The organism is Streptomyces sp. NPDC037083 (genome assembly GCF_055606485.1).
The window spans coordinates 938,270-1,045,732 of sequence record NZ_JBVJSQ010000001.1 but is presented as its reverse complement, the minus strand read 5'-3'; the positions used below and the strand labels follow the sequence as shown (position 1 = coordinate 1,045,732).

At 71.5% G+C, this 107,463-nt stretch carries 96 protein-coding genes, 2 rRNA genes and 1 pseudogene (1 of these 99 running past the window's edge); 62 read left to right on the top strand and 37 right to left on the bottom strand.

Going from position 1 to position 107,463, the window contains the following annotated elements:
* From ACZ7DE_RS04825 to ACZ7DE_RS04775, 11 genes are all read left to right on the top strand, one after another.
* Positions 1-1,397 (top strand): 23S ribosomal RNA (locus tag ACZ7DE_RS04825); the annotation flags it as partial.
* A 90-nt stretch (positions 1,398-1,487) separates the two neighbouring features.
* Positions 1,488-1,604, top strand: a 5S ribosomal RNA gene (gene rrf, locus ACZ7DE_RS04820).
* Positions 1,605-1,677: 73 nt separating this feature from the next.
* On the top strand, positions 1,678-2,322 hold the full coding sequence (locus ACZ7DE_RS04815) for an HAD family hydrolase (protein WP_470757879.1): 645 nt from the start codon (positions 1,678-1,680) through the stop codon (positions 2,320-2,322).
* Between the two features lie 93 nt (positions 2,323-2,415).
* Positions 2,416-3,126 carry a VC0807 family protein gene (locus ACZ7DE_RS04810; RefSeq protein ID WP_470757877.1) on the top strand — a complete coding sequence of 237 codons (711 nt, stop codon included), beginning with the start codon at positions 2,416-2,418 and terminating at the stop codon, positions 3,124-3,126.
* A gap of 75 nt (positions 3,127-3,201) precedes the next feature.
* Positions 3,202-4,434 (top strand): MFS transporter, encoded by a 1,233-nt coding sequence (locus ACZ7DE_RS04805; RefSeq protein ID WP_470757875.1) that lies wholly within the window; start codon positions 3,202-3,204, stop codon positions 4,432-4,434.
* On the top strand, positions 4,385-5,557 hold the full coding sequence (locus tag ACZ7DE_RS04800) for an acetoin utilization protein AcuC (RefSeq protein WP_470757873.1): 1,173 nt from the start codon (positions 4,385-4,387) through the stop codon (positions 5,555-5,557). Before ACZ7DE_RS04805 ends, ACZ7DE_RS04800 begins: the two co-directional genes overlap by 50 nt.
* A gap of 189 nt (positions 5,558-5,746) precedes the next feature.
* Positions 5,747-6,562, top strand: a complete 816-nt coding sequence (locus tag ACZ7DE_RS04795; RefSeq protein ID WP_470757871.1) for a phosphatase — start codon at positions 5,747-5,749, stop codon at positions 6,560-6,562.
* Between the two features lie 134 nt (positions 6,563-6,696).
* Positions 6,697-6,909, top strand: coding sequence for a helix-turn-helix domain-containing protein (locus ACZ7DE_RS04790; RefSeq protein WP_004984898.1), 213 nt, complete (start codon positions 6,697-6,699; stop codon positions 6,907-6,909).
* A gap of 179 nt (positions 6,910-7,088) precedes the next feature.
* A complete protein-coding gene (locus tag ACZ7DE_RS04785) occupies positions 7,089-7,187 on the top strand; it encodes a 30S ribosomal protein bS22 (RefSeq protein ID WP_003948845.1) in 99 nt (32 codons plus the stop codon).
* Between the two features lie 290 nt (positions 7,188-7,477).
* A complete protein-coding gene (locus ACZ7DE_RS04780; protein WP_470757869.1) occupies positions 7,478-8,554 on the top strand; it encodes an NAD-dependent epimerase/dehydratase family protein in 1,077 nt (358 codons plus the stop codon).
* Between the two features lie 14 nt (positions 8,555-8,568).
* Positions 8,569-9,636 carry a lysophospholipid acyltransferase family protein gene (locus ACZ7DE_RS04775; protein WP_470757867.1) on the top strand — a complete coding sequence of 356 codons (1,068 nt, stop codon included), beginning with the start codon at positions 8,569-8,571 and terminating at the stop codon, positions 9,634-9,636.
* Between the two features lie 187 nt (positions 9,637-9,823).
* Here ACZ7DE_RS04775 and ACZ7DE_RS04770 read toward each other — a convergent pair whose 3' ends face one another.
* The 3 genes from ACZ7DE_RS04770 to ACZ7DE_RS04760 all read right to left on the bottom strand — a co-directional run bounded on the left by ACZ7DE_RS04770 (position 9,824) and on the right by ACZ7DE_RS04760 (position 13,494).
* On the bottom strand, positions 9,824-11,062 hold the full coding sequence (locus ACZ7DE_RS04770) for a DUF5667 domain-containing protein (protein WP_470757865.1): 1,239 nt from the start codon (positions 11,060-11,062) through the stop codon (positions 9,824-9,826).
* Between the two features lie 246 nt (positions 11,063-11,308).
* A complete protein-coding gene (locus ACZ7DE_RS04765) occupies positions 11,309-12,091 on the bottom strand; it encodes an ECF subfamily RNA polymerase sigma factor, BldN family (protein ID WP_470757863.1) in 783 nt (260 codons plus the stop codon).
* A gap of 464 nt (positions 12,092-12,555) precedes the next feature.
* Positions 12,556-13,494, bottom strand: a complete 939-nt coding sequence (locus ACZ7DE_RS04760) for an HAD family hydrolase (protein WP_470757861.1) — start codon at positions 13,492-13,494, stop codon at positions 12,556-12,558.
* A gap of 102 nt (positions 13,495-13,596) precedes the next feature.
* Here ACZ7DE_RS04760 and ACZ7DE_RS04755 point away from each other — a divergent pair, with 102 nt between their 5' ends.
* The 5 genes from ACZ7DE_RS04755 (at position 13,597) to ACZ7DE_RS04735 (ending at position 19,275) form a co-directional block, all read left to right on the top strand.
* Positions 13,597-13,869, top strand: coding sequence for a glutaredoxin family protein (locus tag ACZ7DE_RS04755; RefSeq protein ID WP_470757859.1), 273 nt, complete (start codon positions 13,597-13,599; stop codon positions 13,867-13,869).
* Positions 13,870-14,121: 252 nt separating this feature from the next.
* The gene (locus ACZ7DE_RS04750) at positions 14,122-14,886 is read left to right on the top strand and encodes a redox-sensing transcriptional repressor Rex (protein ID WP_470757857.1); all 765 of its coding nucleotides are present in this window, start codon (positions 14,122-14,124) and stop codon (positions 14,884-14,886) included.
* Positions 14,883-16,607 (top strand): glutamyl-tRNA reductase, encoded by a 1,725-nt coding sequence (locus tag ACZ7DE_RS04745; protein ID WP_470757855.1) that lies wholly within the window; start codon positions 14,883-14,885, stop codon positions 16,605-16,607. Before ACZ7DE_RS04750 ends, ACZ7DE_RS04745 begins: the two co-directional genes overlap by 4 nt.
* Before the next feature lie 5 nt (positions 16,608-16,612).
* Complete coding sequence (gene hemC / locus ACZ7DE_RS04740; RefSeq protein WP_470757853.1) at positions 16,613-17,572, top strand: hydroxymethylbilane synthase; 960 nt, start codon at positions 16,613-16,615, stop codon at positions 17,570-17,572.
* Positions 17,569-19,275: a bifunctional uroporphyrinogen-III C-methyltransferase/uroporphyrinogen-III synthase gene (locus tag ACZ7DE_RS04735; protein ID WP_470757851.1), complete on the top strand. Its 1,707-nt coding sequence runs from the start codon at positions 17,569-17,571 to the stop codon at positions 19,273-19,275. Before hemC ends, ACZ7DE_RS04735 begins: the two co-directional genes overlap by 4 nt.
* 309 nt (positions 19,276-19,584) lie before the next feature.
* Here ACZ7DE_RS04735 and ACZ7DE_RS04730 read toward each other — a convergent pair whose 3' ends face one another.
* The gene (locus ACZ7DE_RS04730) at positions 19,585-21,867 is read right to left on the bottom strand and encodes a peptidoglycan recognition protein family protein (RefSeq protein WP_470757849.1); all 2,283 of its coding nucleotides are present in this window, start codon (positions 21,865-21,867) and stop codon (positions 19,585-19,587) included.
* 248 nt (positions 21,868-22,115) lie between these two features.
* On the opposite strand from ACZ7DE_RS04730, the gene hemB reads away from it, so the two are divergent.
* On the top strand, positions 22,116-23,111 hold the full coding sequence (hemB, locus tag ACZ7DE_RS04725) for a porphobilinogen synthase (protein WP_470757847.1): 996 nt from the start codon (positions 22,116-22,118) through the stop codon (positions 23,109-23,111).
* Positions 23,112-23,680: 569 nt separating this feature from the next.
* Positions 23,681-24,856: an aminotransferase-like domain-containing protein gene (locus ACZ7DE_RS04720; RefSeq protein ID WP_470757845.1), complete on the top strand. Its 1,176-nt coding sequence runs from the start codon at positions 23,681-23,683 to the stop codon at positions 24,854-24,856.
* 27 nt (positions 24,857-24,883) lie between these two features.
* On the opposite strand, the gene ACZ7DE_RS04715 is transcribed toward ACZ7DE_RS04720, so the two are convergent.
* Positions 24,884-25,669, bottom strand: coding sequence for a DUF4253 domain-containing protein (locus ACZ7DE_RS04715; protein ID WP_470757843.1), 786 nt, complete (start codon positions 25,667-25,669; stop codon positions 24,884-24,886).
* Between the two features lie 261 nt (positions 25,670-25,930).
* Positions 25,931-27,688, bottom strand: a complete 1,758-nt coding sequence (argS, locus tag ACZ7DE_RS04710) for an arginine--tRNA ligase (protein WP_470757842.1) — start codon at positions 27,686-27,688, stop codon at positions 25,931-25,933.
* Between the two features lie 134 nt (positions 27,689-27,822).
* Here argS and lysS point away from each other — a divergent pair, with 134 nt between their 5' ends.
* The gene (gene lysS, locus ACZ7DE_RS04705) at positions 27,823-29,565 is read left to right on the top strand and encodes a lysine--tRNA ligase (RefSeq protein ID WP_470757840.1); all 1,743 of its coding nucleotides are present in this window, start codon (positions 27,823-27,825) and stop codon (positions 29,563-29,565) included.
* Between the two features lie 98 nt (positions 29,566-29,663).
* Here lysS and ACZ7DE_RS04700 read toward each other — a convergent pair whose 3' ends face one another.
* The 3 genes from ACZ7DE_RS04700 to ACZ7DE_RS04690 form a co-directional block, all read right to left on the bottom strand.
* Positions 29,664-30,992: a DUF2637 domain-containing protein gene (locus ACZ7DE_RS04700; protein WP_470757838.1), complete on the bottom strand. Its 1,329-nt coding sequence runs from the start codon at positions 30,990-30,992 to the stop codon at positions 29,664-29,666.
* Between the two features lie 76 nt (positions 30,993-31,068).
* The gene (locus tag ACZ7DE_RS04695) at positions 31,069-32,040 is read right to left on the bottom strand and encodes a DUF3558 domain-containing protein (protein WP_470757837.1); all 972 of its coding nucleotides are present in this window, start codon (positions 32,038-32,040) and stop codon (positions 31,069-31,071) included.
* 118 nt (positions 32,041-32,158) lie between these two features.
* On the bottom strand, positions 32,159-33,010 hold the full coding sequence (locus ACZ7DE_RS04690; RefSeq protein WP_470757835.1) for a DUF3558 domain-containing protein: 852 nt from the start codon (positions 33,008-33,010) through the stop codon (positions 32,159-32,161).
* A 205-nt stretch (positions 33,011-33,215) separates the two neighbouring features.
* On the opposite strand from ACZ7DE_RS04690, the gene ACZ7DE_RS04685 reads away from it, so the two are divergent.
* The gene (locus ACZ7DE_RS04685) at positions 33,216-34,409 is read left to right on the top strand and encodes an RtcB family protein (RefSeq protein ID WP_470757833.1); all 1,194 of its coding nucleotides are present in this window, start codon (positions 33,216-33,218) and stop codon (positions 34,407-34,409) included.
* A 50-nt stretch (positions 34,410-34,459) separates the two neighbouring features.
* Here ACZ7DE_RS04685 and ACZ7DE_RS04680 read toward each other — a convergent pair whose 3' ends face one another.
* On the bottom strand, positions 34,460-35,716 hold the full coding sequence (locus ACZ7DE_RS04680) for a tyrosine-protein phosphatase (RefSeq protein WP_470757831.1): 1,257 nt from the start codon (positions 35,714-35,716) through the stop codon (positions 34,460-34,462).
* A 137-nt stretch (positions 35,717-35,853) separates the two neighbouring features.
* Here ACZ7DE_RS04680 and ACZ7DE_RS04675 point away from each other — a divergent pair, with 137 nt between their 5' ends.
* Entirely contained in the window at positions 35,854-36,156 is a 303-nt protein-coding gene (locus ACZ7DE_RS04675; RefSeq protein WP_470757829.1) for a hypothetical protein, read from the top strand.
* Positions 36,144-36,461 (top strand): hypothetical protein, encoded by a 318-nt coding sequence (locus tag ACZ7DE_RS04670; protein WP_470757827.1) that lies wholly within the window; start codon positions 36,144-36,146, stop codon positions 36,459-36,461. Before ACZ7DE_RS04675 ends, ACZ7DE_RS04670 begins: the two co-directional genes overlap by 13 nt.
* 28 nt (positions 36,462-36,489) lie before the next feature.
* Here the strand turns inward: ACZ7DE_RS04670 and ACZ7DE_RS04665 are convergent, their stop codons facing one another.
* Positions 36,490-36,648, bottom strand: a complete 159-nt coding sequence (locus ACZ7DE_RS04665) for a hypothetical protein (protein WP_470757825.1) — start codon at positions 36,646-36,648, stop codon at positions 36,490-36,492.
* Positions 36,648-37,424, bottom strand: coding sequence for an SDR family NAD(P)-dependent oxidoreductase (locus ACZ7DE_RS04660; protein WP_470757823.1), 777 nt, complete (start codon positions 37,422-37,424; stop codon positions 36,648-36,650). Before ACZ7DE_RS04660 ends, ACZ7DE_RS04665 begins: the two co-directional genes overlap by 1 nt.
* Before the next feature lie 149 nt (positions 37,425-37,573).
* Here ACZ7DE_RS04660 and ACZ7DE_RS04655 point away from each other — a divergent pair, with 149 nt between their 5' ends.
* The 12 genes from ACZ7DE_RS04655 (at position 37,574) to ACZ7DE_RS04600 (ending at position 49,393) form a co-directional block, all read left to right on the top strand.
* On the top strand, positions 37,574-38,011 hold the full coding sequence (locus ACZ7DE_RS04655; RefSeq protein ID WP_470757821.1) for an ester cyclase: 438 nt from the start codon (positions 37,574-37,576) through the stop codon (positions 38,009-38,011).
* Positions 38,012-38,162: 151 nt separating this feature from the next.
* A complete protein-coding gene (locus tag ACZ7DE_RS04650) occupies positions 38,163-38,636 on the top strand; it encodes a hypothetical protein (protein ID WP_470757819.1) in 474 nt (157 codons plus the stop codon).
* A 171-nt stretch (positions 38,637-38,807) separates the two neighbouring features.
* Positions 38,808-39,281, top strand: coding sequence for a MarR family winged helix-turn-helix transcriptional regulator (locus ACZ7DE_RS04645; RefSeq protein WP_470757817.1), 474 nt, complete (start codon positions 38,808-38,810; stop codon positions 39,279-39,281).
* 6 nt (positions 39,282-39,287) lie between these two features.
* Complete coding sequence (locus ACZ7DE_RS04640; protein ID WP_470757815.1) at positions 39,288-40,313, top strand: permease; 1,026 nt, start codon at positions 39,288-39,290, stop codon at positions 40,311-40,313.
* The gene (locus ACZ7DE_RS04635; RefSeq protein WP_470757813.1) at positions 40,310-41,038 is read left to right on the top strand and encodes a TIGR03943 family putative permease subunit; all 729 of its coding nucleotides are present in this window, start codon (positions 40,310-40,312) and stop codon (positions 41,036-41,038) included. The genes ACZ7DE_RS04640 and ACZ7DE_RS04635 overlap by 4 nt, the downstream gene beginning before the upstream one ends.
* Before the next feature lie 241 nt (positions 41,039-41,279).
* On the top strand, positions 41,280-42,371 hold the full coding sequence (locus ACZ7DE_RS04630; protein WP_470757811.1) for an LLM class flavin-dependent oxidoreductase: 1,092 nt from the start codon (positions 41,280-41,282) through the stop codon (positions 42,369-42,371).
* Positions 42,368-43,009 (top strand): FMN reductase, encoded by a 642-nt coding sequence (locus tag ACZ7DE_RS04625; RefSeq protein ID WP_470757809.1) that lies wholly within the window; start codon positions 42,368-42,370, stop codon positions 43,007-43,009. Before ACZ7DE_RS04630 ends, ACZ7DE_RS04625 begins: the two co-directional genes overlap by 4 nt.
* A gap of 62 nt (positions 43,010-43,071) precedes the next feature.
* Entirely contained in the window at positions 43,072-43,785 is a 714-nt protein-coding gene (locus tag ACZ7DE_RS04620) for a response regulator transcription factor (protein WP_470757807.1), read from the top strand.
* Positions 43,786-43,804: 19 nt separating this feature from the next.
* The gene (locus tag ACZ7DE_RS04615; protein WP_470758012.1) at positions 43,805-45,265 is read left to right on the top strand and encodes a sensor histidine kinase; all 1,461 of its coding nucleotides are present in this window, start codon (positions 43,805-43,807) and stop codon (positions 45,263-45,265) included.
* Positions 45,266-45,446: 181 nt separating this feature from the next.
* Entirely contained in the window at positions 45,447-47,870 is a 2,424-nt protein-coding gene (locus tag ACZ7DE_RS04610) for a SpoIIE family protein phosphatase (RefSeq protein WP_470757804.1), read from the top strand.
* Between the two features lie 118 nt (positions 47,871-47,988).
* On the top strand, positions 47,989-48,684 hold the full coding sequence (locus tag ACZ7DE_RS04605; RefSeq protein WP_470757802.1) for a hypothetical protein: 696 nt from the start codon (positions 47,989-47,991) through the stop codon (positions 48,682-48,684).
* 88 nt (positions 48,685-48,772) lie between these two features.
* The gene (locus ACZ7DE_RS04600) at positions 48,773-49,393 is read left to right on the top strand and encodes a sigma-70 family RNA polymerase sigma factor (RefSeq protein WP_470757800.1); all 621 of its coding nucleotides are present in this window, start codon (positions 48,773-48,775) and stop codon (positions 49,391-49,393) included.
* A 59-nt stretch (positions 49,394-49,452) separates the two neighbouring features.
* Here the strand turns inward: ACZ7DE_RS04600 and ACZ7DE_RS04595 are convergent, their stop codons facing one another.
* Positions 49,453-50,808, bottom strand: coding sequence for a hypothetical protein (locus tag ACZ7DE_RS04595; protein WP_470757798.1), 1,356 nt, complete (start codon positions 50,806-50,808; stop codon positions 49,453-49,455).
* A 242-nt stretch (positions 50,809-51,050) separates the two neighbouring features.
* On the opposite strand from ACZ7DE_RS04595, the gene ACZ7DE_RS04590 reads away from it, so the two are divergent.
* On the top strand, positions 51,051-52,403 hold the full coding sequence (locus ACZ7DE_RS04590) for an MFS transporter (protein ID WP_470757796.1): 1,353 nt from the start codon (positions 51,051-51,053) through the stop codon (positions 52,401-52,403).
* 108 nt (positions 52,404-52,511) lie between these two features.
* Positions 52,512-53,357 (top strand): PaaX family transcriptional regulator, encoded by an 846-nt coding sequence (locus ACZ7DE_RS04585; RefSeq protein WP_470757794.1) that lies wholly within the window; start codon positions 52,512-52,514, stop codon positions 53,355-53,357.
* Between the two features lie 16 nt (positions 53,358-53,373).
* Here the strand turns inward: ACZ7DE_RS04585 and ACZ7DE_RS04580 are convergent, their stop codons facing one another.
* Positions 53,374-54,204 carry an SAM-dependent methyltransferase gene (locus ACZ7DE_RS04580; RefSeq protein WP_470757792.1) on the bottom strand — a complete coding sequence of 277 codons (831 nt, stop codon included), beginning with the start codon at positions 54,202-54,204 and terminating at the stop codon, positions 53,374-53,376.
* Between the two features lie 136 nt (positions 54,205-54,340).
* The gene (locus ACZ7DE_RS04575; protein WP_470757791.1) at positions 54,341-54,658 is read right to left on the bottom strand and encodes an SHOCT domain-containing protein; all 318 of its coding nucleotides are present in this window, start codon (positions 54,656-54,658) and stop codon (positions 54,341-54,343) included.
* Between the two features lie 191 nt (positions 54,659-54,849).
* On the opposite strand from ACZ7DE_RS04575, the gene ACZ7DE_RS04570 reads away from it, so the two are divergent.
* Entirely contained in the window at positions 54,850-55,275 is a 426-nt protein-coding gene (locus ACZ7DE_RS04570; RefSeq protein ID WP_470757789.1) for a DUF7144 family membrane protein, read from the top strand.
* Positions 55,276-55,455: 180 nt separating this feature from the next.
* Positions 55,456-55,839: a hypothetical protein gene (locus ACZ7DE_RS04565; RefSeq protein WP_470757787.1), complete on the top strand. Its 384-nt coding sequence runs from the start codon at positions 55,456-55,458 to the stop codon at positions 55,837-55,839.
* Between the two features lie 72 nt (positions 55,840-55,911).
* Here the strand turns inward: ACZ7DE_RS04565 and ACZ7DE_RS04560 are convergent, their stop codons facing one another.
* Positions 55,912-56,334: a DUF6325 family protein gene (locus ACZ7DE_RS04560; RefSeq protein WP_470758009.1), complete on the bottom strand. Its 423-nt coding sequence runs from the start codon at positions 56,332-56,334 to the stop codon at positions 55,912-55,914.
* Positions 56,335-56,526: 192 nt separating this feature from the next.
* On the opposite strand from ACZ7DE_RS04560, the gene ACZ7DE_RS04555 reads away from it, so the two are divergent.
* Positions 56,527-57,861 carry a hypothetical protein gene (locus tag ACZ7DE_RS04555; RefSeq protein WP_470757785.1) on the top strand — a complete coding sequence of 445 codons (1,335 nt, stop codon included), beginning with the start codon at positions 56,527-56,529 and terminating at the stop codon, positions 57,859-57,861.
* A 139-nt stretch (positions 57,862-58,000) separates the two neighbouring features.
* On the opposite strand, the gene ACZ7DE_RS04550 is transcribed toward ACZ7DE_RS04555, so the two are convergent.
* Positions 58,001-58,651, bottom strand: a complete 651-nt coding sequence (locus ACZ7DE_RS04550) for a GAP family protein (RefSeq protein ID WP_470757783.1) — start codon at positions 58,649-58,651, stop codon at positions 58,001-58,003.
* 167 nt (positions 58,652-58,818) lie between these two features.
* Here ACZ7DE_RS04550 and ACZ7DE_RS04545 point away from each other — a divergent pair, with 167 nt between their 5' ends.
* The 5 genes from ACZ7DE_RS04545 (at position 58,819) to ACZ7DE_RS04525 (ending at position 63,928) form a co-directional block, all read left to right on the top strand.
* Complete coding sequence (locus ACZ7DE_RS04545; protein ID WP_470757781.1) at positions 58,819-59,760, top strand: YhjD/YihY/BrkB family envelope integrity protein; 942 nt, start codon at positions 58,819-58,821, stop codon at positions 59,758-59,760.
* A 210-nt stretch (positions 59,761-59,970) separates the two neighbouring features.
* On the top strand, positions 59,971-61,389 hold the full coding sequence (locus ACZ7DE_RS04540) for a DUF2252 domain-containing protein (protein ID WP_470757779.1): 1,419 nt from the start codon (positions 59,971-59,973) through the stop codon (positions 61,387-61,389).
* A gap of 160 nt (positions 61,390-61,549) precedes the next feature.
* A complete protein-coding gene (locus tag ACZ7DE_RS04535) occupies positions 61,550-62,266 on the top strand; it encodes a hypothetical protein (protein ID WP_470757777.1) in 717 nt (238 codons plus the stop codon).
* A 158-nt stretch (positions 62,267-62,424) separates the two neighbouring features.
* Positions 62,425-63,144: a sigma-70 family RNA polymerase sigma factor gene (locus ACZ7DE_RS04530; protein WP_470757775.1), complete on the top strand. Its 720-nt coding sequence runs from the start codon at positions 62,425-62,427 to the stop codon at positions 63,142-63,144.
* 139 nt (positions 63,145-63,283) lie between these two features.
* Positions 63,284-63,928, top strand: a complete 645-nt coding sequence (locus ACZ7DE_RS04525; RefSeq protein WP_470757773.1) for a DJ-1/PfpI family protein — start codon at positions 63,284-63,286, stop codon at positions 63,926-63,928.
* Here ACZ7DE_RS04525 and ACZ7DE_RS04520 read toward each other — a convergent pair.
* The 11 genes from ACZ7DE_RS04520 to ACZ7DE_RS04470 all read right to left on the bottom strand — a co-directional run bounded on the left by ACZ7DE_RS04520 (position 63,870) and on the right by ACZ7DE_RS04470 (position 77,327).
* Positions 63,870-64,673 carry an ABC transporter ATP-binding protein gene (locus ACZ7DE_RS04520; protein WP_470757771.1) on the bottom strand — a complete coding sequence of 268 codons (804 nt, stop codon included), beginning with the start codon at positions 64,671-64,673 and terminating at the stop codon, positions 63,870-63,872. The two genes, ACZ7DE_RS04525 and ACZ7DE_RS04520, sit on opposite strands and share 59 nt — an antisense overlap.
* Positions 64,670-65,635, bottom strand: coding sequence for a FecCD family ABC transporter permease (locus tag ACZ7DE_RS04515; RefSeq protein WP_470758007.1), 966 nt, complete (start codon positions 65,633-65,635; stop codon positions 64,670-64,672). Before ACZ7DE_RS04515 ends, ACZ7DE_RS04520 begins: the two co-directional genes overlap by 4 nt.
* Positions 65,636-65,709: 74 nt before the next feature.
* On the bottom strand, positions 65,710-66,738 hold the full coding sequence (locus ACZ7DE_RS04510; RefSeq protein ID WP_470757769.1) for an ABC transporter substrate-binding protein: 1,029 nt from the start codon (positions 66,736-66,738) through the stop codon (positions 65,710-65,712).
* Positions 66,739-66,807: 69 nt separating this feature from the next.
* Positions 66,808-71,082 (bottom strand): amino acid adenylation domain-containing protein, encoded by a 4,275-nt coding sequence (locus ACZ7DE_RS04505; RefSeq protein WP_470757767.1) that lies wholly within the window; start codon positions 71,080-71,082, stop codon positions 66,808-66,810.
* The gene (locus ACZ7DE_RS04500; RefSeq protein ID WP_470757765.1) at positions 71,069-71,326 is read right to left on the bottom strand and encodes a phosphopantetheine-binding protein; all 258 of its coding nucleotides are present in this window, start codon (positions 71,324-71,326) and stop codon (positions 71,069-71,071) included. The genes ACZ7DE_RS04505 and ACZ7DE_RS04500 overlap by 14 nt, the downstream gene beginning before the upstream one ends.
* Positions 71,327-71,386: 60 nt before the next feature.
* Positions 71,387-72,979: a long-chain-fatty-acid--CoA ligase gene (locus ACZ7DE_RS04495; protein WP_470757763.1), complete on the bottom strand. Its 1,593-nt coding sequence runs from the start codon at positions 72,977-72,979 to the stop codon at positions 71,387-71,389.
* 72 nt (positions 72,980-73,051) lie between these two features.
* Positions 73,052-73,594: a (2E)-enoyl-ACP glycyltransferase gene (gene scoD, locus ACZ7DE_RS04490; protein ID WP_470757761.1), complete on the bottom strand. Its 543-nt coding sequence runs from the start codon at positions 73,592-73,594 to the stop codon at positions 73,052-73,054.
* Positions 73,591-74,478, bottom strand: a complete 888-nt coding sequence (gene scoE / locus ACZ7DE_RS04485) for a (3R)-3-[(carboxymethyl)amino]fatty acid oxygenase/decarboxylase (RefSeq protein WP_470757759.1) — start codon at positions 74,476-74,478, stop codon at positions 73,591-73,593. The genes scoD and scoE overlap by 4 nt, the downstream gene beginning before the upstream one ends.
* 34 nt (positions 74,479-74,512) lie before the next feature.
* Complete coding sequence (locus tag ACZ7DE_RS04480) at positions 74,513-74,749, bottom strand: acyl carrier protein (RefSeq protein WP_470757757.1); 237 nt, start codon at positions 74,747-74,749, stop codon at positions 74,513-74,515.
* A complete protein-coding gene (locus ACZ7DE_RS04475) occupies positions 74,746-75,840 on the bottom strand; it encodes a beta-ketoacyl-ACP synthase III (protein ID WP_470757755.1) in 1,095 nt (364 codons plus the stop codon). The genes ACZ7DE_RS04480 and ACZ7DE_RS04475 overlap by 4 nt, the downstream gene beginning before the upstream one ends.
* A 92-nt stretch (positions 75,841-75,932) precedes the next feature.
* Positions 75,933-77,327 (bottom strand): MFS transporter, encoded by a 1,395-nt coding sequence (locus ACZ7DE_RS04470; RefSeq protein ID WP_470757753.1) that lies wholly within the window; start codon positions 77,325-77,327, stop codon positions 75,933-75,935.
* Positions 77,328-77,872: 545 nt separating this feature from the next.
* On the opposite strand from ACZ7DE_RS04470, the gene ACZ7DE_RS04465 reads away from it, so the two are divergent.
* From ACZ7DE_RS04465 to ACZ7DE_RS04455, 3 genes are read left to right on the top strand one after another with little or no spacing between them, the layout of a single operon-like run.
* Positions 77,873-78,106, top strand: coding sequence for a hypothetical protein (locus ACZ7DE_RS04465; RefSeq protein WP_470757750.1), 234 nt, complete (start codon positions 77,873-77,875; stop codon positions 78,104-78,106).
* 38 nt (positions 78,107-78,144) lie between these two features.
* A complete protein-coding gene (locus ACZ7DE_RS04460; RefSeq protein ID WP_470758005.1) occupies positions 78,145-80,433 on the top strand; it encodes a heavy metal translocating P-type ATPase in 2,289 nt (762 codons plus the stop codon).
* The gene (locus ACZ7DE_RS04455; RefSeq protein ID WP_470757748.1) at positions 80,430-80,939 is read left to right on the top strand and encodes a copper chaperone PCu(A)C; all 510 of its coding nucleotides are present in this window, start codon (positions 80,430-80,432) and stop codon (positions 80,937-80,939) included. Before ACZ7DE_RS04460 ends, ACZ7DE_RS04455 begins: the two co-directional genes overlap by 4 nt.
* Positions 80,940-80,959: 20 nt before the next feature.
* Here ACZ7DE_RS04455 and ACZ7DE_RS04450 read toward each other — a convergent pair whose 3' ends face one another.
* Both ACZ7DE_RS04450 and ACZ7DE_RS04445 read right to left on the bottom strand, forming a co-directional pair.
* Positions 80,960-81,712, bottom strand: coding sequence for an aspartyl/asparaginyl beta-hydroxylase domain-containing protein (locus ACZ7DE_RS04450; protein WP_470757746.1), 753 nt, complete (start codon positions 81,710-81,712; stop codon positions 80,960-80,962).
* A gap of 314 nt (positions 81,713-82,026) precedes the next feature.
* On the bottom strand, positions 82,027-83,007 hold the full coding sequence (locus tag ACZ7DE_RS04445; RefSeq protein ID WP_470757744.1) for a helix-turn-helix transcriptional regulator: 981 nt from the start codon (positions 83,005-83,007) through the stop codon (positions 82,027-82,029).
* A gap of 63 nt (positions 83,008-83,070) precedes the next feature.
* On the opposite strand from ACZ7DE_RS04445, the gene ACZ7DE_RS04440 reads away from it, so the two are divergent.
* Together ACZ7DE_RS04440 and ACZ7DE_RS04435 are read left to right on the top strand one after the other, a co-directional pair.
* Positions 83,071-83,457 (top strand): VOC family protein, encoded by a 387-nt coding sequence (locus ACZ7DE_RS04440; RefSeq protein WP_470757742.1) that lies wholly within the window; start codon positions 83,071-83,073, stop codon positions 83,455-83,457.
* Between the two features lie 2 nt (positions 83,458-83,459).
* Positions 83,460-83,786 carry a putative quinol monooxygenase gene (locus ACZ7DE_RS04435; protein ID WP_470757740.1) on the top strand — a complete coding sequence of 109 codons (327 nt, stop codon included), beginning with the start codon at positions 83,460-83,462 and terminating at the stop codon, positions 83,784-83,786.
* 164 nt (positions 83,787-83,950) lie between these two features.
* Here the strand turns inward: ACZ7DE_RS04435 and ACZ7DE_RS04430 are convergent, their stop codons facing one another.
* Complete coding sequence (locus tag ACZ7DE_RS04430) at positions 83,951-84,388, bottom strand: hypothetical protein (protein ID WP_010353923.1); 438 nt, start codon at positions 84,386-84,388, stop codon at positions 83,951-83,953.
* A gap of 635 nt (positions 84,389-85,023) precedes the next feature.
* On the opposite strand from ACZ7DE_RS04430, the gene hemL reads away from it, so the two are divergent.
* From hemL to ccsB, 7 genes are all read left to right on the top strand, one after another.
* Positions 85,024-86,343, top strand: a complete 1,320-nt coding sequence (hemL, locus tag ACZ7DE_RS04425; protein WP_470757737.1) for a glutamate-1-semialdehyde 2,1-aminomutase — start codon at positions 85,024-85,026, stop codon at positions 86,341-86,343.
* A complete protein-coding gene (locus tag ACZ7DE_RS04420) occupies positions 86,340-87,041 on the top strand; it encodes a histidine phosphatase family protein (protein WP_470757735.1) in 702 nt (233 codons plus the stop codon). The genes hemL and ACZ7DE_RS04420 overlap by 4 nt, the downstream gene beginning before the upstream one ends.
* A 188-nt stretch (positions 87,042-87,229) precedes the next feature.
* Entirely contained in the window at positions 87,230-88,570 is a 1,341-nt protein-coding gene (locus tag ACZ7DE_RS04415; RefSeq protein ID WP_470758002.1) for a polysaccharide deacetylase family protein, read from the top strand.
* A 66-nt stretch (positions 88,571-88,636) separates the two neighbouring features.
* A complete protein-coding gene (locus ACZ7DE_RS04410; RefSeq protein ID WP_470757733.1) occupies positions 88,637-89,269 on the top strand; it encodes a TlpA family protein disulfide reductase in 633 nt (210 codons plus the stop codon).
* A 1-nt stretch (position 89,270) separates the two neighbouring features.
* Complete coding sequence (locus ACZ7DE_RS04405) at positions 89,271-90,041, top strand: cytochrome c biogenesis CcdA family protein (protein ID WP_470757731.1); 771 nt, start codon at positions 89,271-89,273, stop codon at positions 90,039-90,041.
* A gap of 3 nt (positions 90,042-90,044) precedes the next feature.
* On the top strand, positions 90,045-91,757 hold the full coding sequence (resB, locus tag ACZ7DE_RS04400) for a cytochrome c biogenesis protein ResB (RefSeq protein WP_470757730.1): 1,713 nt from the start codon (positions 90,045-90,047) through the stop codon (positions 91,755-91,757).
* Entirely contained in the window at positions 91,754-92,887 is a 1,134-nt protein-coding gene (ccsB, locus tag ACZ7DE_RS04395; RefSeq protein ID WP_470757728.1) for a c-type cytochrome biogenesis protein CcsB, read from the top strand. The genes resB and ccsB overlap by 4 nt, the downstream gene beginning before the upstream one ends.
* Positions 92,888-93,478: 591 nt before the next feature.
* Here ccsB and ACZ7DE_RS04390 read toward each other — a convergent pair.
* Positions 93,479-94,177 (bottom strand): hypothetical protein, encoded by a 699-nt coding sequence (locus tag ACZ7DE_RS04390; protein WP_470757726.1) that lies wholly within the window; start codon positions 94,175-94,177, stop codon positions 93,479-93,481.
* 14 nt (positions 94,178-94,191) lie between these two features.
* Positions 94,192-100,854, bottom strand: coding sequence for a ricin-type beta-trefoil lectin domain protein (locus tag ACZ7DE_RS04385; RefSeq protein ID WP_470757724.1), 6,663 nt, complete (start codon positions 100,852-100,854; stop codon positions 94,192-94,194).
* 2 nt (positions 100,855-100,856) lie between these two features.
* Between ACZ7DE_RS04385 and ACZ7DE_RS04380 the strand changes: the two are divergent.
* Positions 100,857-101,339 (top strand): annotated as a pseudogene (locus tag ACZ7DE_RS04380) (MerR family transcriptional regulator); the annotation flags it as partial.
* On the opposite strand, the gene ACZ7DE_RS04375 reads toward ACZ7DE_RS04380, so the two are convergent.
* Together ACZ7DE_RS04375 and ACZ7DE_RS04370 are read right to left on the bottom strand one after the other, a co-directional pair.
* Positions 101,278-102,063, bottom strand: coding sequence for a CDP-alcohol phosphatidyltransferase family protein (locus tag ACZ7DE_RS04375; RefSeq protein ID WP_470757722.1), 786 nt, complete (start codon positions 102,061-102,063; stop codon positions 101,278-101,280). The pseudogene ACZ7DE_RS04380 and the gene ACZ7DE_RS04375 sit on opposite strands and share 62 nt — an antisense overlap.
* A 139-nt stretch (positions 102,064-102,202) precedes the next feature.
* Positions 102,203-102,928: a dienelactone hydrolase family protein gene (locus tag ACZ7DE_RS04370; protein WP_470757720.1), complete on the bottom strand. Its 726-nt coding sequence runs from the start codon at positions 102,926-102,928 to the stop codon at positions 102,203-102,205.
* A gap of 260 nt (positions 102,929-103,188) precedes the next feature.
* Here ACZ7DE_RS04370 and ACZ7DE_RS04365 point away from each other — a divergent pair, with 260 nt between their 5' ends.
* Both ACZ7DE_RS04365 and ACZ7DE_RS04360 read left to right on the top strand, forming a co-directional pair.
* Positions 103,189-103,647 (top strand): nucleoside deaminase, encoded by a 459-nt coding sequence (locus ACZ7DE_RS04365; protein WP_470757718.1) that lies wholly within the window; start codon positions 103,189-103,191, stop codon positions 103,645-103,647.
* Positions 103,640-104,641 (top strand): isopenicillin N synthase family dioxygenase, encoded by a 1,002-nt coding sequence (locus ACZ7DE_RS04360; RefSeq protein WP_470757716.1) that lies wholly within the window; start codon positions 103,640-103,642, stop codon positions 104,639-104,641. Before ACZ7DE_RS04365 ends, ACZ7DE_RS04360 begins: the two co-directional genes overlap by 8 nt.
* Here the strand turns inward: ACZ7DE_RS04360 and ACZ7DE_RS04355 are convergent.
* A complete protein-coding gene (locus ACZ7DE_RS04355) occupies positions 104,628-105,221 on the bottom strand; it encodes a DUF7848 domain-containing protein (protein WP_470757714.1) in 594 nt (197 codons plus the stop codon). The genes ACZ7DE_RS04360 and ACZ7DE_RS04355 overlap by 14 nt on opposite strands.
* Positions 105,222-105,346: 125 nt before the next feature.
* Between ACZ7DE_RS04355 and ACZ7DE_RS04350 the strand changes: the two genes are divergently transcribed.
* A complete protein-coding gene (locus tag ACZ7DE_RS04350; RefSeq protein WP_470757712.1) occupies positions 105,347-106,261 on the top strand; it encodes a helix-turn-helix domain-containing protein in 915 nt (304 codons plus the stop codon).
* On the top strand, positions 106,218-106,343 hold the full coding sequence (locus tag ACZ7DE_RS04345) for a DUF397 domain-containing protein (RefSeq protein ID WP_470758000.1): 126 nt from the start codon (positions 106,218-106,220) through the stop codon (positions 106,341-106,343). The genes ACZ7DE_RS04350 and ACZ7DE_RS04345 overlap by 44 nt, the downstream gene beginning before the upstream one ends.
* Here the strand turns inward: ACZ7DE_RS04345 and ACZ7DE_RS04340 are convergent.
* Positions 106,330-106,725 (bottom strand): PLD nuclease N-terminal domain-containing protein, encoded by a 396-nt coding sequence (locus ACZ7DE_RS04340; protein WP_470757709.1) that lies wholly within the window; start codon positions 106,723-106,725, stop codon positions 106,330-106,332. The genes ACZ7DE_RS04345 and ACZ7DE_RS04340 overlap by 14 nt on opposite strands.
* 86 nt (positions 106,726-106,811) lie before the next feature.
* Here ACZ7DE_RS04340 and ACZ7DE_RS04335 point away from each other — a divergent pair, with 86 nt between their 5' ends.
* Positions 106,812-107,463 carry the 5' portion of a menaquinone biosynthesis decarboxylase gene (locus ACZ7DE_RS04335; protein WP_470757707.1) on the top strand. 806 nt of this gene lie beyond the right edge of the window, so 652 of the gene's 1,458 nt are visible here — the first part of the coding sequence; it begins with the start codon at positions 106,812-106,814; the stop codon falls past the right edge of the window.

The window sequence follows — 107,463 nt, the reverse complement described above, 5'->3', positions numbered from 1 at the left end:
ATAGTCTGAGACCTGATGCCGAGCCGATTGTGGCGAAGTGGATGATCCTATGCTGTCGAGAAAAGCCTCTAGCGAGTTTCATGGCGGCCCGTACCCTAAACCGACTCAGGTGGTCAGGTAGAGAATACCGAGGCGTTCGGGTGAACTATGGTTAAGGAACTCGGCAAAATGCCCCCGTAACTTCGGGAGAAGGGGGGCCACGTCTGGTGATCCGTTTTACACGGTGAGCTGGGGGTGGCCGCAGAGACCAGCGAGAAGCGACTGTTTACTAAAAACACAGGTCCGTGCGAAGCCGTAAGGCGATGTATACGGACTGACGCCTGCCCGGTGCTGGAACGTTAAGGGGACCGGTTAGTCAAGATTCGTCTTGGCGAAGCTGAGAACTTAAGCGCCAGTAAACGGCGGTGGTAACTATAACCATCCTAAGGTAGCGAAATTCCTTGTCGGGTAAGTTCCGACCTGCACGAATGGCGTAACGACTTCTCGACTGTCTCAACCATAGGCCCGGTGAAATTGCACTACGAGTAAAGATGCTCGTTTCGCGCAGCAGGACGGAAAGACCCCGGGACCTTTACTACAGTTTGATATTGGTGTTCGGTTCGGCTTGTGTAGGATAGGTGGGAGACTTTGAAGCGGCCACGCCAGTGGTTGTGGAGTCGTCGTTGAAATACCACTCTGGTCGTGCTGGATGTCTAACCTGGGTCCGTGATCCGGATCAGGGACAGTGTCTGATGGGTAGTTTAACTGGGGCGGTTGCCTCCTAAAGAGTAACGGAGGCGCCCAAAGGTTCCCTCAGCCTGGTTGGCAATCAGGTGTTGAGTGTAAGTGCACAAGGGAGCTTGACTGTGAGACCGACGGGTCGAGCAGGGACGAAAGTCGGGACTAGTGATCCGGCGGTGGCTTGTGGAAGCGCCGTCGCTCAACGGATAAAAGGTACCCCGGGGATAACAGGCTGATCTTCCCCAAGAGTCCATATCGACGGGATGGTTTGGCACCTCGATGTCGGCTCGTCGCATCCTGGGGCTGGAGTCGGTCCCAAGGGTTGGGCTGTTCGCCCATTAAAGCGGTACGCGAGCTGGGTTTAGAACGTCGTGAGACAGTTCGGTCCCTATCCGCTGTGCGCGCAGGAATATTGAGAAGGGCTGTCCCTAGTACGAGAGGACCGGGACGGACGAACCTCTGGTGTGCCAGTTGTTCTGCCAAGGGCATGGCTGGTTGGCTACGTTCGGGAGGGATAACCGCTGAAAGCATCTAAGCGGGAAGCCTGCTTCGAGATGAGTATTCCCACCCACTTGATGGGGTAAGGCTCCCAGTAGACGACTGGGTTGATAGGCCGGATGTGGAAGCCCAGTAATGGGTGAAGCTGACTGGTACTAATAGGCCGAGGGCTTGTCCTCAGTTGCTCGCGTCCACTGTGTTGGTTCTGAAACCACGAACGGCCCCATGCCATGGTCACGGCATGGTGCGGCTGAACAGTTTCATAGTGTTTCGGTGGTCATAGCGTGAGGGAAACGCCCGGTTACATTCCGAACCCGGAAGCTAAGCCTTACAGCGCCGATGGTACTGCAGGGGGGACCCTGTGGGAGAGTAGGACACCGCCGAACAAATATTGTGGGAGACCCCCGCACCTCATGGTGCGGGGGTTTTCTGCGTTCCGGGTTCGTTTAGGGTTCTGGCATGCGCTACGACCTGGTGATCTTCGACAACGACGGCGTGCTCGTCGACAGTGAGCCGATCTCCAACAGACTTCTGGCCGCCTATCTGACCGAGCTCGGGCACCCCACGTCCTACGAGGACTCCATCCGGGACTACATGGGGTCCGCGATGCACCGGATCCACGACCTGGTCCAGGAGCGCACCGGTCGGCGGCTGCCGGCGGAGTTCGACGACACCTTTCACCGGCGGGTGTTCGCGGCCTTCGAGGCCGAGCTGGAGCCCGTGGCCGGAGCGTTGGACGTCCTCGCGAAGCTGGCCGCGGACGGGGTGCCGTACTGCGTGGCGTCCTCGGGGAGCCACGAGCGGATCCGCGTCGGGCATCGGAAGACCGGGCTGGACCGGTGGTTCACGGAGGACCGCGTCTTCAGCTCGCAGGACGTGGGGAAGGGGAAGCCGGCCCCCGATCTGTTCCTGTACGCGGCCGAGCGGATGGGTGTGGCTCCGGGGCGTTGCGTGGTCGTGGAGGACAGTCCGCTGGGCGTGCAGGCGGCCGTGGCGGCGGGGATGGACGTGTACGGGTTCACCGCGATGACTCCGGCCGCGAAGCTCGCGGGTGCCACGCAACTCTTCTCCGACATGGGGAAGTTGGCTGACCTGCTGGTCTGACGGCCGGCACGCCGACGGGGCTGACAATTGTCATGCCTAGCTCCGGACGATCGTTTCTACTGGGCGACCCCCGCCGGCGGCGAAGCTGTGTGCATGACGACGAACCAGCACAAGAAGCAGAACGCCTTCGGCCCGCTCCTCGTGGACGTGGCGGTGCCGCTCGGGTCGTACTACCTGTTCAAGGGCGCGTTCGGGATGAGCACGTTCGCCGCTCTCGCCTGGAGCAGCGTGCTGCCGGCCGGGCGGACCCTGTGGAGCGTGGTCAGGGAGCGGACGGTCAACGGCCTCGCCGGGCTCATCCTCGTCGTCAACGTGGTCGGCCTGGCGCTGAGCTTCGTCTCGGGGGATCCGCGGCTGATGCTGGCCAAGGACAGCGGGGTCAGCAGCACGGTAGGGATCGGCATCCTGGTGTCCGTGGCGCTGGGCAGGCCGATGATGACCGCCGCCCTCAAGCCGTTCCTGGTGAAGAGCGACGCGATCAGGGCGGCGGCGTGGGAGCGGCTGGAGAGCGGTGTGTCGACCGCGTCGGCCGACTTCCGGCGGCGGGAGAGGGCCTTCTCGCTGGTCTGGGGTGCGGTGCTGCTCGTCGAGTGCGTCGTGCGGGTGGTGGGCGCGTTCACCGTGCCGGTGGACACGATGGTGTGGCTGGGGTCGGTGGTCATGGTGGTGGCGATTGCGCTGGGGATCGTGCTCGGCGGGGCGCTGGGGGCCGGACCGATGGAGGCCATGGTCGCCTTCGAGGCGAAGGCCGGGCTGGACGCCGAGGCCGAGGTGGAGATGCCCGAGGTCGCCCTCGCCCGGTGAGTCCGGCAAAGCTGAGGAGAATTCATCTTTGGCTGGATCTACCCACGAGTACGCCGGGGCCCTACGCTCGCCGCCATGACAGATGTGCTGCGGCGCGGTAGGGCCTCTTTGGCGTTCAGCTTCTTCGCGCAGGGGGCCGCGTTCGCTCTGCTCGTGACCCGGATCCCGGCCATCCAGGACCGGTACGACGTCTCGGACGCGCTGCTGCCGGCCTTTCTCGCGGCCGTGCCTGTGCTGGCCGGTGTCGGGAGCGTCACGACCGAGCAGCTGGTGAAGCGCATACCGCCGAGCCGGTTGCTGCGCTGGTCCCAGCCGGTGGTGCTGCTGGCCCTGCTGGGTGTCGGGGCGGGGCGGGGAATGGCGGAGCTGGGGGCCGCCCTGGCGGTGTTCGGGCTCGCGGTGGGGGCGCTGGACGCCTCGATGAACATGCTCGGGGTGAGTCTGCAGCGGCAGTACGGGCGCAGCATCATGCTCGGTTTCCACGCCGTGTACAGCCTGGGCGGGATCGTGGGGGCCTCGCTGGCGTGGGTGGGCGCGCACTGGCACCTCGCGCTGTGGGTGTCGTACCTGCCGGTGGTGGCCGTGCTGTTGCCGGCCGCTCTGGTGGGGAGCCGGTGGTACGTCGACGGGGGCGCGGACGTCGGGGCGGTGGCCGAAGCGGGGGACGAGAGGTCGGGGAGCGGTGGCTCGGGAGTCGTCTTCACGATGTTGCTGCCGCTGTGTCTGGTGATGACCTTCGCCTACATCGGGGACTCGACGGTCTCCAACTGGAGTGCGAAGTATCTGCAGGACGTGCTGGGGAGTTCGGAGCAGCTGGCGACCGTCCCGTACAACGTGTACATGGTGACCACGCTGCTCGGGCGGGCCATCGGGGACTTCGGGGTACGGCGGTTCGGCGCGGCGGCCGTGGTGCGGGTGGGGGCGCTGGTGGCGGCGGGCGGGTTCGCGGTGGTGGCGGGCGCGCCCGGGGCGTGGGTGGGGATGCTCGGGTTCACGTTGGTGGGGCTGGGGCTGTGTGTGCTGGTGCCGCAGACGTTCGCGGCGGCGGGGCGGTTGTTCCCGGGGGCGTCGGACGCGGCGATCGCTCGTCTCAATGTCTTCAACTACGTCGGGTTCCTGATCGGTTCGCCGTTGGTCGGGGCGTTGGGGGACGCCTGGACGTATCGGGGGGCGATGGTGGTGCCGATGGTGTTGGTGCTGGTGACGTTGGTGTACGCCCGGTCGTTCGCCGCTCAACCGGACCGATACGGTGGCGGGCATGAGCGGCCGCGCACAGCTGATGTGGGACGAGGCAGTAACGGGCTATGACTTCGGGCCCGAGCATCCGATGGATCCGGTCAGGCTGGATCTGACCCGGAGGCTGGTCGGGGCCCTGGGGCTCGACCGGGAGTTGGACGTCGTCGCGGCGAAGCCCGCCGGGGAGTCGACGCTGCGGCTCGTGCACCGGGAGGACTACGTCGACGCCGTGAAGGCGGCGTCGGCGGACCCGGGGGCGGCGGACCAGGCCTACGGGCTGGGGACGATGGACGATCCGGCCTTCGCGGGGATGCACGAGGTGTCCGCTCTGATCGCCGGACTGTCCGTGGGGGCCGCGGAGGCCGTGTGGCGGGGGACGGCGTTGCACGCGGTGAACTTCTCGGGCGGGTTGCACCATGCGATGCCGGGGGGTGCGTCGGGGTTCTGCATCTACAACGACGCCTCGTTGGCCATCGCCCGGTTGCTGGAGCTCGGGGCCGAGCGGGTCGCGTACGTGGACGTGGACGTGCATCACGGGGACGGCGTGCAGGCGGCGTTCTGGGACGATCCGCGGGTGCTGACGATCTCGCTGCACGAGCATCCCCGTACGTTGTTTCCGCAGACGGGTTGGCCGGAGGAGACCGGTGGCGAGGCGGCGGAGGGTTCGGCGGTGAACGTCGCCCTGCCGGCGGGGACCGGGGACGCGGGCTGGTTGCGCGCGTTTCACGCGGTGGTGCCGGAGCTGATCGCCGACTTCCGGCCGGATGTGCTGGTGACGCAGCACGGGGCCGACACGCACTTCGAGGATCCGCTGGCTCATCTCGCGGTGTCTCTCGACGCGCAGCGGGCGGTGCAGGTGGCCTGCCACGATCTGGCGCACGAGTACGCCGGGGGGAAGTGGGTCGCGTTGGGCGGGGGCGGCTACGCGGTGGTGGAGGTGGTGCCGCGGTCGTGGGCGCATCTGGTGGGGGTGGCCGCCGGGGCGCCCGTCGCTCCGGAGACGGTGATCCCGGAGGGGTGGCGGCAGGAGGTGTTCGCCCGTACCCGGCAGTTGGGGCCGGTGCGGATGACCGACGGGCGGTGGCCCGTGGGGTGGGCGGAGTGGGACGCGGGGTACGACCCCGCCGATCGGCTGGATCAGGCCGTGTTGGCCACCCGGCGGGCCGTGTTCCCGTTGCGGGGGCTGCTGGCGTAGGGGCGGGCGCCCAGGGGCTTCTCTGGCCCTCTCCGTCCCGCGTCCCCTGTTCCGCGTACTCTGTTTCCGCGTCCCTGTCCCAGGGGCCGAAGCGCACCGCGCTGGCCGGTTGTTCGTCGCTTACGCCGACCGTGCGTTGTTCTCCCGTTTCCTCCCCCTGTTCGTGCTTTGTCCGCCAGCATCGCTCCCGTGTTGAGTACCGGGGCCCTTCGGGCGCATCTGCTGGCTGCGCGGTTGGCCGGAGCGGTGGCGACCTCCAGGGAGGAGAGTCTGCGGAGTTACCGGCTGTTCGCCGCCCGGGATCCGCGGGTGCTGATCGGGCTTGATCCCCAGTGGAGTTGGGGGCAGCGGGATCTGATCGCGTTGATGGCGGACAAGTGCGGGGTCTCGGCCGACCCCGACTGTGTCTCCGGGCATGATGTGATCGACCCCGAGCGGACGTTGGCGGCTCTGGACGCCTTCGCGGAGCGGCTGGCCTCGGTCGCCCAGCGTGGCGCCGCCGTGCTCATCGGCACCGGGCATCCGCATCGGCTGCTGGGGTTCTACGCCGGTCTTGCGGACGCTTTGTCGTCGGCGGGATGTGATGTCCTCACCCCGGCGCAGGGTCACTGTGTCGACATAACGACCCGGTTCGGTCTACGCACCCACAACCTCGAGTACGTACGGGGCGTCGCCGTCGTCCGGGAGGCCGGTGCCGAGCGCGCCGGTTGTGCGACCGGTGCGCACAGTCATTCTCCGCTGCCGGTTCGGGTGGCGCTCGCCGCGGCGGCGGAGGCCGGCGGACGGCTGCCCGAGCTCGTGATCGGGGACCACGGATGGGTCTGCGGGGCAGGTCAGCTGGGGTTCGAGGCCATCGGTCTGGCGGACACCGACGATCCCGCGCTGTTCGTGGGGGAGGCCGAGGGGACCGTCTCCGTGGTCGTTCCACTTGATGACGCCGTGCGGTCCGATTACTACAGGCCGCTGACCCGCTACGTACTCAATCGAGCGTGTCTGTCACAGTAGGCCGCTGATGGGTGCACCTCTTCCCCACTCGCATCACCCGCCCCTACATTGGGGAGTGAGCACGCAGCGACGAAGAGTCACCGGAAGGGGAAGCCGGTGGCCGTCGAGTCGAGTGCGGAAGGTTCAGGTGTGTCATGGCTGCAGCTGGCGAGAGGCCTCTGAACGAGGTTCAGTTCCTTACCGTGGCGGAAGTCGCCTCGGTGATGCGAGTGTCGAAGATGACCGTGTACCGGCTGGTGCACAGCGGTCATCTGCCCGCGATCCGGGTGGGGCGGTCCTTCCGCGTCCCCGAGCAAGCGGTTCACGAGTACCTCCGCGAGAGCTATGTGGGGGTGGAAACCGCCTGACGGCCGGGCCTGTCCACAGGGCAGGCCGACAGGGCGGAGGGGTCCGGCCGCAGGGCCGTCCCGGGCCTCTCCGGCTCTCGATTACGACCTCAGCGCTCGGGCGGGTAGGCTAGCCCCTCGTAGGTCGTATGGGCCCATGGCGCCCAGCACCGAGTGATGAGAAGTGAGCGAGGGTAGTCGTGGGCTCTGTTATCAAGAAGCGGCGCAAGCGGATGGCCAAGAAGAAGCACCGCAAGCTGCTCAAGCGCACGCGCGTTCAGCGTCGCAACAAGAAGTAGTAGGCGAACGAACTTACTTCTTCGCGACGCGAGCCGCGTAGGCGTCGTGTGGCCCCCCACCGTGTTATCGGTGGGGGGCCACACGTATATCCAGGCTCTGTGCGCCCGGCTGAACGCCGTGCGTATGTCCGGACGGGCATCATGGCTGATCCGGACGTACGACCGACTGTTTTGGTCACGTCGTGCATCGGGCGGTCATCACAGCGCAATATCGACCCGATAAGTTGGCCCGGAGACGGGAACGCGGCAGGGTAGCCAGGCGGTTCCAGGACGGAAGGAAGGCGCTGATCTTGGGAAAGGTCGTGCTCGTTACCGGAGTGGCCCGTCAGCTGGGGGGTCGGTTCGTACGACGGATCCAGCGGGACCCACAGGTCGACCGTGTGATCGCCGTCGACGCCGTGTCACCCGAGCACCATCTCGGAGGCGCCGACTTCATCCAGGCCGACCTCCGCCAGCCGACGATCGCGCGGGTGCTCGCCGAGACCGGCGCCGACACGGTCGTCCACCTGGACGTGACGGCGACGGCGCTGGGCAGCGGCAGCCGGACCACGGTCAAGGAGACCAACGTCATCGGGACCATGCAGCTGCTCGGCGCCTGTCAGAAGTCGCCGAACGTGAAGCGGCTGGTCGTCAAGTCCAGCACCAACGTCTACGGGTCCGCGCCCCGCGATCCCGCCGTCTTCACCGAGACGACCTCCGCCAAGTCGCTGCCCAGCGGCGGCTTCGCCAAGGACGCCGTCGAGGTGGAGGGGTACGTCCGCGGGTTCGCCCGGCGACGGCCCGACGTCGCCGTGTGCGTGCTGAGGTTCGCCAACATCCTCGGGCCCACCGCCGAGACGCCGCTGGCCTCCTACTTCTCGCTGCCCGTGCTGCCCACCGTGTTCGGTTACGACCCCCGGCTGCAGTTCGTGCACGAGGACGACGTGATCGAGGTGCTGCGGATCGCCTCGCACGAGCCGGAGCGGGGCACGCTCAACAGCGGCACCTTCAACATCGCCGGCGACGGCGTGCTGCTGCTGTCCCAGTGCTCGCGCCGGCTCGGGCGGCCCACCGTGCCGCTGCTGCTGCCCGCCGTCACCTGGGCGGGGTCCTTGGTGCGTACGCTGGGCATGACGGACTTCTCGCCCGAGCAGATCCGGCTGCTCACCCATGGACGGGTCGTGTCGACGGTGCAGATGCGCGAGACGCTGGGGTTCACGCCGCGCTACACGACGGCCGGGACCTTCGAGGACTTCGCGCGCAGCCACGGGCCCGGGCTGCTGCCGCCCGAGGCCGTCGCCGGGGCCGTCGACCGGATCGCCGCGCTGCCGCTGCCGGGCGGCGGCGGTCACGCCCCGGCCCATTCCCCGACGCCGAGCGCCAACTGAGGAGCGCATCAACGATGGCGGACGCCAAGGTCATTCCGTTCGACGACGACCGGTCCCGGGGGAGCGCCGTGGCGCGACCGTCCCGGCGCCGGGGGACGGGGAGCCGGCGCAAGAACGGCGAGCCCGCGCCGGTCCGGGAGATCGGCGAGGTCGGGGAGGTCCAGCCCCTGCCCACTCGGGCGGCGGGGCAGGATGATGTTCCCGTGACGGGTGAGGATCGGGGGCACGAGGCCGGAGGCGGCGGCAGCCTGGAGCGGCGGATCGCGGGCGGCCTGTCCTTCCTGCGCCGGCGCCTCACCGGCGACTACGAGGTCGACGACTTCGGCTACGACGAGGAGCTGACCGACCAGGTCCTGATGTCCCTGTTGCGGCCGGTGTACGAGAAGTACTTCCGGGTCGAGGTGAAGGGCGTCGAGAACATCCCGGCCGAGGGGGGCGCGCTGATCGTCGCCAACCACTCCGGGACGCTGCCGCTGGACGGCCTGATGATGCAGGTCGCCGTCCACGACCACCATCCGGCGGGCCGTCATCTGCGTCTGCTGGCCGCCGACCTCGTCTTCGTGCTGCCGGTCGTCAACGAGCTGGCCCGCAAGCTCGGTCACACCCTCGCCTGCGCGGAGGACGCCGAACGGCTGCTGGGCCAGGGCGAACTGGTGGGGGTCATGCCGGAGGGCTTCAAGGGCATCGGGAAGCCGTTCAGCGAGCGGTACAAGCTCCAGCGGTTCGGCCGGGGCGGCTTCGTCTCCACGGCCCTGCGGCAGGGCGCTCCGATCATCCCCTGCTCGATCGTCGGGGCGGAGGAGATCTACCCGATGATCGGCAACGCCAAGACCCTGGCGCGGGTGCTGGGTTTCCCGTACTTCCCGCTGACGCCGACGTTCCCCTGGCTGGGTCCCCTGGGCGCGATCCCGCTGCCGACCAAGTGGACGATCCAGTTCGGCGAGCCCATCCCGACGGACGGTTTCCCGCCGGAGGCAGCCGAGGACCCGATGCTGATGTTCAACCTGACCGACCAGGTACGCGAACAGATCCAGCACACGCTGTACAAACTGCTGGTGCAGCGGCGGTCGGTGTTCTTCTGACGGCCGGCTGTGCGCCGGCGCGGACTGCCGTGGGTCGGCGTGGGCGGGTGGACCGTCGGCCGGAGTCCGGCGCGGCCGGGCGAGGCCCGCGCAGCGGTGTGAGGCCGGCAGACGCAAGAAGAGTCGGCGATACGTCGGTGGGGGTGCCCTTGCTCGGAAAAGGGCACCCCCACCGACGTCGCGCTTGCTAGCCCGCGTCCTCGCCGTCGATGCCCAGGCCCGGGAGCAGGCCGGGGAGCAGGGGCGGGAGGGTGACGTCCGGTTGGGTGCTGGGAGGCGTGGTCGTCGGGTCGGTGCTGCCGTCGTCGTTCGGCGGGTCGAGCAGGCCTCCGGTGTTGCCGCCGAGCAGGCCGTCGTCCCCGGTGGTTCCGGAGGTGGACGACTTGCTGGGGCTGCTGCCGGTGCTGCCCGCCCCGGTGGACGGGCCCTTGCCCGCGCCGGTGCCGGGGGCGGTCGAGCGGCTGCTCTCCGAGGCGCCGGTGGACGCCGAGCCGGAGCCGTGACGGGCGCCGCCGCCCTGTGCCGGGCGTTGCGGGAGCAGGGACTGCAGCGGGGCGACCTCTTCGTCTATGGCTTCGAAGACCGACGAGACCTGCTGGCTGACGTCGCCGAGCTGGACCGGCAGGCGGTCGCGCAGGGCGCCCCAGGCCTCGCGGTGCGAGCGGGTGAACGCGTCGAGGGCCTGGATGGGGCCCAGGGAGCCCGGGTCGCGTTGGTACGCCTCGTGGAGGAGGCGGTGGCCCTCCGTCGCGTCGTGCTGTACGCCGTTCAGGGCGCGGCGGATCTCGCCGAGGGACTCGTGGTCGAGGTCGCCGCTGCGGCCCCGTTCCATGAGCCGGCGGGCTTCGCTGAGCCGGGTGGAGGCCTGGTCGAGGTAGGTGCGACCGCGTTCGTCGTCACCTTCGGCCAGGTAGTTGAGCTTGAAGTCCTCGATGCCGCGCTTCAGCCCGTAGAGCCCGTCGCCGGGGAGGGCGTCGGAGCTCGCCGCGGCGACTCCGCCGAAGGCTCCGGCCGCGACGCCGACGCTGAGGCCGCCCGCGGTGAGGCCCTTGGCGAGGCGGGAACGGGGGCGGAACTTGCCCAGGGGGCCGGCCCGGTGTGTGCCTTTCGCCCGGTGGGAGCGTTGCTCCGGCACCGAGGGGTCCGTCGCTTCGCCTCCGGCGGTGCCCGCCTGCAGCATGGCCTCCATCGCGGCGACCAACTGGGCCCGCTGGACGACCTTGACCTGGGGGTCGAGTTCCGGCTTGGGCAGCTCGGCGAGACTCGTGGCGAGGGCCAGGAGATGGCCCTGCTCGGTCTGGTCCGCAGCGGCCGGCGCCGGCGGTGATCCTTCGGTCTGCTCGGCCGCCGTGCTCTGGTCGGACTGCTCCTCCAGGGCCTGGGCGAAGGCGTTCGCCCGCCGGTGTGCCGATACGTTCGCGATCACAGGCGGCACCTCCTCTCGTCATGACGGTCGACTCCCCGGGGGTCCTGAGGGTTGCACGCCCCCGGCCGGTTCCACACGATCGAGTGATCCGGGTCGGCCAGGAGGTGACCACAGGGAGCCTGTATCCCGCACAACGACTGGCGCGGCACTTGGGTTACGGACGGCGGATGAACGGATCGGGAAGTCAACGGACTTTCACTGAAAGTGAGTTGGGGATTGCCGACAGTAGGCTGCGGACGGGTCCGGTCAGCGGGCGTCTTCGGGCAGGAGCCGGGCGAGGGTGCGGACGGCCCGGTACTGCAGGGTTTTGATGGCGCCCTCGTTCTTGCCCATCACGCGGGCGGTCTCGGCGACGGACAGGCCCTGCAGGAACCGGAGTGTCACGCACTCCTGCTGCTGGGGGTTGAGCCGGCGCACCGCGTCCAGGAGCGCGGCGTTGGAGAGGGACTCCAGGACGGAGTCCTCGGGGGAGCGCTCGACCTCGTTGGCGTCGAGCATCTCGCCGGTGGTCACTTCCAGCCGGAATCGGCTGGACTTGAAGTGGTCGGCGACGAGGTTGCGGGCGATGGTGACGAGCCAGGCGCCGAAGTCGCGGCCCTGCCAGGTGAACGTCCCGATGCGGCGCAGGGCGCGCAGGAACGTCTCGCTGGTGAGGTCCTCGGCTGTCGCCTTGCCGCCCACCCGGTAGTAGATGTAGCGGTACACGGTGTCGCTGTACTGGTCGTACAGGCGCCCGAAGGCGTCGGCCTCGCCGGCCTGTGCGCGTTCGACGAGGTCCATCATCCGGGCGCTGTCGCTGTCGGCGGCCGGTCGGCGGGTGCTGGTGGGCCCGCCGGTCGAGCGTCCTCTTCTGCCGACCGCGGCGCTGCCTTCCGCCAGTGCGTAGCACGGGCCCGCCGGAGCGGCGGTGGCGAAGGCGGGGACGGCGTACGCGGTGGGGACGAAGCCGCGCAACAGGTCCTGGACCGTAGCGACCGTTGCGCGCAGCGTAGCCAGGCCCGAGGTGTCAACCCCGACGTGTGGGTACACGGGACTCCCAGAGGCAGAGCTTCCATCACGTGCAGTGCGGAACCGTTCACCCGTCGTAGCGACAGGAGGGGTACCGGATTGCGTCTGAGGAGAATAACGCTTCGTGCAGGCCCTGCTACACCGAGTTGCTCAAATCATCGATTACGTCGCTTCTGTGGCCTATTGGCGCTCGATCAAGTCGCCTAGGGTGAGCGATTGGTGATCGAAAAGGTTCGAGTTTCGTGTCGGTCCCGGGCGGGTTGTGGCTGTGCGCGGACAACGGGACTGGATGGGGGGTTACGGGGGTACCACCGTCGGATCGGCCGGGTTTGCTCGTGGGTGTGGAGTGTTGTCGGGCGGCATGACGAAGCGGCCGGACGATTGTCGTACCGTCTCGGCCGCTCTTCGTGTCTCTCGTGGTCTGCCGACGTCCTGTGTCTCTCCCGGCCGCCCGGCGTCTCTCCCGCGCCCCCGGTGCGGTCGCGCTACCGCCGTCGCCGGTGCAGTGCGATCGCCGCCGCGGTGCCGCCCGCGACCGCGCCCACGCCCGCCGCCGCCGGGATGCCGACCTTCGCCGCCTTGCGGCCCGTGCGGTAGTCGCGCAGGCGCCAGTCGAGATTGTGGGCGTGCCTGCGCAGCTTGGCGTCGGGGTTGATGGCGTAGGGGTGGCCGACCAGGGAGAGCATCGGGATGTCGTTGTGGGAGTCGCTGTACGCCGCGCAGCGCGACAGGTCCAGGTTCTCCGCCGCGGCCAGCGCGCGCACCGCCTCCGCCTTCGCGGGCCCGTGCAGGGGCTCGCCCACCAGCTTGCCCGTGTAGACGCCGTCGACCGACTCCGCGACCGTGCCCAGCGCGCCGGTGAGGCCGAGGCGGCGGGCGATCACCTGGGCGATCTCCACGGGGGCCGCCGTCACCAGCCACACCTTCTGGCCGGCGTCCAGGTGCGCCTGGGCGAGGGCGCGGGTGCCCGGCCAGATGCGCTCGGCCATGTACTCGTCGTAGATCTCCTCGCCGATCGACATCAGCTCGGAGACGCGGTGGCCCTGCACGATGGACAGCGCGGAGTCGCGGGCCTCCTGCATGTGCTCGGGGTCCTCGACCCCGGCCAGCCGGAACCACGCCTGCTGCCAGGCGAAGCGGACCAGGTCGCGGGTCTCGAAGAACTTCCGCTTGTACAGGCCGCGCCCGAAGTGGAAGAGCGCGGCGCCCTGCATGACGGTGTTGTCGAGGTCGAAGAAGGCGGCGGCCATCGCGTCGCCGTGCACCGGGAACTGCGGTTCCCAGCCGGAAGTGTCCAGGGTGTCCTGGGAGTCCACGGCTTCCTGTGTGGACTTGCGGGCTGCCTCCGCCGAGGCCTCGCCTGCCAACACGCTCCGCGCCGTGGCGGAGCGCCTACGGGGAGTGAGCCATCCTAGAGCGGCCATGGCGTGAGCATAGCCAGTCTGTTCGGTGGTTCCGGATCCGAGAGGTACGAAGGGTGTGAACTCTCCGCGGCCCTGCCGTTAAGGAAGCGGGAGAATGGCGATATGAGTCCCCTCTTTCGACGTAAGGCCGACCCGGGCGAGAGGTCCGTCACCCTCATCCGCAAGTCCGGCTGCCATTTGTGCGACGACGCGGAACGCGTGATCGAAAAGGTCTGCGGGGAGCTCGGCGTGCCCTGGGAGCAGAAGGACATCGCCGACGACCGGGCCCTGTACGACCAGTACTGGGAGCAGATTCCGGTCGTCCTGGTGGACGGGAGGCAGCACACCTTCTGGCGGGTGGACGAGGGCCGGCTGCGCCGGGAACTGGCCGGATGACGGAACTGACCGAGCAGTACAAGGCCATGTCGAACGTCGCTTAGGATCGATGGCGGTTCGGTCTCGGGGGCGGGATTCACGAGGAGAGTGGCGGTTTTGCCCCCTGGAATGACGCGCGTGACCCCGGTCACGTTGGCCGGGCAAATCGGACACCATCTTTGTGCACGCGTTCACAAAGACATAGCCTGCTGTCGACGGGGCGGTCTGGGAACGTGTGACCGCCTGCAGCCCCGCTCTACCCGCAGGAGCACCGTGGCAACTGGCCGAACTCACCGACCGGCGACCCGTAGCCGAGGGATTCCCGAGGCCACCGTCGCCCGGCTTCCGCTGTACCTCCGCGCGCTGACCGCACTGTCGGAGCGCTCGGTGCCCACGGTCTCCTCCGAGGAGCTCGCGGCCGCGGCGGGGGTCAACTCCGCCAAGCTGCGCAAGGACTTCTCCTACCTGGGCTCCTACGGAACCCGGGGCGTCGGCTACGACGTCGAGTATCTCGTCTACCAGATCTCCCGTGAGCTCGGGCTCACCCAGGACTGGCCGGTAGTGATCGTCGGCATCGGAAACCTCGGCGCGGCGCTGGCCAACTACGGCGGATTCGCCTCACGCGGCTTCCGGGTCGCGGCGCTCATCGACGCCGATCCCGCGATGGCCGGGAAGCAGGTCGCCGGGATCGCCGTGCAGCACAGCGACGGCCTGGAGAAGATCATCTCCGACAACGGCGTGTCCATCGGCGTGATCACCACCCCGCCGTCCGTCGCCCAGCAGGTCTGCGACCGGCTCGTGGCCGCCGGGGTCACCTCCATCCTGAACTTCGCGCCGACCGTGCTGTCCGTGCCCGACGGCGTCGACGTGCGCAAGGTCGACCTCTCCATCGAGCTGCAGATCCTCGCCTTCCACGAGCAGCGCAAGGCCGGCGAGGAGGCCGCGCTGAACGAGGCGGCCCTCGCCGCGCCCGTCGGCCGCGGCGACTCCACCGACCAGGGACCCGACGGGGACGTGCCCGCCGTGATGCCGGCATGAGTCTCCTCGTCGTCGGACTGAGCCACCGCAGCGCCCCGGTGAGCGTGCTCGAGCGCGCCTCGCTGTCCACGGACGCCCAGTTCAAGCTGTTGCAGGACACGGTCGCGGCCGAACCGGCCGCCGAGGCCGCCGTCCTCGCCACCTGCAACCGGATCGAGCTGTACGCCGACGTGGACAAGTTCCACGCGGGCGTCGCCGAGCTGTCCACGCTGCTCGCCCAGCACAGCGGGGTCGGCCTGGAGGAGCTCACTCCCTATCTCTACGTGCACTACGAGGACCGCGCCGTCCACCACTTCTTCTCGGTGGCCTGCGGGCTGGACTCGATGGTCGTCGGCGAGGGCCAGATCCTCGGGCAGATCAAGGACTCGCTGGCCCGGGCGCAGGAACTGCACACCGCCGGACGGCTGCTGAACGACCTGTTCCAGCAGGCCCTGCGGGTCGGCAAACGCGCCCACTCCGAGACCGGCATCGACCGCGCCGGGCAGTCCCTGGTCACCTTCGGCCTGGAGCAGCTCGCCACGGGCGAGGACGTGCGGGACTGGGCGCGGGGCAAGCGGGCGCTCGTCATCGGCGCCGGGTCCATGTCGTCGCTGGCCGCGGCCACCCTGGCGCGCGCCGGGATCTCCGAGGTCGTCGTCGCCAACCGCACCCTCGACCGCGCCGAGCGGCTCGCGCAGATACTCGCCGAGGCCGACGGCACGGACGTGTCGGCCCGCGCGGTACCGATGGAATCGGTGCCGGCCGAGCTGACACGTGCCGACGTGGCCGTCTCCTGTACCGGGGCGACGGGCCTGGTCCTGACGGCGGAGGCGGTCGCGGCGGCCGTCGAGGGCCGCACCGGCGCCGCCGTCGCCTTCGACGAGGAGACCGCGGCCACGGACACGGACGTACGGCCGCTGCCGCCCACCTCCGTGGGCGCCGACGCGAACTGCCCGCTGGACCTGGCAGCCGTCCAGCAGGCCCCCGTGCCGCAGACCGGCTTCTCCGTGATGGGGGAGGCCGCCGTCGCCGGCATGGACGCGGCCACGCTGGAGCAGCACGCGGCCTGGGTCGACAACGCGACCGTGGACCGGCGCGTCGGCTCGCGCCGCAGCCCCGAGACGGACGCCGAGCTGATCGTCGCGCTCGCCGCGACCGCCGCCGCCGTCGGCCGCATCCCCGAGCGCCGCAGGCCCGAGCAGGTCGCCACGCCCGTCCGGCCGCAGCCCGCGCTCTTCCTGCTCGACCTCGCGATGCCGCGGGACGTCGACGCGGCCGTGCACCGGCTGGCCGGAGTGCGCCTGGTGGACATCGAGTCGCTCTCGGAGGCCTCCGCCGACGCTCCGATGGCCGCCGACGTCGACGAGGTGCGGCGGATCGTCGCCGACGAGGTCGCCGCCTTCGGCGCCGCGCAGCGGGCCGCGCACATCACCCCGACCGTGGTCGCCCTGCGCGCCATGGCCGCCGACGTCGTGGCCGGCGAGATCGCGCGGCTCGACGGACGGCTGCCCGGCCTGGACGACAAGCACCGCGCCGAGATCACGCAGACCGTGAAGCGCGTCGTCGACAAGCTGCTGCACGCGCCGACCGTACGGGTCAAGCAGCTCGCGGCGGAGCCCGGCGGCGCCGGGTACGCGGACGCGCTGCGGACCCTGTTCGACCTCGACCAGGAGACGGTGGCCGCCGTGTCCCGGGCCGAGGACAGCACCGAGAAGAACGCAGAGAACCGAGGGCCGGCATGAGCGGCATGAGTACGAAGGCACTGAGACTGGGGACGAGGCGCAGCAAGCTCGCCATGGCCCAGTCCGGGCAGGTCGCGGACGCCGTGAGCCAGGTGACCGGACGGCCCGTGGAACTCGTCGAGATCACCACCTACGGCGACGTCTCCCGCGAGCACCTCGCACAGATCGGCGGCACGGGAGTCTTCGTGACCGCGCTGCGCGACGCGCTGGCCAAGGGCGAGGTCGACTTCGCGGTTCACTCGCTGAAGGACCTGCCGACCACGCAGCCCGAGGACCTGGTCCTGGCCGCCATACCGGTGCGCGAGGACCCCCGCGACGTGATCGTCGCCCGGGACGCGCTGAAGTTCACCGACCTGCCGCGCGGGGCGCGCATCGGCACGGGCTCGCCGCGCCGCATGGCCCAGCTGAACGCGTACGCACGCGCCCACGGGCTGGACATCGAGACCGTGCCGATCCGCGGGAACGTCGACACCCGGATCCGGTACGTGCACGACGGCGAGCTGGACGCGGTGGTGCTGGCCGCGGCCGGCCTCAGCCGCATCGGCCGCATCGACGAGGTCACCGACTTCCTGTCGATAGACACGGTTCTGCCCGCTCCCGGCCAGGGAGCACTGGCGATCGAATGCGCCGCGGACAACGCGGACCTCGTCGCCGCGCTCGGTGAGCTCGACGACCCGTTCACGCGGGTCGCCGTGACCGCCGAACGGTCACTGCTCGCCGCCCTGGAAGCCGGCTGCAGCGCCCCTGTGGGCGCGCTGGCCGACTTGCTGGCCGACGGGCAGATTGTCAAGGAAATGCGCCTGCGGGGCGTCGTCGGCACGACCGACGGCTCTCGCACGGTGCAGCTGTCCACCACCGGTCCCGTGCCCGAGACGCACGACCGGGCAATGGCGCTCGGTCGCGAACTCGCCGCCGAGATGCTTGCCCAGGGCGCGGCCGGTCTGATGGGGGAGCGAGCGCAGTGAGCCCCACCACCCTTCCCGCCGCCGGTCCTGAACACGGGCACGTCACCTTCCTGGGTGCCGGACCCGGGGATCCGGGACTGCTGACTCTGCGCGCCGTGGAGGCGCTGGCGCACGCGGACGTCCTCGTCGCCGAGCACGAGGTGCTCGACGTCGTGCGGACGCACGCCAGGCCCGGCGTCACCGTCGTGAACGCGGAAGCAGGTCCTTCGTCGGACCCTCTTCCGGGCACGGGCACGCCGTTCCCGACGGTCGTTGACGGCACGTCAACAACCGCTGAGGCACCCGCTGTGCGCGATGCCGCACATCTTGTCATGGAGGCCGCGCGGGGCGGCAGGCGGGTCGTCCGTGCGGTGTCCGGGGACCCGGGACTCGATGCGTACGCGGCGGAGGAAATGCTCGCGTGCGCTGCCGCCGGTGTGCCCTTCGAGGTGGTCCCGGGCGTCGCGGCCGCCGTCGGCGTGCCCGCGTACGCCGGGGTGCCGCTGCGCGACGCCCAGGGCGCGGACGTGCGGTTCGTCGACGCGCGGACGGCCTCGGACCGCTGCTGGACCGAGGTCGGCGCGTCCGACGGGACGGTCGTGGTGTCGACGACCCTGGACTCCGTGGCCTCGGCCGCGGGCGAGCTGGTGTCGGCGGGCCGCAAGCCCGACACCCCGATGACGGTCACGGTCGCCGGCACGACGACGCGGCAGCGGACCTGGACGGCGACCCTCGGCACCATCGCGCAGACCCTCAAGCAGGCGAAGGTGCTGCCCTCGCCCGAGGGCGGCCGGCCGGTGATAGTCGTGGTCGGCGAGCGTTCCGCCCCCGCCCAGCGCGACCAGCTGGCGTGGTTCGAGTCCAAGCCGCTGTTCGGCTGGAAGGTGCTCGTGCCGCGCACGAAGGAGCAGGCGGCGTCGCTCTCCGACCAGCTGCGGTCCTACGGGGCCGTGCCGCACGAGGTGCCGACGATCGCCGTCGAGCCGCCGCGCACGCCCCAGCAGATGGAGCGCGCGGTCAAGGGCCTGGTGACGGGCCGCTACGAGTGGATCGCCTTCACGTCCGTCAACGCGGTCAAGGCGGTGCGGGAGAAGTTCGAGGAGTACGGGCTCGACGCGCGCGCCTTCGCCGGCATCAAGGTGGCCGCGGTCGGCGAGCAGACGGCGAAGGCGCTCATCGCCTTCGGCGTGAAGCCGGACCTGGTGCCGAGCGGCGAGCAGAGCGCCGCCGGGCTGCTGGAGGACTGGCCGCCCTACGACCCCGTCTTCGACCCGATCGACCGGGTGTTCCTGCCGCGGGCCGACATCGCCACCGAGACCCTGGTCGCCGGGCTCATCGAGCTGGGCTGGGAGGTCGACGACGTCACCGCCTACCGGACCGTGCGGGCCTCGCCGCCGCCGGCCGAGACACGGGAGGCGATCAAGGGCGGCGGGTTCGACGCCGTGCTCTTCACGTCGTCGTCCACGGTGCGCAACCTGGTGGGCATCGCCGGCAAGCCGCACAACGTGACGGTGATCGCCTGCATCGGTCCGGCCACCGCGAAGACCGCGGAGGAGCACGGGCTCCGCGTCGACGTCATGGCCCCCGAGCCGTCCGTGCACAAGCTGGCCGAGGCGCTGGCGGACTTCGGCCTGCGGCGCCGGGCCGCGGCGCAGGAGGCCGGCGACCCGGTGACCCGGCCGAGCGAGCGGAGGCCGGGGGCGCGGCGCAGGCGAGCCACGTGAGGCGAGGCGGAGCGCTCCTCGGGGGGCGCTCCGCCCGCTGATCCCGGGCGGGGCCCCGCGCAGGCGGCCCGACCGAGTACAGGAGGCCCCGCACCCTTCGACCGGGTGCGGGGCCTCGCGGTCTCTCCGGGCCCGTACTCCGGGCGCGTCCGCAGGCGGGAGCGGCTGTTCACGCGCGTACGTCTGCGCTGCGCGCTCCCCGGGCCTCCGCACGGGTTGCGGTCGGCCCGCTTCACGCTGCCTCAAGCCCGCCCGAGGACAGCCGGGTCCGGAGCGCTGGGCCCGGACCCGGGCGGGGGGCCGGTCGGTCTACTTGACGTAGACCAGACCGTCGGTGGTGACGGTCGGGCGTCCGCTGGTGCCCACGATCACGATCTTGACCGTGTGCTTGGCGCTGCCGGTCCAGGTCCTGGTCCAGATCGCCTGGCGGTAGAGCGCGGTGGCGGACCTCAGGTCCACGGTCGCGGCCTTGGCGCCGTCGACGTAGACGTACGCCTGGCCGGAGGTGGAGGCGCGGGAGACCACCCAGGAGGCGGAACGGCCCGTGAAGGTCCAGGTGAGGGCTGCGCCCTTGGAGCCGCTGGAGTAGGACTTGCCGCCGAGGTAGCTCGTGGAGGAGCGCGCGGTCCAGCTGCCGGACTTGACGGCGGAGGTTTCCTGCAGGATCACCGGGGTGGCGGAGACCGAGGCGGCGCGGTAGTTGCCCGCGTAGTCGTAGGCCCGCAGGGACCAGGTGGTCGCGGTGCCGGGCTTGGCGGTACGGCCGGAGCCGGTGACGGTCGGGCCGAAGGTCGCGGCGGTGGGCGACAGCAGCTGCACGGAGCGCAGGGCCTTGTCGTCGGTGGCCTTCCAGCCCAGCGTGACCGGCACGGCGGTGGCGCTGACCGTGCCCGTCCGCAGGGAGAGGTTCGGGGCGGTGGTGAACGCCGGGAGCGTCGTGTCCGCGACGACGTTCAGCGCCGCGGTCGTGGTGGTCCGCCCGGACTGGTGGACCGCCCGGACGGCGACGGTGTGGCTGCCCAGGGCCAGGGTGGCGCTCGCCGAGGTGGCCGTCCCGGTCGCGGTGGCGGTCGCCTTGCCGTCGACCAGCAGCTCGAACTTCGAGATCAGCGAACCGGGTGTGGTCGCCGTCCACTTCACGGTGACGGCGCCCCTGGTGTAGTACGTCGAGCCCGACGGGCTCGCGCCGGCCACCGACGTGATCTTCAGGCCCTGCACCGGGCCGGCCGCCAGGGCGCGGACGGCCGGCAGCTGGTCGTAGAGGAGGCCGCCGGGGCACTGCGTGTTGTAGCCGTCGCGGTGACCGGATATCCGGTTGAAGGTGTACGGGCTGCCCGAGGTGAAGCTCTTGCCGAAGAAGTTCGTCTGGGTGGCGCCCGCCGTGAGCTGGGTGCTTCCGGACGGGTCGGCGCCGTACTGGCCGAGCTTCCATGCCGCGAGGCGGGCGATGGAGGTGAGCGCGGCGGTGGTCGCGGTCGTCTGGGTGTAGTCGCCGATCACGGCGACGGCCGCGGACTCCCGGTTCCAGCCGTAGGTGTGGGCGCCGAACACGGGCAGGCCGACGCCGCCCTTGCGGCCCTCGAAGAGGGTCCCGCACTTGTCGACCAGGAAGTTGTAGCCGATGTCCTTCCAGCCGCTGACCTGCACGTGATACGCGTAGATGCTGCGGATGATCGAGGGCGACTGGTCACAGGTGTAGTCGTTGGCGCCGTCCGTGTGGTGCACGAACATCACCTTGACGTCCTTGTTGTACTCCGGTGCGTCGGGGCTGATCGACTCGTCGGCGCCCCAGACGGCGCGCGAGCGGATCGGCGGCTCGGGCACGGTGGACGGTGGCGCGGTGGGCGCGGGTGTGGCGGTGGGCGTCGGACTCGTCGTCGGGGGCGCGGCGCTCGTGGAGGCCGGTCCGGTGGCCGTCGGCGGGGTGTCCGTCGGTGAGGCGGAGACGGAGTCGGTGGCGGTGGGTTCGGTGGTGACCGTGTCGGGCGGCGAGGCCGAGGCGGGGTCGGTGGGCTCACCGGTCGGGGCGGAGGGGTCGGCGGACGGGGAGTCGGTCGCACCGGGGCTCGGGTCCGTGACGAACCCCGCGGGCTCGGCGCCGGTCATCGTCTCGGCATCGGTCACCACGCCCGGGTCGACCAGGCTGACCTGCAGCCCCTTGGGCAGCGCGGCGGTCGTGCCGTTCTTGCGGACGACCTGCACCTGTACGCCGTCGGACGGGCCGACCCAGGCCGGCTCGGACGCGCCGCGCACCTTGGGGCCCGGTTCGTCCAGCGGGTCGACGTCCAGCTCGAGGTCGTGCCAGGCGCTCCACTCGCCGGTCGCGACGCTGCGGGTGCGCACCTGTGCGGTGCCGACGAGTCTCCTGGCGCCTCCGGTCCAGGTCACGCCGAGCAGCGAGAACTCCTCGGTGTCGGTGCGCGCCAGTTCCCGGCGGTCGGCCGAGGCGCCCTTCAGGGCGAGGTCGTAGACCTTCACCGGCCGCTTGGGCCGGGTGCCCTGATCGGCGGACGGGCTGGCGACGGCGTAGGTGACCACGCCCCCGCCGCCCAGGACCACCGCACCCAGCGTCAACCAGGCCCGCCTCTTCATGCTCAGCGGTCTGTACGCACGCGTTCCACGTCGACGTCGATTCACGACGAAGCCCACCCCTGAAAGTCACAACACCGGTTTCGGAGGGCACACCTGACGTACAGATGGCCCATACACAGAGCGGAGGGCGGCTCGAAACCGTCACACCGGCGGGGATCTTGGTGACCTGGTTCACCGGCCGACGGCGAGGCCTCGGGCCGACGGGGCGTCGGCAAAGGCGCTGCCGGGGCGGGCGTAGCGTAGGGCGCATGACGAAGTACGGATCCTTCCCCGGTACGCGTCCCCGGCGGCTGCGCACCACTCCCGTCATGCGGCGCATGGTCGCGGAGACCCGGCTGCACCCCGCGGACTTCATCCTGCCCGCGTTCGTGCGGGAGGGCGTCAGCGAGCCGGTGCCGATCAAGGCGATGCCCGGGGTCGTGCAGCACACCCGCGACAGTCTGAAGAAGGCCGCGCTGGAGGCCGTGCAGGCCGGGGTCTCCGGGATCATGCTCTTCGGCGTGCCGGAGGAGGCCAAGAAGGACGCTCTGGGGACGCCCGGGACCGATCCGGACGGGATCCTGCAGGTCGCCATCCGGGACGTGCGCGCCGAGGTCGGGGACGACCTGCTGGTCATGTCCGACCTGTGCCTGGACGAGACGACCGATCACGGGCACTGCGGTGTGCTGGACGAGGAAGGGCGCGTCGACAACGACGCCACCCTGGAGCGGTACGCCGAGATGGCGCAGGTCCAGGCCGACGCCGGGGCCCATGTGGTGGGGCCCAGCGGGATGATGGACGGGCAGATCGGGGTCATCCGCGACGCGCTCGACCAGATCGGGCGGGAGGACGTCGCGATCCTCGCCTACACGGCCAAGTACTCCTCCGCCTTCTACGGGCCCTTCCGGGAGGCCGTCGGGTCCTCGCTCAAGGGCGACCGCAAGACCTACCAGCAGGACCCGGCCAACCTCCGTGAGTCGATGCGCGAGCTCGCGCTCGACCTGGAGGAGGGCGCGGACATGGTCATGGTCAAGCCGGCCGGCCCCTACCTCGACATCCTGGCGCGCGTCGCCGACGCCGTGGACGTGCCGGTCGCCGCGTACCAGATCTCCGGCGAGTACTCGATGATCGAGGCCGCCGCCGAGAAGGGCTGGGTCGAGCGCGACCGGGCGATCTTCGAGACGCTGACCGGCATCAAGCGGGCCGGGGCGCGCAACATCCTCACCTACTGGGCCACCGAGGCAGCTCAGAAGCTGCGGTCGTAGCCGGTCCGCGCGAACGCGGGGCGTCCGGGGCGGAGCCGGTCACGGTGCTGGAGCCGGACGGGCCCTCGTCGCGCAGACCCTGGCCGTCGTGGCACCCGGTGAGGGCGAGCCCCGCGGCGGCGGTCAGCGCGGCGGCGAGCAGACGGGCTCTACGCCGGGGACCGCGCCGGGCACGGCGGGTGGGGGGAGTGGAGCGTGTGGGCATGGGGCAAGCCTGTGCCGTGCGGCCCCCGACCTTCCACAGCGGCCGCGAAAGTCGGGACGCTGATCCGGTCCCATAGGGTCTGACCTGCGGAAACGAAGATGCCGTGGGACGCGATATGGGACGCCGACGGCCCGGGGCGCCGCTCCTGGGACGGCGGTCCACATGCCGAAAAGGCCGGTGTAGACACCATCCATGTCTCTAGGGTGCGGCCATGACGCTCGCATCCGCATCCGCGCCCAGGCCCGCATCCGGGCCCGCCGCCGCATCCGGGCCCGCCGCCGCATCCGGGCCCGCATCCGCCTTCGGGCCCGCATCCGCCTTCGGGCCCGCATCCGCCTTCGGGTCCGCATCCGCACCGGCTGCCGTGCCTCCGCCGCTCGCCGCCCGCGCCCGGTCGGTCGGGGGCTCGCCCGTGCGGGACATCCTCGCCGTCACCGCCCGCCCCGAGGTGATCAACTTCGCGGGCGGGCTCCCCGCACCCGAGCTGTTCGACCGCGAGGGCGTGGCCGCCGCGTTCCGGCACGTGCTGGAGGAGGCCCCGGCCCAGGCCCTGCAGTACTCCACGACCGAGGGCGAGCCGGGGCTGCGGGAGCGGCTGGCCGCGCGGACGACGGCCCGCGGACTGCCCACGGCCGCCGACGACCTCATCGTCACCACGGGTTCCCAGCAGGCGCTGTCCCTGCTGGCGGCCGCTCTTCTCGACCCCGGCGACACCGTCCTCGTCGAGGCCCCCTGCTACCTGGCCGCGCTGCAGGTCTTCGGCCTGGCGGGCGCGCGGATCCTTCCCGTGCCCGGCGATGCCGACGGCCCGGACCCGGAGGCGCTCGCGCGCCTGGTGGTCCGGGAGCGGCCCAAGCTCCTGTACACCGTCCCCACCTTCCAGAACCCGACCGGACGTACGCTTCCCGCCGAGCGGCGCGCCGCCGTCGCGGCCGTCGCCGCCCGGCACGGGCTGTGGATCGTCGAGGACGACCCCTACGGCGAACTGCGCTACGAGGGCGAGCGCCTGCCCTGGATCGCCGCCCACCCCGGGGCCGGCGACCGGACGGTGCTGCTCGGTTCCTTCTCCAAGGTCATGGCTCCCGGCATACGGCTCGGCTGGCTGCGGGCTCCCGCCCGGTTGCGGCGGGCCTGCGCCGTCGCCAAGCAGGCGGCCGACCTGCACACGCCGACCGTCAACCAGCTCGCCGCGGCCCGCTACCTCGCCGTCGAGGACCTCGACGCGCACGTGGCGCGGGTGGCGGCCGTCTACCGGGAGCGACGGGACGCCATGCTGGCGGGGCTGGGGGAGGCACTGCCGGAGGGGTCGGTGTGGAACCGGCCCGAGGGCGGCATGTTCCTCTGGGCCCGCCTCCCCGAGTCCTACGACACCACGGCCCTGCTTCCGCAGGTCGTCGCACGGGACGTGGCGTACGTCCCCGGCGCGCCCTTCTACGCCGGCGACCCCGACCGCTCGACGCTGCGGCTGTGCTTCGTGACGCAGACGCCGCAGGAGATCGGGGAGGGGCTGCGCAGGCTGCGGCGGGGGCTCACGGGGTGAGGGGAGAACGCGGCCTCGCGGACTCGGTCAGTCCCACCAGAAGCACCACGTGTGCTCGCCGATGAGCTGCTCGGCGTAGGCCGCCAGGTCCCCCGGGCCCTGCAGGACGTTGTCCGGGCAGAACGCGAAGTGCTCCGCGGCCACGGCCGTCGCCTCGGCGGACGTGGCGGGCGGGGCGGCGACGGAGAGCACGAGCACGTCGAAGCCGAGTCCGACGACCCGTATGCCGAAGCGGTCCTCCCAGGAACGCAGGACCGCGCACAGCCGGGCGGTGTCGTTCTCGTGGTTGGCCGGGCCCGTCCAGCCGAGGGCCGCGGGGACGTCCGCGCTGCGGCGCGCCGGGACCAGGGCGAGGTGCGGGGCGGCGAACCAGGAACGGGTCCCGTCGGCCAGGGAGTCGGCGACCTGCGCGGCGCGCGCGTCCGGATCGGAGGCGAGGGTGAGTCCGCCGGCCAGACCGGGCCACTCCTCACCGGTCGCCGCGCACTCCTCCCAGTACTCCACGAGGACGTCCTCGGCGTCGTGATCGCCCGGGTACGACATCTGCGCGGGCATCAACTCCCATGCCCCGGGGCCGCCTTGGGGCCCGCCCAGGTCGACGAGCACGGCAAGGAGCCCCGCCCGTCCCGAAGTTCCCCCGAGCGCGCTCCAGTTGCCCGGCGCGGCCGGACGCTGCGCATGCCACAGCAACGGCTCGTGCCACGGCCCCTCGTCGGTGGTGTCGATCAGCCTTCCGGGCGGGAGTTGCAGCCCGAGGGAACGCCCACTCGGGTCGGACGCGAGCTTGGGCAGCGGGTTGGGAAGAGTCGCCATGCCGGTGACTGTACGGCCAGGCACTGACAACGCACCGCGCCCTCAAGCCGATCACCGGATCGGCCCCGGCGGGCCCGTCGGGCTCGGTTCAGGCGTCCGGCCCGCTGGGCTGGTCGAGCCGGGTCCGGCTCGCTGCACTGGCCGCGTTCTGGGACTACAACGGCCTGCCCTTCTGCTGAGCCCGGCGAAGGACGCGGCCCGTCCTCTCCCGCCTGCGGGGGAGAGGACGGGCCGCGCACGTCCTGCGGGTGTCCGGGGCGCTCAGAGCCGCTCGGGCGTCCTGATGCCGAGCAGCGCCATGCCCTTGTGCAGGGTCCGCGCCGTCACGTCGCACAGGAACAGGCGGTTCTCCACCTGCTGCGGCGTCTCGGCCTTCAGTACCGGGCACTTGTCGTAGAACGACGTGTACAGCGAGGCCAGCTGGTACAGGTAGCCGGCCAGCTTGTGCGGCGCGTACTCCGCCCCGGCCTCCGCCACCGTCTCCGCGAAGGCGTCCACGTGCAGGCCCAACGCCCGCTCGGCCGCGGCCAGTTCGAGCTCCGGGTGGGCGCAGGGGCGCACCTCCCCGGCCTTGCGCAGGATCGACCGGATACGGGCGTACGCGTACTGGAGATAGACCGAGGTGTCGCCGTTCAGCGAGACCATCTGGTCCAGGTCGAACTTGTAGTCCCGGTTCGCCGACGTCGACAGGTCCGCGTACTTCACCGCACCGACGCCCACCTGGGCGCCCCGCTCGGCGATCTCCTCCTCGGACAGGTCCTGCGCCTTCTCCCGTACGACGGCGGACGCGCGGTCGATCGCCTCGTCCAGCAGGTCCACCAGCCGTACGGTCTCGCCCGCACGCGTCTTGAACGGCTTGCCGTCCTTGCCGAGGACCGTGCCGAAGGCCAACTGGTGCGCCTTGACGTCCTCGTTCAGCCAGCCGGCCCTGCGCGCGGTCTCGAAGACCATCTTGAAGTGCAGCGACTGACGGGCGTCGACGACGTAGAGGAGCGTGTCCGCCTTGATGTTGAAGACGCGGTCACGGATCGCCGACAGGTCGGTCGCCGCGTAGCCGTAGCCGCCGTCCGACTTCTGCACGATCAGCGGGACCGGGTTGCCGTCCGGGCCCTTGACGTCCTCGAAGAACACGCACAGCGCGCCCTCCGAGCGGACCGCCACGCCCGACTCCTCCAGCAGCCGGCAGGTCTCCGCCAGCATGTCGTTGTAGCCCGACTCGCCGACGATGTCCTCGTCGCGGATCTCCATGTCCAGCTTCTCGAAGACGGAGAAGAAGTAGATCTTCGACTCGTCGACGAACTTCTGCCAGATGGCGAGCGTGTGCGGGTCGCCGGCCTGGAGGTCGACCACCCGGCGGCGGGCCCTCGTCTTGAACTCCTCGTCGGAGTCGAACAGCTTGCGGGCCGTCTTGTAGAGGCGGTCGAGGTTCGACATCGCCTCCTCGCCGCTGACCCGGGACTCCTTGTGGTCCAGCTCGTGCGGGTGCTCGTCCAGGTACTGGATGAGCATGCCGAACTGGGTGCCCCAGTCGCCGATGTGGTGGCGGCGGACCACGTTCTCGCCGGTGAACTCCAGGATCTGCACCGTCGCGTCGCCGATGACCGCCGACCGCAGATGGCCGACGTGCATCTCCTTCGCCACGTTCGGCTGGGCGTAGTCGATGACCGTCGTGCCCGGCTGCGGGGAGTGGGGCACGCCGAGGCGCTCCGGGTCCGCGTACCGCGCCGCGAGGTTCTCGGTGATCGCCCTGTCGGTGAGCGTGACGTTCAGGAAGCCGGGGCCCGAGACCTCGATCTCCTTGATCACGTCACCGGTCACCACGTTCGCCACGACCTGCGTCGCCAGCTCCCGCGGGTTCGCCTTCGCCTTCTTGGCGAGCGCGAGGATGCCGTTGGCCTGGAAGTCGGCCCGGTCGCTTCGTCGCAGCAGCGGGTCCGCGGAGGCCTCCGGCAGGGTGGCGGAGATGGCGGACGCCAGGTGCTGTTCGACGGAGCGACTGAGGGAGGTGACCGAGGCCATAGGAGTGGGTGCCGTTCTCCTCGTGGATTGGTTGGACACGGCCAGTATCCCATGGGGGGTAAAGCGGTTTTCGCCCGCGCGGGGTGGTCTGGGAGTATGGAGACTCCCATCAAAGGCTCCAGAACCAAGAGGACGTGCCGATCGTGGCTCAGAGCACCGAGACCACCGACTGGGTCTCCCGTTTCGCGGATGAGGTCATCGAGGAGTCGGAGCGTCGGGCCCCGGGCAAACCTGTGGTCGTCGCGTCCGGACTCTCCCCCTCCGGCCCCATCCACCTCGGCAACCTCCGCGAGGTCATGACCCCGCACCTCGTCGCCGACGAGATCCGCCGCCGCGGCCGCCAGGTCCGCCACCTGATCTCCTGGGACGACTACGACCGCTACCGCAAGGTGCCGGCCGGCATCGCCGGGGTCGACGAGTCCTGGGCCGAGCACATCGGCAAGCCGCTGACGTCCGTCCCGGCGCCGCAGGGCTCGGCCCACCCGAACTGGGCGGAGCACTTCAAGGCCGCGATGACCGAGTCGCTGGCCGAGCTCGGCGTGGAGTTCGACGGGATCAGCCAGACCGCGCAGTACACCTCCGGCGTCTACCGCGAGCAGATCCTGCACGCCGTCCGGCACCGCGGTGACATCGACGCGATCCTCGACCAGTACCGCACCAAGAAGGCCCCGGCGAAGAAGCAGCAGCAGAAGCCCGTCGACGAGGCCGAACTGGAGGCCGCCGAGGGCTCCGGCGCGGCGAGCGAGGACGACGGCTCCTCCGGCGGCGCCGGCTACTTCCCGTACAAGCCCTACTGCGGCAACTGCGAGAAGGACCTGACCACGGTCACCTCGTACGTCGACGACACCACCGAGCTGTCCTACGCCTGCACCGCCTGCGGCTTCGCCGAGACCGTGCGGCTCAACGAGTTCAACCGCGGCAAGCTGGTCTGGAAGGTCGACTGGCCGATGCGCTGGGCCTACGAGGGCGTCGTCTTCGAGCCCTCCGGCGTCGACCACTCGTCCCCCGGATCGAGCTTCCAGGTCGGCGGCCAGATCGTCGGCATCTTCGGCGGCGAGCAGCCCATCGGGCCGATGTACGCGTTCGTCGGCATCAGCGGCATGGCCAAGATGTCCTCCTCCAAGGGCGGGGTGCCCACCCCGGGCGACGCGCTGAAGATCATGGAGCCGCAGATCCTGCGCTGGCTCTACGCCCGCCGCCGCCCCAACCAGTCCTTCAAGATCGCCTTCGACCAGGAGATCCAGCGGCTCTACGACGAGTGGGACAAGCTGGACGCCAAGGTCGCCGACGGCTCCGCCCTGCCGGCGGACATCGCCGCGCACTCGCGTGCGGTGCGCACGGCGGGCGGCGAGCTGCCGCGCACTCCGCGGCCGCTGCCGTACCGGACGCTGGCCTCCGTCGCCGACATCACCGCCGGCCACCAGGACCAGGCGCTGCGGATCCTGAGCGAGCTGGACCCCGAGAACCCGATCGGGGCCCTGGACGAGGCCCGGCCGCGCTTCGACAAGGCCGAGGCGTGGATCAACCGCCACGTCCCCGCCGACCAGCGCACCATCGTGCGCGAGGAGCCGGACGCCGAGCTGCTGAAGTCGCTCGACGAGGCGTCCCAGCAGTCCCTGCGGCTGCTGCTCGACGGGCTCGCCGACCACTGGTCGCTGGACGGGCTGACGCATCTGGTCTACGGCGTCCCGAAGGTGCAGGCCGGGTTCTCCGCCGACGCCACGCCCAAGGAGCTGCCGCCGGAGATCAAGACCGCCCAGCGGACGTTCTTCGCGCTGCTCTACCACCTGCTCGTCGGCCGTGACACCGGCCCGCGGCTGCCCACGCTGCTGCTGGCGGTGGGCCAGGAGCGGGTGCGGGCCCTGCTCGGGGAGTAGCCCGGGTCGGACGACGGAAGGGGGCGCCCGGTGTTCAGCACCGGGCGCCCCCTTCCGGGTCGACGAGCCTCGTGGCGGCGGCCGTCCGCCGGACAGTCCTACGCGATGTGGTCGTCCTGCAGCTCCGCCGTGTGGCGGTTGGTGAAACGGTTGACCATGCGGTCGGCCTCACGCTGCGGGAGCGTGACGCCGTACGTGGCCTCCACGTCGTTCCTGAGCTGGCCCGAGGTCGGGTAGCTGCCGTCGATCGACTTCTTGAAGACCAGGTAGTAGTCCTCCTCGGTCGGCTCCGGACTGCCGCCGCCCTCACCGAGCTCGCGGCTGCGGCCCGGGACCACCGGGATGGGGAACGAACCCGTCTCCTCCGGAGAGGGCTCCTGCGCCGGGGGCTCCTCCTGGTACTGGTCCGCGTACTGCTCGGCCTGCTGCTGCTCCTCGTACCACTGGGCGTACTGCTCCGAGGGGTCGTAGGTGGGGTCGTAGCCGCCCTGGTACTGCACCTCGTGCGGGGACTGGAACCAGGGGCTCTGGTCGTCCTCGGGAGGCGGCTCCGCCTGCCGGGCCTGCTGCCGGACCTGCGACTGCTGCTGCACCGGCAGGCCCTGCTGCGGCCGCCGCTGGTGCGGCACCGGGCCCGCCGCCAGCTCCTGCAGCTCCTGCTGGGCCGCGAGAGCCTGCCCCTGGGGCCGGTCCTGAGGCGACTGCGCCTGCGTCGGCATCGGGGGCAGCAGGGCCGGTTCTATGCCCGCGGCCGCCAGGCCCGCCGGGGCCGTCTCCGCCAGCGGGACGCCGTAACGGGCCAGCCGAAGCGGCATCAGGGACTCCACCGGAGCCTTGCGGCGCCAGGCGCGGCCGAAGCGGGAACGCAGCCTCGCCTGGTAGACGAGACGTTCCTGCTCCAGCTTGATCACCTGGTCGTAGGAGCGCAGTTCCCACAGTTTCATCCGGCGCCAGAGCAGGAAGGTGGGCACCGGGGAGAGCAGCCAGCGCGTCAGGCGCACGCCCTCCATGTGCTTGTCCGCCGTGATGTCCGCGATCCGGCCGATCGCGTGCCGGGCCGCCTCGACGGACACCACGAACAGGATCGGGATCACCGCGTGCATGCCCGTGCCCAGCGGGTCCGGCCAGGCAGCCGCGCCGTTGAAGGCGATCGTCGCCGCCGTCAGCAGCCACGCCGTCTGGCGCAGCAGCGGGAAGGGGATGCGGATCCACGTCAGCAGCAGATCCAGGGCCAGCAGGACGCAGATGCCCGCGTCGATGCCGATCGGGAACACATACGAGAAGTTCCCGAAGCCCTTCTCGAGGGCCAGCTCACGGACGGCCGCGTACGAACCGGCGAAGCCGATGCCGGCGATGATCACGGCGCCGGTCACGACCACGCCGATGAGAACGCGGTGCATCCGGGTCAGCTGTATTGGCGCGGCCACCCGTACTCCCCTCCCCTTGCGTGTTCTTGCGCGCAACAGGGTGGCACATGTGTGCGGTGCACGTGGTGCCGGACTGTCAGCGCTTGGCGGAGGCGGACGCCTTCGGAGCGGCCGCGTCCGCCTTGGAGGCCGACGCCGACGGAGCCGCCGACGACGACGTGGAGGGCGTCGCCCTCGCCGTCGACGAGGGGGACTTCGAGGGGGCGGGGCCGTTGTCCGAGGTGTCCGAACTTCCCTTGCCGCCCTCGCCGTTGGCCGAGCGGATCGCGTCCACGGCCTCCTTGGCGGCCTTCTCCGCGGACTTCGTCAGAGCGTCCGCGCTCGGCGCCTTGTCACCGGCCAGGCCGGCGCCGTTGTAGTCCAGCGTGACGACGACGTTCTCCACTCGCGCCACGACCGTCTGCTGCTTGAACGCGCCTTCCGACTTCTTCAGGTCGTACCGGACCAGCGTCGCCTCGTCGCCCGTCGCGGCGACCGGCGTCGCCTTGGTGTTCTTCGCGCCCGACACCGCCTGGGCGTCCTTGACCTGCTTCGCGTAGTACGTCTTCGCCTGCGACTCGCCGTCGCCCGTCGTCGCGTCCGACTCGAAACGCAGCAGCGACACGTTCAGCCAGCGGAACTGCGAGCCCTTCACACCGTTGTTGGCCAGGCTCGACCAGGAGCAGCTCGCCCGCGCACCGGTGTCGCTGGACGTGCCCTCCTTGCCGGAGCCCGCCCCCTTCGGCACCAGCTCGGTCAGCGTCTTCTTCGTCACCACCGCACACGCCTCCGGCAGCTTCTGGTACGCCGCGGCCTGCACGGTCGGCGCGGCGCTCGCCGCCGAGTCCGCGCCCGAGCCGCTGGAGGCGCTGGTGTCCTTCGCGTCGTCACCGGAGCCGGAGCCGGAGTCCGAGGAGCAGCCCGCGGCGATCAGCATCACCGGGACGGTCACCGCCGCGGCGAGGAGGCGGTTCAGCCCTCCGGCACGCCTCGCTCGCTCGTCACGCTGCTCACGCTGGTCAAACTGGCCGTCTCGCTGGGCTCGTCGCTGCATGGTTCCTTCACTCATGACGCTCGTGGTTCCTGCGGTCGGATCGGGTCCGAGGGGCCACGGTACGCGGTGAAGAAGCTGTGCGGTTCCGCTTCGAAGCCTTCGCGGACCGGGCACGGACCAGGCCGAAGTGGCCTCAGCCGGACAGGGAGTCGACCAGTTGCGCGGCCAGTTTCCGGGCCTTGTCCTGCATTTCCTTGCTGTCCGGCACCACGCCGACCGTCGCAGGCTGCTCCTCGTACTCGATGGTCACAATGACGTTCGACGTGAGGAACGCCACAGTCACCGTGCGCTGCTTGGCCGTCGAACCGGAACTGCTGAGCGCGTCGTCGACGAACGCCTCGTCGCCCAGGTCGTCCAGCAGACGGGGCTGGAGCTCGGCGGGGGGAACGGTGGACGAAGCCGCGGCCGAAGGAGAGGAAGAGGGGGTGGCGGAGGGGGAGAGGGACGCCGGCCCGGACCCCGTCGCCGAGGGGCTCGCGCTCGTGGAGGGGGAGGCGGATCCGGTGGCCGACCCGGTCGTCCCGGAGGGGACCGGCACCGGGAGGTCGGCCGCCGTCACCTTCCTGGCGAAGAGCGCCTCGGCCTGCGCGTCGTCGCTCACCGCGTTGTCGTAGGAGACGACCCGCTCGAAGTCGACGAGGAGATGGTCGGTGGCGTCCGCCGACTCCACCTTCCAACGGCAGCCCACCTTGCGGTCCGTGTCGTACGTCAGCGTCGCGTCGCCCGCGTACGCCGTCTCGCGCTGCGTCTCGTCGGCGAGCTGTTTGACGCCGGGGAGGAGGGAGTCGAGCGTGGAGCGGTTCACCACGCCGCACGCCTCCGGCAGCGTGGTGTACCTGCCGGGCTCCGCGGCCGAGGTGGCCGTGCCGGCGTCGCCGGGGTTGGAGTTGTCCGTGGGACCGCCGTCGTCGGAGCCGCCGGTGCAGCCGGCCAGCAGCGCCGCGAGGAGCGCCACGACGCCGGGTACGTACGCCTTCCGCTGCACGGTCGGCTCCTCTCGACGGTTCGCCTCAAGTTCGTCGGGCCGGTGTCCGTGCTGGTTATTCGCTTGCCGGACGGGGGCGGCCCCTGCAGACAATGTGTATCGCACGCGACACCGTGGATGCCGGTCCGCCGTCCAGTTTCGACGACCTTGGCACCGGTTTTGCGACTTATGACTTTTGCAGTGATTCCGGGGGAACGAGGACGATATGTCGTACGTGGAGATGTCGGGCGCGAAGGTGCCCATCCGTATGTGGACCGATCCGGCGTCGGTCGAGGAGGGCGCGCTGCAGCAGCTGCGCAACGTCGCGACCCTGCCGTGGATCAAGGGCCTGGCGGTCATGCCGGACGTCCACTACGGCAAGGGCGCGACGGTCGGCTCGGTCATCGCGATGCAGGGGGCCGTGTGTCCCGCGGCCGTGGGGGTGGACATCGGGTGCGGGATGTCGGCGGTCAGGACGTCGCTGACGGCGAACGACCTGCCCGGCGACCTGTCGCGGCTGCGCTCGAAGATCGAGCAGGCGATCCCGGTGGGCCGCGGGATGCACGACACCCCCGTCGAGCCGGGCCGCTTCCACGGGCTGGCCACCGGGGGGTGGGACGACTTCTGGGGACGGTTCGACGGGATCGCGGAGGCGGTCAAGTTCCGTGAGGAACGGGCCGTGAAGCAGATGGGAACGCTGGGAAGCGGGAATCACTTCGTCGAGGTATGCACCGATTCCACCGGTTCCGTCTGGCTGATGCTGCACTCCGGCTCCCGGAACATCGGCAAGGAACTCGCGGAATTCCACATCGGGCTGGCGCAGAAGCTCCCGCACAACCAGGGGCTGGTCGACCGTGACCTCGCGGTGTTCATCGCGGACACCCCGCAGATGGCGGCCTACCGCAACGACCTGTTCTGGGCGCAGGAGTACGCCAAGTACAACCGCACCATGATGATGGCGCTCCTGAAGGACGTGATCCGCAAGGAGTTCAAGAAGGCCAAGCCGACGTTCGAGTCCGAGATCTCCTGCCACCACAACTATGTGGCGGAAGAGCGTTATGAGGGGATGGACCTGTTGGTCACCCGCAAGGGCGCGATTCGGGCCGGTTCCGGCGAGTACGGCATCATCCCGGGCTCGATGGGCACGGGCTCGTACATCGTCAAGGGCCTCGGCAACGACAAGGCGTTCAACTCGGCCTCGCACGGCGCGGGTCGGCGCATGAGCCGCACCGCGGCCAAGCGTCGCTTCTCGACGAAGGACCTGGAGGACCAGACCCGGGGCGTGGAGTGCCGCAAGGACTCCGGCGTCGTGGACGAAATCCCGGGGGCCTACAAGCCGATCGAGCAGGTCATCGACCAGCAGCGGGACCTGGTCGAGGTCGTGGCGAAGCTGAAGCAGGTCGTCTGCGTGAAGGGCTGACGGACGAGGCCCCCGGGAGCGGGGGCCTCACTCCGTTCGCAAGAGCGGGTTCACACGAGCCGTTTCTCCAGCAGGGTCACCGCGTAGGGGCTGCCCGATCCGTCTTCCTTGGCGGGCTGTTCGCCGACGACCGTGTAGCCCGCCGACTCGTAGTAGGCGCGCAGACGGGGGTTGGAGGAGAGGCAGTCCAGGCGGGCGTAGGGGCGGCCGGTCGCGGCGATGCGGGACTCGGCCTGTGCCAGCATCCTGCTGCCCGTGCCCGGTGGCGACGTGTGGGGGGTCGTCATCAGGCGGTGGATGTAGCCGGCCTCGGGCGGGCGGGGGCCCCAGGCCGCCGGGTCGTCCCACCAGAGTTCGAAGGCGCCGGTCAGGGTCGTGCCCGTGTGCGCCAGCCAGACCTCGCCCTCGCGCATGCGGTCGACGAAGTGGGCCTCGGCCTTCTCGCCCGGCCGCCATTGCTCGATGCCCCGGGCCAGTTGCCACAGGGCCGCCGTGTCCCGCAGGCGGACGAGGAGGGGGGCGTCCCGGGGGGTCGCCCTGCGATAGGCCGGCTCCGGCCAGGCGGTGGGGAGGGGTTCGAGGAGGCGGGCGCGCAGGGTGGCTGACAGGGTGTCCGCGTCGAGGCCCAGGGCCTGCGTCACATACCCCTCGACCGAGCCGTAGCGGGCGCGCAGGGCCGCCAGGAACAGGCGCATCACGGCTGCGGGGGCGCGGCCGAAGGCCGGCCAGGCCGGGGAGCGGCCCTCGTTGCGGTTCCGCCAGTCGGCCAGCAGGGCCGGGGTCGCCAGTTCGGTCAGGGTGAAGTCCTCGACGACCGTCTCGTCCGGGACGCCGAGGAGGGCGAGGACCAGTGCGGCGAGCTGGCCGGTGCGGTCCTTGCCGGAGGCGCAGTGGAACACCAGGGCTTCCCGGGCGTCGGCCACCAGCCGCAGCGCGGTCGCGATCTCCTTCGTGCCGTCCTCGGCCACCTCCATGTAGCGGGCGCTGAGGTAGGGGCCGGGGTCTACCTCCGGCGTCAACGCCGCCTGGTTGTAGGGCCGGTGCTCGATGCTGAGGTTGTGGTACGCGAAGGAGTCGTGCTGGGGGATCCGGCCTCTCGACTCCGCCTCCCAGGGGTGACGCAGGTCCACGACCGTGCGGACGTCCAGGGCGAGGAAGCGGTTCCAGTCCGGGGTGTCCGGTCGCAGTCTGCCGAGCGAGTCCGCGCGGAACAGAAGGCCCGGACGGATCCGGTGGCCGGTGCCGGTCTGGTATCCGCCCAGGTCGCGGAAGTTGTGCAGCGTCTCGAACGGTATGTGTCTGTCCACGGGCAGGACCTTACGGCGCGGTGGGAACCGGGCGGGGCACCGCGGTGTCTTCAGGTGAGCGTTCGGGTGTTCTCGAACGGGGATGCGAAAGCGACGTGACGCAGGAACACGGGACACAGGAACACGGGGGTTCTGCGATGGTGCGTGGGCGTTGGCGTGGGCGGGGACGTGCGGCCGTCTGGGGCGCGGGGCTGGTGCTGCTGGCCGTCGGGTCGCTCGCCGGCTGTTCCCAGGAGTACGAGGACGAGCGGGGCAAGGGGGACGCTCCGGTGCAGGGGAAGGCGGGGGACGACACGCCCGCCGAGGTGTTCAACATGCCCGACGGGTTCGGGAACCTGGCCACGAAGTGCGTGGGGCACGGGTTCCGGGCGTATGTGACGACCAACGCGACGGGCCCGTCCAACGTGCAGATCGTCGAGGACAAGACGTGCGGCGGCTGACGGCGGTCGGCTGCGCGCTCGGCCTCGCTCTGCTGCTCGGCGGATGTGCGCAGGAGTACTACGACGAGCGGGGCAAGGCCGACGCTCCGGTGCAGGGGAAGGCGGGGGACGACACGCCCGCCGAGGTGTTCAACATGCCCGACGGGTTCGGGAACCTGGCCACCAAGTGCGTCGGCGCCGGGAAGCGGGGCTACGTGACGACCCGGGACGTCCACGCCGAGAGCGACGGCGACGGCGACGCCGAGATCGTGATCGTCCCGGCGAACGCCGTCGTCGTCGACGACCCGGACTGCAAGGGGCCGTAGCCCCCGGGCGGCGCGCCCGGGGCGGGCCCTACTTCGCGTGCCGGACCGCGTAGATCATGACGAACGCCACGATGTGGATGCCGAAGAGGAAGTAGGCCAGGAAGACCCACATGTGGCGTTCGTTCTTCGTTTCCTGGATCAGGCGGCGCTGTTCGAGCGATCTCGCCTCCTGCTCCTCCTCGGACATCACAGCTCCCGGTGGACCTTGGTGTTCGACGCCTGGGCGCGGGGGCGCAGGACGAGGAGGTCGACGTTGACGTGGCTGGGGCGGGTGACGGCCCAGGCGATCGTCTCGGCCACGTCCGACGCGGTGAGGGGTTCGGCGACGCCTTCGTAGACCTTGGCAGCCCTGTCCTTGTCGCCGCCGAAGCGGGTGAGGGCGAACTCGTCGGTCTTGACCATGCCCGGGGCGATCTCGATGACGCGGACGGGTTGGCCGACGATCTCCAGGCGGAGGGTCTCGGCCAGGACGTGGGCGCCGTGCTTGGCGGCGACGTAGCCCGCGCCGCCCTCGTACGTGCCGAGGCCGGCCGTGGAGGAGACGACGACCACCGTGCCGTCGCCGCTCGCGACGAGCTTTGGCAGGAGGGCCTGGGTGACGTTGAGGGTGCCGAGGACGTTCGTCTCGTACATGGTGCGCCAGTCGGCGGGGTCGCCGGTGGCGACGGGGTCGGCGCCGAGTGCGCCGCCCGCGTTGTTGACCAGCACGCCGATCGTCCCGAAGGCCGTCGCGAACTCGTCGACCGCCGCGCGGTCCGTCACGTCCAGCTGGTACGCGGTCGCCGAGCCGCCCGACTGCGTGATCTCCTCGGCGAGGGCCTCGATGCGGTCCTTGCGGCGGGCCGTGAGGACCACCCGGTAGCCGGCCGCGGCGAGTTGCCGGGCGGTGGCGGCGCCGATTCCGCTGCTCGCACCCGTGACGACGGCGATGCGGGAGGCGGCGGACGGTGCGGCGGGGGCCATGGGCTGCTCCTCGGACGGCGGCGGATCGGTGCAGTCAGGATAGGCGGGCGGGGTGTACGGCCGGGCGGCGGTCTCACCTTGCGGGCGGCGCGGGCGGGGGCCCGGTGGGACGATGAGAGGGGTGATCCTCCCGTTCCCGGAGGTGGACCATGGGACAGGCGCGCGAGGTCATGGACCGGCTCACGGAGGCGGTGACGTCGAAGTCCGACCTGCGGGTCCTCGGCGAGCTCTTCGCCGAGGACGCGGTGGCATTCACGTCCGACGGCGGAGAGATGCACGGGCGCGACGACATCGTCGAGTACTGGCGGCGGATGACGGAGGCCGTTCCGGACGGCTCGTTCGAGTCGGTGCACGCGTACGAGATCGGCAACACGGCCATCGACGAGGGCTTCTTCAGCGGTCGCAACACGGGGCCGATCGAGCTGCCGTCGGGTGACTCGCTGCCCGCCACGCAGAAGGAGGTCAGGATCCGCGGGGTGGACCTGGCCACGGTCGACGAGGACGGACGGATCGTCGACTACCGGCTGTACTTCGACGAGCTGGAGTTCCTGGGCCAGCTGGGGCTGCTGCCGGAGGAGCCGGTCTGACCGCCCGAGGAGGAGCGGGACGAGCGCGCGGTGCGGCCGCAGCCGCGCGCGGCGGTGCGCTGTCACCTGTTGGAGGGCGCTGGCCGGGCGTCCGGCGTGGGATACATCCCCTGCACAGAGCCCGGGCGGTTTCCGATCGAGGAGTGGTGGCATGCGCAGGATGCGGGGCGTCGCGGTGTGGGGTGCCGTGCTGGCGGTGGGGGTGGGCGTCTCGCCCGCCCGCGCGGCGGGGGAGGCGACCGAGGCCGACCTGTCGTACCACGGGTCCGCCGTGATGGACGGGGGCCGGGTCGACGTGCGGCTGACTCCGCGCAATCACGGGCCGGGTGACGTCCCCGACTCGACCGTGCGGCTGCGCTGGTCGGCGCCGTTGGCGGCGGGGGAGCAGCGGTTGCCGGTGGGTTGTGCGCGGACGGGGCGGCAGGAGGTGGTGTGCCGGACGGGGGCGCTGCCCGCGGACGGGCTGGGGGAGCTGATCGCGCTGCGGGTGTGGCTGCGCGGGCGGCCGACGGAGGTGACGATGGACGTGGACACGGCGTGGGGCGGCGGGGCGGTCGACCGTAACCGGTCCAACGACCGGCAGCAGGTGCTGGTGCTGGACACCGGGGACGCGTACTTCTTCTGACCGTCCACCGCTTCCGGCCGTCCGCCGCTCCTGATCGTCGACGGCTTCCGGCCGTCCGCCGCTCCTGACCGTGCGGTGCTTCCGGCCGGCCGGTTTGTTCCGGCCGTCGTGGGGCGCGTGCGTCGTACGATGCGCGGACGGCGCTGACGGAGGCGCCGGTGAAGGGGTGCGATGTCCGGGAACGTGCGGTCGCGGCTGCTGGACGAGCTGTCCGTGGTCTCCCGCCGGTACGTGGCCGCCTATGCCCTGTTCAACCAGGCTCTCGCCGACCGGCTCGGGCTGCACCCCACGGACCTGCAATGTCTGAACCTGCTGGCGCTGGAACGGGAGCCGGTGACGACGGGCCGGGTCGCCGAGCTGACGGGACTGACCACCGGGTCGGCCACCCGGCTGGTGGACCGGTTGGAGAAGGCGGGCTACGTGGTCCGGGAGCGGGACGCGGCCGACCGGCGGCGGGTGCTGGTGGCGACGGTGCCGGAGCGCGTCGCGGAGTTCGGGCGGATGTGGGAGCGGCTGGGCGGCGACTGGATGCCGCTCTTCGAGGATCTCGCGGACGCCGAACTCGCGGTGATCGTCCGGCACATGCGGCGGACGGTCGAGTTCGGCGCGGAGCAGGTCGTGCGGTTGCGGGAAGGCCGGGTCTAGGGGCGGATGCAGGAGACGGAGATACGGCCGGCCGCGACGGCGGCCGAGGGGGCGCGGGGCGCCGGCGCGGGGCGTGGGCTGCCGCGGCACTGGCCGCTGACGCTGCTGGGCGCGGCCCTGCTGCCGGGCGCGGTGCTGGTGCTGGTGGGGCGGTCGCTGGAGGAGCCTGCGGTCCAGGCGTGGCGGACGGTGTGTCTGGCGGTGACGGTCCAGGCGCTGCCGTTCCTGCTGCTGGGAACGGCCTTGTCGGGCGCCATCAACGCGTTCGTGCCGGCGAGCGTCTTCAGCCGGCTGCTGCCCAAGCGGGCGGCGCTGGCGGTGCCGGTGGCCGGGATGGCGGGGGTGGTGCTGCCGGGGTGCGAGTGCGCGTCGGTGCCGGTGGCGAGCAGTCTGATCGGGCGCGGGGTGACTCCCGCGGCGGCCTTCGCGTTCCTGCTCTCCGCCCCGGCCGTGAACCCGGTGGTGCTGACGGCGACGGCGGTCGCGTTTCCCGGCAGTCCCGAGATGGTGCTGGCCCGGCTGGCGGCCTCGCTGGTGACGGCGGCGGCGATGGGCTGGCTGTGGCTGTGGCTGGGCCGCGAGGAGTGGCTGCGGCCGGTGCTGCGGCACACCGGGCACCGGCCCGGGCACAGTCGCTGGACGGAGTTCCGGCGCGGTTTCCAGCACGACTTCCTGCACGCCGGGGGTTTCCTGGTGGTGGGGGCGATGGCGGCGGCGACCTTCAACGTGGCGGTGCCGCAGTCCGTGCTGGACACGTTCTCCGGCTCGCCGTGGCTGTCGGTGCTGTTCCTCGCGGCGCTGGCGATCGTGCTGGCGGTGTGCAGCGAGGCGGACGCGTTCGTGGCGGCGTCGCTCAGCGGGTTCTCGCCGGTGGCGCGGCTGGCGTTCATGGTGGTGGGGCCGATGGTCGACCTGAAGCTGATCGCCCTGCAGGCGGGGACCTTCGGGCGGGCCTTCGCGGTGCGGTTCTCCGCGGCCACCGCCGTGGTCGCGGTGGTGTGCAGCGCGGTGATCGGAGGGGTGCTCCTGTGAAGCGGTTCGCGCAGGTGGGGCTGCTGGTGCTGGCGGGGCTGGGGTTGTTGCACACCTCGCTCTTCACGGACGAGTACCTGCGGTTCGTGAAGGAGGGGATGCGGCCGCTGCTGGTCGCCTCGGGGGCGCTGCTGATCGGGCTGGGGGTGGCCGAGGCGTGGGCTTCGCCCCCGGCGGAAGGGCACGAGGAGCACGGCGACGATCACGGTCATGACCACTCCGGTGTGCCGCGGGTGGCCTGGCTGCTGTTCCTGCCGGTGCTGAGCCTGCTCTTCTACGCCCCGCCCGCGCTCGGCTCGTACACCGCCTCCCGGGAGCCGGCCAAGGCCGTCGCGGTGCAGGAGGACGACTTCGATCCGCTGCCGGCGACCTCGCCGCTTCCGATCACGCTCACCGAGTTCACCCAGCGGGTGCAGCAGGACCGCTCGCGGGCCGTGAAGGGGCGCACGGTTCGGATGACCGGGTTCGTGACGCCCGCCGACGCGGACAGCTGGTATCTCACCCGGATCCTCATCAGCTGCTGCGCGGCGGACTCGACGACGCTGAAGGTGCGGGTCTACGGGGCGGCCGCGCCGAAGACCGACACCTGGGTGACCGTCGACGGAACGTGGCACCCGGGTGGGGTGCTGGGGACGTCGTCGGCGGGCGTGGCGGTGGACGCGCGGAGCGTGGAGACGGTGCCCAAGCCGTCCAACGCGTACATGGACGCGGTGCCGCTCGGCTGACCGGAGGCGCCGGAGCGCCGGACCCGGCCGACCGGCCCCTCCGGTGCGGAGACAGCGCGCCGGACGCGCGGAAGGCGCCGCGCGGTAATCGCACGGGACGCGCCGTAAGCCCGCCGGTGGCGTCGCGGGCGGGCCGCGGGCGAGGCGCGGGCGGGCCGGGAACGGGACAGGAATAGAAACCGTGAGGGGGTCGTTGCAGGGGTATAGTTGAACCGTCAACAACTTTGGAGGTTGAGCGACCATGCAGTTCGGGATCTTCAGCGTCGGCGATGTCACGCCGGACCCCACCACGGGCCGTACGCCGACCGAGCGCGAGCGGATCAAGGCCATGGTCGCCATCGCGCTGAAGGCCGAGGAGGTCGGCCTCGACGTCTTCGCGACCGGCGAGCACCACAACCCGCCGTTCGTACCCTCGTCCCCGACGACGATGCTCGGCTACATAGCCGCGCAGACGCGGAACCTGATCCTCTCCACCTCCACCACCCTCATCACCACCAACGACCCGGTGAAGATCGCGGAGGACTTCGCGATGCTCCAGCACCTGGCCGACGGGCGCGTGGACCTGATGATGGGGCGCGGGAACACCGGCCCGGTCTACCCCTGGTTCGGCCAGGACATCCGGCAGGGCATCAACCTCGCCGTCGAGAACTACGCTCTGCTGCGCCGGCTGTGGCGCGAGGACGTCGTCGACTGGGAGGGGAAGTTCCGCACCGCCCTGCAGGGGTTCACCTCCACCCCCCGGCCGCTGGACGACGTGCCGCCGTTCGTCTGGCACGGGTCCATCCGCTCGCCCGAGATCGCCGAGCAGGCCGCGTTCTACGGCGACGGCTTCTTCCACAACAACATCTTCTGGCCCGCCGACCACACCCGGCGGATGGTCGAGCTGTACCGGGCCCGGTACGCGCACTACGGGCACGGCACGCCCGAGCAGGCCATCGTCGGCCTCGGCGGCCAGGTGTTCATGCGGAAGAACTCGCAGGACGCCGTCCGTGAGTTCCGGCCGTACTTCGACAACGCGCCCGTCTACGGGCACGGGCCGTCCCTGGAGGACTTCACCGACCAGACCCCGCTGACCGTCGGCACGCCCGAGCAGGTCATCGAGAAGACCCTGAAGTTCCGCGAGTACGCGGGCGACTACCAGCGCCAGCTGTTCCTCCTGGACCACGCGGGACTGCCGCTGAAGACCGTGCTGGAGCAGCTCGACCTGCTCGGCGAGGAGGTCGTGCCGGTGCTGCGCAAGGAGTTCGCCGTCGGCCGGCCGGCCGACGTGCCCGACGCGCCGACGCACGGGTCGCTGTTCGCGCGCAAGGAGGCCGGGGAGGTCGTGGCATGAAGCTCGTCGTCGTCTCGGCGGGGCTGAGCGTCCCGTCGTCGACCCGCCTGCTGGCCGACCGGCTGGCCCAGGCGGTGGAGCGGCAGGCGTCCGCCGACGTCCAGGTCGTGGAGGTGCGCGACCTCGCCGTCGAGATCGCCCACAACCTCACCAACGGCTTCCCCGGCGGGAAGCTGGCCGCCGCGCTGGAGGCGGTGACGGCGGCGGACGGGCTGGTCGTCGTCACGCCGGTGTTCTCCGCCTCCTACAGCGGTCTGTTCAAGTCGTTCTTCGACGTGCTGGACCAGGACGCGCTGGCGGGCAAGCCGGTGCTGATCGCCGCGACCGGGGGCAGCGCCCGCCACTCGCTCGTCCTCGAGCACGCGCTGCGGCCGCTCTTCTCCTACCTGCGGGCCGTCGTCGTGCCGACCGCCGTGTACGCGGCCTCGGAGGACTGGGGCGCGCAGGGGCTGCCCGAGCGGATCGAGCGGGCGGCGGGGGAACTGGCCGCGCTGATGACCGGACTGTCGGTGGCCCGGCAGGCGAAGCCGGCGACGGACGACTTCGAGGTCGTGCCGTTCGCGCAGCGGCTGGCGGCTCTGCGGTCCGGCCCGTCCGGGGGCGCGGGAACGCCCGCCCGGACGGTGAGAGCCCAGTAAGAAGGGTGCCCCCGGCACCGCCCGTCCGGCCGAACCGCCGGAGGCCAGGGCAGACTGGGCGGGTGTCTCCCACCGTTCTGCTCGCCGAAGACGACCGTGCCATCCGCCATGCCCTGGAACGCGCCCTGGCCCTGGAGGGTTACCGGGTCACCGCTGTCGCGGACGGCGTCGAGGCACTGGCGCAGGCCCACAAGAACCCGCCGGACGTGCTCGTCCTCGACGTGATGATGCCCGGGATCGACGGCCTCCAGGTCTGCCGGGTGCTGCGCGCCGAGGGCGACCGCACGCCCATCCTGATGCTGACCGCGCTCGTGGAGACCGCCGACCGGATCGCCGGGCTGGACGCGGGCGCCGACGACTACGTCGTCAAGCCGTTCGACGTCGAGGAGGTCTTCGCCCGGCTGCGGGCGCTGCTGCGCCGGACCGGGTCGGAGGCCGCGGCGCCCGCGCCCGAGCCCCCGAAGCCGCTTCCCGAGCGGTTCGTGGAGGCGGCGGGGCTGCGGATGGACCCGCAGGCGCGGCGGGCGTGGCGGGGCGAGCGGGAGCTGGAGCTGACCCGCACCGAGTTCGAGCTGCTGGAACTGCTGGTGCGCAACGGCGGGATCGTCCTGGACCACTCCACGATCTACGACCGCATCTGGGGCTACGACTTCGGGCCCGGTTCCAAGAACCTCGCCGTCTACGTCGGCTATCTGCGCCGCAAGCTCGACCAGCCGGGCGCCCCGCAGCTGATCCACACCGTGCGCGGGGTGGGTTACGTGCTGCGGGAGGACTGAGGGCACGGGCGTGAGCCGTCTGCGCCGTCTGCGGCGGGCCCTGTCCCGGCCGCGGCCGAAGCTGGTGTCGCTGCGCACCACCTTCGCGGTGTCCTTCGCGGCCGTGACCGCCGCCGTCACCGTGCTCGTCGGCGTCCTGTCGTACTCGGCGGCCGCCCGGCTGGTCCGCGTCGACCAGGAGTCGGTGTTCGACGAGGTCGTGCAGGACCTGCGGGACGAGGTGCGCGACCACCGGATGGCGCCGGAGGACTTCTCCTCGGTCGCGCCGGGCCACGACATCGTGCGCCCCGCCCGCACGGACGTGCAGGTGCTCGGCCCGGACGGCTCGGTCGAGGACGGCGGCAGCCCCGGCCTGCCGGTCGTGGCATCCGACCGCGCGATCGCGGCCGCCTCGCCGGCCGGGCGGATGGCCGAGCACAAGGACGTGGACGTCGGCAGCGACGTCTACCGCATCGCGACCGTCTCCCTGGGCGGCGGCCGGGGCGCGGTGCAGGTGGCGCAGGAGTTCAGCGACACCGAGGACCTGCTGCGGGCGCTCCAGCAGCGCACGCTGATCCTGATGACCGCGGTCGTGACGGCCGCCGGGCTGTTCGGCTGGTGGCTGGCCCGGCGCATCACCCACCGGCTGGTGATCCTCACCACCGCCGCCGAGGACGTCGCCCGCACCCGCCGGCTGGGCGTCCAGGTGCCGGTCACCGGTCATGACGAGGTGGGCCGCCTCGGCCGTGCCTTCGACCGCATGCTGGGCCGGCTCGCCCAGTCGGAGGAGGACCAGCGGCGGCTCGTCCAGGACGCGGGGCACGAACTGCGCACGCCCCTGACGTCGCTGCGGACGAACATCAGCCTGCTGCGCCGCATCGACGAGCTGCCGCCGGACACCCGTGACGAACTGGTCGCGGACCTGACCCAGGAGGCCCGCGAGCTGACCGACCTGGTCAACGAGCTCGTCGACCTCGCGGCCGGCCAGTCCGACACCGAACCGCCGCGCAGAGTGGACCTCGCCGACGTCGCGGAGGAGGTCGCGGGCCTGGCCCGGCGCCGCACCGGGCGGCAGATCGTGATCCGGGCGAGCGGCGACACCACCGTCCACGGGCGGCCGGGGATGCTCCAGCGGGCGGTGTCCAACCTCGTGGAGAACGCGACCAAGTTCGACCGCGACGGACGCTCGCCCGTCGAGATCGCCGTCACCGGGCCCGCCCGGCCCGGCGTCGTCCGCGTCGAGGTGCTCGACCGGGGGCCCGGCATCGCGGAGGCCGACCTGACCCGCGTCTTCGACCGCTTCTACCGGGCGGCCGACGCCCGCTCCCTGCCCGGCTCCGGCCTCGGCCTGTCGATCGTCCGCGAGGTGGCCCTGGCCCACGGCGGTGCCCCGTTCGCGTTCCGCCGCGCGGGCGGCGGCACGGTGATCGGCTTCACGGCGCGCGGCGGCCAGCCGGACACCGCGCGTGACGAGGCCCGCCCCCGGAACCCCCGAGGCTGACCCGGCCCGGCCCGACGGCCTGACCCGCCTCGCCCCGACGCGCGCGCCCCGGCCCACGCCGTTCGCGCGGCCCCGGTGGCGCCTGGCCGTAGGTGACAAGAGGGGGGCGTGAGGGCGTGAGGGCGGGTATGCGGGGGAATGATATGAGATGCGCGTTTGCGCGGGAGAGTGGGATGAGTGAGTGAGTGAGGCATCGGACGTCGTCGGTGAGCCGCTCACCGCGCGCGTCACCGTCGACGAGCAGGGCGCCGTGACCGGCTGGAACGACGGCGCCGGACGGCTGCTCGGCTACGCCCCGGAACAGGTCCTGGGCCGGCCGGCGGCCACGCTCCTCGCCGAGGAGCCGGCCGCGGCGGACCTCCCGCCGCTCGCCGGACTGCCCCGGTGGCAGGGCACGCTCGTCCTGCGCCACCGAGACGGCCGCCGCGTGGAGACCGGGGTCCTCGCGCACCACCGGACGAGGGAGGACGGGACCCGCGACTGGCTCGTGGTCTGCGCCCTGTCCGGGCCGGGGCCCCGGCCCGAGGACGACGCGCTCATGCGGTGGGGCTTCCTGCAGTCCCCGTCCTGCGCGACCGCCGTGTACGACACCGACCTGCGCTACCGCCGCTCCAACCGGACCGCCCAGGGCGCGCTGGGCCTCGGCGACGAGGAGCTGCGCGGGCTGCGGATGACGGATGTGCTCCTCACACCGCTGTCGCAGGAGGTCGAGCGACGGATGCGGCAGGCGCTGGAGACCGGTGAGCCGCAGTACGTGGAGAACCACACCCGGGCCCCGGGCGAGGTGCGCGAGCACGCCTGGTCGGTCCATGTCTACCGGGTGGAGGACCCGGGCGGCCGGGTGCTGGGCGTGGCCGCCGCCGGGCACGACATGACGGAGCAGTACTGGGCCCGCAAGCGCCTGCAGCTGATCGCGGAGGCCAGCACCCGGATCGGCAGCACCCTCGACGTGACGCGGACCGCGCAGGAGCTGGCGGACGTGGCGGTGCCGGGCCTCGCCGACTTCCTCAGCGTCGACCTGCTGACCTCGTTCGAGCGGGGCCAGGAGGAGCCCGCGGCCGGCAGCTCGCTGCCGCTGCGGCGCGTCGCGCACCAGTCGGTGCTGCCGGGCGTCCCCGAGGCCGTCCTCGGCGTGGGCGAGGTGGACGAGTACCCGGAGGGGTCCCCGCCGGTGGAGAGCCTGCGCTCGGGGCGTTCGGTGCGCCGCCGGATCGACCACGACGCGCTGCCCGCGTGGGTCGCCGGGGACCCGCTGCGCACCGCGCGCATCCGGGACCACGGCTTCCACTCGGTGATGGCCGTGCCCCTGACGGCGCGCGGGACCGCGCTCGGCGTCGTCGTCTTCGCCCGCCACCGGCACCCGGACCCCTTCCAGGACGACGACCTGGTCCTCGCCGAGGAACTGGCGGCCCGGGCGGCCGTCTGCATCGACAACGCCCGGCGCTACACCCGCGAACGCGCGACGTCGGTCACCCTGCAGCGCAGCCTGCTGCCGCAGCGGCTGCCCGAGCAGTCCGCGCTGGAGGTGGCCTCCCGCTACCTCCCGGCCGACGTGCGGGCCGGGGTGGGCGGCGACTGGTTCGACGTCATCGCGCTGTCCGGAGCGCGGGTCGCGCTGGTCGTCGGCGACGTCGTGGGCCACGGCATCCACGCGTCGGCGACCATGGGGCGGCTGCGCACGGCCGTACGCACGCTCGCCGACATCGACCTGCCCCCCGACGAGCTGCTCACCCACCTCGACGACCTCGTGGGCCTGCTGGCCACGGAGACGGACGCGCTGGACGAGCCGGAGACCGCGGGGGACGTCGGGGCGACCTGCCTGTACGCCGTCTACGACCCGGTCACCCGCCGCTGCACCCTGGCCAGGGCGGGGCACCCGCTGCCGGCCGTGGTGAGCCCGGAGGGCGAGGTGGAGCTGCTCGCGCTCCCCGCGGGGCCTCCCCTGGGCCTGGGCGGCCTGCCGTTCGAGTCGCTGGAGATCGAACTGCCCGAGGGCAGCCTGCTCGCCCTCTACACCGACGGCCTGATCGAGTCCCGTTCCCGCTCGCGTGACGTCGACGTCGACGACGGCGCCGCCCGTCTGTGCCGGGCCCTGGCCGCTCCCGCGGTCTCCCTGGACGCGGTGTGCGACACGGTCCTCGCCGATCTGCTGCCCCGGCTGCCCAGCGACGACGTGGCGCTGCTCGTCGCGCGCACCCGGGCGCTCGACGCCTCCCGCGTCGCCACCTGGGAAGTGGCCTCCGACCCCGCCGCGGTCGCCGAGGCCCGAAAGCGCGCCGTCGATCGCCTGGAGGCGTGGGGGCTGACCGACGCCGCCTTCGTCACCGAGCTGATCGTCAGCGAGCTGGTCACCAACGCCATCCGGCACGGAGAACCGCCCGTCCAACTGCGGCTCATCCACGACCGGACGCTCATCTGCGAGGTCTCCGACGCCGGCGGGACGGCTCCCCACATGCGCCGGGCCCGCACCTACGACGAGGGCGGCCGCGGCCTTCTCCTGGTCGCCCAGCTGAGCCGCCGCTGGGGGACCCGTCCCGGCGCCAAGGGCAAGACGATCTGGGCGGAGCAGACCATCGAGGGGCAGGCGGACGCCTCCTGGCGCTGAGCCCGTGGCCCGCCCGGCGGACGTGGCCCGGATCACATCCGGTGCGTTGAGTGCCGGGGCCGGGTGGATTCCGTACCCCAGCACGACGACCGTGGTCCGGATGCGAAGATGAGGCGCGATGACCGCTGGGTGGTGTTCTCGCGCGATACGGGCCGCGCTGTTCGCGGCCGTCTGTGTGCTGCTCGCCGCCCTGGGCCACCTGATGATGTCCGGCGACGAGGCGCCCGGGTGGGCGCTGGCCGCCGGCACGGCCGTCGTGGCGGGCGCGGGCTGGTGCCTGGCGGGCCGGGAGCGCGGACTGCCCCTCGTCGTGACGGTCGCGGTCGCCGCCCAGGCGGCCCTGCACTCGGCGTTCTCGCTGACCGCGCCGACGCCGGGGCCGGCGTCCACCGCCGTGGGGTCCATGGACATGGGCCCGATGCGCATGGGGTCCATGGACATGAGCCACATGGGCGACATGGGCCACATGGGCCATGTCGACCACATGGGGCACCTGGGTCATCTGGGCCACATGGGGCACGGCGCCGGCGACGGCGGCTCGTCCTCGTTCGGCATGCTCGCCGCCCACCTCCTGGCCGCGCTGCTGTGCGGGCTGTGGCTGGCGTACGGCGAGAGGGCCGCGTTCCGGATCCTGCGCGCCGTGGCCGGGCGGCTGGCCGCGCCGCTGCGGCTGCTGCTCGCTCTGCCCGTCACCCCGGACCGTCCGCGCGTCCGGTTCAACCGCCGCCGCTCGGACCGGGCGCCGCGGCTGCTCCTCCTCGCCCACGCGATCACCACCAGGGGCCCGCCCCCGAGGGCCGCCGTCGCCGTCTGACGACAGCAGTCGACCGGACGACCCGGGGCCGCTCCGCGCGCCCCGGGCCGCCGGTCCCTCATGCCGTCATGCCCTCACGCCCTCATGGATGATCCGAGAAGGACACCAGGTGATCAGTACTGCCCGCAAGGCATCCCAGGCCGCCCTCGACGAGTCGACGACCGCGTGGGCGCTCGCCGCCCGCGCCGGCGACCCGGACGCCGTCGAGCGCTTCGTACGCGCTCTGCACCGCGACGTCCTGCGATACGTCGCCCATCTGTGCGCCGACCCCCAGGCGGTCGACGACCTCGCCCAGGACACCTTCCTGCGCGCCCTCGCCAGTCTGCACAGGTTCGAAGGCCGTTCCTCCGCGCGTTCCTGGCTGCTGTCCATCGCCCGCCGGGCGGTGGTCGACAGCTACCGGCACGCCGCCGCCCGGCCCCGCCTGTCCGATGTGCCGGACTGGCAGCTCGCCGCGGAACGGAGCCAGCCGTGCGGACTGCCCGGCTTCGACGACGGAGTCGTCCTGCTGGACCTGCTGGCCTCGCTGCCGGCCGAGCGGCGCGAGGCGTTCGTCCTCACCCAGCTGGCCGGGCTGCCCTACGCGGAGGCGGCCGAAGCGAGCGACTGCCCGGTCGGCACGGTGCGTTCGCGGGTGGCGCGGGCCCGGGCGACCCTGGCGGACCTGCTGGCGGAGGATGCCGTCGACGACGCCGCCCTCGCCGCCTGAACCACGCGCCGACGCCGGTCCGACCCACGGGCCGGCGCCGGTCCTGCGGGGGTCGGCGGTCAGCGAGCCCTTCTGAGGGCGGTGGTCCGTGCCACCGCCCTCAGAAGGGCCTGCCAGGGCCAGACGAGGAACGGCCGCGTCGGCAGCCCGACCTCCCGGAGCTTGAGCACCTCGCTGACCGGGAGCGGGGTGCAGTTCAGGGCCAGAAGCCGCAGCCCCTGCTGGTCGTCGCGCTCCCGGCACGCCTTGATGAACCGCTCCAGCACGCCGAGCGGCGCATGGCTGCCGATGGCGGCCATCAGATGGTCGGTGTGCAGGGGGAACAGGCCCACGTGGCGGGTCCCGAGGAAGGTCCTCGTCCGCCACAGGCGGTAGAGGGTGATCCCGCTGCAGCACTGCGCCGCCTCGACGAGCAGCCGCTCGGCGTCGAGGCGGCGGCCGCCCGCGCGGAACGCCTGCCAGACGCGGGGCAGCAGGTCGGGCTCCTGGTCGCAGAGCCGGCTGAGCTCCAGGTCCGCCTCGGTGTCACGGTCCTCGTCGCGCAGCCTCTCCACTGCCGAGACGATCTTCAGGACGGTGTCGTAGGCGTCGTCGGCCACCTGCGGGGACGCCTCCGGGGACGCCGTCGCCCCCGACGTCCGTGACGCGGCCACGGAGGCGGGCGTCCCCGGCGCGGACGGCTCCGACGCGGACGGCTCCGGGCCGGAGCCGTCGTTGCGGGCGATCTCCTGCGCGGTCTCGCGCGCCATGTCGGTCAGGTGCCAGGCCTCCTTCTCGTGCAGGCGCAACAGCGCGGTGTGCTGCCGGATCTGGTGCTCCAGTTCGGCGATCCGCCCGCGGGCCACGTCCCGCTCCGCGGTGGTCTCGCCTATCTCCCGGGCATGGTCGCCGGCGGCGGCGACCAGGTCGGCCAGCGCCTCCTCGGCCTGCCGGCGCAGCGCCCGTTCGCGTTCCAGCTCGTCGCGCAGCACGCCGAGTTCGGCGGCGGTCCGCACCCTGACCCGCTCCAGCTGCTCCCGCAGCTCCTCGAGGTCGAACTCCCGCACCCGCAGCGGTTTCGTGCCGCGCTCGGCGTCGAGCACGGCGTACAGGAGCTGACGGGTCTCCTGGACGGCCTCCGGGTCGGGCTCACCGCCGGCGGCGGCCTCGCACACCTGGTGCAGGGCCGTGACCTGGGTGCGGCTGGGCACTTCGGTTCCGTCGAGGAACCTCGACAGCCGCGCGACGCCGACGACGATTCCCCGCTGCGCGAGTCCCTCCATCAGCTCCGCGTCGCTCAGCCCGGCCGCCTCCCGCAGCCTGCGCAGATGCGCGACCAGCGCCCGGCGCGGCCCGTCGGGGCCGTGTTGCGGCACGGCGAGCCCCTCGGACTCCCTCCCCGCCCGCCCCGCGTCCAGCTCACGGCCCACCGCCACCCCCGAGTCTCCCGCCGCCCAATGCGCGCCCCCACGCACGCGCACGGGTGCCCTGACGCACCATCACCTTCGACTGCCGAGCTCGGAACTGTACTGAACGGCCCGAGCGGACCGGAGCGAAACCCGACATCCCGCCACCCGGCCGACGCGCCCGCCGAACGGCAATGTTGTGCACTTTATTGACGCTGGTCACGTGAGGGCCTAACTTCACGGTGTCATTCCCCCGGTCAAGGGAGACCGCGATGCCCCCGTCCCCCGTCGCATCACCGTCCACGACCGTCGAACGCAACCGGCAGCTGCGCGTGGTCGCCGCCTCCGGACTGCTCGGCACCGCCGTGGAGTTCTACGACTTCCTCGTCTACGGAACGGTCGCCGCCCTCGTCTTCGGCGAGCTCTTCTTCCCCGGCGCCGACCCTGCCGTCGGCACCATCGCCGCGTTCGGCACGTTCGCCGCCGGCTATGTCGCCCGTCCGCTCGGCGGCATCCTCTTCGGGCACTTCGGCGACCGGCTCGGCCGCAAGTCGATGCTGCTGCTCACCATGGGCCTCATGGGCGGCGCCAGCTTCCTCGTCGGACTGCTGCCCACGTACGACACGATCGGCGTGTGGGCGCCGGTGCTGCTGATCACCCTGCGCGTCCTGCAGGGCATCGCCATCGGCGGTGAGTGGGGCGGCGCCACGCTGATGGTCGTCGAGCACGCGGGCGAGCGGCGGCGCGGACTGTGGTCCAGCTTCACGCAGATGGGAGCCCCGCTCGGCTCCCTGCTCTCCACCGCCGTCGTCACGCTCGTCGTCACCCTCCCCAGGGACGAGTTCGCGGCCTGGGGCTGGCGCGTGCCGTTCCTGCTGAGCGTGGTGCTGCTCGGCGTCGGACTCCTCGTCCGCCTCAAGGTCGTCGAGAGCCCCCTCTTCGACGAGGTGAAGAAGGACGGCGCCCGCTCGCGGCTGCCGATCCTCGACGTGCTGCGGCGCCCCCGCCCCGTCCTGCTGGCCTGCTGCGTCGGCATCGGCGCCTTCACCGCCCAGTCCCTGCTGACCAGCTATCTGATCGCGTACGCCACCGGCATCGGCTACGCCCGCCCGCAGGTGCTCACCGCGCTCACGGTGTCCGCCGCCGTCGCGCTCGTCGTGCTGCCCTGCGCCTCCGCGCTCTCGGACCGCGTCGGCCGCCGCCCGGTCGTCCTCGCCGGAGCGATCGCCTCCGCCGCGCTCGCCTTCCCGGTGCTCGCGCTGGTCGACTCGAAGTCGCCGGGACTGCTCATCCTCGCCGTCGTCCTCGGCCACGGCATCGCCCAGTCCACGATGTACGGCCCGCTGGGCGCCCTGCTCACCGAGATGTTCGGCACCGAGGTCCGCTACACCGGCGCCTCGCTCGGCTACCAGGGCGCCACCCTCGTCGGCGCCGGGTTCTCCCCGATGATCGCCGGGAGCCTGGTGGCCGGGAGCGGCGACAGCACCCCGGTGTCGCTGCTGCTGTGCGGCGGGGCCGTCATCACGGCCGTGACCGTCCTCTTCGTGCGCGAGACCAGCCGGGCCTCCCTGGGCGGCGCGGCCGAGAGCCCGGACGTCCCCCGCACGCAGGAGGTCTCCGCATGACGGCCGGCGCCCCGGCGCGCACGACGGACGTCCGCCCGGCCGCCGACGGACGCTGACGTGGTACGACCGCCCGCCGCACCGCCGCCGGGCGGTCGTACCCTTTCCTGCGTGGAGGACGACGACATCGCGGACACCCCGGACGGCGCCCCGCAGCTGCGCCCGCAGTCGCTGATGCTCGGCTTCTTCGGCAACCACGTGCTGGAACAGGGCGACCTGTGCGTCTACTCGGGCAGCATCATCGACGTGCTCGGCCGGGTCGGGGTCGGTGAGCAGGCCGTACGGTCCACGCTGACCCGCATGGTCGGCCGGGGCCTGCTGCGCCGGCAGCGCGAGGGCCGCCGGATGTACTTCGGGCTGACCGAGCAGGCGACGCGCGTCCTGCACGGCGGCCGCGTCCGCATCTGGCAGCAGGGCGCCGTCAACGACGACTGGGACGGCGACTGGACGCTGCTGGGCTTCTCGCTCCCCGAGTCCCGCCAGCGCGAGCGCCACGACCTGCGTTCACGGCTCGCCTGGTCCGGATTCGGCGCGCTGTACAGCGGGCTGTGGATCGCGCCGGGGCGCGTGGACGTCGCCGCCGTGGTCGCCGAACTCGGCCTGACCTCCCACGTCAAGATCTTCCACGCCTCGGCCGACGCCGCCGTCGACATCGGCCTGATGGTCCGCGAGACCTGGGATCTGGAGAGCATCGCCGCCCGCTACGTCTCCTTCGACAAGCGCTGGACCGCCCGCCTGAACGCCGAACCGGGCGACGACCCGATCGGCACCCGGCTGCGCCTGGTCAGCGAATGGCTCTGGACGATCCGCACGGACCCCCGGCTCCCCGCCCGCCACCTGCCCCCCGAGTGGCCGGCCCGCGCCGCTCAGGAGACCTTCCGCCGGGTGGCGGAACAGACCGCGGCCCCCGCGCGCCGCCTGGCCGAAATGGTCCTGGAAACGGCGCCGCTGCGCTAGCGGCGCGGTGCTGCGGTCAGCGGTCCTTGCGGGCCACTCCGCCGTAGATGCCGATCGGCGGGGCGTCCTTGTTCGGGGGCTCGTCGGGGCGCCAGTGCGGGACCAGGACCAGGCCCGGCTCGGTCAGGGTGAGGCCGCCGAAGAAGTCCAGGACGCGGGCGTGGGAGCGGGGGTTCATGGTGGCGGTGGCGTTCTTGTAGACGTTCACCGCGTCGTCGCGGTCGCCGTCGTGGATGTCGACCGTCGCGTGGGACAGGACCAGCTGGGATCCCGTCGGCAGGGCGTCGAGGAGGGTGGCGACGATGGCGCCGGGGTCCTCCTCCTCGGTGACGAAGTGCAGGACGGCCACCAGCAGCAGCGCCACCGGCCGGTCGAAGTCCACGACCCTGCGCACGTCGGGGTGGTCGAGGACGGACCGGGGATCGCGCAGGTCGGCCAGCACCACGGACGTGTGGTCGTCGTCGTCCAGCAGGGTCCGTGAATGGGCGCTGACGATCGGGTCGTTGTCGACGTACGCCACTCGGGTCTCGGGGGCGATGGCGCGCGCTATCTGATGGACGTTGGGCTCGGTCGGCAGGCCCGTGCCGATGTCGAGGATCTGCCGGATGCCGCCCTCGGCGACGACGTGACGCACGGCGCGGTGCATGAACAGCCGGTTCGCCCGGACGGCCAGCCGGACCTCCGGCGCCGCGCGGATGAACCTCTCGGCGGCCTCCTGGTCGACCTCGTAGTTGTCCTTGCCGCCGAGGAAGTAGTCGTACATCCGGGCGGGGTGGGGCTTGCTCGTGTCGATCGTCAGCGACGTGCCGTCGCCGCCGTCGGCGTCGCCGCCGCGAGGAGAGGTCATGCTGCCTTGCTCCGCCCTGGACTTGGTGTCCTGCCGCCGGACGAACCGGGATGGGTGACTGTCGGGTCCCCCATCCTGACATGCCCTCACCAGCGGCCAACCGCGGTGAGGGCCAGGGCAGTTGCCGGGGCTCGTCTCAGCCGAGGAGCCGGCGCTTCTGTTCCGCGAACTCGGCCTCGGTGAGCACCCCTTGCTTCCTGAGCTCTCCCAGCTCCTTGAGCTGATCGATCCTGGCGCTCAGGTCGTCGGCCTGCGGCGCGGCCTGCGGCGCGGCCTGCGGCGCGGCCTGCGGGGCGGCCTGCGGCGGCTGCTCGTAGGACTGCGGCGGGGGCTCCCGGTAGCCCTCCTGGGCCGCCCAGCGTCCCTGCTGACGGCGCGACACACGGTTGGAGACGGCGGTCGCCGTACCCGCGACGACGGCGGTGCGGGCTACTCCGCGAAGAAGACCTGGCATGGCCCATCCCCTTTCGTCCGGAGGCCATTCCATTGGACCACCTCGAGCGGGCCCGGACCACCGCGCGGTGGTCCGGTACGCCGCGGCTCCTCGCCCGATCTGCCGATCACGGCGACTGGTGGCAGGCTGGAAGGGTGTCCACAGCCGGACGTTCGGCCCGGCGATGAGGCCCAGTTGAAGGAGCCCGGAAAATGGCCACACAAAGCACGGGAATGCACCGGACCACCGCCCGGGGAATGGGCGCGGTGTCCGGCTGGGTGGTATTCGCCGCGATCATGATGATGTTCGGCGGCGTGCTGGCGATATTCGAGGGAATAGCCGCCATCGCGGAGGACGACGTCTTCGTCTCCACCCGGAATTTCACCTTTCAGTGGAGCCTGACCAGCTGGGGCTGGCTGCACCTCTCCCTCGGCATCGTGGTGGTGCTGGCGGGTATGGCCCTGTTCAGCGGGGCGATGTGGGCCCGTGTCGTCGGTATCACCGTCGCTGGTCTCAATCTGATCGCCAATTTCGCGTGGCTGCCCTGGTACCCGTTCTGGGCGATCACGCTGATGGTCATCGACGGATTCGTCATCTGGGCGCTGTGCGTCGGCCCGCGAAGGGATGCCGCCACCTGACCTCGGGCCCGCGGGCACGGAGGGCCCGCCCTCGGTGTCGCGCCCGCTCACGGCAGCCCGGGGTGAAGAGGCCCCGGGCTGCCCGTCCGTCGTCTCCCGCGCGGGGCGCCCGCGCAGACGACCGAACAGACGACCGAACAGCCGTCCGCGCAGACGACCGCACAGACGAGGACCGTCACCATGACCTGTCGTAGCCGTTCCGGCCGCCGGGCCGCAGCCGTCGCCGCCGCCGCCGTTCCCCTGGTCGCCCTCGCCGGCTGCACGGATCACAACGCCATGGGCACGCTCCAGTACACGACCCCCGCCAAGCGGGTCGTGAAGATCCAGAGCCCGTCCGACGAGGGATGCCACAGCTTCCCGGGCGGCGCCCACAGTGTGCGCAACTACACGGTCGACGACATCCGGCTCTACGCCGACGAGGACTGCGCGCTGACGAAAGCCGGCGACGACCAGAGCGGTGGCACCGGCGGGGAGAGCTTCTATCTCGGGACGCAGATGTCCGTGCAGTTCACGCCCGGCCAGACCCCGTGGCAGAGCTACTCGGTGGTCGGCGGAGGCGGCTGAGCCTCGGGCTCAGCCGCCTGGGTTCTCACGAGGTCAGGACTCTTGTGCCGGGGTGCAGACCCGTCCCGGGATTCAGGAGGCGGCCTCGGCCGCCTCCAGCGAGGCCAGCACGGCCTGGACTGGCAGCCGTCCGGAGGCGACCAGCTGGGCTCCGCCGCGGCGCAGGGCGGCGGCGAAGGGCGCGGCCCACAGGTTCTCGTAGACCAGCAGTGCGGCGGAGTTGCCGGGCTGGATGGCCGCGGCGGCCTCCTCCAGGTCGTCCTGGCCCAGCAGGCCGGAGCGCGCCCCTTCGAAGACGGCGAGGTCGAGCCTGCCGTCGCCGGTGAGGTCGGCGATCTCCAGGGCGATCACCGAGCCGTCCGCGTCCTTCCTGACGAACGTCAGGTCCAGGATCCGGATGAGGCCTCGGTCCACCAGGTCGACCAGCAGCGGGAAGCCCTCACCCGTCATGCGGTTGCCGGGAAACTCCACCACCACGTAGTCGATGGGTCCCATCTCGTCGAACTCGGACTGCTCGCTCTGCTCGGTCCGCTCGGTGTGCTCGCTCACGGTCTCACCTCGGGTGCTCGTGCGGCGGCCCCCTGACTGCCATTGCATCACCCGGCATGAGCCGTCGCACCCGGTGCGCGTCACCCGGCCGGACCCTCCCCGCTCGCCGGGCCGCCCCCGCTGCCGTCTCCTCGAGGCATGACTGGCAGCGACACGCCCCCGCCCCGGCCGGAGGACCCCTACGGGGGCTCCGCCGAGGAAGTCCGGCTCGCGCAGCAGGCCGAGGAGATGCAAGAACTTCGGCGCAGACTGGGCGAGTTGGAGAGCGGCCGGCACGCACCGAAGCACCGGCTGCGGGCGCTGGGATCGGTGCTGCTGATCATTCTGGCGTCGCTGCTGGCCCTGCTCGCCGTGGTCGCGGTGTGGGCGAACAGCATCATCCGCGACACCGACCGCTATGTCGCGACCGTGGCGCCGCTGGCGTCCGACCCCGACGTCCAGCAGGCCGTCACCACCCGGGTCACCAACACCGTGCTCCGGCAGATCGACGTGGACGCGCTGGTCGCCGAGCTGAGCCGGGCCGCGTCGCAGCAGGGCGTGCCGCCGAAGGTCGCGAGCCTCATCGGCGACCTGAGCGGCCCCATCGAGAGCGGTCTGAAGGAGCTGGTGAGCAGCACCGTCATGCGGGTCGTCTCCAGCCCGGCCTTCGAGAAGGTCTGGACGAACGCGAACCGCCGGGCCCACAGCGCCGTCGACAAGGCGCTGACCGGCTCGGGCGACGGCGCGGTGGAGGTGAAGAACAACCAGGTCGTCATCGACGTCGCGCCCATCGTGGCCCAGGTCAAGGAGCGGCTCGTCGACTCGGGGCTGGCGGTGGCGGCGAAGATCCCCGACGTGCACACGGACTTCGTCGTCGTCGAGGGCAAGGACGTCGGCAAGATCAAGTCGTATCTGAGAGTGCTGCAGGTCATCGGCAACTGGCTGCCCGTCATCGCGGTGCTGATCGCCGCCGCGGGGGTGTTCCTGGCCACGCACCGCAGGCGGGCGCTGATCGGGGCCGCGATCGGGGTCTTCCTCGCCATGGTGCTCCTGGGCGTGGTGCTCGCCGTGTTCCGCGCGGTGTACCTGGACCACCTGCCGCCGGGGGCGAACTCGGACGCCGCGGGCGCCGTCTACGACGCCCTGGTGCGGTTCCTGCGCTCCAGCATCCGGGCGGTCGGTGCGCTGGCCGTGGTCACGGCTCTCGGCGCGTTCTTCGTCGGCCCCTCCCGGCCCGCCGTGTTCACCCGGCACTTCTGCGCCAGGGGGATCGGCGCGGGGCGCGACGTGGCGGGGTCGGCGGGGATGCGGCTGGGCGCGGTGGGCCGGTTCGTGCACCGCTTCAAGGGGTGGATCGGGGCGGCGATCCTGGCGGTCGCCGCGATCGTCCTGTTCACCTGGAGCTATCCGACCATGATGGTCGTGATCTGGACCGCGGTGATCGTGCTGGTCGCCTTCGCCCTCCGCGAGTTCCTGGACACCGGCCCGGCGTGACACCGACTCCCCGGAGAGACCGGCGCGGCCCCGCCTCGCAACCGGCGGACGCCCAGCCGCCGGAACGGCAGTCGGCAGGTGTCAGCACGGTGGGCGTCGGTCGGCAGGTGTCAGCACGGTGGGCGTCGGTCGGCAGGTGTCAGCCGGCGGACGTCAGTTGGTAGATGCTCCGGCCCACCAGGAACAGCCCGACCCCCAGCAGCAGAACGACGAGCGCCTGGTCCTGGCGGCGCTGGAGCCAGCCCCGCAGCCTCCCGAGCCGGACCCGGGAGGATTCGGGGGCGAACGCCGCGTAGACCTCCATGGCCAGCAGGCTGCTCGTGGCCAGCAGGCAGTAGCCGAACAGGGCCGCGAACGAGGAGGCGTGGGACAGGTCGGCGTCCACCACGGTCGCCGCGCCCGCCGCCACGAGCCCCCACGGCTGCAGGAGCGGGCCCAGCGCCGCCGCCTCCCACAGGGAGATCCGGTCGAGCCGCGCCATCATCCCGCCCGCGGGCTTGCGCCGGCCCCGGGAGCGGTGACGGTGCACCGCGTACCCGACCAGCGCCACGCCGATGGCGAGCTTGACGGCGGTCGAGGCGGTGGAGGGCGCGGACGTGGGGGCCGGGGGCGTCCCCCCGGTGGTCAGCAGCACCGCGGCGAGGACGGCCACGAAACAGGCGAGCCAGGCGAAGACGAACGCCAGGCCCTTCAGGCGCCCCCGGCGCGCCGCCAGCACCAGGACGAACGCGGTCACCGACAGCGGGAAGACGGCGATCGCCAGGCCGATGAGCACCAGATCAACAACCATCGCCGCCCCCGTGGCCGCTCTCGGTGCTCACCTCCTCATCGTCACCGGCCCGGCACGGACCCACAAATCGTCGGGGGGCGCCCGGCGGCGTCGGCACCCTCACCCGTCCGGCCTCTTCCGGGCCCCCGCCGCGAGCCGGGAGGGCGCGGCCGGGGCACCCTGGCAGCATGCAGCCAGGCGCAGGGCCCCGGCGGGACCGCCCGGCGCACCCGTCCCGCCGTGCGCGGTGGCGGGCCCGGGGTGCGGCGGTCGGGGCCCGGGCGCGCGGGCTGCGGGCCCGGGCCGAGTCCCGGTACCCGCTGATCACGCATCTCGTGACGCACCTGGTCTCGGTGAACGTGCTGGACTCCGCGACCCGGCTGGCCGCGCAGACGTTCCTCACCGCCGTGCCGCTGCTCTTCGTGATGGCGTCCATCGCCCCGCAGGCGCTGCGCGAACAGTTCGTCAGCTCGGTGACCGACGCCTTCGGCCTGACCGGAAGCGCCGAGGACCAGTTGCAGCTGGTCTTCGAGGGGGACACGTCCGAACTGCGCCAGACCACCGGCGTCGTCGGCGCGCTGATGGTGCTGATCTCGGCCACCGCGTGCAGCCGCGCCATGCAGCGGCTCTGCCAGCGGGCCTGGAGCCTGCCCAGCGCGGGAGCGCGGATGGCCGCCTGGCGCTGGGTCGTGTGGCTTCCGGCATGGCTGATCATGGTCGCTGTGCAGGGCGTCCTGCGGGACGGCTTCGGCCTCGGTCTGTGGCTGGGGCTGCCGCTGCTGATCGTCGCCGAGACCGCCCTGTGGTGGTGGACGCAGCACCTGCTGCTGACCGGCCGTGTGCCGTGGCTGCCGCTGCTGCCGGGCGCGCTCCTGGCGGGGACGGCCCTGAGCGTGCTCACCTCGACGGCGCACCTGTACGTGCCCAGGGCCCTCAGCCACAGCCTCGACAGGTACGGCTCCCTGGGCGCCGTCTTCACCCTGCTGTCCTGGCTCATCGCGCTGTGCGTGGCCATGGCGCTGTGCATCACCGCCGGCGCGGTCGTCGCCCGTGAACCCGCGGTGGCTCGGCGCCTGGGCGGGCCCGGGTCGCCGCGCCACTCCACCGGCGATACGTTGGAAGACCGATAGCGGTCGGCCCGGCTCCCGCGACAGTTCCAGTTCGACGTCGAGGCCGAGGTCGACAGGACAGGACCGTCGGCTGGCCGAGGCGGTTCCGCAGGGCGGCTCGGCCGGGCGCTTCGGACGGTCCGGCGCCGCTCGACCCGTCGCCGACGGCCCTCGCCCGCACCCTGCACCCCAGCACCCCGCGCGTGGCGACCACATCGTGGAGCGTCTGCAATGAGCGAGAACCGCCTCACCGGCCACGAACTTCGCCACCGCACCCCCGGCGAACGCGCCGAGCGCGGCAAGGCCGCCCGCGCCGACGTACCGCGGTCCGCGCACGCCGAGTTCACGCCGCCGCCGAAGCGCACCGATCCGGTGGACGTCATCGACGCGCAGTCGGCGAAGCGGCTCCCGGAACTCGTCCCGATCCGCTACGGACGGATGAGCGAGTCACCGTTCCGCTTCTACCGGGGAGCCGCCGCCATCATGGCCGCCGACCTCGCCGAGACGCCCCGCACCGGCATCCGCGTCCAGTGCTGCGGCGACGCCCACATGCTGAACTTCCGGCTGCTGGCCTCCCCGGAACGCCGGCTGATGTTCGACATCAACGACTTCGACGAGACCCTGCCCGGCCCGTGGGAGTGGGACGTCAAGCGGCTCGCCGCCAGCCTGGTCATCGCCGGCCGCGCCAACGGCTTCAGCGCCAAGGAGCGGGCGTCCGTGGTGCGGGCCGCCGTACGGGCCTACCGCGAGCGGATGCGGGCCTTCGCGGGCATGGGCAACCTCGAGGTCTGGTACACCCGGTTCGAGGCGGACGAACTGCAGAAGCGGTTCGCCCCGGGGCTCGACGCCGACACCCGCGAACGCTGGGACGCGGCACGGGAGAAGGCCCAGGCGCACGACACGCTCCAGGTCTTCGAAAAGCTCACCCACGTGGTCGGCGGACGGCGCAGGATCGCCGACGACCCGCCGCTCCTGGTCCGGCTGGAGAACCTGCTGCCCAAGGCCGAGAGCGGTGCGCTCGAGACGGAGATCAGCCGGCTCGTCGAGCGCTACGGCCGGTCCCTGCAGACGGACCGCAGGTTCCTGCTGGAGACCTACCGCGTCGCCGACATCGCCCGCAAGGTCGTCGGCGTGGGCAGCGTCGGCACCCGCTGCTGGATCGTGCTGCTGCTCGGCAAGGACGACCAGGACCCGCTGTTCCTCCAGGCGAAGGAGGCCGACGAGTCGGTGCTGGCGCCCTACGCCGGCGCGGGCGGATTCCGTACCCAGGGCGAGCGGGTCGTCGCGGGTCAGCGGCTGATGCAGGCGACCAGCGACATCTTCCTCGGCTGGGAGCGCACCACGGGCATCGACGGCCGCCGCCGCGACTTCTACGTCCGCCAGCTCAGGGACTGGAAGGGCATCGTCGTCGCCGAGAACCTGTCGCCGAGACGGATGTCCCTGTTCGGGCGGCTCTGCGGCGCCACCCTGGCCCGCGCCCACGCCCGCTCCGGCGACCGCATCGCGATCGCCGCCTACCTCGGCGGCGGCGACACGTTCGACCGGGCGCTGGCGACCTTCGCCGAGCTGTACGCGGACCAGAACGAGAAGGACCACCAGGCCCTCCTCGACGCCGTCCGAACGGGACGGGTCCGCGCCGAGTCGGCGTGAGAACCCGGCGGTATCCCCTTAGTAAGTCGGCTCGGAATTGACGCGAGTTCCCGCGATTTTCCAGATGACTGGAAGGCTTCTTCTTTTCGAGTGCGACGCCGCGCCAATTTGCGTACTGATCCGTAACGACCGGTCTTCGGATGCAAGGATGAAGCCTGTCATGGCTGCAGGGTGGTGTGCGCGTACGGTACGGGCCGCGGTGTTCGCGGCCGTCTGCGTGCTGCTCGCCGCCCTGGCCCACACCATGATGTCCGGCGACCCGGTGCCCTGGTGGGCGCTGGCTGCCGGGGTCGTGGCGACGGGTGCCGTCGGCTGGAGCGCGGCCGGGCGTGAACGCGGCCTTCCGCTGGTCGTGTTCCTGGTGGTCGCCGCTCAGGCGGCGCTGCACGTGGGGTTCTCACTCGCGCACGCGGCGGCCGGTGCGACGTCCACGTCCTCGGGCCGGCAGGGTACGGGATCCACGCCGATGGGGTCCATGGACATGGGCTCGATGGACATGGGCTCCATGGGCGCGCACTCCCTGCACACGCAGTCCATGGCCGTGAACCACGCGAGTCACACGGTCCCGGACGCGGCCGGGTGCGTGTGGCACGCGCTGGGCATGACGTCGTCGTTCGGCATGTATGCCGCCCACCTGGTGGCCGCGCTGCTGTGCGGGCTGTGGCTGGCGTGCGGCGAGCGTGCCGCGTTCCGCGTGCTGCGTGCCGTGGCCGGACGGCTCGCCGCACCGCTGCGGCTGTTCCTCGCCGGGCCCGTGGCGCCCCGCGGGCCGGTCGCCCTCGTGCCGCGCAGCGGCCCGACCTGGGAGCCGCTGCGGCTCCTCCTCGTTCATGCGATCACCTCCCGGGGACCACCCGCAGGAACGGCTGTCGCATAGAACAGCCCGGAACAGGCCGGTTTCCGGGGCCGTTCACGGGCGTTCCCTACACCCGAGCCCCGGGCGCGGTCATGCCCTCGTACGGCTCCAGTTCCCTTTTCGCTGGATTCGGCGCGTCCGTGTGCGCCGTCCGCGCATGATTTCGTGAAGGACACCAGGTGCTTGCTCCTGCCCTGCCCGCATTACGTGGGCAACGCGAGAATCCCGACAAGAAGCCGAAAAAGAAACACGACAGGACCCGGGCGGTCGACGAAGTGATCACCACCTGGGCTCTTGCGGCCCGCAGCGGTGACGCGGTGGCCGTCGAGCGGTTCGTCCGCGCTCTGCACTGCGACGTGGTGCGTTACGTGGCGCATCTGAGCGCCGATCCCCAGTCGGCGGACGACCTGGCCCAGGAGACCTTCATACGGGCCCTAGGCAGCCTGCACCGGTTCGAGGGACGCTCCTCGGCCCGCTCCTGGCTGCTGTCGATCGCGCGCCGTGCCGTGGTCGACGAGTTCCGGCGCGCCGCTGCCCGGCCACGGCTGTCCGGCAGCCACGACTGGCGGCAGGCCGCCGAGCTGGCCCAGCCCTGCGATGTGCCCGGGTTCGACGAGGGCATCGCGCTCCTCGACCTGCTGGACGCGCTGCCGCAGGAGCGCCGGGAGGCGTTCGTCCTCACGCAGTTGCTGGGCCTGCCGTACGCGGAGGCCGCCGATGTCAGCAACTGCCCGGTGGGAACGGTCCGTTCGCGCGTCGCCCGGGCTCGCGCCGAGCTGGTGGGGCAGATCGCCGATGCGGACGAGCCCCGGCCGACGCGAGGGTCGGATCCCGCCGAGTCGGCGTTCGCCCTGCGGGCGCGCTCCGCGGCGGCCCTGCCCGATGCCGTGGCGGCCTGATCCGGGGTGGTGTCGGTGCCCGTGGCCGCGGGCGGGCGCCGGCCTCACCCGGGTCCCCCCGCGCGCCGGAGCCGGTTCCCGTGACCTGCTGCCGTTCTCAACGCTTCGTCGTGCACAGGGAGTTGGTGAGTTCGCCGGCATGGATTCCCCGCTGACCATCGGCGTCTTCGTGTTCGAGGACGCCGAGGAGCTCGACGTCGTCGGTCCGTGGGAGGTCCTCGGGTTCTGGGCCGCCCATGTGGCGACGACACCGGTACGGCTGCTCACGATCGGCCGGGAGGAGGGGTGGGTGCGCTGCGCCAAGGGGCTGCGTCTCGCCGTGGACCACGCCCTCGCGGACGCCCCCGCCCTGGATCTCCTCGTCCATCCCGGCGGGGACGGAACACGGCCCTTGAAGGACGACCGCGACCACCTGGACTGGCTGCGGGGGCTGCACGATCGGGGCGTCGTGCCGGCAAGCGTGTGCACGGGCTCCCTGGTGTTCGCCGCGGCGGGACCGCTGAAGGGCCGCCCCGCCACCACGCACCGCGACTTCGCCGAGAAGCTGACGGCCGTCGACGGCACCGTCGACGTACGGGCGGACGAACGGTACGTCGACGACGGCGACATCGTCACCAGCGCGGGCGTGTCCGCGGGCATCGACATGGCCTTCCACCTGGTGGAGCGCCTCGACGGCCCCGAGGCGGCGGCCGCGGTCCGCCGCGACGTCCACTACGACCGCCCCGTCAGCCGACCGCCTTCTCGGGTACCTGCTCCAGGGCGAGCGGTTCGGCGCCGTAGGTGATGCGCACGATTCCGTCGGCATGGCGGTCGGCGGTGGCGGCCACGCCGAAGACGTCCCGCAGCAGGTCCGGTGTCAGGACGTCCAGGACCGGGCCCGCGGCGACCACTTCGCCGTCGTGCAGGGCCACGAGGTGATCGCACAGGCGGGCGGCGAGGTCCAGGTCGTGCAGGACGGCCAGCGTGGTGACGCCCGTCGAGCGGATCAGCGCGAGCAGTTCGAACCGGGCGCGGATGTCGAGGTGGTTGGTGAGTTCGTCCAGGACGAGCAGCCGAGGACGCTGGGCGAGGGCTCGGGCCAGCAGCACCCGCTGACGCTCACCGCCGGACAGCGAGGCGTAGTCGCGTTCGGCCAGGCAGCGCACACCGCAGCGGTCCATGGCCTCCGCCACGGCCTGATGGTCGTCCGCGCCCTCGCGGCCGAGCAGGCCGTGGTGCGGCGTACGGCCGAGGGCGACGATCTCGGTGACGGACATGCCGGCCGGATTGCCGCCCGCGTCCTGCAGGACGGCTGCGGTGCGGCGGGCCGCGCCGCGGGCGGACAGCGACCACACGTCGTCGCCGTCCACGCACACCACCCCGCGGTCGGGACGCAGGGACCGGTACACGGTCCGCAGCAGCGTGGACTTGCCGCTGCCGTTGGGCCCGATCAGGCCCACGACGGCGCCGGAACCGGCCTCCAGACGGACGTCGCGCAGGATCGGCTGGTGGCCGAGGGCGACGTAGATCTGTTCGACGGTGAGCTTCATACGCTGTCCAGGCTCTTGTTCCGACGCAGCAGCCACAGGAAGAAGGGCGCGCCGAACAAGGCGGTGAGAATGCCGAGAGGCAGTTCGTTGGGGCGGTCGAGGGTGCGTGAGAGCAGATCGACGACGACCAGGTAGACGGCGCCGACCAGAGCGGCCTGGGGGAGCAGTCTGCGGTGGTCCGCCCCGGTGGTGAGGCGAACGAGGTGCGGGATCATCAGGCCGACGAAGCCGATCCCGCCCGCGACGGCGATGACCGTGCCGGTCACCAGCGAGGACAGCACGAGCAGCAGCGCACGCAGCCGGTGGACGTCGACGCCGAGGGCGGTGGCGGACTCGTCGCCGGCCAGCAGCGCGTTGAGCCGTCGGCCGAACAGGCTCAGGACCACGGTCGCGGTCAGCACGACGGCGGCGACCAGGGGCAGCTGGCCCCACTGGGCGCCGGCGACGCTGCCGAGCATCCAGAACATCAGGGTGCGCAACTCCGTCGGCGTGGCCCGCAGTTGGAAGTAACTCGTGGCCGCCAGGAAGAGGTAGCCCACGGCCACGCCGGACAGGACCAGTCGGGTGGGGGCCAGCCGGCCGCGCTTCTGCCCCAGGACGAAGACCAGGGCGACGGCCGCCGTCGCGCCGAGGAAGGCGGCCGAGGACACCCCCAGCCCGCCCAGTGCGCCCCCGGCGAGCGTCATCACGAGGACCGCTCCGAGGGATGCCCCGGAGGAGACGCCCAGGACGTACGGATCGGCCAGCGGGTTGGCGACGACCGCCTGCAGCACCACCCCCGAGATCGCCAGACCCGCCCCGACCAGCGCGGCGAGGACGACGCGCGGGGTGCGGAAGTTCCAGACGATCTGGTCCGTGGCCGGGTCGCCGCCGACGCCGCCGCCGGACAGGTGGGCCCACACGATCCGCCAAACGTCACCCAGCGGAATGGTGACGGCGCCGATGCTGATCGCCAGCGTCATGACGGCCGCGAGCACCACCAGCAACACGGTCACGACCGCGAGCGGATTCGGGCGTCTCCCCCTGCCCGGAGGCGTCAGAGGGCGTCCGGGTGCAGCATCCCGGCGATCTTCCGGACCGCCAGGTCGTTGCTCGGCCCGAGGTAGATGGAGTCGGACAGCACGAGCGAGCGGTTGTTCTTGGCGGCCGGCCACTGGGGGAACTCCTTGAGCAGTTTGCGGGCATATGCCTCCGGGTCGGGGTCGTTGTAGCTGATGACCACCAGGGCATCGACCGGTTCGGCGGCGACCTTCTCCTTGCTGAGGTCGGCGAAGGCGGTCCTGGACGCGGAGGCGAAGGCGTTGCGGCCGCCCGCCTTGGCGAGGACGTCGTTCCAGATGCCGTTGGCGGCGATGGAACTGAAGTCGTTGCCGCCCATGCTCATGTTGGAGAACACGACCATGACGTTCGGGCGCTTCCCGCCGCCCACCGCGGCCCTCACGTCGCCGATCCGTTTCTGCGAGGCGGCGATGATCCGCTCGGCGCGGTCGCCGACGTGGAAGATCTTCCCCAGGTCGCGCAGCAGCCGGTAGCTGTCCTCGATCGTCATGTGCGAGGTGTCCTGGTCGCAGCCCTGAGGGGAGACGTAGGTGTGGGCGCCGACCGTTTCGAGGTCCTCGCGGGTCGCGAAGCCGTTCTTCGCGTCGAAGCCGTACGAGGTGGTGGACAGCACCAGATCGGGGCGCAGGCCCAGCATCGCCTCGCGGGGGACGTCGGAGGCGTCGTTGAGCGTGACGTCTCCGGTGGGCAGTTTCCGGATGGCCTGGGCCCGGCCCGGCACCTCGGAGCGGCCGTACGACTGTTCGTTGGCCACGATGCGGTCGCTGAGGCCGAGCGCGAGCAGCGAGGAGACCTCGGCCACGGAGGCGCCGTTCATGACGACCACCCGCTCCGGCGCCTCGGTGTACGTGGTCGTCCGCCCGCAGTTCTCGACGGTGACCGGGTAGCCGGGGGCGCCGGCGCCCTCCGCGGCGCTCGCCGCGGGGGACGCCGACCTCCCGCACGCCGCGGTGACCAGGCAGAGCGCCCCGGCCAGGACCGCGGCGGCGGGCCGTTTCGACAGCACATGGACTCCTTGGGATCGGGGGGACTCCGTTCAAGTAGTCGGTGCGAGGTCCTTCCGAGTTCCCGGACGTCACCCGTCCCTTCCGGGCGGGGCGGGCAGGATTCCGGTCTTCACGCAGTGGTCGAGGTAGCGGAACACCAGCGCGCGGTCGGCCCGCGGGCAGGAGATGCCGCTGCCCTCGAGTCCGCGCAGCACGTTGTCCGCCCGGACGTGCCCCAGTCCGAGTTCCGGTCCGTCGCCACCGTCGTCAGCGTCGTTCGTCAACGTGTCGAAGAACGCTCCGGTCGTCGCCGCCACGTCGGCGGACCGCGGCAGCTCCTCCCGCCACTGCGGCAGGGGGAGCCGTTTGACGGCGTATCCGTACTCCTGCACCCAGTCGTAGACGTCGGCCAGGCGGGCCTGCGGCACCGGCGCGTGGTTGAAGACGGTGCCGGGCGGGGCGCCGGCCAGCGACAGGTGCACGACGGCGCGGGCGACGTAGTCCGCCGGCGTCCACACCTCCGACTCGAACAGGTCGGGCAGGATGCCGGCCGGGACGCCCGAGGCGAGCACGCTCCACAGGAAGTCCCGCCGGTTCACATGGCCGGTGTCCGGCGCTCCCACGACCCGGCCCAGGCGGTGCACGGTCACCGGCAGCCCGCGCTCCGCGGCCTGCTCGACGAGCCGTTCGGAGGCCCATTTGGACTGCTGGTAGCCGCCGAGGAGGCCGGGGTGCGGAGGGAAGAACCTCTCGGGCACCTCGGGGTCGTGGCTGCGGGCCGGCGCCACCGACAGGGTCGACACGAGGTGGACCGGGATCGAGCGGGCGGCCGCCATCCGCAGCAGCTCACGCGTCGATTCGGTGTTGGCGGCGCGCAGGCTGCCGTAGTCCCGCATGATGCTGACGGTGGCCCCGTTGTGGAACACGGCGTCGCAGGACTCGGCGAGTTCCGCGAACCGGGAGGCCCCGAGCCCCAGGTGCGGGCGGGCGAGGTCGGCGGGGAGCGCGGTGATGCGCCGCGGGTTCGCCGGGCGGGGGATCTGCTGGTCGTCCATGGCCCGCAGGACACGGTTCCTGGCCTCGGCGGGGCTCGACGCCCGGACCGGGCAGACGATCTCGGCGTCGGTGGTCGCCAGGAGTTCGGCCAGCAGATGGGGGCCGACGAAGCCGGTGGCGCCGGTCAGCAGCACGGTGCGCGGCGCGGTCGGCACGCCCGCCGGGGCGGCGGGCCGGATGTCCTCGTCGAGGACGGAGTCGTCCAGAACGGCCTGCGGCAGGGAAGGAGCGGACGCCGTCTGCGCCCGGCGGTCCTCCAGGCGTCGCGCGAGGTCGGCCGCGGTCGGGTGCTCGAAGAGCCAGGCGACGCGCACGTCCCGGGACAGCTCCACGCCGAGCCGGTTGGCGACCTGGATCGCCTGGAGGGACTGGGCGCCCAGGTCGAAGAAGTCGTCCTCGGGCTCGAGCCGCTCGACTCCGAGGATCCCCGCCCAGATACGGGTGATCGTCTCTTCCAGGGAGCCGTCGGCTGCCTCGGCCCGGGGGCCCGGCCGCTCGGGGAGGGCGCCGAGCGCCTTCCGGTCGATCTTGCCGGTGCTGGTGCGGGGCAGCCGGTCGGCGAACCGTATGGCGGACGGGACCATCGCGGCGGGCAGGACGGCGCGCAGGTGTCCGCGTATCCCGGTCTCGGTGGGCGCGGGGGTGTCGGCGACGACGTGCGCCGCGAGCCGACGTGTCCCGTCCGGCAGGACCTGGCCGACGACGGCGGCCTCGCGGATCCCGGGCTGCGTCAGGAGGACCGCTTCGACCTCGGACGGGTGGACGCGGTGCCCGCTGATCTTGAACTCGTCGTCGGCGCGCCCCTGGAAGCGCAGCAGGCCGTCCGCACCGGCACGCACCAGGTCGCCGGTGCGGAAGGCGCGAGGGCTGTCCGGCAGTTGGGCCAGCGGGGCGAAGCGGGAGCCGTCCGGGGACGGGGCGCCGCGGTAGCCGCGTGCCAGGGCGTCGCCGATCAGGTACAGCTCGCCCCCGACGACGGCGGCGCGCATCCCGGGCAGCGGGGTCCCGATCGGCACGTCCCCGGGGTCGGCGGCCTCGTGGAGGGCGGCGACGGTGGCCACCACGGTCGCCTCGGTCGGCCCGTAGGTGTTGAACAGGCGCACGGAGGAGCCGACCGCCGCACGCCAGCGCTCGACGCGGTCGGGCAGGGCCGCCTCTCCGCCGATGACGACGGTGCGCACACCGGCCGGCAGGACCGCGGCGCCGGTGGAGACGCTGTACGCCAGTTCGTGCCAGTAGGCGGTGGGCAGGTCCAGGACGCTGATCCCCAGCCGGGTGCAGGCGTCCAGGAAGCCGGGCACCGACTCGGTCATGTCGTCGGTGCGCACCACGAGGGTCGCGCCCGTGCAGAGGGTGAGGAAGATTTCCTCCACGCTGGCGTCGAAGTGCAGGGGCGCGAACTGCAGCACCCGGTCGGAGCGTTCCAGGCCGTAGCGGTCGGCGGCGCCCGCGACGAACGTGGCCAGCGCCCCGTGGGTGATCTCCACGCCCTTGGGGCGGCCCGTGGAGCCCGAGGTGAAGATGACGTACGCCAGATCGTCCGGCGCCCCGGACGACGGAAGCGGCGCCTGGAGGCCGTCGGCCTGCGACGCGTCGAGTGCCAGCACCGACTGTCCCGGGAACCGGGTGACGTACGGGCTCGTGGTGAGGACGACCGCGGGGGCCGCGCTCTCCAGCAGACCCCGGGTCCTGGACGCCGGGGCGTCCGGGTCCAGCGGGCAGTAGGCGGCGCCCGCGAGCAGCACGCCGAGGACGGCGGTGACGGCGTCCGTGCCACGGGGGGCGGCGACGGCCACCAGGGCGCCGGGACCGACGCCGTGGGCGGAGAGCCGCTGGGCGAGCCTGCGTGCCGCGCCGAACAACTCCGCGTAGGTGATGCTCCGGCCGTCGTGCTCCACGGCCGTCGCGCCGCCGCGACGGGCGGCGTGGTCGGCGATGAGGCTCAGCACCGGCCGGGCCGGCCGGGGCAGCGGACCGCCGTCGAGCACGACGGACGCGGGACGCACGCCGATCGCCCGGTCGGGCGCGGCGACCCCGTCCCGCAGCAGGTCGAGCAACCCCTGCTGGTGTGCCGCCAGTTCCGCCTCGTCGTACAGCCCGGGATGGGCGTCGACGGCGATCCGCAGCCCCGCGCCCTCCGCCCGGTCGTACACGTTGACCGCGAGGTCGTCGACGGGGCCGGCGGAGACGTTGTGGACGGTGCTGCGCAGCCCGGCGAAGCGCAGGTCGTACTCGAAGGGCATGATGTTCACGCCCGGCCCGGACAGACGGCGCCTGCCGCCGACCAGTTTCAGATCGCGCCGCAACTGCTCGTAGCGGTAGCGCTGGTGCGGCCGGCAGGCCCGCAGTTCCCCGGCCACCCGCACCGCGAGGTCCCGCAGGCCGTCCTGCTCGCCGACGGTGAGCCGCAGGGGCAGGATGTTGCGCACCATGCAGGGCACCCGCAGGGACACCGAACCCAGGCGGCCCATGGCGGGCAGGCTGAGGACGATCTCGTCGGCTCCGGTGGCCCGGTGGAGGTAGGCGGCCGTGCCCGCGAGCAGCACGTCGGACCAGGTCACCGAGAGGTCCTGGGCGACGGCGCGCAGTCGCCGCGTCTCCTCGGCGTCCAGGTCGGTGACCCGGCGCAGGAAGCTGCGGGCGGGCAGGGCCTGTTCGGACGCGAGGCCGGCCACCGCCGGGCGGTCCGCGAACCGCTGTGTCCAGTACGCCCGGTCTGCGGCGAAGCGCTCGGAGGCGCGGTAGGCCTCCTCCTCCCGGCGCACCGACTCCAGGTTGCCGAAGCCGCTCTCCGGCACGGGCGTGTCCTCGACCAGGGCGGTGTAGACCTGGGCCACGCGGCGGGCGACCAGGGACAGCCCGAAGCCGTCGAGCGCGATGTGGTGGACCCGGTGGTACCAGAGGTACTCGTCGTCGGCGACGCGCAGCAGGGCATGGCCGAAGACGGGCTCGTGCGCGAGGTCGAGGGGGCGGTCCATGTCGCGTGCCATCCAGTCGAGGGCGGCACGGTGAGGGTCGGCGGCCGCGCGGAGGTCGCCCGTGTGCGGCTGCCAGTCGAGGCGGGGGACGCTCACCTCCCAGGGGCGCCCCCGGTCGTCGGTGACGAACCGGACGTTGAGCGCCTCGACTTCGGCCACGGTGTGGCGCAGCGCCCTCTCGAAGGCCGCCGGGTCCACCGCGCCGTGGATGTGCACGTATTCCGCCGTGTTGTAGGCGGGGCTGTCCACGTCGAGCTGCTGGCCGGTCCAGATCCCCTCCTGCGCTGCCAGGAGGGGGTGGCGCTCGGCGGGGGAGTCAGGCGTCGGCACGGGCCTCTCCCGTCTGGCGTTCGGACAGCAGTTGCCACCACTGCGCGAAGGACGTCAGCTCGGCCAGGTCCACGAACGTCACGTCCGCTCCGGCCGCCCGCCAGCGCTCGGCGAGGGTGGTGATGCGGAGCGAGTCCAGTCCGGCGTCGAGGGGGCTCTCGTCGAGGTCGACCTCGTCGGGCCGCTGGTGCAGGAACTCCGCCAGGTCCGCGCGGAATACCGCCAGTGTCAGGGGCTCAGGCATGGTGTTCTCTCTGGGTAGCTGCACGGGGTGGCTGCGTGGGACGGACGGTCCGGATGCCGGTCAGTTGACCTTGCGTTCGGCGTCGCTCCAGAAACGGTCGCGCAGCTCCCGGCGGAGGATCTTCCCGCTGGGGTTGCGCGGCACGTGGTCGATGAACTCGTAACGGGCGGGCAGCTTGAAGGCGGCCAGACGGTCGACGAGGAAGCGGTGCAGGTCGCGCGGGGCGGGTTCGTGCCCCGCCACTGGTACGACGAAGGCGTGGACGCTCTCGCCCCAGCGTTCGTCGGGCGCGCCCACGATCACCGCTTCGGCGACGCCGGGGTGGCGTTCGAGGACGTTCTCGATCTCGGCGGGGTACACGTTCTCGCCCGCGACGAGGATCGCGTCCTTGATGCGGTCGCGGATGAAGATGTAGCCGTCCTCGTCGATGTATCCGGCGTCCCCGGTGTGGATCCATCCGTCGACCAGGGTCTCGTCGGTCTTGTCGGGCAGACCCCAGTACTCGACCATGTGGGCCGGGGTGGCCAGGCAGATCTCGCCGACCACGCCCGTGGGCAGTTCGCGGCCGTCGCCGTCGACGGCCTTGGCGCGGACACCGGGGTAGGGGTGGCCGGCGGCCTTCATCCGGGGGCCGCCGGGCACGTGGTCGGCGGGCGGCAGGCACACGGCGGTGTTGCCGGTCTCGGTCAGGCCGTAGATCTGGGCGAACTCGCTGCCGAACACGGCCAGGCTCTCTTCGAGCAGGGCCTCGGAGATCGGCGACCCGCCGTAGACGATCTTGCGGAGGGTGGTGAAGTCGTCCGGTCTCACGCCCGGTTCGGCGAGCATCATGCGCAGCATCGCGGGGACGACGCATGCAGTGGTGACGCCCAGCTCGCGGATGAGGTCGATCGCCCGGCGGGGTGCGAACGCGCGCATCGCCACCACGGTCACCCCGGCGTTGAAGTTCTGGGCGGCCCACCACAGGCCCCCGACGTGGAAGCCGGGGATGCCGATCAGGGCGACGTCGCCGGTGCGCCAGTCGATCCAGTCCAGGTTCGCGCTCGCGAGGGCGTCGCGGATGGCGAAGAAGCTGCGGTGCGCCAGGACGACGCCCTTGGGCAGGCCGGTGGTACCGCTGGTGTAGAGCTGGGCGACCGGGGTGTCGGGGCCGGCGGAGGAGGCCGGGTCGGTGTCCGGGTGTTCCGCCTTCCACACCGCGAAGCCGTCGGCCGTGCCCAGGCGGACGACCGTCTTGGGGGGCGCGTCCGGCAGCCGGTCGAGGAGGGGCGCGAACTCCTCTTCCAGGAAGAGGACCTCGCTGCCGGAGTCCTCGAGGATGTGGCCGACCTCGGGGGCGGTCAGACGCCAGTTGACGGGCACGACGACGGTCTCGCTCTTGGCGCAGCCGAACAGGACCTCGTAGTAGTGCTCGGACTCCTTGCCCAGGTAGGCGACGCGGGTGCCCGGAGCCGCTCCGGCGGCGCGCAGGGCGTGGGCGACACGGTTGCTCTCGTGGTGCAGCTGTCCGTAGGTGAGGGTGCGGCCCTCGCACACGACGGCGGCGGCGTCGGGCTGACGGGCGGCGTGGAAGCGGGCCGTGTCGACGAGGGTGTGCAGTCGCGGGTGGTGCAGCCGGGCGCCGGGTGGCCTCGGCGGAGACGGTGGGGCCATGTGCGGGGCCTGCCTCTCGGTCGTTCCCGGCGCGCCGCCGTGGACGGCGGCGCGCTGGGGATCGGTAGCTGCTTACGGTGCGTTCACGAAGGCGAGCTTGACCTCGCCGTCGCATCGGCCGCCCGCGTCGTCCCAGTACCGGTAGGCGGTGTCGGCGACCAGCAGCGGCTCACCGCCGGGCAACCGCCGTTCCACGGACAGGAACTCGATCTCGCCGTGGAAGGAGCGGGCGTTGATCGGGCGGCGGAAGTTGCCGCCGAACCGGGCGATGAGGATGTCGGGCAGCTGATGGCGCCAGTAGTCGTCCAGGGTCCAGCCGGCGAACTCCTCCAGCAGGCCCTCCTTCACCGTCTTGGCGACGGCGTAATACATCATCTGGTTGTAGCTGATGTTGACTTCGACGGCGTTCAGGTGGCCCGTGTCGTCGATGTAGCAGGACTCCGCGATGGCCAGCTCGCAGCGTGCCGTGACCCGGCCCGGCCAGGCGGTCACCGTCGCGGACCTCAGGTACTTGCAGTGCGCCTTGTACGGGCGCAGGACCTGTGGCAGGAGCTCGTCGTCGCTGTCGAACTCCCTTACCGCCGCGTGCCCTTCGGCGGGCGCGCGGACGTTCACGCGCCGGCCTCGTCGTACAGCTTGTGCTCGTCGTGCACCGTCACCCGGAAGGAGACGGTCGGTTCGGGCGTGGTGGTGTGGCGGGCCCGGTGGATGAGGCTGCGGTTGTCCCAGACCAGCAGGTCGCCCTGCTCGAAGGTCTGCAGGTGGATGTTGCGGTGGGTGAAGGTGTCGTCGAGCTGCCCGGTGGCCTCGAACAGCCGCTTGAGCACGTCGTTGTCGAGCGGCTCGCCGTGCTCGTCCTCCATGCCGATGGTGAAGCCCTCGCTGATGTACAGGACGGTCTCGCCGGTCATCGGGTGCGTGAACGTGGTCGGCTTCACCACGGGCGGGGTCTTGGTGTCCACCTCCTCGATGATCTCGGAGATGGGGCGGTAGACGTCCGTGGGGCGGATCTTGAAGTACTTGCGCACCGAGTGCCGGGAGAAGGTCCCGGCGGCCTCCTTCTTGAGGTCGTCGGGCAGCCGCTCGTACGCCTTGCCCATGTCGATGAAGTAGGTCCCCCGGTTCTCCTTGGGGATGACCTGGGGGTAGATGAGGGTGAGGCCGAAGGGGTCCGGCATGAACTGGTAGTCGGCGTGCCAGAACTTGCCCGTCTTCGGCACGCCGATCTGCTTGCCGTCCTTCGGCACGTTGGAGGAGACGAATATCTCCTCGACCTCCGGGTGCTTGTACATCGGCTCGTAGTACGTCTCCGGGCGGCCGAACAGCTTGCCCAGTTCCAGGTACTGGTGGGGCGTCAGGTCCTGGTTCTTCAGGATGACGATCTTCCGGGTGTAGACGGCCGCCTTGATCGCGTCGATGTCCGCGGCCGAGGCGCTCGTGTGGTCGAACCCCTCGACGGAGGCGCCGATCTCCTGGCCGGCGTGGTCCTTGATCTGCATGGTCTCTGCTCCCTGGTCGGCTGAACGGGTGCGGTTACTGGGCGAGCTTCGAGTCGATGAGTTCGGCGGTCGCGCCGAGGGTGAGGTCTTCCTCCAGCTCGTTGTCCGCGATGGGGACGCCGAGGTCGCGCTCGATGCGCATGCTGATCTCGACCATCGTCAGCGAGTCGACGTCCAGTTGGGCGAAGGTGACGTCGGGGCTGATCCGGTCGGGGCGCGCGTCGTGCAGTTTGGTGACGATGGTGACCAGCTGGTCGTAGGTGGCGCTCATGACGCTTGGATTCCTCCTGTGAGGCGCGGGTGGTCGATCGGGGCGAGGGCGGGCCAGGTCAGAAGGCAGGACCCCCAGGTGAGTCCGCCGCCGAACGCGGTGAGCAGGACGTGCTCGCCCGGCTGGAGGGTCTGCTGCGCGGCCGCCTCGGCCAGGGCGAGCGGGATGGACGCGGCTCCGGTGTTGCCCACGGACTCGACGTTGCTCACGCAGCGTTCCGGGGGCAGGCCGAGCTCCTCCGCCACGGAGCGCAGGATGCGCAGGTTCGCCTGGTGGGGCACGAGGTGGGCGATGTCGTCGACCTTGAGGTCGGCCAGGGTGAGCGTGGCGCGGGCGGACGAGGTCATGCGGGTGACGGCATGGCGGTAGACCTCTTTGCCGCGCATGGCGAAGTAGTGGTCCCGCCGGGCCGTTTCACCGGGTGTCGAGCGCTGGCGCGAACCGCCGGCGGCCACCATGATCAGGTCCTCGCCGGCGCCGTCGCTGCCGAGGTCGAAGTGGCCGACCGCGCCGGGTTCGTCGGCGCGTCCCGCACGCAGGACGACCGCTCCGGCCCCGTCGCCGAAGATGATGGCGTTCGTACGGTCGTCCGGGTCGACGATGGTCGAGTACGTGTCGGCGCCGATCAGCAGCACGCTGTCGGCCACGCCGGCCGTGACGAGCCCGGCGGCTGCGGCCAGTCCGTACACGAAGCCGGTGCACACGGCGCTGACGTCGAAGGCCGCCGCTCCGGTCAGGCCGAGCGCGTCGGCCACCAGGGGTGCGGTGGCCGGGCAGGACCGGTCGGGGGTGGTCGTGGCGACGACGACGGCGTCGACGGTCTCCGTGCCCGCGCAGCGCAGGGCCCGGCGGCCCGCCTCCACCGCGAGGTCGGACGTGGCCTGGCCCGGTTCGGCGAAGTGGCGCCGGCCGATCCCGGTGCGGGTCCGGATCCAGGCGTCGCTCGTGTCGAGGCGCTGGGCGAGTTCCTCGTTGGTGACGACACGGGTGGGCAGCCAGCCCGCAAGGCCGCACAGGACGGCGGCCCTGTCGGAGGGCGCGGGAGGCGGCTGGGCGCTGTCGCCGGGCGGGCGTAGGGGCGTGCTGGACACAACTGCTCCTCGCTGGAGTCGGTGGGGGTGCGAGTGCACGGGCCAGAGGGGGAAAGGGGGCCGGGCCGGGCGTCTCCGGGACCGGAGAGCGCTCAGCGGCCGGCGCGCCTGGGCAGCGGCAGGAGGGCGAGTGCGCCGAGACAGATTCCGGCCGCGACGGCGTAGACGGCGTCGCGGACTCCGTCCAGCAGGGCCGGACCGGTGAGTCCCGGACTTCCGGTGCCGCCGAGGGCGACCAGGACGGCCAGGCCCACGGCCCCGCCCACCTGGAGCGTGGTGGAGGCCAGACCGGAGGCCACGCCCTGGTCACCGGCGGGGACTCCGGCCCCCGCCGAGATCCACATGGCCGTCCACGTGGCGCCCTGACCCAGGCTCAGCAGCACGATCCCGGGAAGCAGGCGCCAGTACGGGCCGTCGGTGTCGAGCGCGAGGGCGAGCAACAGCGCGCCGGTCGCGCCCAGGGCCATGCCGGCGAGCAGGGTGGCGCGCATCCCGATGGCGGACACGGCACGCTCGCCCGCCTTCGTGCCGGCGGCGACGACCAGGGCCGGCACCAGGAAGGCCGCCCCGGTCGCCAGCGCGCTGTAGCCGCGGACGGTCTGGAAGTAGAGGGTGAGGAAGTACGGAAGCGAGCTGAACGTGGCGCTGAACAGCGCGGTGAGTGCCATCGCGCCGAGCAGACCGCGGTGGGCGAACAGGCGCCCCGGCGTGAGTGGGGCCTCCACGCGCAGCTCGACGCCGACGAAGAACGCCAGCAGGATCACGGAGACGGCGGCGCAGACCAGCACGGAGCGGCTGCCCCAGCCGGCCTCCGGCGCGTGGATGAGGACGAAGACGAGCAGGGTGATCCCCGCGGTGCCGGTCAGCGCGCCCAGCAGGTCGAAGTTCCGCTGCGGGGCCGGCGGTCCGTCCGCGGGGAAGAGCAACGCTCCCGCCACGGCGATCGCGCCGGCCAGCGGAACGTTGACGAAGAACACGGCCGGCCAGCCGAGGGCGTCGACCAGCACCCCGCCCAGCAGCGACCCGAAGCACAGGCCGCCGGCTCCGGCGGCTCCCCACACGGCCAGCGCACGGTTACGGCTGGGCCCCTCGTCGTAGAGGGTGTTGATCAGGGAGAGGGTGGCGGGGAACAGCAGGGCGCCGCCGACGCCCTGGACGGCGCGGACCGCGACGAGGACGCCCGCGGACTCCGACAGCCCGCCCACGAGGGACGAGACCGCGTACAGCAGTGCGGCCACGACGAAGATCCGGCGCCTTCCCAGCAGATCGGTGGCTCGGCCGCCGAGCAGCAGGAACCCTCCCGTGGTCACGACGTAGGCGCTGACCACCCACTGGAGGTCCTGCCCGGAGAAGCCGAGGGCGCTGCCGATGTCGGGGAGGGCGACGTAGACGATGTTGTAGTCGAGCGAGATGACCAACTGCGCTGCTGCCAGGACGAGCAAGGTCAGTCCGAGGCGCTGACGTGACGGAGCGGACAACGACTTCATTGCAGGCATGGCGCGGCTGATCCCCCTAAGAGTCCGCCCTCGATCGGGGGGCGGACCTCTCATTGCGTGTGCGCTGCGGCGGAAGGCGATGGCCATTACCGATCACCTGTGCGAAGCGCGGCTCGCCTCGGATCGTGGCTCACTCCGTGCGCCGCTACAAGCGCTCGCGGATCGGTTTTGGACTGGCCGGGGAGCGGCTTGCCGAGCGGGCGGACGCGTTCTATGGCGGAGGGGCTTTCGTGTATCGGCTTGGAAACGACCCGATAAACCTTTGGTTTCCGGCCACCTCGAACCTCGTCCGAGTTTCATGTATGACCGATTAAGGTGCCTGTCCAATGGATGGGGTGACTGTATCTGTGTCACGGTCTGGACTTTACTTCGAGGGTAATGAAAAGTGCCCTGTTTCAGGTAGTCGGACAGGCGGGCCGATCGGTTCCCGGCATTGGTGAAGTTTTTTGTCACACTCTCGGATTCCAACAATTCACCCATACCCCCCTACCGTATGCAGTCGGGGGGTAGGTGCCGCCGTCCACGAAGGAGTCCTGATGACATCGCCGCACGCACCGAAGCGCGGCTTCGCCGTACCGCCCGCCCTGGTGGGATTCGTCGTGCTGATGCTGTCGCTCACGGCGCTCTCCTACGCCGTCGGGCGGATGGCGGGTCCAGTGGCGCCGGGGATGCACCGTACGGTCCCCGCCTCGGACTCCGGCGACGAGCCGGGTATGCCGGACATGCACGGCCTGGGGCCGGCCGGCGCGGGAGCGGAGGCGAGCCGGTGACGAACCTCGAGGGCGGCCCCGCGGCGGACGCGTCCGCCATGACCACCGACCTGGTGGTGGGCGGGATGACGTGCGCGGCCTGCGTGGGCCGGGTGGAGAAGAAGCTGGGCCGCGTCGAAGGCGTGTCGGCGACGGTCAACCTTGCCACCGGGCGGGCCCGGGTCACCCATCCGCAGTCCGTGACCTCACAACAGTTGATCTCCGTGGTGGAGAGCGCCGGCTACACGGCCGAACTGCCGCCGGAGCCCGCCCGGCAGCAGGGCGGGGAGACGGCGCACGACCGGCCGCAGGGTCCTGCGGGCGTCGGCGAGCGTGACCGGCTCCTCATCACGGCGCTGCTGTCGATCCCCGTGCTGGTGCTGTCCATAACGCCCGCCCTGCAGTTCGACCACTGGCAGTGGCTCTGCTTCAACCTGGCCGCGCCCGTCGTGGCGTGGAGCGCCCAGCCGTTCCACCAGCGGGCCCTGAAGGGACTGCGGCACGCCACCGCCACCATGGACACCCTGGTGTCCCTCGGTGTCCTCGCGTCCTTCGCGTGGTCCACGTACGCCCTGTTCTTCGGGGGAGCGGGCGAGTCCGGGATGCGCATGCCGTTCCGTCTCCTGCCCGAGGCCGACCCGGGGAGCGCGCACCTCTACCTGGAAGCGGCCGTGAGCGTGCCGCTGTTCGTCCTCGCGGGCCGGTACCTGGAGGAACGGGCCAAGCGGGGCACCGGTTCGGCTCTGCGCGCCCTCGCCGAACTCGGCGCCAAGGACGTCGAGTTGAAGGAAGGCGGTCGAGGCCGCCGTATTCCGGTCTCCGAACTCCGGGTGGGCCAGGAGTTCATGGTGCGGCCGGGGGAGAAGGTCGCCACCGACGGGATCGTGACCGAGGGCAGCTCCGCTCTCGACCTCTCCCTGGTCACCGGCGAGAGCACGCCCGTCGAGGTGGGACCGGACTCGGCGGTCGTGGGCGGCGGCGTCAACGCCGGCGGGCTCGTGGTGGTGCGGGCCACCGCGGTCGGCGCGGACACCCAGCTCGCCCGGATCACCAAGCTGGTGAGCGACGCGCAGGCGGGCAAGGCCCGCATGCAGCGGCTGGCCGACAGCGTGGCGGAGGTGTTCGTCCCCGCCATCGTGACCGTGGCCTGCACGGTCCTCGGCTTCTGGCTGGGCGCCGGAGCGGACCCCGGAGCCGCCGTGACCGCGGCCGTCGCCGTGCTCGTAGTGGCCTGCCCCTGCGCACTCGGCCTGGCCACACCGACCGCGTTCATGGCGGCCACCGGGCGAGGGGCCCAACTCGGCGTGCTGATCCGGGGCCCGGAGGCACTGGAGCGGCTGCAGCGGGTCGACACGGTGGTCTTCGACAAGACCGGCACCCTCACCACCGGCCGGATGACGCTGGCCGGGACGACCGTGCGTCCCGGCGAGGACGCCGACCGGATCCTCCAGCTCGCCGGAGCGGTCGAGTACGGATCCGAGCACCCCATCGGCCGGGCCGTCGTCGCCGCCGCCCGCCACGCGGCGGGAGACGCCGGACTGCCGTCCGTGACCGGCTTCCGGGCCGTGCCCGGCCTGGGCGTGCGCGGACAGGCCGACGGCCACGAGGTCTTCGTCGGACGCCCGCGGCCCGGGACGGCCCTGCCCGACCCGTTGCAGCAGGCCCTGGAGCGGGCGCAGGCGGCCGCGCGGACCGCGGTGGTCGTGGAGCAGGACGGGCGTCCGGTCGCCGTCCTCGCCATCGGCGACACGCTGAGGCCCGCCGCCCGCTCCGCCGTCCGGCAGCTGAGCGCGCTGGGCATCGAGCCGATCCTGGTGACCGGCGACAGCCCCGCCGCCGCCCGTGCCGTGGCCGAGCAGGTGGGCATCGACGAGGTGTACGCGGCGATCACGCCGCAAGGCAAGGCGGACATCGTCCTGAAGCTGCAGGAGGACGGGCGTCACGTCGCCGTCATCGGCGACGGGGTCAACGACGCCGCCGCCCTGGCCTGCGCGGACCTGGGCATCGCCATGGGCGGTGGAACGGACGCGGCCATCGGGGCCGCCGACATCACGCTGGTGCGCGAGGACATGCACGCCGTGGTCGCCGCCGTACGGCTCACCCGCCGGACCCTGGGCACCATCCGGGCCAACCTCGCCTGGGCCTTCGGCTACAACCTGGTCACCGTGCCGCTGGCCGCCACCGGCTGGCTCAACCCGATGTTCGCGGCCGTGGCCATGTCCGCCAGCTCGGTCCTCGTGGTCGCCAACAGCCTGCGGCTCAGGGCCTTCACGGCACCTCGCCAGGAGTCCGCCGAGGCGGAGACCGGCGACACCACTTCTTCTCCCTCACTGGAGGCGGTCCGATGAGCAACGAGGCGCCGGCCGGGCCCTCACCGTCCCGGCGGCTGGCCGGCGCACTGAGCGCCGCCGTGGTGCCGCTGGTCACGTGCGTGACGGCTCTGATGCTTCTGACGGCCTACACCACGACGGGCGCCGCCGGCGACCCGCCCGCCAGGATCGACGTCGGCAACGGACGCATCTTCAAACCGGCCAACCCCGCCAGCACCGCCGCCTTCTTCGACATCACCAACACCGGCACCGCCGGGGACGTCCTCGTGTCCGTCTCGTCCCGGGACCTCGGGGTGACCATGCTCGGCCGGAACGTCACGCGCAACAGCACGGGGCGGATGGAGCCGGTCGAGTCCCTCACCGTCCCGGCCGGCGGAACCCTGCGGATGACGCCCTACGACGTCGACATCATGGTCCTCGACCCGCCCTCGCTGAAGGTGGGCCAGAAAATACGGTTCGACCTGTGGTTCCGCAGCTCGGGCCGGGTCCAGGCCGAGGCCGAGGTGGTCCCTGTCGGGTGGTGAGCGCGCAGGGGCGCGCCCGCTCACCCCTCGCCCATCAGCTTGCGGATCTCGGTCATCAGCGCGACGAGCGCCCTGCGTTCGGGGACGGTGGTCTCCGGGTGCCAGAGATCGACGAGCAGACAGGTGCGTGGGCGTTCGCCCCGGTTCCACGCCTCGTGCTCGAAGGAGTAGTCGAAGAGCAGGCACTTGCCCTCCTCCCACGACCGGGTCTCCCCGGCGACGGTGATGGCGCACCCGTCGGGGATGTCGACCGCCAGGTGCAGGTTGATGCTGAAGTTCCACAGGTCGCAGTGCGGGGCGATCGCAGCGCCCGGCAGCAGGGTCGAGAAGTGGCACTCCAGCAGGGGGCAGAGCACCTCGGTGTCGACCGCGTACTCCTTGAGCACGGCGAAGGCGGTCGGCGCGGTCTCGGCCGACTCGGTCACGAGGGCGCCCTTGCGGAACAGGTACAGGGCCTGCCAGTCGGACTGGCGGGTCAGATAGTGCTCGTAGTCCGAGAACGCGCTCCTGCGCGCGGCCCAGGCGTCGTCCAGCTCCTTCTTGACAGCCGCGTGGTTGGCCTCGAACGCGTGCACCACGGGCGCGAGTTCCGGGTGGCCGTAGGGATCGTGCCAGGGTTGCTGTGAAATTCCCGGCAAGATCCACTTGGCGCCCTTCTGGAGCGGGTGACCTTGTTGTCTGCCCGCTGCCACCATCTCCTCGACCCGCGTGATCGAGTCCGGTCCGTGCTCGCTCCTGACGGCGGCGAAGGCGTTCTCTATTTCCGGGGTCATGCGTTCTCCAGGATTCCGGGCATCACGGTGCGTGCCTCCCGCGCGGACGGCACACGGGACCTACCCTTCCGCCCCGCCGAAAAGCACCCGGCAGCGCCGGAGCGGGAGCACAAAAGAAGGCGTGCGGTGATTCCGCGCCCCCCCGTGAGCCCCCGATGCTTCCGAATCCGCTGAACGGCGGGAACTGAATGACTTTCTCCTCCGACTATTGAGTGGAGGGAATTGCCGCTACGCGAGGACGAGCCGCCGGACGGCCGGCTCCCCGGCGAAACCACAGCGCCCGCACCGTGGCTTTCCCGGGCGTATCCGGCAGCTCACCCGCGAACGCCGAAGCCCGGTCGACCGTTCACGTTGTCCTCGATCAGTTCCCGGGTGCGGCGCAGCAGGGCTTCCCGTACGTCGTCCGGTGACAGGACCCGCAGTGGTGTGGCCAGGCTGAGGAGGTACCCGGCGAGCCCGTCCGCGTCGGGGCCGCCGATGTCGACGATCGTCGCGTCGGGGCCTTCCGGGCGGTGGGTGCCGACCGTCGGCGGAACCAGCCGAAGGGCCTGTTCCATGGGCAGCGGGAGGCGGATCGTCACGTGGAGCGGGTAGGGGCCGGTCGCGATGGAGCGGGAGACGAGCAGCGCCGGGTCGGGTGGGTCGACGAGTTCCACCGGGCGCCCGGTCGGCTGTATCCGGTCGACCCTGTCGGCCCGGAAGGTGCGCCACTCGTCCCGCGTCACGTCCCGGGCGACGAAGTACCAACGGCGTCCCGTGTGCACCAGGCGGTACGGGTCGACGTCCCGGACGGTGGCCTTCCCCTCCCGGTCGCGGTACGACAGTCGGCAACGCTTGCTCCGGCGGCACGCGCCGGCCAGTTCCAGCAGCATGCCGGGCGCGATCTGCGGCGCGTCGAGCCGTGTGGTGTGCACGAACGCGGCGTCCATCTCGCCCAGCCGGTCCGCGATCCGGCCCGGCAGGACCTGACGCAGTTTCAGCAGAGCGGACAGCGCGGCCTGGTCACCGCCGAGCACGCCGCTCAGCGCGGCCTCGCGCAGCCCGACGGCCACGGCGAGTGCCTCTTCGTCGTCGAGGATCAGCGGCGGCACCCGGGATCCGGCGCGGAGGCGGTAGCCGCCCCACGGCCCGGGGTCGGACTCGACTCCGTAGCCGAGTTCCCGAAGCCTGGCGATGTCCCGCCTCACCGTGCGCTCGGTGACCGCCATGTGGTCGGCCAGCTCGCCGCAGGTCCACGACGGCCGCGCGGACAGCAGCGAGACCAGTCGCAGCAGGCGGGCGGATGTGCTGATCACATCGTGAAGTGTCCCGCATGACCAGGACCGAATCTGTCCTGGTCCCGTCATAGCGTCGTCCCCATGAGCACTGGAAGCACTTCCGCACCCGCGATCCGCTACGCGGCCGTCACCTTCGACTGCCCGGACCCCGCCGAACTGGCCCGCTTCTACGGCGAGGCCCTCGGCCTGCCCGTCGCCTACTCCAGCGACGACTTCGTCCTGCTCGGCCAGGAGGGCTCGGCCGGACTGGGCTTCAACCGGCTGGCCGACTACCGGCGTCCCACCTGGCCGGACCCCTCCCAGGAGAAGCAGGCCCACATCGAACTGGGCGTCGACGACCTGGAGTCCGCGCAGGCCCACCTGCTGGCCCTGGGCGCCGTCGAGCCCCCGGCCCAGCCCCGGCCCGACCGGTGGCGGGTCCTGCTGGACCCCGCCGGCCACCCGTTCTGCATCACCACCCTGGTCTGACCATGATCGGCAGACTGATGACCATGACCGCGCACCCGGGCAGGGGCGGTGAACTCGCCGCCGTCCTGCTGGGGGTCGCGGAGCGGCTGGACGGCTCGCCCGGCTGCGAGATCTACCTGATCGGTCAGGACGCGGCGGACCCGGACACGGTGCACGTCACCGAGGTCTGGCAGGACGAGAACAGTGCGCAGGCCGCCCTCGCCGCTCCGTCACGGGCCGGCGGTCCCGACCCCGCGGACGTCCTCGCGCTGTTGGCGTCCCCACCGCGCCGCACGGACCTCACCGTCCTGGGCGGAGTGGGCCTCCCCACCGCCGACGGCCGCCCCTGACACACGCCCCTGACAGCGGGAACGGCCCCCGGTGCGGAAGCGCAGGGCACATCGGGCATCCGGCGGGGCCGGGGCGCCCCGCGTGCGTCCTGGCCGCACGAGCGCTCGCCGGCATGGAAAAGGCGAGGCCGGAAGGCCTCGCCCGCTGCCGGTGGAACCCCGGGTCAGGGCCACACGAGGCAGTACGGCTGATGCCCCGCCTCGTGAAGCCGATGCGAGAAGTCCTGCCACTCGTGCAGCAGCTGGTAGACGTTGAACGCGTCCCGGGGACCGCCCCGGTCCGGCACCGTGGACCAGATGAACGCGGCCGCGCCGACCGCTTCCTCGCCGATGTCGCGGAGGGGGTCGACGACCGTCATCGGGAGCTTCACGACGGCGTAGTCGGGGTGCAGGACGACCAGCTCCAGCGGGGGCACCTTGTGGAGGGGGACGCCTTCGATGCCGGTCAGCACCATCGCGGCCATCGTCTCCGGCTTGATCTTGGTGAACATGCCGTTCATGCCGAGCTCGTCGCCGCCGAGCTCCTCGGGGCGCATCGAGATGGGGACGCGGGCCGCGGTCGCACCGTCGGGCGCGCCGAAGTACTTGTACGTCACCCCCACCCGACCACCATTCCTGCTCCCCGCCCGGAGGCGGTCGACCCGCTGGTCGACTCGCCGGTCGACCCGTTCGGGCTCACTCGGTACACCTTGTGCCTGCGTCTGACGTGCTTCGTTGGCTTCCTCCGCGTCGCGCCGGTGCCTTCCCCGCCGGGCACGTCGAGGACCCAGGTCGTCAGTCCCCTCGCCCAGTCCGCCACCGCGATGCATATCTCCACCCGACTGCTTTTCTAGGACGCGTGGCCCCGGCCGCGCAACCCGATCATCGTGTCAGTGACCTCCCCCACGGCCGCCCGCCGAAACGTGCGTTGAAACACCTGTCCGCAGGATCTTCGCAGCCCCTCGACACACGGTCGGTGAGAGCTACGTCTGTCAGGCCCGTTCCGACTCAGTTTCGCAGATGGTGAAGCGGGCGGCCGAGCGGATCTCCGGCCGACGGGGAGGAGGTACTAACCGTCCGGTCAGTAGGGCCGCCGGTCCGGCGCCGGCGGCGCCGCCCTCCGCCGACGGTGGCGCCGTGCGCCCGTCCCGCCGCGCCTGCCCCGGGCCCGCGGGCCGCCGGGCCCCCTGGCCTACCCTGGGATGTCACTGGCAACCGGAGTCCAACAAGTCGGAAAAGGTCGGAGAAGCCGCAGGTCATGAGCGAACTGCCCTATTCATACGATGCGCCTGTCTCGCAGGCGTTGTTCGACCGTGCGTCCGTCGTCACGCCGGGCGGCGTGAACTCCCCGGTGCGCGCCTTCCGTGCCGTGGGCGGAACGCCCCGGTTCATGGTGTCCGGCGCCGGCCCGTACCTGACGGACGCCGATGGCCGGGAGTACGTCGACCTCGTCTGCTCCTGGGGGCCCATGATCCTCGGGCACTCCCACCCCGAGGTCATCTCGGCCGTGCAGGACGCCGTCTCGCGCGGCACCTCCTTCGGCACGCCCGGTGAGGGCGAGGTCGCGCTCGCCGAGGAGATCGTCGAGCGGGTCGGGCCCGTGGAGCAGGTGCGTCTGGTGTCCAGCGGGACGGAGGCGACCATGTCCGCCATCCGGCTCGCCCGCGGCTTCACCCGGCGCAGCAAGGTGATCAAGTTCGCCGGGTGCTATCACGGGCACGTCGACTCGCTCCTCGCCTCCGCCGGGTCCGGCGTCGCCACCTTCGCGCTGCCCGACACCCCCGGCGTCACCGGCGCCCAGGCCGCCGACACCATCGTCCTGCCGTACAACGACCTCGAAGCCGTGCAGGAGGCCTTCCACCGGCACCCCGGCGAGATCGCCTGCGTGATCACCGAGGCCTCGCCGGGCAACATGGGCGTCGTGCCGCCGCTGCCCGGCTTCAACCAGGGACTCAAGGACGCCTGCCGGGCGAACGGCGCGCTGTTCATCTCCGACGAGGTCATGACCGGGTTCCGCACCAGCCGGTCCGGATGGTTCGGGATCGACGGGGTGCGGCCCGACCTCATGACCTTCGGGAAGGTCATGGGCGGCGGCTTCCCCGCCGCCGCGTTCGGCGGACGCGCCGACGTCATGGCGCACCTCGCGCCCGCCGGGCCCGTCTACCAGGCCGGCACGCTCTCCGGGAACCCGGTCGCCACCGCCGCCGGGCTCGCCCAGCTGCGGCTCCTCGACGACGCCGCGTACGCCAAGGTCGACGCCGTGTCCGAGCAGATCCAGGCGCTCGTCTCCGCCGCGCTGACGAAGGAGGGCGTCGCGCACACGCTGCAGAGCGCCTCCAACATGTTCTCCGTCTTCTTCACGGACCGGCCCGTGCGGGACTACGAGGACGCGAAGGCGCAGGAGTCCTTCCGCTTCACCGCCTTCTTCCACTCGCTGCTGGAGAACGGCGTCTACCTGCCGCCGTCGTCCTTCGAGTCGTGGTTCGTGTCCACGGCCCACGACGACGCGGCCGTCCAGAGAATCGCCGACGCCCTCCCGGCGGCGGCCCGAGCGGCTGCGGAGGCCACGGCGGAATGAGCACCTTCGACACGAACGGCGCCGGCCAGGACATCACCGTCGTCCACCTCATGCGGCACGGCGAGGTCGACAACCCCCACGGGGTCCTCTACGGCCGGCTCGGCGGCTACCACCTCTCCGAGCTGGGCCGGCAGATGGCCGACCGGGTCGCCGAGCACCTCGCCCCCCGTGACGTCACGCACGTCGTCGCCTCACCGCTGGAGCGGGCGCAGGAGACGGCGACCCCGATCGCCAAGGCGCACGGTCTCGACCTGGCGTCCGACGCCCGGCTCATCGAGGCCGAGAACGTCTTCCAGGGCAAGACCTTCGGTGTGGGGGACGGGGCGCTGCGCCGGCCCGAGAACTGGAAGCACCTCGTCAACCCGTTCAGGCCGTCCTGGGGCGAGCCGTACGTGGACCAGGTCGTGCGGATGATGGGCGCGCTGGACGCGGCCAAGGACGCGGCGCGCGGACACGAGGCGGTGCTCGTCAGCCACCAGCTGCCGATTTGGATCGTGCGGTCCTACGTCGAACGGCGGCGGCTGTGGCACGACCCGCGCAAGCGGCAGTGCACGCTCGCCTCGCTGACGACCTTCACGTACCGGGGCGACCGGATCGTGTCCGTCGGCTACAGCGAGCCCGCCATCGACCTCGTGCCCGCCCATCTCCGCGCCGGCGCCAAGCCGGTGCAGGGCCAGGGCAAGGCCTTCGGCGCGTAGCCTCCGGCCGCCGTGAGCCGTCTCCACCGGGCGGCCGCCCGAGCCGTCTCCACCGGGTGAACGACGTCGACCGACTCGTGGCTTGAATTGAGCGGTCTGTTACGGAATCCGGACGTATTGGCGGAACCTCCTCGTTCGTCATGTCCTCTGAATGGGTGACACCAGAGAACGTGACGAACGGGGTTGCCATGCGCGCCATCACCCGAAGGGGAGCACTCGGACTCGGCGCCGGTGCTGCTGCCGCCGCCGGACTCGTGGGCTGCGGCAGCCTCACGGGGTCGGACGAGCCTTCCCCCGCCGGCGGTTCCGGCGACTCGGGGAAGGGGCCCTCCGGCAGCCCGAAGTCGAAGCCCGCCGCCCGCCCGATCGGCGACGGCTCCACCTCCTTCACCGGCAAGCAGCCCCACCAGCCGGCCAAGCCCGTGCCGCTGGAGCCCGGCCAGGAGCCGCCGCAGTTCGTGGTCTTCTCCTGGGACGGCGCCGGCGAGGTCGGCAACGGTCTCTTCCCGCGCTTCCTCGACCTGGCCAAGGAGCACGGCGCCGGCATGACCTTCTTCCTCTCCGGGCTGTATCTGCTGCCCGAGTCGAAGAAGCGGCTCTACGACCCCCCGAACAACCCGCGCGGCGCCTCCGACATCGGCTATCTCACCGACGACCACGTGAAGATGACCCTCGCGGGCGTCCGCCGGGCCTGGCTCGAGGGGCACGAGATAGGCACCCACTTCAACGGGCACTTCTGCGGCGAGGGTCACGGCTCGGTCGGCAAGTGGACGCCCGCGCAGTGGCGCAGCGAGATCGACCAGGCGAAGTCGTTCGTGAAGGAGTGGCGGACCAACACCGGCTGGACCGACCTGCCCGCGCTGCCCTTCGACTACGACAAGGAACTCGTCGGCGCCCGTACGCCCTGTCTGCTCGGTCAGGACAACCTGCTGCCGACCGCCCGCGCCCTCGGCTGGCGCTATGACGCCTCCTCGCCGGGCGGGCGTCAGGTGTGGCCGAAGAAGAAGGACGGCATCTGGGACCTGCCGTTGCAGCAGATACCGTTCCCCGGCCGCGGTTTCGAGGTCCTCTCCATGGACTACAACATGCTCGCCAACCAGTCGATCAACTCGACCAAGGCGCCCAGCCACAACTACCCGGGCTGGCAGAAGCAGGCGGCCCAGGCGTACATACAGGGATTCAAGCGGGCATTCGAGACGAACCGCGCACCCTTCTTCATAGGCAACCACTTCGAGCAGTGGAACGGCGGCATCTACATGGACGCCGTCGAGGAGGCCTTCAAGCACATCGCGCGCGAGAAGGAGAAGGGCGCCGACGTGCGGCTGGTCTCCTTCCGGCAGTTCGTGGACTGGATCGACGTCCAGAAGCCGGAGGTCCTCGACAAGCTGCGCACGCTTGACGTCGGGCAGCAGCCGGCCGGTGGGTGGAAGGCGTTCCTGGCCGCAAGCCCCGCCACCGCGGGCACCACCGCAGGCACCACCGCCGGCACCGGCACGGCCACCTCCAGCGCCTCTCCGAGTGCCGCCTGAAATGCGGTTTTCTCCCCGCAAGGGGGGTGGGCAAGATCCCCAGAACGGGCATGCGAAACTTTTCACATGAGTGCCGCCAGCCACGCCCATCCGCGCTCGACCGACCGGGTCCCATCGCGCCGTGCAGCCCTGACCACGGCCGTCGGCGGAGCCGTCGCCGCGCTGTTGCTGTCCGCGTGCACCTCCGGAGGCGCCTCCGGAGGCGGCGGTGACACCAACTTCGTGATGGGCAAGGACGGCATCTCCACCGTCGAGCTGGGCAAGCGGGACGCCGCCCCCGACCTGTCCGGCAAGACCGTCGCCGGAGGACAGCTCGACCTCAAGCAGTACAAGGGCAAGATCGTCGTACTGAACGTGTGGGGCTCCTGGTGTTCCCCGTGCCGTGCCGAGGCGCCGAACTTCGAGAAGGTCTACACCGATCTCAAGGGCCGGGGCGTGCAGTTCGTCGGCATCAACACGCTCGACACCAGCAACGACAACGCCCTCGCCTTCGAGAAGCAGCAGGGCATCACCTACCCCAGCCTGTCCGACCCGAAGGGCAAGCTGCTGCTGCGCTTCAAGAAGGGCACGCTCAGCCTCCAGGCCATCCCCTCGACGCTGGTCATAGACCGGGACGGCAAGATCGCCGCCCGCTCGCTGGCCGCGCTCAGCGAGGACAAGCTGCGCAAGATGATCGCTCCCGTCCTCGCGGAGAAGTGACGTGAGCTCTCTCACCACGCTCGCCGCGTCGGGCTACAACGACACCGTGCTCAACGGCGCGCTGCTGGTCGCGTTGCCCGTCGCGCTGCTCGGCGGTCTCGTCTCCTTCTTCTCGCCGTGCGTCCTGCCGCTCGTCCCCGGCTACCTCTCGTACGTCACCGGTGTCGCCGGCACCGACCTGGCGGAGGCCCGGCGCGGTCGGATGGTCGCCGGCGCCTCCCTCTTCGTCCTCGGCTTCACCTTCGTGTTCGTCTCCAGCGGGGCCCTGTTCGGGTACTTCGGCGACACGCTCAAGGCGAACCAGGACGTCCTGTCCAAGGTGCTGGGCGTGCTCATGATCCTCATGGGCGCCTTCTTCATGGGCCTGATGCCCTGGATGACCCAGCGCGAGTTCCGCATCCACAAGAAGCCCGTCACCGGGCTCGTCGGCGCCCCGCTGCTGGGCGCCCTGTTCGGCATCGGCTGGGTGCCCTGCATCGGCCCCACCCTCGCCTCCGTGCTGGCCCTCTCCTCCCAGCAGGGCAGCGCCGGCCGCGGCGCCCTGCTGACCGTCGCCTACTGCCTCGGGCTCGGCGTGCCGTTCGTGCTCGCCGCCGTCGCCTTCCGCAAGGCGCTCGGCGCCTTCGGCTGGGTCAAGCGCCACTACGTCTGGGTGATGCGGATCGGCGGCAGCATGATGATCCTGACCGGTGTCCTGCTGCTGACCGGTGCGTGGGATCGTCTCGTGCAGGACGTGCAGTCCTGGTCCGCCGGTTTCGATGTGGGGATCTGATCCATGAGCAACACCACGCCCAGCGCGCCGACCGAGGCCGCCGCATCCGACGACAAGGACCTCGGCGCGGCCGGCTCCCAGCTGTCCACCGCCCCCGCCGAGACCCTGGGCGACGCCCCCGGCATGGGCGTGATCGGCTGGACCCGCTGGTTCTGGCGGCAGCTCACCTCCATGCGGGTCGCGCTGCTGCTCCTGCTGCTGCTGGCGCTCGGCGCGATCCCCGGCTCGCTGATCCCGCAGTCCGGCACCGACGAGACGAAGGTCGCCGACTTCCGCGAGGCACACGAGACGCTCGCGCCGCTCTACGACCGGCTCGGCCTCTTCCACGTCTACAGCTCGGTGTGGTTCTCCGCGGTCTACATCCTGCTGTTCGTCTCCCTCATCGGCTGCATCGTGCCCCGCACCTGGCAGTTCGTCGGCCAGCTGCGCAGCCGCCCGCCGGGTGCGCCCAGGCGTCTGAACCGGCTGCCCGCGTACACCACCTGGCGCACCGAGGCCGAGCCGGAGCAGGTCCGTGAGGCCGCGCTCGCCCTGCTGAAGAAGCGCCGCTTCCGCTCGCACCTCGTCGGGGACGCCGTCGCCGCCGAGAAGGGCTACGCCCGCGAGGTCGGCAACCTCGCCTTCCACATCGCGCTGATCGTGATGCTGGTCGCCTTCGCCTGGGGCCAGCTCTTCAAGGCCGAGGGCAACAAGCTGGTCGTCGAGGGCGACGGGTTCTCCAACACCCTCACCCAGTACAACGACTTCAAGTCGGGCAGCCTCTTCAGCACCGACGACCTGAACCCGTTCAGCTTCGACCTGGACAAGTTCACCGGCACGTACGAGACCTCGGGCCCCAACAAGGGCACCCCGCGCACCTACCAGGCCGCCCTCACCTACAGCGTGGGCGCCTACGGCAAGGACGAGAAGACCGTCGTCAAGGTCAACCACCCGCTGGAGATCGCCGACTCGAAGGTCTACCTCACCGCCCACGGCTACGCGCCCGTCATCACCGTCCGGGACGGCAAGGGCGAGGTCGTCTACAGCGACGCCGTACCGCTGCTGCCGCTGGACTCCAACGTCACCTCCACCGGCGTGATCAGGGTGCTCGACGGCTACCGCAACGCCAAGGGCGTCACCGAGCAGCTCGGCATCTCGGCGTTCTTCCTGCCGACCTACACCAAGGGCATGGAGACGGCCTCCTCCTTCCCGGCGCTCGGCAACCCGGTGCTGAACCTGACGCCGTACCACGGCGACCTCGGCGTGAACGCGGGCATCCCGAAGAGCGTGTACCAGCTCGACAAGACCCACATGAAGGGGTTCAAGGACGCCAAGGGCGCGCAGCTGAGGGAGAACCTCAAGCCCGGCGAGACCATGACCCTGCCCGACGGCGCCGGTTCGGTCACCTACGAGGGCACCAGGCAGTGGGCGAACTTCCAGGTCACCCAGCAGCCCGCGAGCGGCTGGGCGCTCGCCGGCGCCATCGCCGCGATCTTCGGACTGGCCGGCTCCCTGTTCATCCAGCGCCGCCGGGTGTGGGTGCGCGCGGTGCGGGGCGACGACGGCGTGACGGTCGTCGAGATGGCCGGCCTCGGCCGCAGCGAGTCCGCCAAGGTGCCCGAGGAGCTCGGCGACCTCGCCGGGACCCTGTACGACCAGGCCTCCGGGGCGTCCGGCCCCGGTCCCTCGGATTCCCCCGACCCCCAAGCCGTACCTGCCGAAGGGGCTGAGAAGTGACTCTCGCCGCCGCAACCGAGTTGGCCGCCGCCACCAACGAACACCTCGCGAGCATCAGCAACACGCTGATCTACTCCGCGATGGCCGTCTACACCCTGGCCTTCTTCGCGTACATCGCGGAATGGCTCTTCGGCAGCCGCAGCAAGGTCGGCCGTACCGCCGCCGCGCTCACCGCCGGGACGAAGACCAAGGCCGGGGGACCGGCCGTCACCGTCAAGCGGAATGGCGGCACGGCCGTCCTGGAGCGTCCGCAGGTCGTCGTGCGCTCGGCGGCCGGCGCACGCGACGTACCCGACGGGCCCGGCGCGCACGGGGGCGACGAGCAGGGCGACATGTACGGCCGGATCGCCATCTCGCTCACGGTGCTGGCGTTCCTGGTCGAGCTCGGCGGCGTGGTCGCCCGTGCGGCCTCGGTGCAGCGGGCGCCGTGGGGCAACATGTACGAGTTCAACCTCACCTTCTCCACGGTGGCCGTCGGCGTCTACCTCGGGCTGCTGGCGCTGCGGAAGAACGTGCGCTGGCTCGGCCTGTTCCTGATCACCACGGTCCTGCTGGACCTGGGCCTCGCGGTGACGGTCCTCTACACGGCGAGCGACCAACTCGTCCCCGCCCTGCACTCGTACTGGCTGTACATCCACGTCTCCACGGCCATCTTCTGCGGCGCGGTGTTCTATGTCGGCGCGGTCGCCACGATCCTGTACCTGTTCAAGGACGCGTACGAGAACAAGCTCGCGACCGGCGGCAAGCCCGGCAGGTTCGCGAACTCGGTCCTGGACCGGCTGCCCGCCTCCGCCTCCCTCGACAAGTTCGCCTACCGCGTCAACGCGGCCGTCTTCCCGCTGTGGACGTTCACGATCATCGCGGGCGCGATCTGGGCGGGTGACGCGTGGGGCCGCTACTGGGGCTGGGACCCCAAGGAGACCTGGTCGTTCATCACCTGGGTCGCCTACGCCTGCTACCTGCACGCCCGCGCGACCGCCGGCTGGAAGGGCCGCAAGGCCGCCTACCTGGCCCTGCTCGCCTTCGGCTGCTGGCTGTTCAACTACTACGGCGTCAACATCTTCATCTCCGGCAAGCACTCCTACGCCGACGTGAAGAGCCTGGGCGCGCTGACGGGCATCAGCTTCTGAGCAGGCACGTCGAAGGCCGGTTCCCATGACTGAGGCCGGTTCCCATGACCTGAGTCACGGGAGCCGGCCTTCGCCGTGCGGACGGGCAGGAGGGCCCTCGGGGGACTCGGGGGACTCAGGGGAGCGGACGGTCGCCCAGGACAGCCGTTAAAGTGCGCGGACCGGTCGGCTTCGATCATCCAGGGGTTCAAAGCCGGTCCCTGCCCTTCCCTGACGCGGTGACGACGAGGGACGGCCAGCCGGCCGCCCGACAACACTCCCAGCAGTCCTTACCGCCTGGGCGCACCCCACCAGGGCCAGGATCTTGGCCGCGGCGGTCGGGGAGTGGAGGTTCCGGTTGCCGCACAGCAGGTTGGCGAGCATCGAGCCGAAGCCCGCCTCGTGCAGGTCATGGACGAACGGCTGAGCGGACGGACGTTCTTCGAGTTGCGGCGGCAGCCGCTCGACGAGAGTCGGGGCCCACCCCGGCGCCGACCGCGCCGGGCGCGACGCCGAGGCTCCCTCCTTCCGCCGGCCTCCGGGAAGGACCACGGGTGGGCAGACCACTGCGCTTCTGGGCAGGTCACTGCAATCACCGTGTCGCAGGAACCGTCAACGCAGGCGAAGGGCCGTGAGCGTCCGGGCCGCGCTGTGCGCCTCGGCCGGGAGAGCGACCCGATAGTGGACGACCACGCAGTCCTTGCACTTCTTGTAGGGGCCGAGGGCGACGCGGCCCCGCCAGGAGTCCCGCATCCGTCCGATGGTGACCAGCCCGGACCGCACCACGTCGGGGTCGTACTTGGCGGTCGCCACATCGAGGGCGGCCATCAGGTCGCCCAGCGGGAGCATTCCGTCGACTACGGCCGGGCGCATTCGTTCCGTCACCGCGTCCCAGGCCTCGCTGTCGGTCGAGGCGAGCAGGGTGCGCAGCCGCGCGCACCACACCCCTGCCCGGTCTTCGGCAGCATCCAGCTCACCCTGTCGAAGCGTGAGCTGTCGGCCGTCGGACCAGACGAACCGGTACTGGTCCGCGCCGGGGATCCAAGCGACCTCGCCCCCGGGGAACAGGGCCCGCCCGCCCGGTGCAGCCCCGGCGGCGTTCCACCGGGTCAGTACCGTCGCCCAGTCCGGTCCGGCGGCCGATTCGACCAGGCACCGCTGGTGCGCGGCCCCGGTCCAGCCGCCGGCCTCGATGCGCCGACCGGCCTCGTCCTCTCCCAGGGAGTAGGCGGGCAGCATGCAGTCCTGACCTTCCAGCCCGACGATCCGGTCGCCGCAGAAGCGGCAGCTGGGAAGCGCTACGGGGTGCATCGCTCGCGCTCCTTTCAGCCCCTGGGACGGCCGACGAAGTATCCGAGGCCGTTCACGAAGGACACCCCTGGATTCTCGATCACCCCGCCGCCGTCGTAGTAGAGCAGGTTACCGCTCCAGTCGATCACGGATTCAAGGTATCTGGCGTGGTTGATGTCGCCCTCCACCTCGCGTGCGTCCGCAGCCCAGGAGGGGTGCACATGCGAGACGATCACCTCGTTCCGTGTCAGTCGGAACACGGTGGCGGTCGGGGAGGTGCCCAGGATCGCGGACAGTTTGCCCGTCTTCATGTTCTGCACGACGCCGATCTCCATGTAGAGCGCCTGCGAGGCGTCGGCGAGCGCCTGGACGGGGGCACCGCTGCCGATCCCGATCCGGCCCTTGGGCCCCTTGCGCGCAAGGGCTGTCGCGATGCGGCGGGCCGAGCCGTTGAGCTGCTTGACGTCGGTGATCTCCCGAGAGGCGGGATCTGCCCGTACCGAGCGGGTCTGCGCGGTTCCGGTGGACGGTGCGTCCGGGGCAGCCGAGGAGGCCGACGAGGATTCCGCCGAGTCCTGGACGGAAGCCTTCTTCGGGGCCGCCGCGTTGGCACCGGCCGCGTTCTCCGAGGCCTCCTTCGTGGCGCTGCCCGCCGAAGCCGCGCCCTTGGGGCCCGTCGGGCCGGACTCGCCGGAAGGTTTGGCGCCCTTGCCTGCCGCGCTGGAGTCCTCCCGGGCCGTTTCCGAGAGCCCCTCGCCGCCCGGGCCGGGGCCGCAGTCACCCAGCATCGCGCCGCAGGTGGCGGCGAAGGCCGCGCCGGCGCCTTCGACGCAGGCCGGGCCGAGCAGTCCACCGGACTCGGCGGTGCAGGCCGAGGCCGCGACGACGACCACGACCACGACGACCACCACGACGATGACCGGTGCGGCCTTCTTCAGGTAGTGGCCGACGCAACCCCAGAATCCGTCGCAGCCGTCGTCGTCGCCCCCGCCGCCACCGCCGGAAGAGGTGGTGGTCGTGGTGGTGACGGTCGTGGTGGTGGTGGTCGAACCGCTGCCGCAGTCGATCACGCACTTGTTCATGTTCGGGTCGTTGTACCAGTCGTCCATGCCGCTGGCGTCGCTGCTGCTGGCCGGGTTGTCGGCCGCGTACGTGTACCCGCCCATCTGGTTGGGGTCGCCGGCCTGGAACACCGGGTCCGGGCTCAGGAAGCGTCCGGTGACGGCGTCGTAGTTGCGCGCGCCGAGCAGATTGAGGCCGGTGGTCTGGTCCAGGGGTTGGTTCAGGAATCCGCGGTTCTCGTCCGGCGCCACCCAGGAGGTGGGCTTCGGCCCCCGCGCGTTGCCGTACGGGTCGTAGTACCTGCGGGTGGCGAGCAGGCTTCCGGCGTCCACAGAAGTGGCCGACGTGCCCTGGGCGTTCGCGATCTGGTAGCTGACGGAGCCCCCGCTGGTACGGGTGATGGTCGTCCCGTCCGGGCCCTTGTAGTGGCGCAGACCGGTCCAGGTCTTCGCCGTGACGTTCAGGGTGATCTGCTCGGCGCCGCCGAACAGGTACAGGATGCGGGTCTTGTCGGCCCCGCCCGAGGCGCCGGTCTGCATGAGCAGTTGGCCGTCGGCGTCGTACAGGTACTTGCTGGTGTTGGCGGTGGTGCCGGAGGGAGTGGTCACCGAGGCGGTGTGGCCCTCGGGGTCGTAGGACAGGGTCTGGGTCTGGCCGGCCGGGACCGCGCCGGTCTCCGCCCCGTTCCACAGCTGTCCCGCTCCGCCACAGGCCGCAAGGGTCAGCTGCGCGCCCTTGGTGGCACTGGCCGCGGCGTCCGTCAGGCACATCGTGCTGTTGGCGTTGCTGACCAGGGTGCCGGTGGTCGTGGCCTTCCACTTCTGGGTGGCGTCGGCGCTGCAGGTGTCGATCACCGCCAGGGCGCCGGCCGCGGTGCCGTTGGACGCGGTGTCCAGGCACATGCCGAGCACCTTGACGGTGCCGTCCGTGCCGATGGTCCACTTCTGCGCCGTAGCGGTGCCCGAGCAGGTGTTGATCTGTACCTTGGTGCCCGCGGCGGCGGCGCCGCCGGCGGTCTGCGCGCACAGCTTGCCGCCGCCCGAGAGCGCGAAGCCGGTGCTCAGCGGGCCGGTGGTGGTGACCTTGCGGGTGATGGTGTTGCCGGCGTTCTTGTTGCCGTACGAGGGGTCCGCGTAGGAGTTGGTCCAGGTCGCGGTTCCCTCGCTGGGGTCGGCGTTGACCGTGGTGCCCGCCTGGTTGGGCAGCGCGGCCGAGACGGTCGCGTTCGTGCCGGTGTAGGCGATGGACTGGGTGGTGTCGGCGAGCGCGTTCCCGGCCGGGTCGTGGTCGACCATGCCGGTGCGGTCACCGAGCTGGTCGTAGGCGTACGTCTGCCAGTACGGCGCGGGGCCACCGACCGTGGTGGTCTTGATCTGGCCGCTGCTGGTGGTCTGCACGCGGCCGGTTGCGCAGCCGCCGACCGCGCCGACGGGCGCCGCGGACGGGGAGGTGATCCCGGCGGTGTCCGTCCAGGCCTGGGTCAGGCGCTGGAAGGAGTCATAAGTGAAGCACTGTGTGTCGTGGGTGGAGTTGTTCTGCAGGTCGTCGATGGCGGTGACCTCGCCGACCTGGTTGTAGCGGTAGTTGGCGACGTCGAGCGCGGTGGCCGAGGTCTGCGCCATGCTGCTGGTCTGGACGACCCGCCCGGTGGTGGTGTCGTACTGGGCGAAGGTGGCCAACTGCTTGCCCGTCGGGCCGTAGTTGGTCTGCTGGACGCGGCCGAAGGAGTCGTGGACGGTCGCGGACAGGTAGGCAGGGGTGTTGGCCGCGTTGATGTACCCGCCGAAGGTGTCCAGATTGCCCTGTTGGGTGTAGCCGTAGTCCACGTCCTCCATCGGCAGCTTGCCGTCGGCCTGGTAGTGGGTGGTGGACAGCAGGCCGATCGTGGGCGTGTAGTCCGCGGTCGCCTTGTACGTGACGGTCCCGCTCGCCGGGGCGGCGGTCTGGCCGGCTTCGGCGAAGCCGTCCGAAGCGGGGATGGTCAGGGTGTTTCCGAGCGGCTGGTAGGCGGTGTTGTAGCCGGTGACGGCCTTGGTGTACGCCTTGCCCGTCGAGCCGCCGACATAGCGGGTCGAGGAGGTCGGGTATCCCTTGACGATCGTGTCGTACACCCAGCTCGCCTGGAGCTTGGCCGGGTCCGGAGTGCTCTGCCAGGCGTCTTTGTACTCGCCTGTGCGGCGGTTGTTCCAGTCGTAAGTGAACGACAGGATCTGGCCGCGGGCGTCCGTGGTCTGGAGCAGGTTGCCGGCCACGTCGTACTTGTCGAAGCTGACCGTGCCCGTGTTGGGGTCGTTCTGCGTGAGCGGCTGGCCGAGCAGGTTGTAGCTGTAGGACCAGGTGTTGCCGGCGTTGTCCTTGACCGACTCGACCTGGCCGCCCGGCGTGTACGTGTACGTCGTGGCGGCGTCGGCCGACGGCACGGCGCCCGCCGTGCCCTGCTTCCACAGCGTCGTGCTGCCGTCGCTCGCGACCACTGCGACGGTGGAGTCGGCCCTCACCTGGAGGGTGGAGTCCCTCGATGCGGCCAGGCCGGTGGTCCACTTCACCGCGCCGGCCGTGGTGGAGACGGCGAGGTTTCCGTCCGTGCCGAACGTGGCGTAGGCGCCCGGGTTGCCCGCTGTCCCGCTGGACCACACGGTCTTGCCGGTGGCCAGCGCGCTGAGCACCAGGTTGCCGTCCGCCTGCATGGTCAGCCGTACGCTGTCGGAGGCGAGCGAGGTGCCGGAGGGGATCACGTCCCCGCCGTGCAGGGTCACGGTGGCGTCGGTGTTCTCGACCACGGAGCGCACGGTCTGCCCGAGCGCGTTGGTGAAGGCGGAGGTCGTGCGGCCGCCGGCCGGGGGCGTGCTGTCGGTCCGGTCGGCACCCGGGTAGGCGGTGGAGCTGTGCCACTGCTCGACGGCCTGGTGCCACAGGGTCGAGGTGACGGCCCGTCCCTGGCCGTCGTAGGCGGTGGTGCTCTCCGACGGGATCTGGTTCTCGTTCGCCGCGAAGAGCGTGCCGGAGGGCGCGGTGGTCGGCTCGTAGTAGGGGGCGTAGGAAGTGACGGGCCAGCCGTGCGAGTCGTAGAAGGTGTCGGCCACGATCCGGCCGGTGTCGCTGTCGCCCTGCGGAGTGCTCTGCGTCTGCCGCGGCTGGAGCATTCCGTCGTAGAGGGCGACGCTGACGTTGTAAGAGCCGTCCTCACGCAGCGTCTTGGTGGTGACGGAGGTGGGAGCACCAGGCTGGGTGACGGTGCCGCCGGGCGCCGCGACGGCGCCCGGGTTGACCGAGTAGGCGAAGATCCGGTCGGCGCTCTGGCCCGCGCCCTTGTCACGGCCGGGCAGCCAGACCGCGGTTCGGCGGCCGAGGGCGTCGTACGCGATCTCGGTCTTACGGCCGTTCGCGTCGACGTGCCGGGTCTCCAGCCCGCGCAGCGGCGACTGGGTGGAGGTGACCTTCCAGCCCTTGCTGTTGGTGGTGGTGACCGTGGTGGGGTCCGTGTTGTCGCCGGTGGAGCTCCACGGCGGGTCGTAGTCGGTGTGGGTGTTCTGGCCGGTGGCGTCGAGGGCGTCGGTGACCCGGCCGGCGCCGTCGTACTTCATGGCGGCCGAGGTCAGCCAGTTCTCGGTGGCGCCGGTGAACCCGGTGGCCATCTGCGTGGCGGTGGCGGTGGCACCGGCCGAGACCTCGCCGAAGGCGCCGAGACCGGTGAGGGTGCCGTCGCCCTTGTAGTAGATCTTCCGGTCCGACAGCAGGGTCGACGTTCCCACGGCGGTGCCGCAGGGGCCGTGCACGGAGGTGATCCGGTTCGGGTACGACAGCATCGTCGGGTTGCTCGTCGGTGCGGTCGCGTATGCCGTGGTCGTGCACTTCTCCTGGCTCGCGTCGGTCACGTCGCCGTGCGCGTCGACCGTGGAGACCCGGCCCTGGGCGTCGTAGGCGGTGTCGGTTCGGGTGTGGCGCCAGGTGCCGTCGGCGAGCTTCGCGTAGTCGTGGCTCTGCGTGTTCTTCATCCGGTATGCGGCCAGCGGCGGCAGAGCGGACAGGGCCGGCTTGGTCTCGCCGGGGTGGTCGGCCGCGTCCCAGCCGGACCAGGCGATCTGGGGGCTGCTGGCGGTCCCGGTGAAGGTGAAGGGCGCGTTGACGCTGGTGGCGGTGATGGTGCCGCCGGTCTCGGTGTAGACGTCCTTCTGCAGCTCGGTGCCCGCCAACTGGTCGGCGTCGGTGACTGTCTGCACGACCGAGCCGCCGACCTTGGCGGGCACGCTCACCGAGCGGCGAGTGCCGTTCGCCTTGTAGTCGCCGTCCATGCCCTGCAGATACGTGGAGACGGTCTGGGTGACCGGCTCGGGGGCTCGTCCGGTGCGGACGGTCACGGTGCGGAACCCGCGGAACTGGCCCCAGGTGCGGTACTGGTCGTCGGTGGAGGCGGAGTCGTCACGGTGCCAGGCGGCACCCGCGTAGCTGTACGTCGCCACGCGTGAGGCCGAGCCGGCCGGAGCGGCTGTGCCGTCGGGGCGGTAGGCGGAGGCGATGGTGAGATCGGAGGTGGTCACCGTGTGCACGGTGATCTTGTTGAACCAGTCCTCGATCGGCTTCGAGGCCCCCGGAACGCTCCAGTACACGGGGTAGCAGGAGTTGGTGTTGGAGTCCGCGTCGGCGAAGGAGAGACTCTTGCCCGCGCACGGGTCGAGGTTGTAGTCGACCGCGATCGACTCACCGGTCTCCGTCTGGATCGTGGAGATCCGCGGGTGGTACAGCGGAGGGGCCGAGGGCGACACGTCGTTGACGCGGTTGTCGATCTCGGTGCCCGTGAACGCCACCTTGTTCAAGGCGATGTCGCTGTTGCCGTTGGCGTAGGTGTCCTTGCCGGTGTGCTGGATCGTCTGCAGCCACATCACTGCTTGTAGGAACCCGGAGTTCTTGGGGTCCACCGAGGTACCGGTGACCGGGTCGACGGAGCCGCCGGCGTCGGAGAAGACGTGGCTGAGACGGTAGGAGTCGACCGGGATCAGCTTGTCGGTGCTGTTCGCGTCGTCCTTGACGTGGACGAGGGTGGTGATGGTGTCCAGGCGCGTGGTCGACCAGAAGGTCGGTCCCGCGATCACACAGACGTCCTTCGGGACGGTGGTGGACCCTTCGGGGATCGTGGTGCTGTCCGTCGCGTCGCAGTGCAGGTCCCACGGCACATCGGGCCAGTGCGGGGAGGTCTCGTCCTTGAGGTTGTCCGCGGAGCAGTCGGTGAAGGTCGCGGTCGGCTGGCAGCGCTGCGCGGAGTTGAAGACCACCTGTGCCGAAGGGTCCCGCTTGGCCCGGGCGTCGGCGAGCGTGTAGCCGTAACTGATCTTGTCGAGGGTGCCGCCCCGGACGTACGAGGTGAGGCTGCCGAAGTCGCCGTCGGGCGCCTGGCCGCCACCGAGGCTGTAGTAGTTGGTCTCGGTGGTGTAGTCGTACCGCTGGACCAGGCCGTTGGGCGAGACGACGAAGTCGAGGTTCCAGCGCCAGCCCTCGGGCTTGGCGCAACGGGAGGCCTTGCCCTTGGCCGAGTCGTAGCAGGGGTCGCCGCTCTGCGGATGGAAGACCGGCACGCCCCACGCGGAGTCGGTGCTGGTGTCGGTGGGGGTGCCCGACTGCGGGACGGCTGCGGCGCCCACCCCGGCTCGCCCTGCGGGCCACCGGGGAGGCGCTGGCCGCGGAAGCCGCCGGATCCCCCGGGACCACCGAGGCCGCCGCACGCTCCGGTCTGCGGATCGGGGACGTGGCCCGGCTGCTCGGGGTGCGGACGTCGGCGCTGCGGGTGTGGGAGGCGGCCGGTCTCATCGCCCCGCCGCGCGAGCGCGGGACGCGGTACCGCGTCTACGGGCCCGCCGAGGTGCGGGACGCGCGGATCGTGCACAGTCTGCGCCGCGGGCACTACCTGTTTGCGCAGATCCGGCCGGTGCTCGCGGAACTGCGCCGGGAGGGCGGCGGCGAGGCGGCGCTGCGGTCCGTGCTGGCGGCCCGCGGGGAGGCGCTGACGGCCCGCACCCGCGCGATGCTGGCGGGAGCGGGCCGTCTGCACGCCTACCTGGAGGTCGTCAGCGCAGGCGGGACGACGACAGGATCGACAGCAGGTGGGCCGGGACCATCAGCCAGGTGATGACGGCGACGGCGGCCAGCGCCCAACGGGTCGGGCCGACCGAGCCGGTGGCCGCGTCGGCGCACGCCACGACGAGCAGGACCAGGGACGCCTCGATGCCGTTGGTCACCCGGTGGATCTTGAACGCGGCGGCGAGCCGGCGCACCGAGGCGACGCCCTGTGAGCGCGGCGCGGCGGCCTCGTCGTCGGCGACCGCGAGCCCGCGCCGGGCCCGGGCCACGTCCACCAGGTCGGTCGACGCCTTCAGCAGCACGACGCCGAGCGCGGTCACCAGGCCGAGGGACACCCAGCCGTTGAAGCCCGCCCAGCCGCCGAGCCCCGACTGCGCGGCGCGGAAGCCGAAGCCGGTCATCAGCGCCGCGTCGGCGAGGTACGCGCCGAGCCGGTCGACGTAGATGCCGGTCGCGCTGTTCTGGCCCTTCCAGCGGGCGACCTCGCCGTCCACGCAGTCGAAGAGCAGGAAAAACTGCATCAGGAGGGCGGCGAGGACGGCCCCGGCGAGGCCCGGGATCAGCAGCGCGGCCCCGGACAGCACCCCGCACACCACCATCGTCCAGGTCAGCTGGTCCGGGGTGACCCGGGTGCGCACCAGCTGACGGGTGAACCGCAGGGAGACCCGCCGCATGTACAGCCGGCCCGCCCAGTGTTCGCCGTTGCGGCTCGCCAGCTTGGCCTGCGGCTGGCAGACCTCCCGCAGCTCCTCCAGCACCGGAGCAGCAACCATGAACGTTCCTCCTACGAGCCCACGACGACCGGGCCAGGCTACAGATCGTCCAAGTGGCCGCCACGGCGGGGCGGTTGGGTCCCGTCCGGGCGGGCGGCCGCCGTGCCTGCCGGCTGCTGCCCGCCCGGACGGGCCGGCCTCACTTCAGGTGTCGGTCCAGGAACCGGCACCCGTCCTCGAGCTCGAACCACGGGGTGCCGGTGTGCCCGCCCGGATTGGCGTGCAGCGTCTTCTCCTTGCTGCCGAAGGCGTCGAACAGGTCCAGGGCCCGCTGCCGGGGGTTCCCTTCGTCGTCCCACTGCAGCAGGAACAGCAGCGGAATGGTGACCTGCCGGGCCTCCTCGCGCTGGGCACGGGGCACGTATCCCCCGGCGAAGAAGCCCGCGGCCCTGATGCGCGGCTCGACCACCGCCAGCCGAATGCCGAGGGCGGTCCATCCCCCGGAGTACCCGACCGGGCCGCCGATCTCGGGCAGCTCGAGGAGGGCGTCCAGAGTGGTCCGCCATTCCGGGACCGCGTTTTCGACCAGCGGACCGATGAAGGACTCGAAGATCTCGTCGACCGGCTCGCCGGCCTGCATCGCCCGCCGGAGGTCGGCACGGGCCTGCTCGTCGGCGGCGGAACGGGGACGGTCACCGCACCCGGCGGCGTCGATGCCGGCCACCGCGTAGCCGCGCGCCGCGGTGTACCGGGCCCGGGCCACCAGCCGGGGGTCCGCCTTGGGCAGGCCGTTGTTGTGGGCCATCAGGATCAGCGGGGCCGGTGCGGCGGATTCAGGCGTCCACAGGGTGCCGGGGATCTCACCGAGGGTGAATTCGCGCTCGAGGACGCCGTCGTCGAGGCGCTGCTCGGAAGTGAACTGCATGGTCGTGCCTTTCGGGAGGGCTCAGGAACGGCGCTCCCGGACGACCTGTCGCCCGACCGTGACCCCGGAGGGGAGCACCCATGTCGATCCTGCGTTCACGGGTACCACCTCCTCGTTCTCTCGCACGGCCTCCGGGAAACTAGCAGTGGTCGCCGTGGTCCGCCAACGGGTTTTCACCGGGCCGGGCGGCCGGACGATGTTCCCCGAGGCCGGAGTGGTCCCGCATTGCCCCGCGCCGCCCGCGACAGGAGCATGAGGGCATGGACCTTCTGGATCGGGCGACGGCACGGACCTGGCTGGCCACGGCCCTCGGCGAGGCCCGGGCCGGTCTCGCCGAGGGCGGCATCCCGATCGGCGCCGCCCTGTACGGCGCGGACGGCACGCTCCTGGGCCGCGGCCACAACCGGCGCGTCCAGGACGACGACCCCTCCGTGCACGCCGAGACGGCGGCGTTCCGCGCGGCGGGCCGGCAACGGTCGTACCGCGGCACGACGATGGTCACGACCCTCTCGCCGTGCTGGTACTGCTCCGGCCTGGTCCGCCAGTTCGGCATCTCCCGGGTGGTCGTCGGAGAGGCGGCCACCTTCCACGGCGGCCACGACCGGCTGGCGGAAAACGGCGTGGACATCGTGCTCCTGGACGACGCCGAGTGCGTCGCGATGATGCGCGATTTCATCGAGAAGCATCCCGCACTCTGGAACGAGGACATCGGTGTCTGACCCCACTGCCGCCCCGGCCCCCCGCGTCCCCGCCGCTCCCCGGATCCCGACCGTCGACCTGCGACCCTGGCGGGACGGCGACCCCGAGGCCCGGGCCGCGATCGCCCGCACCGTCGACGAGGCCCTGCAGACCGCCGGGTTCCTCCTGGTCACCGGTCACGGCGTCGACCCCGGTCTGCGCCGCCGCATCCGGGAGGCCGCGCGGGAGTTCTTCACCCTCCCCGCCGCGGCCAAGCAGCCGTACGCGGCGAAGGTCGGCGGGCGCGGCTGGCTCGGGCCCGGCGCGGAGGCCAACGGCTACGCGGAGGGCACCGAGACGCCCCCCGACCTGAAGGAGTCCCTGACCTTCGCCACCCATGAGCCCTTGGACGACCCGGTCGTCAACGCCGAGTGGTACGCGCCGAACGTCTGGCCGGCGCAGACGCCGCGGCTCCGGGCGTTGTGCGAGGAGTACCTGGAGCGGATGGCCGGCCTGGAGAAGGAGCTGCTCGCCCTGCTCGGCGAGGCGCTCGGCCTCGAACCGGACTTCTTCTCCCGCCACATGGACCGTCCGACCTACGGCTTCAACATCAACTGGTATCCGGGGACTGAGGTCGTCGGCGAGCCGCAGCCCGGGCAGTTCCGCATCGGCCCGCACACCGACTTCGGGACGGTCACCATCCTCGACCGGCAGGCCGGAAAGGGCGGGCTCCAGGTCTGGACGGACGACGGCGGCTGGGAGGACGCGCCCTTCGACCCGGAGGCGTTCACCGTCAACGTCGGTGACCTGCTGGCGCGTTGGACCGGCGACCGCTGGCGCTCCGGCCGGCACCGGGTCCTCCCGCCCCCGGCCGAAGAGCCCGCCGAGGAGCTGATGTCCCTCGTCTACTTCGGCGAGTGCACCCCGGGCACGCTCGTGGAGTCCGTGCCCGCCCCGGTCGGCCGGGTGGCGTACGAACCGGTCGACTCGCATGTGTATCTGCGCCAGAAGCTGGACTCCATCACGGTGAACTGAGCACCGCGTAGTCGGCGACGGTACGGCGGTAGCGGCTGTGCCCGGTCTCCCGGGTGTGCCCGCGCTGCCACTCCTCGGCGTCGGCAGGGCTCGGCCGGGCTCCGGACCCGGCCGGGCACTCGGTGCACGACGTCTCGTACTCCGCCCCGGCCGAGGCGTCCGGCACGAGCGCGTACTCCCGCAGCCCCAGGAGGGGGGCGTGGTAGCGGAGTTGGTGGCGGCGGAGCAGGACGTCCGCGTCGGTCTCGGCGCTGCCGTCGTGACGGACGCGGGCGTCGTCGCGCAGGGCGGCCAGATCGGCGCAGGCCGCGCAGTCGCGGACGGGGGCCGGGGCGGCGGCGAGGGGCTCCGGCGGTCCCTGGAACGAGCGGGAGTTGGCCGCGCGGACGCCCGCGCTGAGGCGTTCGGCGGGGGTGGCCGGGCGCAGCGACTCGGGGCGGGCCTCCCACTCCCGGCCGCCGCCGACCGGCCGCAGCAGCGCGTACGGGCCCGCCTTGCCCTGGTACGCGCCGACGGTGTCCGACGCGGGATCGTAGACGACCGTTCCCGTTTCGAACTGGTTCTCGGTGCTTGCGGTCATGCGCGTCCGTGCCCTCTCCGTACCGACTTCGTGACTCTGGGTGTGTCGAGCGTCGCGTGCGGGCACGGTGCGTATCAATGTCCGGCGCGTGCCAATGGGCGCTTGTCACAGGGGGAGGGGCGACCATGACGACCAACGCCGCCCTGTTCGGAGAGCTGTTGCGCCACTTCCGCGAGGCGGCCCTGCTGACGCAGGAGGCGCTGGCGAGGGCGATCCCCTGCGACCGGTCGCTCGTGGCCCGGGTGGAGGCGGGAACACGGGTCCCGCAGGAGCCGTTCGCGAAGAAGTGCGACGAAGTCCTGGGCACGGGTGGGGCGTTGGGGCGGCTGTGGGGCCGGGTGGACTGGTATCCACAGGTGGAGCATCCGGACTGGTTCAGGCGTCGGGCGGAGATGGACGCGGAGGCGATCTCTCTGCAGGAGTACCAGGAGCGCGTGGTGCCAGGGCTGCTGCAGACCGAGGACTATGCCTGGGCGCTGTTCTCCCGTGTGCTGAGCCCCGCCGAGGCGGAGGAGCGCGTCCGGGCCCGACTCAGCAGGCAGCAGCGCTTCCTGGCCGACGGTGGTCCGCTCTACGTCGCTGTCCTGGACGAGAGTTGCCTGCGCACGGTGATCGGCGGAGCGGAGGTCATGCGTGAACAGTGCGCGCACCTTCTCAAGGTCGGGCAGCTCTCCAACGTCCGTGTCCAGGTGGCCCCCTCGGGGGAGCCGGGGCTCATCCGTCCCAACACGTCCATGTCGCTCATCAAGCTGCCCGATGGGCATGAGTGGGTGTACTCGGAATCCCTGGATCAGGGCCATTTCAACGACGATCCGGCTGCCTTCGCCCGCCATAACCGGACCTATCATGTGCTCAGGGCCGACGCGCCGTCAGCCGCCGAGTCCGCCGCTCTGATCAGCGACGCGATGGAAGGGTACGAGCACTATGAACAGGCACGAGCTCACCGCGACGACCTGGATCAAGAGCAGCTACAGCGGCGACAACGGCGGCAACTGCATCGAAGTCGCCCCCGGTTTCCCCGCCGTCGTCCCCGTCCGTGACAGCAAGGACCCCGACGGTCCGGTGATCGTCGTCGCGCGGAGCGCCTGGGCCGCGTTCGTGGACGCCGTCAGCCTTCCGTAGGCTCCTCGCCCGACTCACGGCGCTTGAGCTCCTCCTCGCGGCGGCGCAGGTCGGCCTCCCAGTCCTTGAGGAGCTTCTCGTCCTTCTTGTTCTCGTCCTTCAGGGACTTGAGGAACTCGGGATTGTCGTCCGGTGCGACGAACTGCGTGCGGTGGTTGCGGTGCCACTCCGACGGCGTGGAGCCGCCCGCCGACGCGTGCCGGACCTTCCCGGCCACCAGCCAGGCGATCGGACCGACGAGCACCTCGCCGAAGAGCAGAATGATGATCACCCAGACCACCTTCGGCAGCCCGCGCACCTCCTCCTCCGGGGTGTTCAGGCAGTCGATGAAGGCATAGATCCACAGTGCCAGGACCAGCAGGAACGGCAGATACCTGAGCATGGTGGCGGGTTCTCCCGGAAGACGGCGGCGGGGCGGGGCGGCCCCGGTGACGGGGTCAGGGTAGCGGGTGGCCGATACTGGGACACATGGCTTACGACGATCTTCGTTCCCTGCTCAGGGCACTGGAACGCGAAGGCGACCTCAAGCGCGTCAAGGCGGAGGTCGATCCGTATCTGGAGGTCGGGGAGATCGTCGACCGGGTCCAGAAGGCCGGCGGCCCCGCGTTGCTCTTCGAGAACGTGAAGGGCTCCAGCATGCCCCTCGCGATGAACGTGTTCGGCACCGACCGGCGGCTGCTGAAGGCCCTCGGGCTGAAGTCGTACGCCGAGATCAGCGAGAAGATCGGCGGCCTGCTGCGTCCCGAGCTGCCGCACGGCTTCGTGGGCGTGCGCGAGGCGTTCGGCAAGCTCGGCGCGATGACGCACGTGCCGCCGAAGAAGGTGAAGGCCCAGGACGCGCCCGTGCAGGAGGTCGTCCTGCACGGCGACGACGTCGATCTCGACGCCCTGCCCGCCCTCTTCACCTGGCCGCAGGACGGCGGCTCCTTCTTCAACCTGGGGCTCACCCACACCAAGGACCCCGAGAGCGGGATCCGCAACCTCGGCCTGTACCGCCTCCAGCGCCACGACAAGCGCACGATCGGCATGCACTGGCAGATCCACAAGGACAGCCGCAACCACTACCAGGTGGCCGCGCGCAAGGGCGAGAAGCTCCCCGTCGCGATCGCCTTCGGCTGCC

Excerpts from the sequence above, each read along its gene's own strand:
- ACZ7DE_RS04515 (WP_470758007.1), bottom strand. The coding sequence starts at position 65,635 with ATGACGCTGGCGATCAGCATCGGCGCCGTCACCATTCCGCTGGGTGAC.
- ACZ7DE_RS04465 (WP_470757750.1), top strand. The coding sequence starts at position 77,873 with ATGACATCGCCGCACGCACCGAAGCGCGGCTTCGCCGTACCGCCCGCC.
- hemL (WP_470757737.1), top strand. The coding sequence starts at position 85,024 with ATGAGCGAACTGCCCTATTCATACGATGCGCCTGTCTCGCAGGCGTTG.
- ACZ7DE_RS04435 (WP_470757740.1), top strand. The coding sequence starts at position 83,460 with ATGATCGGCAGACTGATGACCATGACCGCGCACCCGGGCAGGGGCGGT.
- scoE (WP_470757759.1), bottom strand. The coding sequence starts at position 74,478 with ATGCAGATCAAGGACCACGCCGGCCAGGAGATCGGCGCCTCCGTCGAG.
- ACZ7DE_RS04775 (WP_470757867.1), top strand. The coding sequence starts at position 8,569 with ATGGCGGACGCCAAGGTCATTCCGTTCGACGACGACCGGTCCCGGGGG.
- ACZ7DE_RS04550 (WP_470757783.1), bottom strand. The coding sequence starts at position 58,651 with ATGGTTGTTGATCTGGTGCTCATCGGCCTGGCGATCGCCGTCTTCCCG.
- ACZ7DE_RS04665 (WP_470757825.1), bottom strand. The coding sequence starts at position 36,648 with ATGTCCGAGGAGGAGCAGGAGGCGAGATCGCTCGAACAGCGCCGCCTG.
- ACZ7DE_RS04565 (WP_470757787.1), top strand. The coding sequence starts at position 55,456 with ATGACCTGTCGTAGCCGTTCCGGCCGCCGGGCCGCAGCCGTCGCCGCC.
- ACZ7DE_RS04415 (WP_470758002.1), top strand. The coding sequence starts at position 87,230 with ATGCGCGCCATCACCCGAAGGGGAGCACTCGGACTCGGCGCCGGTGCT.
- ACZ7DE_RS04640 (WP_470757815.1), top strand. The coding sequence starts at position 39,288 with ATGCAGGAGACGGAGATACGGCCGGCCGCGACGGCGGCCGAGGGGGCG.
- ACZ7DE_RS04455 (WP_470757748.1), top strand. The coding sequence starts at position 80,430 with ATGAGCAACGAGGCGCCGGCCGGGCCCTCACCGTCCCGGCGGCTGGCC.
- ACZ7DE_RS04625 (WP_470757809.1), top strand. The coding sequence starts at position 42,368 with ATGAAGCTCGTCGTCGTCTCGGCGGGGCTGAGCGTCCCGTCGTCGACC.
- ACZ7DE_RS04580 (WP_470757792.1), bottom strand. The coding sequence starts at position 54,204 with ATGACCTCTCCTCGCGGCGGCGACGCCGACGGCGGCGACGGCACGTCG.
- ACZ7DE_RS04460 (WP_470758005.1), top strand. The coding sequence starts at position 78,145 with ATGACCACCGACCTGGTGGTGGGCGGGATGACGTGCGCGGCCTGCGTG.
- ACZ7DE_RS04800 (WP_470757873.1), top strand. The coding sequence starts at position 4,385 with ATGAGCGGCCGCGCACAGCTGATGTGGGACGAGGCAGTAACGGGCTAT.
- resB (WP_470757730.1), top strand. The coding sequence starts at position 90,045 with ATGAGCAACACCACGCCCAGCGCGCCGACCGAGGCCGCCGCATCCGAC.
- ACZ7DE_RS04645 (WP_470757817.1), top strand. The coding sequence starts at position 38,808 with ATGTCCGGGAACGTGCGGTCGCGGCTGCTGGACGAGCTGTCCGTGGTC.
- ACZ7DE_RS04500 (WP_470757765.1), bottom strand. The coding sequence starts at position 71,326 with ATGCCTGAGCCCCTGACACTGGCGGTATTCCGCGCGGACCTGGCGGAG.
- ACZ7DE_RS04520 (WP_470757771.1), bottom strand. The coding sequence starts at position 64,673 with ATGAAGCTCACCGTCGAACAGATCTACGTCGCCCTCGGCCACCAGCCG.
- hemC (WP_470757853.1), top strand. The coding sequence starts at position 16,613 with ATGAGTACGAAGGCACTGAGACTGGGGACGAGGCGCAGCAAGCTCGCC.
- ACZ7DE_RS04650 (WP_470757819.1), top strand. The coding sequence starts at position 38,163 with ATGCGCAGGATGCGGGGCGTCGCGGTGTGGGGTGCCGTGCTGGCGGTG.
- ACZ7DE_RS04790 (WP_004984898.1), top strand. The coding sequence starts at position 6,697 with ATGGCTGCAGCTGGCGAGAGGCCTCTGAACGAGGTTCAGTTCCTTACC.
- argS (WP_470757842.1), bottom strand. The coding sequence starts at position 27,688 with ATGGCCTCGGTCACCTCCCTCAGTCGCTCCGTCGAACAGCACCTGGCG.
- ACZ7DE_RS04630 (WP_470757811.1), top strand. The coding sequence starts at position 41,280 with ATGCAGTTCGGGATCTTCAGCGTCGGCGATGTCACGCCGGACCCCACC.
- ACZ7DE_RS04410 (WP_470757733.1), top strand. The coding sequence starts at position 88,637 with ATGAGTGCCGCCAGCCACGCCCATCCGCGCTCGACCGACCGGGTCCCA.
- ACZ7DE_RS04350 (WP_470757712.1), top strand. The coding sequence starts at position 105,347 with ATGACGACCAACGCCGCCCTGTTCGGAGAGCTGTTGCGCCACTTCCGC.
- ACZ7DE_RS04555 (WP_470757785.1), top strand. The coding sequence starts at position 56,527 with ATGACTGGCAGCGACACGCCCCCGCCCCGGCCGGAGGACCCCTACGGG.
- ACZ7DE_RS04575 (WP_470757791.1), bottom strand. The coding sequence starts at position 54,658 with ATGCCAGGTCTTCTTCGCGGAGTAGCCCGCACCGCCGTCGTCGCGGGT.
- ACZ7DE_RS04375 (WP_470757722.1), bottom strand. The coding sequence starts at position 102,063 with ATGGTTGCTGCTCCGGTGCTGGAGGAGCTGCGGGAGGTCTGCCAGCCG.
- ACZ7DE_RS04695 (WP_470757837.1), bottom strand. The coding sequence starts at position 32,040 with ATGAGTGAAGGAACCATGCAGCGACGAGCCCAGCGAGACGGCCAGTTT.
- ACZ7DE_RS04675 (WP_470757829.1), top strand. The coding sequence starts at position 35,854 with ATGGTGCGTGGGCGTTGGCGTGGGCGGGGACGTGCGGCCGTCTGGGGC.
- ACZ7DE_RS04715 (WP_470757843.1), bottom strand. The coding sequence starts at position 25,669 with ATGGCGACTCTTCCCAACCCGCTGCCCAAGCTCGCGTCCGACCCGAGT.
- ACZ7DE_RS04370 (WP_470757720.1), bottom strand. The coding sequence starts at position 102,928 with ATGCAGTTCACTTCCGAGCAGCGCCTCGACGACGGCGTCCTCGAGCGC.
- ACZ7DE_RS04390 (WP_470757726.1), bottom strand. The coding sequence starts at position 94,177 with ATGCACCCCGTAGCGCTTCCCAGCTGCCGCTTCTGCGGCGACCGGATC.
- ACZ7DE_RS04470 (WP_470757753.1), bottom strand. The coding sequence starts at position 77,327 with ATGAAGTCGTTGTCCGCTCCGTCACGTCAGCGCCTCGGACTGACCTTG.
- ACZ7DE_RS04655 (WP_470757821.1), top strand. The coding sequence starts at position 37,574 with ATGGGACAGGCGCGCGAGGTCATGGACCGGCTCACGGAGGCGGTGACG.
- ACZ7DE_RS04540 (WP_470757779.1), top strand. The coding sequence starts at position 59,971 with ATGAGCGAGAACCGCCTCACCGGCCACGAACTTCGCCACCGCACCCCC.
- ACZ7DE_RS04340 (WP_470757709.1), bottom strand. The coding sequence starts at position 106,725 with ATGCTCAGGTATCTGCCGTTCCTGCTGGTCCTGGCACTGTGGATCTAT.
- ACZ7DE_RS04810 (WP_470757877.1), top strand. The coding sequence starts at position 2,416 with ATGACGACGAACCAGCACAAGAAGCAGAACGCCTTCGGCCCGCTCCTC.
- ACZ7DE_RS04605 (WP_470757802.1), top strand. The coding sequence starts at position 47,989 with ATGACCGCTGGGTGGTGTTCTCGCGCGATACGGGCCGCGCTGTTCGCG.
- ACZ7DE_RS04730 (WP_470757849.1), bottom strand. The coding sequence starts at position 21,867 with ATGAAGAGGCGGGCCTGGTTGACGCTGGGTGCGGTGGTCCTGGGCGGC.
- ACZ7DE_RS04355 (WP_470757714.1), bottom strand. The coding sequence starts at position 105,221 with ATGACCGCAAGCACCGAGAACCAGTTCGAAACGGGAACGGTCGTCTAC.
- ACZ7DE_RS04570 (WP_470757789.1), top strand. The coding sequence starts at position 54,850 with ATGGCCACACAAAGCACGGGAATGCACCGGACCACCGCCCGGGGAATG.
- ACZ7DE_RS04600 (WP_470757800.1), top strand. The coding sequence starts at position 48,773 with ATGATCCGAGAAGGACACCAGGTGATCAGTACTGCCCGCAAGGCATCC.
- ACZ7DE_RS04560 (WP_470758009.1), bottom strand. The coding sequence starts at position 56,334 with ATGGGACCCATCGACTACGTGGTGGTGGAGTTTCCCGGCAACCGCATG.
- ACZ7DE_RS04815 (WP_470757879.1), top strand. The coding sequence starts at position 1,678 with ATGCGCTACGACCTGGTGATCTTCGACAACGACGGCGTGCTCGTCGAC.
- ACZ7DE_RS04760 (WP_470757861.1), bottom strand. The coding sequence starts at position 13,494 with ATGGCCGCTCTAGGATGGCTCACTCCCCGTAGGCGCTCCGCCACGGCG.
- ACZ7DE_RS04535 (WP_470757777.1), top strand. The coding sequence starts at position 61,550 with ATGGCTGCAGGGTGGTGTGCGCGTACGGTACGGGCCGCGGTGTTCGCG.
- ACZ7DE_RS04685 (WP_470757833.1), top strand. The coding sequence starts at position 33,216 with ATGTCGTACGTGGAGATGTCGGGCGCGAAGGTGCCCATCCGTATGTGG.
- ACZ7DE_RS04545 (WP_470757781.1), top strand. The coding sequence starts at position 58,819 with ATGCAGCCAGGCGCAGGGCCCCGGCGGGACCGCCCGGCGCACCCGTCC.
- ACZ7DE_RS04525 (WP_470757773.1), top strand. The coding sequence starts at position 63,284 with ATGGATTCCCCGCTGACCATCGGCGTCTTCGTGTTCGAGGACGCCGAG.
- ACZ7DE_RS04495 (WP_470757763.1), bottom strand. The coding sequence starts at position 72,979 with ATGGCCCCACCGTCTCCGCCGAGGCCACCCGGCGCCCGGCTGCACCAC.
- ACZ7DE_RS04440 (WP_470757742.1), top strand. The coding sequence starts at position 83,071 with ATGAGCACTGGAAGCACTTCCGCACCCGCGATCCGCTACGCGGCCGTC.
- ACZ7DE_RS04365 (WP_470757718.1), top strand. The coding sequence starts at position 103,189 with ATGGACCTTCTGGATCGGGCGACGGCACGGACCTGGCTGGCCACGGCC.
- ACZ7DE_RS04420 (WP_470757735.1), top strand. The coding sequence starts at position 86,340 with ATGAGCACCTTCGACACGAACGGCGCCGGCCAGGACATCACCGTCGTC.
- ACZ7DE_RS04590 (WP_470757796.1), top strand. The coding sequence starts at position 51,051 with ATGCCCCCGTCCCCCGTCGCATCACCGTCCACGACCGTCGAACGCAAC.
- ACZ7DE_RS04755 (WP_470757859.1), top strand. The coding sequence starts at position 13,597 with ATGAGTCCCCTCTTTCGACGTAAGGCCGACCCGGGCGAGAGGTCCGTC.
- ACZ7DE_RS04805 (WP_470757875.1), top strand. The coding sequence starts at position 3,202 with ATGACAGATGTGCTGCGGCGCGGTAGGGCCTCTTTGGCGTTCAGCTTC.
- hemB (WP_470757847.1), top strand. The coding sequence starts at position 22,116 with ATGACGAAGTACGGATCCTTCCCCGGTACGCGTCCCCGGCGGCTGCGC.
- ACZ7DE_RS04480 (WP_470757757.1), bottom strand. The coding sequence starts at position 74,749 with ATGAGCGCCACCTACGACCAGCTGGTCACCATCGTCACCAAACTGCAC.
- ACZ7DE_RS04450 (WP_470757746.1), bottom strand. The coding sequence starts at position 81,712 with ATGACCCCGGAAATAGAGAACGCCTTCGCCGCCGTCAGGAGCGAGCAC.
- ACZ7DE_RS04660 (WP_470757823.1), bottom strand. The coding sequence starts at position 37,424 with ATGGCCCCCGCCGCACCGTCCGCCGCCTCCCGCATCGCCGTCGTCACG.
- ACZ7DE_RS04745 (WP_470757855.1), top strand. The coding sequence starts at position 14,883 with ATGAGTCTCCTCGTCGTCGGACTGAGCCACCGCAGCGCCCCGGTGAGC.